Below are 111,015 nucleotides of genomic sequence, written 5' to 3'. Positions count from 1 at the left end.
GGACCTCGTACACCTCGGAAAGCTCGGCCCGTCGCAGCTGGACCGCCCAGTTGACCTTCGGCTCGGCGGCGACCACGAAGACGCCGGCGCCCTGGCGGGACTCGACGAGGCCGGCGCCGGCCAGGATGCGCATGGCCTCGCGCAGGGTGGGGCGGCTGACGCCGAGCAGGGGCGCCAGTTTGTGCTCGCCGGGCAGCTTGGTGCCGACGCCCCACTCACCGGAGCTGATCCGGTCGCGTACCCGCTCGGCGACCTGGGCGACGAGCGGTGACGGGCTGACCGGATCCATCGCACCAGACTAACTTGTCATACAACCTGACAAGTTCTATCGTGGGCGCATGGCGCTTCTTCTCCTTGGTCGCCGCTGCGGGGCCTGACACGGCCGGCACCCCGCAGCGGGTGGCCCGCGCGCCGGTCGATCGGACCCGACCGACCCTGGAGATCACGATGAACCCGCAACGCCCCAGCGGCATGCCCTTCCACCGCTACCGTCCCGTCCACGACCGCGTCGCCCTGCCGCTGACCGAGCGCGACTGGCCCACCAACCGGATCACCGAGGCCCCGCTCTGGGTGCCGGTGGACCTGCGCGACGGCAACCAGGCCCTGGCCGAACCCATGGACACCGGCCGCAAGCGCCGCTTCTTCGACCAGCTCGTGGCCATGGGCTACAAGGAGATCGAGATCGGTTACCCGTCGGCCAGCAAGACCGATTTCGATTTCGTACGCCATCTGGCCGCGGCCGAACTGCCCGAGGAGGTCACGGTGGTCGTCTTCACGCCGGCCCGCGCCGAGCTGATCGACCGCACTGTCGAGTCGGTCGACGGCCTGGACCGGGTGATGATCCATCTGTACACGGCCACCGCCCCGGTGTGGCGGGACGTCGTGCTCGGGCGTACCCGCAAAGAAGTCAAGTCCTTGATCCTCGACGCCGCCGCCCACCTGGCCCGGCGCGCGCCCGGACGCCGCTTCCAGTTCTCGCCCGAGGTCTTCAACCTCACCGAGCCCGACTTCATCCTCGAGATCGGCGCCGCCCTCACCGACCTGTGGGACGCGAGCCCCGACCACCCGGTGGTGCTCAATCTGCCGGCGACGGTCGAGGTCGCCACCCCCAACGTGTACGCCGACCAGATCGAATACATGCACAAGAACCTCGCCCGGCGCGACGCGGTGATCCTCTCGGTGCACCCGCACAACGACCGCGGCACCGGCGTGGCCTGCGCCGAGCTGGCGGTGCTGGCCGGCGCGCAACGCGTCGAGGGCTGCGTGTTCGGCAACGGCGAGCGCACCGGGAACGTCGACCTGGCCACCCTGGCCCTCAACCTGTACGCGCAGGGCGTCGACCCGATGATCGACTTCTCGGAGATCGACGCCGTCGTGGAGGTCGTCGAACACTGCACCCGGCTGCCGCTGCACCCGCGCCACCCGTACGCGGGAAGCCTCACCCACACCGCCTTCTCCGGCACCCACCAGGACGCGATCGCCAAGGGCCTGGCCCGGCACGCCAAACAGGCGGCCGAGCTGGGGGTGCCGGAGAGTCAGGCGCCGTGGGCGGTTCCCTACCTGCCGATCGACCCGGGCGACCTCGGCCGCGATTACGAAGAGGTCATCCGGATCAATTCACAGTCCGGAAAGGGCGGCATAGCGCACATCCTGCGGATCCACCACGGCCTGGACCTGCCGCCCGGGATGCGCCCGGACTTCGCCCGCACGGTCCAGGGTGTCACCGACAACACGGGCCGCGAACTGCGCCCGGCCGAGCTGTGGCAGCTCTTCCACGACACGTACGTCTCCCCCGGCGCCACATCCCCGGTCCGGCCGGGCGAGGCGACGGCCATTCACCGGGACGGAGCTTGGGTGTACGCGGAATGCGCCGTCGACGGGCACCGAGCGTGGGGCGCCGGGCCCGGCGAGGAACACGCGCTCCGGGCGGCGGCCAACCGCACGTCCCCGAACGCGGACCGGCGCCCGTGACGGCGATCCGGGCCTTCGCTACCTCAGGAACCGGCTGACCTCGTCCGCGAAGTCCTCCGGGTGCTGGAACAGGAAGGCGTGCCCGGCGTCGCTGTAGAGCACGACCTTCGCGTCCGGCAGCCGCTGTGACATCGCGTAGGTGGCGTACGAATTGATCATCACGTCGTGCGCGCCGTTGGCCACCAGGACCGGCAGGGTGAGCTCGCCCTGCCGGTCCCAGAAGCCCTTGAAGGTGCCGATGGCCTTGAGCTGGGCCCTAAAGGTCTCGGGCTGCACGGCCGCCTTCGACTCGCTGAGCCGGTGGTCGAGCCGGCGCAGCGAGGCCAGACCCTTCGCGCGGGCCCGCTCGGTCTCCGGGAAGAACAGGTAGAGGAAGTCCTCGTCGTGGTTCTCCGGGTGGGCCAGGGTCTCGTTGACCTTCGCGGGCGGCGGCGGCAGATCGGGCACACCCCCGGCCGAGCTCCCGGCCACGATCAGCCGGCGGACCAGCCCCGGCGCCCGAAGCGCGATCCCCTGAGCGACGATGCCGCCCATCGACCACCCGAGCACGTCGACCTGGTCGAGCCCGAGCGCCCGGATGAACGCGATGGCCCCGTCGGCCAGCCCTTCGATGCTGTCCGGCGCCGTACCCTCGGAGAAGTTGGTTCCCCGGTTGTCGAAGACGATGACCTCCCGCTCCGCGGCCAGCCGGTCCAGCAGCTCCGGATCCCAGTGGTCCATCGTCCCGCGCAGCCGCATGCACAACACGAGCGGAATGCCGCCCGCCTCCCCGAACCGCCGATACGCGAAGCCATCCACAAACCGGGTCTCAGCCCGATCAGCCAGGTAAGTAGTCACCCCTTCACACTCACCTGGGCGCCGCACACCGCCATAAGTCACTTGACCGACCTAGCCGAAAAGAAGTCCTCTTGCTGGGACCGGACGCACCGATCCGGGCCTCGCGGGACCATGCCTACGACTCCGCGAGCGATGTGCCCGGCCGGACAGCCGCGATCGCCGACCCGGCCGGAAGCCGCGCCGCGGTGTCCGCGCTCAGCGTGCGGATCTATCACCAAGGCGGGACGATCTACTCGGCCGCGCCGAGGGCGTTGCCCTGTCTGGTCGCCTTGGTTCTCGACGAACGGATCGCCGTCCGTGCGCCGACTCTGGAGCTGATCGGCGGCCTGGGAAGTTCGCCGGCATGTCGCTTTCCCACTGGCTCAGGTCACGGACCGGCCCGAGGCGATACGGGAGGCGGTCCGGCGCCGGTGGGATCACGAGGACGACGAGGCGGCACGGATGGGAGTCGTCGCGCTGGTCGGGCAGCTTCTGCGCAACGGCCCGTGGGGCGGGAACCCGGAGCCGCGGCGCTGGCCGGCCATCCGGGACTCCCGGAGAACCGCTCCTGCGCCAGGTGGTCGAAGGCGACCGTCGGCACGTAGTGCCGGGCGGATGGCGTCGCCGAGATCGCGCGGCGACGGCTGACAGCTGAGCCCGGCGGCGGCCTTGCCTAGGGTTTGCGGGCGACGCCGCCGTAGAGGGCCACCTGGGCGTCGGTGAGGTCGGTGGCGGTGGTGGGGCGCCAGCGCAGGATCGGGACCACGCCGGGGTCGATCAGGTCGAGGCCGGCGAAGAAGCGGGACACCTCGGGCTGGGAGCGCAGCCGGGTCGGGATGCCCTGTTCGCGCATGATGGCGGTGAAGCGGGCCCAGGACTCCGGGTCGTGGTCGCCGGTGATGTGGGAGAGCACCAGGTAGCTGCCGCTCGGCAGGCGGGACATCAAAGACTCGACGATGTCGTACGGGTTCTCGTCGTCCTCGATGAAGTGCAGGATGGCGAAGAGCAGCAGCGCCACCGGCTCGTCCAGGTCGAGGGTGTCGCGGACCTCGGGGGCGTCGAGGATGGTCGCCGCCTCCTGGAGGCGGGCGCCGACATACGCCGTACGGCCGGACGGGTTGCTGGTCAGGAGCGCGCGGGCGTGGCTGAGGACGATCGGGTCGTTGTCGACGTAGACGATGCGGGCGGACGGGTCGGCCTCCTGGGCCACCTCGTGCACGTTCGGCGCGGTGGGCAGGCCGGTGCCGATGTCGAGGAACTGGCGTACGCCGGCCTCGGCGGCCAGGAAACGCACCGTGCGCTGGAGGAACGCCCTGTTCTGCCGGGGGGCTGTGGCCGCGTTGGGGTTGGCTTTCAGACCCTCCTCGGCGGCGGCGCGGTCGGCGGCGAAGTTGTCCTTGCCGCCCAGGAGGAAGTCGTACACCCGCGCGGGGTGGGGCCGGCCGGTGTCGAAGGCGTCCGTCACCGGGCCAGGATATCGTCAGAAGTCGCTGTGCTGGTGGGCCAGCCGGGCCAGTTCCACCCGGGAGCTGAGTCCCAGTTTGGTGAAGGCGTGCCGCAGGTGGGTGCTGACCGTGTGCGGCGACAGGAACATCGCCGTGGCCACCTGGCGGTTCGTGGCGCCCTCGGCGACCCGGCGGGCCACCTCCCGCTCGGTGGGCGTCAGCCCGGCCCAGCCGTCGCCGCCGGGCGCGGCGGCCGTCCGGGGGCGGCGGCGTACGCCCCGCTTGCGCAGGGCGCCGCGGACGCGTGAGCTGTCGCGGGTGGCGCCGACCTCGTCGTAGATGAGGCAGGCCTCATCCAGCGCCTCGACCGTGCCCACGTCCTCCAGGGCGACCGCCAGGGGCAGCGGCCGCGGGAACTCGCGGTAGATCGCCACGGCCTCGGTCAGGCGGCCCTCGACGTGGGCGACGGTGGCCGCCAGGAAACGGAACGACGGGTTCGCGGCGGCGCGCCGCCTGATCGTCTCGGTCGCGCGGGCGGCCCACTCCGGTTCGCCGAGGTCGCGGGCGATGCGCACGAACAGCACGTCGTCGGCCGGGTCGAGGGGTGTGCCCAGCGCCGGGATCCGGTCGCCGAAGCTGGCCGCCGCCTCGGACAGCAGCTCCCGGACCCGCGCCGGGTCGCCCCCGTCGGCCAGGGCGACCAGCGCGCCCAGCCACAGGCCGGCGTGCCGGACGATCGGCGCCTCGTCGGCGCGCATCCGGGCCGCCTCGGCGTCGTAGCGGCGGGCCGCGGCCAGGTCGCCGGCGTGCAGGGCGACCCGGCCCACGGTCACCAGCGCCGTGCAGTCGGCGTAGTTGCCGGCGCCCAGCTCGTCGCTCATCGCCCGCACGCCCTCGGCCTCGGCCCGGGCGTCCTCGAGCCGGCCCGCGTCGTACATCAGCTTGCACCGGTCCATGCTCCACTGCCGCAGCAGCCAGGCCTGGCCGTCACGCTGGGCCGCCCGCATGCCCTGGTCGGCGTGCTCCAGGGCGAGGTCGGGCCGGCCGGCGATGTCGTCGAGCCAGCCGCGCCACTGCGTCGATCCCCACAGCGCGGCGGCCGCGCCGACCCGGGCCGAGATGGCCACGGCCTCGTCGGCCAGGTCGCGGGCGGCGGTCCAGTTCTGGTCGTTGAGGGCCAGGACCGACTGGGAGGCGAGGCAGATCGCCCGGGCGGCGTCGTCGCCGGCCCGGGCCGCCGCGTCGAGCCCTTCGGCCAGGACCGCGTCGGCCCGCGGCGGGTCGCCCACCATCGTCAGGTTGACCCCCTCGAGGGCCAGCAGCGACGCCCGCGTGGTGTCGGGCAGGCCGGGCAACGCGGCCGCGCGCTCGCACTGGCGTACGGCCTCTACAAAGGAGTACTGGCTGGACACGGCCGCGATGGCGAGCCGGACCACGGCCTCGGCGGCCGGTCCGGCGCCGGTGGAGAGCAGGCTGTGGGCGAGCCGGGTGGCCTCGTGGGCGCGCCCGGCCAGCCACAGCAGCCGTACGCTGTCGGCGATGATCTCGCCTCGCAGAGGCGAACCGGCCGGGGTGAGCTCGAGGGCCCGCCGGCTCACGTCGGCCGCGCTCGACGGCGCCACCGACGCCAGCTCGCCGGCCGCCCGGCGCAACGCCGCGATCGCCTCCTCGTCACCGGGCTCGGCACTGTCGGCCAGCAGTGCGGCGACTTCAACGGCCGGAGCGTTTTCCCGTACGGCGATCCGCGCGGCCTCGCGGCGCAGCGTGCGGGCCACGGCGCCGGGCACCGTCGCGCGCACCGCCTCGCGGATCAGGTCGTGCTGAAACACCAGGTGGCCGTCGTCGTCCTCGCTCAGGAAGTCGTGGGCCTCGCGCACCGGGCCCAGCAGCGCGGCCGGTGACCGGTGCGTCAGCTCGGCGATCAGCGGCAGCGACAGCCGCCGGGACAGCACCGAGGCGACCTCGAGCATGGTGCGGGCGTCCGCGCCGAGCCGGGACAGTTGCCGCCGGATCAGCTGCCGCAGGCGTACCGGCGAACCGTCCTCGCAGGCGCCCCGGACCAGCGCGCTGATCAGCATCGGCCGGTTGCCGGTCCCGTGCACAGCGGCCAGCAGATCGGCCGACGGGGCCGCGCCGAGCAGGTCGGCCGCCATCGCGGCCGCCGCGTCGTCGTCGAGCCGGTCCAGCTCGATCGTGCCGGCCCCGCCGTCGGTGAGACGGCCCAGCGTGCTGAGGTAGCCGGGCGGCCCGTCGGCCCCCCGGCCCGCGAGCAGCCACATGACGGCGTCGGCCGCCAGCCGCTCGGGCAGGGCCCGGACGGCCAGCAGGGTCAGGTCGTCGCACCACTGCAGATCGTCGACGGTGATCAGCAGGGGCCGGCGCAGGGCGGCGCGCTCGATGGCGTCCCGCACCTCGGCCAGCACCCAGTAGCGGCGCTCCGGTTCGGCGACCAGCTCGCGCATCCGCTCGGAGGCGAGGATCGGCTCGGGGCCGCCGAGCAGGCCGCGCAGCAGGCTGTCGCCGGGGATCAGGGCACTGTCGGGGTCGGCCGCGATGGCGACCCGGCGGACGCCTCTCAGTCCTGCAGCGAGTGCCGCCTCGCGGAGAAGGCGTGACTTGCCGCTACCCGCCGGGCCCGTGACGAGCGTGACCGAGCCCTGCCCGGCGACGACGCGGTCGAGGGTGTGGTGGAGCGCTGCCAGCTCGCGGTCGCGCCCGCGTACCGGGGTGTCCTTCTCCACTCAGCGAGATTACTTGAAGATCGCATGCCTTCGAATCTGGCCGACCGGGCCGTCCGGCACATCACACATCCATGCGATCTCTCACCTGCGGTGCGTCCCCCGGCGGGGTTTGCGCAGCCAGAGAGCCCCAGCCACGGCGAGGACGGCGACCGGGATCACGCCGAGCCAGAGGTAATTGGTCTCCTCGGCCGGTGGAAGTGCTTGCTGGGCGACGCTGCTAGCCGGTGTTTTTATCCGGTTTGTCGGCTGAGTGGCCGGCTGGAGGTCGGCCTTGATGACGCCGAGAATCCACGGGGCGACCGCGTCCACCCGCGTCGCCGTGTCGGCGCCGGTGTGCGGGCAGGTCGGGCCGCGGCTCACCACGGCGACCACGGTGGCCACGCCGGTGGGACCGCCGGAGAAGTACGGCCCGCCGGAGTCGTGCGGGCAGGCGCTGGTGCTCTTGCTCGGCGCGACGCCGGCCACACCCATCTCGACCTTGTCGACGTTGGTGACCCGGAACTGGCCGGTCTGCAACGTGGGGCTGGTCTGCACGGCGTCACCGTCGGTCAGGCCGAAACCGACCAGCCGCAGCCGCTGCCCGTTGGCCGGCTTGACCCGGTTGAGCTTGAGCGGGGCGATGCCGGTGATCGGCCGGTCGAGCCGGGCCAGGGCCACGTCGGCGCTGCCGTGCTGGCGCACCTCGACGACGTTGGCGCTCAGGCCCACCTTGGTCTTCAGGTCGGCCCGGCCGACGGTCGCGATCGTGCGCTCGGCGACCGGCCGGGAGACCCGCCGGCCGGTGGCGTCCTTGAAGCAGTGGCCGGCCGTGAGCACCCAGTGCGGCGAGATCAGGCCGCCGGAGCACGAGCTGTCCCGGCGGCCGCCGTCGGCGGTCGGGATGCCGAGGTCGGTCAGCTTCACCGCGAACCGGTACTGGCCGTTGACGACGGTCTGGCCGTCGGCGATCGCGTGCGCGGGCGTGCCGGCGGCGCCGGCACCGAGCACGGCCGCGGCGAGCGCGACGACGACCCTCGATAGCGTCTTCATCGGCGTCGAGCCTACGGCCGGCCCGCCAATCACGGACCGGCGTCAGTTGATCACTACTTCACCCGCTTTATTTGATACGCCGGCCCTGCCGGGCCAGGATCGCGTCGTAGTCGTGGTGCGTCTCCAGCCAGCCGCTGATGAAGGGGCAGATCGGCACGACCGTACGGCCTTGGGCGCGGGCGTCGTCCATCACCGCGCGCGCCAGCTGGGAGCCGAGGCCGTGCCCCTCGTACCGCGGCTCCACCTCGGTGTGGGTGTAGGCGATGATGTTTCCGCTGGTCTGGTAGGTGACGAGGCCCGCGAGCTCGCCCTGCTCGTCGCGCGCCTCGAACCGCTGTTTGTCGGGCACGTCGGTGATCACGAACGTCATGCCTCATCCAATCACAGGACGCCCGAGCTGGTACCGCGGCGTGAACCGGGTCCGGTACTCCGAGGCGCTCAGGCCGTGATGGGCCCGAAAGCGCCGCGCGAAGTAGTTGGCGTCGGGCCATCCGACCCGCCCGTGAACTTCTGTTGGATGGCGGTCATGCCGCGAGCACACAGTCGCCGCAGGTGCCGCCACCCGGAATGCGGTAGTACAGGCAGCAGTTGCGGCGGGCCAGGCGACTGCCGTCCCAGGTGGCCATCCCCCGCAGCTGAACCAGATCGAGCGCCGCCGCCACCAGGGGCGCGGCCTCGGGCCGGCCGATCATCGCGGCGGCGCCGCCCAGCGCCGAGGCGACGTTGCCCCACAGCACCTTCGGCGAGAGCACGAAGCGGCGCCGGAACACCTCGAGGACGGGCTCGACCAGTTCCAGGCCCGGAACCCGCCCGCCCTCGACGGCGGTCAGGCCACGCTGCGCGAACGGGATCGGGCCGCCGGCGACGGGCCGCCACCACAGCTTCGCCGGATCGGGCACCGGCAGCGCCCCACCGGCCACGGCCGCGCCGAGCACCGGCGACAGCAGCCGGGACGCCAGCCCCAGGAAGGTGATCGAGGCCACGACCCGTTCCTCGATGTCGTCACGGCGCAGGCCCGACATCCGTCCGAGAATCCCCCGCGCGACCTCGACGCGCTCCGCGACCACCTCGGGTTTCACGAGGTCGGTGTACGGCCGCCAGTCGCTCCCGCCGTCGTACGGCTCCCACACGAAGTAGGGCCCGAAGCGGGCGGCCGCGTCCAGCGCGGGTGTGGCGTCGACCTCTGACACGCCACCACCCTACGGACCCGCCCCACCCCCGTGGCTAGCCTCCGTTGCTGTGTCACAGCCCGGCCGCCCGCCCTCCGCCAGCGAACTGACCCTGTCCCAGATCATGGACCAGCACCACACCAACCTGATGGGCACGGTCCACGGCGGCCGCATCCTCAACCTCATCGACTCGGTGGCCGGCGTGGTCGCGGCCCGCCACTCCGACGGCCCGGCGGTGACCGCCGCCATGGACGAGACCCTGTTCCTGCGGGCGGTCCGGGTGGGCGACGTGGTCCATGTGGCCGCCCGCATCACCTGGGCCGGGCGCAGCTCGATGGAGGTGGCGGTGAAGGTGACCGCCGACCGCTGGGACAAGGCGGTGCCCCCGACCACGGTGGCCACGTCCCACCTGGTGATGGTGGCGGTCGACGACGACGGCAAGCCCCGCGCCGTCCCACCGCTCCTGCCCCAGACGGACGACGACCACCGCGCCTTCCACGAGGCCGAGATCCGCCGCAAGCACCGCCTGACGCTGCGCTCAGCCCTCGCCACCGACAGCTGACGGCCCCGGAGTCAGCTGACGCGGGCGGTGACGAGGTACTGGGTCCGCAAGTGGTGGCCGGGGGCCACGCCGTACCGCTGATCCAGCTCGTAGATCGTGGTCAGTGGGGTGACGGTCACCTCGGTCAGGCCGGCCTCGCGCAGCACGGCGGCGGTCTGGTCGATCGACGTGGCGGCGGCCAAGGGAAGCTCGGCCTGGACCTCGGCGTCGTAGAAGCCGGTGAAGTTCTCCCCGGCGCTGTCCAGGCCCTCCGGGAACCACGTGCTGTCGACCACCGCCACCACGCCGCCGGGGCGGAGCAGGCGCATCCAATTCTGTACGGCGGTGACCGGCGACCGCAGCGTCCACATCACGTAGCGGCCGACCACGGCGTCGAAGCTTGCCGGCGGGAAGGGCGGCTGCACCGCGTCGCCGGGCTGGAACGCCGGCGGAAAGTCAACCGCCGCGGCGTGCCGGCGGGCCTCGGCGAGCATGCCCTCGGACAGGTCGATGCCGGTGACCCGGTGGCCGAGGCCGGCCACAGTCAGGGCTACATGTCCGCTTCCGGTACCGACGTCGAGCACGTCGCCGCGGGCGAAGGGCAGGGCGCCGGACCAGATCGCGGACCAGGCCGCGTTGTCGGCTTCGACCCGCGACGGGCGCTGCTGGTACGCGTCGTACGAAGGGGCGCGCCCCGTCCAGTACTCGTTGATGCGGTCCTGCGTGTTCATGGGCGAGCCTCCAGGTCGAAGAGCAGGTGCAGGTTGCCGTCGAGGTCGAGGCGCCTGATGCCGATGCCGTAGACGGGTTCGAGAATCGCCGGGTCCAGCACGTCGGCGGCCGGGCCGGCCGCTACGACGTCGCCCCGGCCGAGCAGGATCAGGTCGTCGCAGTAGCGGGCGGCCAGGTTCAGGTCGTGCAGGACGACGATCGAACAGGTGCCGAGGGCGCGGACCAGGTGCAGGATCTCGTGCTGGTAGCGGATGTCGAGGTGGTTGGTCGGCTCGTCCAGCAGCAGGTGGGTGGCCTGCTGAGCCAGCGCGCGGGCGATCAGCACCCGTTGCCGCTCGCCGCCGGACAGGCCGCCGAACGCGCGGCCCGCCAGGTGGGTCGCGCCGACGCGGGCCAGGCAGTCGGCCGCGATGTCGTGGTCGGTGGCGCCGGCGCGCTGGAAGGTGGTCAGGTGCGGGCCGCGGCCGAGCAGCACCATCTCGGCCACGGTCAGGGCGGTCTCGCCGCCGGATTCCTGGACCACGACGGCGATGCGGCGGGCGGTCTCGCGCGGTGAGAGGTCCGTCAGCGCCGTGCCGTCGACGGTCACCGTTCCGGTGGGGGTGCGCAAGGCCCCGTACAGCAAGCGAAGAAGTGTGGTTTTGCCGCTGCCGTTGGGGCCGATCAGGCCGAGCACGCGCCCGGGCCGCGCGGTCACGCCGACGCCGTCGATGACGGGATTCGCGCCGTAGCGCCAGGACAGGGACGACGCGGTGATCACTTGAAGCGCCGCACGATCTTCTCGAGGCCGTCGACCGAGAGCGGGGACGGTGGCTCGGTGAAGTTGAACAGCTGGGTCATGACGTTGCCGCTCCGGACGGCCTTCAGCTTCTCCGAGCCGGGCAGGCCGGTCAGCGCCTTCTCGACGGCCTCGGGATCGCCGTCGCTGTGCAGCAGGATCAGTACGTCGGGGTTGCGCCCGAGGATTTCCTCCAGCGTCACCTCGAAGACGCGCTCCTCGCTGTCGCCGAAGACGTTCGTGAAGCCCGCGGCTTCCAGCTGGGGGTGGGCCATGCTGGTGCTGCCGTACGCGTACGTCACGCCGCCGCCGACCGTCGGGTACAGGACCGCGGCCGTACGGCCGTTCCCCGTCTTCTCGATCTTGGCGACGCGGTCCTTGAGCGCCGCGGCCGCCGTGGCCGCCTGCCCGGGACGGTTGAAGACCTTGCCGTACGTCTCCAGCTGTGTGTAGACGTCGTCGAAGGTCGGCCCGACGGTGCTGTTCGGGCACATCGCCGGCTCCTCGAGCAGCGGAATGTCCACTGCGGAGAGCGTGTCGCGTGACAGGTTGTCGACCTGGCCGAGGACCAGGTCGGGCTGCTGGCTGATCACCACCTCCGGGGAGATCTGAAGGTGGCCGCTGGTGTCGGTCTTGTCGGTCAGCAGCGGGATCCGGTCGAGCTCGGCCAGCGTCGCCGCGTCGTAGTACTCCTTGGGGTACGCGCCGGCGCGGGCGGTGACCCGGTCGAGCACGCCGAGGTCGTGGAGGTAGGGCACGGCGGCGCTCTTGAGCAGAACGACCCGTTCGGGGGCCTGGTCGAAGGTGACGTCGACCCCGCAGTTGGTGACGACGACGGCCTCGGCGTCACCGGCCGCGTCGGCGGCGCCGCAGCCGGCGAGGGTGAGGGCGAGGAGGGTGGCGGCCAGTTTCTTCATCTCAGACTCCGGTGGCGTGCAGGCGGCGGATGAGGATCAGCAGGAACGGGGCGCCGAGCAGCGCGGTGATGATGCCGATGGGGATCTCCTGCGGGGCCAGCACGACGCGGGCCACCACGTCGGCCCAGACCAGCAGGATCGCGCCGAGCAGCGCGGCCACCGGCACCACGCGGGTGTGGGTGGCGCCGACGATCCGGCGGGCCAGGTGGGGTACGACGAGCCCGGCGAAGCCGATGCTGCCGGAGGCGGAGACGAGCACGCCGACGCCGAGCGAGACGACGATCAGCAACCGCATCCGGAACCGGTCGGGGGAGACACCGAGCGTGTGCGCGGTCTCGTCACCGACGGCGAGGGCGTCGAGCCGGCGGCCGCTGACGGTCAGGTAGGCGATGGTGCCGCCGATGACGAGCGCGGCCACCGCCAGCAGCGCGTCCCAGCGGGCCAGGCCGAGCGAGCCGAGCAGCCAGAACATCACCGAACGGGAGCCTTCGGCCGAGCCCGACGCGAAGATCAGGAAGCTGGTGAGGGCGTAGAGCGCGTAGCCGACGGCGACGCCGGAGAGCAGCAGGCGCATCGAGGTGACCCGGCCACCGCCGCGCGCGATCAGGAAGACGAGCAGCGACGCGGCGAGCGCGCCGAGGAAGGCGCTGGCCGACAGGGCGTACTGACCGAAGCCGGCACCGACCCCGAAGAGGATGGCCGCCGCGGCGCCGCTGGAGGCGCCCGAATTGATGCCCAGCAGATACGGGTCGGCGAGCACGTTGCGCACCATCGCCTGCAGCGCCACGCCGCAGGTGGCAAGACCGGAGCCGACGAGCATTCCCAGCAGCACGCGGGGAAGCCGCACCTGCCAGACGATGGCCTCCTGCGGCGGCGTCCAGGTGACGTCCGACGGGAAGCCGATCAGCCGGTGCCCCAGGATCTTGGCCACGGTCACCGGGCCGATCCCGATCGCGCCGGTGCCGACCGCGATCACCCCCGTGGCGATCAGCCCGGCGACCAGGCCCAGCACCCAGAGGGTCGTGCGGCGCCGTCGGGCGGTCAGCCCCAGCACATCGGCGGACACCACAAACCCCCACAGTTGGTTGTTGCCAAAGATGTGCAACAACCTAACAGCATGATCAGTGGCCGATGAAGGCAGTGGCCCCCAAGGTGGTTCATCGAATCGGCCGTTCGGCTGTTGTTTTCCGGCCGGCAACCGGGCCACCATCTGGAGCCACGTGACTCCGGAGTGTGGAGGTGGACGGATGGAGCGCCGCGTACCTCTGAACAGTCGCAGAATCGCCGGAGCGACCCTGACCGTCAGCACGATGGGCGGCTACAGCGTCACCCTCGACGGCACCGACATCGGCTACATCCACGCGGGCGTCAGCGACGACTGGCACGCCTACCGCCGCCGCCCCGGCCAGCCCGACGAATACCTGGGCCACTTCGCCATGGAGGAGGCGGTGGGCCGCATCACGATGCCGGGCCGCGACGAACGCCCGGGTCAGTAACCCGCTGCCGGCAAGCTCGCGGCGCTTCCCGCGCACGCCGACACGGGGTTCCGGATCGGCGACGGCCATCCCGGCACCCGGCCCTGGAGGCACGGCGCCGCCGGAGCGGCCCTCAGCAGCGGCCGACCGTCATGATCGTCACGTTGAGTGAGGGATGCTCGACGACGAGCATTGGCTGGTGATCTCTGAGTTGGTGGGTGACCTCATCGCCGGGGCCGTGGGCGGCGAGCTGGGGGAAGCGCTCGGACGGCTGCGGATCGGGCGGGCTCGGGCGGGCGTCGTGCGGGTTGAGGCGGCGCTCAAGAGACCGGGGCGCCGGTGGCGGCACGGCTATCTCGATCTCGGGGCGGACGGCCTCCGCACCTGGGTGCCACGGCTGGGGCGGCGGGTTCCGCTGGGTGAGCTTCGGGTCGGGCGGGAGCTGGGAATGACGCGGGCCGAGCGGCTGTGGTGGCTTGACCCGGAGTTGCGGGTGTTCGCGTACGGACGGATGAAGCTCGCCGTTTGGCCGGCGGATGTCAGGAAAGTCCGGGGCTGAGAACCACCAGCGGGGCGGGGTTCACAGGCCGAGCACGATCCGAGGTGAGCAGGGCGGTCAGTAGCGTGGCCAGGTGGCGGGGCGAGAACAGGTCGGGCCCGCGGAATCCGGCAATCTCGCCCTGAGGTTCGAAATGGGTGGTGCGGACCGGACCACCTGGGCTCCTCGGGGACGGCCGGGTGAGGCGTGACGAACCGGCACAGCAGGACGTGGCCGTTCTCGTCGAGGATGAGGGCGGCGGGCTGCGGTACGGCGGTTCGGCGGCACGGGCGCAGGGTAGCCGGCGGGCGACCGGTGATCACGGGAGGCGACACGCCGATCACAGCATCTGGTGTTGTCACTTTGCGGGTCCGCCCATATATGGTGTCTCACGCAGCTGGTTCGGCCGCGCCGTCACGGTGCGGCCGAGGCAAGAGGGAACCCGGTGTGAGTCCGGGACTGCCCCGCAGCGGTGAGTGGGAACGAAAGCCGTCACACAGCACTGGGCGCGAGCCTGGGAAGCGACGGCCGGTAGGAAGAAGCTGAGCGCCCACGAGTCCGAAGACCTGCCAGCGCGCCGCACGCCGTCCGGTGTGCGGCGGTCGAAGGCCGCGTGGGACGGCCGACGCCACCAGTCGGCCGTGCCGTGGCCGTCGGCGTCTCCCGCGTGCCTTCACCCAGGCGAGGGAGACATGGTGCGGGTACGCAAACGCGACGGCGATCGGGAAACGGTCGACGTCAGCAAGATCGTCAAGGCGGTCGAGCGCTGGTCCGGCGATCTCGACGAGGTCGACCCGTTACGGGTCGCCACGAAGACCATCAGCGGGTTGTACGACGGTGCCACCACCGCCGAACTCGACAAGCTCTCCATTCAGACGGCGGCCGAGCTGATCGGCGAGGAGCCGCAGTATTCGAAGCTGGCCGCGCGGCTGCTGGCCGCGTACGTGGACAAGGAAGTCCGCCTGCAGGGGGTCGCGAGCTTCTCCCAGTCCATCCGCTACGCCCATCAGCTGGGGCTGATCGGGGATGAGACGGCCGCTTTCGTACGGCGTAACGCCCGCAAGCTCGACGACGCGATCGACGGGGACGCGGACCGCCGATTCGAATACTTCGGGCTGCGTACCGTGGCCGATCGTTATCTGCTGCGGCATCCGCATTCCCGGGATGTCGTCGAGACGCCGCAGTATTGGCTGCTCCGGGTGGCCTGCGGTCTCTCCGGGAACGCCAACGAGGCGATCGGTTTCTACCGGCTCATGTCGTCGCTGGCCTACCTGCCGAGTTCGCCGACGCTGTTCAACTCCGGCACCCGGCACACGCAGATGTCGTCGTGTTTCCTGGTCGACTCCCCCAAGGACGAGCTCGACTCCATTTACGAGCGCTACCACCAGGTCGCGAAGCTGTCGAAGTTCTCCGGCGGCATCGGTGTCTCGTGGAGCCGGATCCGGGGCCGGGGCGCTCTGATCCGCGGCACCAACGGCAGATCCAACGGCATCGTCCCGTTCCTCAAGACGCTCGACGCCGGGGTCGCCGCGGTCAACCAGGGCGGCCGCCGTAAGGGCGCCGCGTGCGTCTATCTGGAGCCGTGGCATCCCGACGTCGAGGAATTCCTGGAACTGCGCGACAACACGGGTGAGGAGTCACGCCGTACCCACAACTTGAATCTGGCCAACTGGATCCCGGACGAGTTCATGCGCCGGGTCGAGGCCGACGGCGACTGGTCGCTGATCGACCCGTCCGACGCGCCGGAACTGCCCGACCTGTTCGGTGAGGCGTTCGACGAGGCGTACCGAAGGGCCGAGAAGAAGGCGGTGAAAACCGTCAAGGCCCGCGACCTGTACGGGCGGATGATGCGCACGCTCGCACAGACCGGCAACGGCTGGATGACGTTCAAGGACCCGTCGAACCGGCTGTCGAACCAGACCGGCGCGCCCGGCAACACCATTCACCTGTCGAATCTGTGCACCGAAATCCTCGAGGTCAACTCGGACGACGAGACCGCGGTCTGCAACCTCGGCTCGGTCAATCTCGGCGCGCACCTCGCCGGCGGTGGCGTCGATTGGGAGAAACTGCGCGAGACCGTGCGTACGGCAGTGGTCTTCCTGGACCGGGTCATCGACATCAACTATTACCCGTCGCCGCAGGCCGCCAGGTCGAATCCGCGGTGGCGGCCGGTCGGGCTCGGCTTGATGGGCCTGCAGGACGCTTTCTTCCAGCTGCGGCTGCCGTTCGACTCGGCCGAGGCCAGGGAGCTGTCCACCCGCGTACAGGAGGAGATCTTCCTGACCGCGCTGGAGTCGTCGGTGGCGCTGGCCGAGCGGTTCGGCCCGCATCCGGCGTATCCGGAAACGCGGGCGGCGAAGGGGGATCTGCATCACGAACTGTGGGGCGCCACTCCCGCCCAAGCCGATCGGTGGGCCGCCCTGAAGGCCCGGATCGGCGAGCACGGCCTGCGGAACTCGCTGATGATCGCGATCGCTCCGACCGCGACGATCGCGTCGATCGCCGGCTGTTACGAATGCGTCGAGCCGCAGGTGTCCAACCTGTTCAAGCGCGAGACGATGTCCGGCGAATTCCTTCAGATCAACTCCTATCTCGTGCGGGAACTGAAGGCCCGCGGCCTGTGGACCGCCCCGATCCGCGAGCGGATCAAACGGGCCGAGGGATCGGTGCGGGGAATCACCGAGCTGCCGGCCGAGGTGCGCGAGCTTTTCCGTACGGCGTGGGAACTTCCGCAGCGGGCCCTGATCGACCTGGCCGCCGCCCGCGCCCCGTACATCGACCAGTCGCAGTCGCTGAATCTCTTCATGAGCGCGCCGACCATCGGCAAGGTCTCGTCGATGTACCTCTACGCCTGGAAGACCGGCCTGAAGACCACGTACTACCTGCGCTCGCGACCGGCGACGCGCATTCAGCAGGCGACCGTGCCGGTGCTTTCCCCGGCCGAGGCCTGCTCCCTGGAGAACCCCGAGTCATGTGAGGCCTGCCAGTAATGCTGCTCGACCCCGGAATGGACCTGACCCTGCGGCCGATGAAGTACCCGCACTTCTTCGACCGGTTCAAGGACGCCATCAAGAACACCTGGACCGTCGAGGAGGTCGACCTGCACGGCGACCTCGCCGACCTGGCCAAGCTCTCGCCCGCCGAACGGCACCTCGTCTCGCGGCTGGTGGCCTTCTTCGCCACCGGCGACACCATCGTCGCCAACAACCTCGTGCTCAACCTCTACCAGCACGTCAATTCGCCGGAGGGGCGGCTCTACCTTTCCCGGCAGTTGTTCGAAGAGGCCGTGCACGTCCAGTTCTACCTGAACCTGCTCGACACCTATGTGCCCGACGAACGGGAGCGGTTCGAGGCGTTCGCGGCGGTCGAGAACATCCCGTCGATCGCGCGGAAGGCCGAGTTCTGCTTCAGGTGGATCGACTCCGTCCACGAGCTTCGTGAGCTGAAGTCGAGAGAGGACCGCCGCGCGTTCCTGCTCAACGTGATCTGCTTCGCGGCGTGCATCGAGGGGTTGTTCTTCTACGGCGCTTTCGCGTACGTGTATTTCCTGCGCTCCCGCGGCGTTCTGCCGGGCCTGGCCTCGGGGACGAACTGGGTCTTCCGCGACGAGTCGATGCACATGGCGTTCGCGTTCGACGTGGTCGACCAGGTACGGCGGGAGGAGCCGGACCTGTTCGACGCCGACATGGAGAAACAGGTCAGCGCGATGCTCGCCGAAGCCGTCGAATGCGAGGTGCAGTTCGCCGAGGACCTGCTCGACCAGGGCGTCTCCGGAATGTCGCCGGCCGACATGCGCGAATACCTGCAGCACGTGGCCGACCGGCGGCTGGCCGCGCTGGGCATCGCGCCCCGCTACGGCAGCGCGAATCCGTTCGCCTTCATGGAGTTGCAGGACGTCCAGGAGCTGTCGAACTTCTTCGAGCGCCGCGTCTCGGCGTACCAGGTCGGGGTGACCGGAAGCGTCAGCTTCGACGACGACTTCTGAGCTCCGGCACGACCAGTGGGGTTCCCGCCGCCGGGTCGGTGATGACGCGGGCGGGTACGCCGAACACCTTGTGGACCAGTGCGGCGTCGACCACCTCGGCCGGCGCCCCCTGGGCGATCACGGCGCCGTCGCGCATGGCGACGATGTCGTGGGCGTAGCGGCAGGCCATGTTGAGGTCGTGCAGCACGGCGACGACGGTGCGGCCGGCCGCGTTGAGGTCGGCGAGCAGGTCGAGCACTTCGAGCTGGTGGGCGAGGTCGAGGAAGGTGGTCGGCTCGTCGAGCAGCAGCAGATCGGTCTCCTGGGCCAGCACGAGGGCGATCCAGACCCGCTGGCGCTGGCCGCCGGAGAGCTCGTCGACCGGCCGGTGTTCGAGGTCGGCGACCCCGGTGGCGGCCAGCGCGGCGGCCACGGCGTCCTCGTCGCGCGCGGACCACTGGCGCAGCCACCGCTGGTGGGGATGGCGGCCGCGCGCGACCAGATCGCCGACGCTGATGCCGTCGGGGGCGACCGGCTGCTGCGGCAGCACGCCGACGCGGGCCGCGACCTCCCGCGTCGGCAGCTGGTGGATGTCGGCCCCGTCCAGAAGCACGGCCCCGGCCGACGGCCGCAACAGCCGGGCCAGACCGCGCAGCAGCGTCGACTTGCCGCAGGCGTTCGGCCCGACGATCGCGGTGATCCGCCCCGGCGCCACCGTGAGATCGAGTCCGGTGGCGACCGGGCGGCCCTCGTAGCCGAGGCCGAGCCCGGCCGCGCGCAGTTCAGTCATCCGGTTCTCCCGATGCGGTTCGCTCCGGCCAGCAGCCAGATGAGGAAGGGGGCGCCGAGTACCGTCGTCAGCACGCCCACGGGCAGCTCGGCCGGGGCGAGGACCCGGCGGGCGGCCAGGTCGGCCAGGGAGAGCAGGGCGGCGCCCACCGCGGCCGACGGGAGCAGGGCCAGCCCGCGCTCGCGGACCAGGCGGCGGGCGATCTGTGGTGCGGCCAGCGCGACGAAGGCGATCGGGCCGGCCGCCGCGGTCGCCACCGCGGCCAGGGCCACGGCCGTGAGCAGCAGCGCGGCGCGGGCCCGTTCGGCTCGCACGCCCAGGGCCAGCGCCAGGTCGTCGCCCAGTTCCAGGGCGCGCAGGGGCGCGGCCAGCCCCAGGGCCACCGGAAGCAGCAGCACCACCGCGGCCACGACCGGCGCGACCTGTCCCCAGGACCGGCCGGCCAGGCTGCCGGTCAGCCAGATGGACGCCTGCTCGGCGGTGTAGATGTTCGCGGTGTTGAGCAGGTAGGCGGTCACCGAGGTGAGCATGGCGGTGACGCCGATGCCGACCAGCACGAGCCGGTAGCCGGTGACCCCGCGGCGCCTCGACAGCAGGTAGATGGCGGCCGCGGTGGCCGCCGCCCCGGCCAGCGCGCCTACCGCCACGGTTTGCGGGCCGGCGGCCAGGACGACGATGAGGAACACCGCGACCGCGGCCGCCCCGGCGTTGATGCCGATGATGTCCGGGCTGGCCAGCGGGTTGCGGACGACCCGCTGCACGATCGCCCCGGACAGCCCGAACGCCGCCCCGACGGCGATCGCGCCGAGCGCGCGGGGCAGGCGCAACTCGAGGACGACGTACGCGCTGCGCCGGGTCGCGCCGTCGCCGCCGGCCAGCACGGTGAGCACGTCGGACAGCGGCATCGGATAGTCGCCTCTGGTCAGCGAGACGAGCAGCGCGCCCAGCCCCACCAGCAACGCGACCACGGTGACCACGACCGCCCTCCGGTCGGCGTGGCGCTTCACAGCTCGGCCAGCTTGCGACGGCGTACCAGAGCCACGAAGAACGGCGCCCCGGCGATGGCGGTGACGATGCCGGCCTGGAGCTCCTGCGGCCGTGCCACCACGCGGCCGAGCACGTCGGCCGTCAGCAGGACGATCGGGGCGAGGACGGCCGCGTACGGCAGCAGCCACCGATGCCCGGGTCCGGCCAGGGCCCGCGCCATGTGCGGCACGGTCAGGCCGACGAACGCGATCGGCCCGGCCAGGGCCACCGCCGTGCCGGTGAGCAACACGGCGGCCAGTGCGGCCGTGGCCCGGCCCACCATCAGGCCCTGCCCGAGCGAGCGGGCCATGTCGTCGCCGAGGGCCAGCGCGTCCAGCGCCCGCGCCGACAGCACGGCCAGCGCCGCGCCCACCGCCAGGAACGGCAGCGCGGTCCGGATCACCGCCGCGTCGGCCGAGGTGAGGGCGCCCACCGACCAGTACCGGTAGGCGTTGAAGGTGTTGATGTCGAGCAGCGTGAGCGCGGTGGTCAGGCCGCCCAGGAACGCGGTCGCGGCCGCCCCGGCGAGGGCCAGCTTGACCGGCGTGGCCCCGTCCCGTCCGTACGAGGCCAGGGTATGGACCCCCAGGCCGGCCAGCGCGGCGCCGGCGAAGGAGAACCAGACCCAGCCGCCGAAGCTGTGCACGCCGAAGAGGGTGATGCCCAGGACCACGGTCAGCGCCGCGCCGGCGTTCACCCCCAGCACCTCGGGACCGGCCAGCGCGTTGCGGGTCAGCCCCTGCAGCAGCACGCCGGAGACGCCGAGCGCGGCCCCGGCGAGCAGGCCGACCAGGGTGCGCGGCACCCGCAGGTACTCCACGATCCGCTGCACGTCCGAGCCGTCCGGGTGCAGCCAGGTGCCGAGCGCCGCCCGTACGCCGATGGTCTGGTTGCCGAGCAGCACCGAACCGGTCGTGGCCGCCGCCAGCACGGCGACGGCCACGACCAGGCCCACGGCGCGCCGGCTCAGAACTTCTCCGGGTGCAGGAGCTTGGCCAGATTCGCGACGGCGTCGGCGTTGCGGACGCCCGGGGTGACCTCGGCGAACGTGACCGCGTAGATCCGGCCGGCGCGGACCGCCGGCACGTTGGCCAGCGCGGGATCTTTCTTGAGCCCGTCGATGACGTCCTGTGCCCCGGACGGTCCGACATCGGCGCCGCAGCAGGCGGGGACGACGATCACGTCGGGCTCGCGCCGGATCAGCTCCTCGGTGCCGACCCGGGTGAGCCGGCCCGGCACGTCGTCGAAGGCCTGGGTGCCGCCGGCCTTCTCGATGATGGTGGTGGCGACGTCCCCGGTGCCGAAGACCCGCAGTTCGCCGCCGCCGGGCCGGTTGAGCATGGCGACCCGCGGCCGGGTCACGCCGGTGAGCTTGCTCTCGGTGTCGGCGACGGTCTTCTTCATCTTCGCGACCAGCTCCTGGGCCTCGGCTGTCTTGCCGAGCACCTGGCCGAGGCCGGTGAGGTCGCCGTAGACGCTGTCGAGGGAGACGTCGTTGGCGGCCAGGTCCTTCTGGTCCTTGCCGTCGGCCGACGGGCAGTACTGCGAGAACAGGTACGACCCCATGCCGATTTTGTTCAGTTCGGCCCGGGTGCCGAGGCCCTCGGGGGTGAAGGCGCCGGTGAAGCCGGAGACGACGAAGTCCGGGTCGAGCCGCAGCACCTCTTCGCGGCTCGGGTACTCCTCGGGGTAGTAGGCCGGCGTGAACCGCGCGGCGTACTCGGGGAGCAGCGGATTGTCGAGGTAGGCGGCGCCGACCACCTTGTCGCCGGCGCCGAGCGCGTACACCGCCTCGATGGCGTTGTGGAAGGCGGCGAAGATCCGCGCCGGCGGTGTGCCGGTGGGCACGGCGATCCCGCAGTTCGTGATCGACGCCTCGGTGGGCGGCTTGTCCGAGGCCTCGGACGCGCCGCCACAGCCGGCGAGAAGACCCACTGCCAGAACGGCAGCGAGCCAGGACACAGGGGACCGTACGGCGCGTACGCGCATCGGGACCGCCTTCCAGCACCTCGTGGACGGGTCGTTGCGGTGCCGTGGCCGGTCTCCTGGCTGACGGGATGATGCGCCGGCGGCCGGCCTTCCCAGGCGGTTACGCCCAGTGACCTCACGGTGGCTCCGGCATCCCGTTCACAGTGGCGAGGGCCGCGCCGGTCTCACACCGGCTTCCCGAGCACCACGGCCCGACCACCATAGCCGCCGCACCCCGTCATGATCATCCGGGGCGGCGGCCCGGGGCCGGGATCACCGAGAGGTCCAGCACCGGCGGAATCTCGGCCACACCCGGCCCGCCGGCCTCGACCCAGGCGACCAGGTCGGCCTCGACCGCGTCGCTGAGGACCAGGCCGAACCACACCGGCGCGGCGCCACTCCGCCGGGCGGCGGGCGTGGGGTGCACCACCATCACGTTCGCCTCGTCGCACACGTCGAGGCACCGGCTGGTCCGTACGCGATGGGCCGGCGCCAGCGCCGACCGCAACCGGTCCAGCTGGGCGTCGTGGTCGACCGACGGGTGCTTGAGCGCGTTGCCGCAGCAGCAGTCCCGGCAGACGGTCAGGGTGCATCCTCGCATCCGGACACGGTAGCCGCGGTCAGGCACGGGCCGCCGACCGGTGCTTACCGGCGACGAAGAACCAGGTAGCGGTGCCGGCGAGGGCCACGCCCAAGGCGGCGAGACCGATCAGGACGCCGGCGGGAACGCCGCCTCCGGAGCCGGCCGGCGGGGTGGCGGTGGTGGCCGCCGCCGGGGGCAGCGCGGGGTCGTCGACGGTGAAGACGTACGAGCCCTGGACCGTGTGACCGTCGACCGACACCACCCGGTAGGCGACCGTGTAGGTGCCGTTGCCCAACGGCTCGCGCGGGACGATCGTGCCCTTCGCCGTGTCGACGGCGGGGATGGAGGCGGCGATCTGGCGGCGGGCCGCGTCGCTGAGGGCGATAGTGGTGAACGACGGGTTGAGGCGCTGGCTGAACTCCAGGGTGATCGCCTCGGGGGCCTTCGCCAGCACGGCCTCCCTGGCCGGGCTCGTGGCGACCAGCTGGGTGTGCGCCCACGCTGGCGTGCCGGGCAGCAGTACCGCCACCAGCGCCGCGAGCCCGAGCAGAACCTTTCCGAGGTACGTCATGTGAGCACTTCCTCGCCGATCCAGCCGTCCTCGGCGCAGCCGGGTGGCACGGCGAAGACCGCCGAGCCGATCGGGGTGATCCATTCGTTGAGCAGGTCCTTCTCGGCCAGGCGCTGCTGGATGGGCACGTACTGCCGCTCGATGTCGCCCTGGTACGAGGCGAAGATCAGCCCGCTGTCGGGGTGCCCGGCCGCGTTCGGGGCGGCGTCGTAGTTGTACGGCCGGCGCAGGATCTTCAGCGCCGGGTCGGTGACGTGGGCCCGGGTCACGTGGGCGAAGTCCGGCATGACGGGCAGGCCGGTGGTGTCGAGCGCGGCGAAGTCGGGCTCGTCGTGTTCCCTCGTCCCGGTGAACGGCGCCCCGCTGACCATCCGGCGGCCGACCGCGTTCTCCTTGTCGCCGACGCTGAGCAGATCCCACTTCTCGATCTCGGCCCGGATCCGGCGCACGACCAGCGTGGTGCTGCCGTCCGGCCGCCACACCGCCGTGTCCCTCGCGGCCCCGGCCGGGTTGGCCGTGCCGTCCAGCTGGCCGAGCACGTTGCGCTGGGTGAAGCCCGGTTGCTGCACGCCGTACGCGCGCCGGAAGCCGATCTGCGCCCACCGGACCGCCCCGAACGGCCGGGCGTCCTTGACGAGCATGCGCTGGGCGTGCGCGACGGTGAGCGGGTCGTCGGCGCAGATCTGCAGCAGCAGGTCCCCGCCCGACCACCGCGCCTCCAGCCGGTCGATCGGGAACGCCGGCAGATCCTTGACCGGCGACGGCAGCCCGGCCGCCCGGTACAGGCCCGGCCCGAAGCCGAACGTGACGGTCAGCCGGGCCGGCAGCACGGCCAGCTGGGCGTCGGTGTCGCCCAGGGCCGGCTCCCCCGCGGTGAGCCGGCGGGCGTCGTCCGAGAGCAGCCGCATCATCCGGCCCAGCGCCCGCCGGTCGGTGCCGGCGGGCAGGGTGAGGGCGACGAACGAGGCGTGCGCCGGCGGCTCGGTGGTCACGCCGGCCTGGCGTACGCCGTGGAAGGCAACGACGTCCGAAGCCGCGACCGCTGACGCTTCCTCCCGGGTCGCGAGGAAGCCCGCGGCGGCGCCGGCCCCGGCCAGCGCGCCGCCGGCGAGCAGGTAGCGGCGGCGGAGCCTCACATGCCCGCCATCGACGGCGCGGCGCTGGGGGCGTAGCTCTCCCCCGCGCCGGTGAACGGCTTGGCCACCGCGCTGAACTGGACCGTGCCGCCGTCGCCGAGGGTGAGGGTGAACCGGAGCTCGTCGCCGGGCTTGATCGGCGCCGACGGGTCCATGATCATCAGGTGGTCGCCGCCGGGCGAGAGCTCGTGGGTGCCGCCGGCCTTGATGACGAAGCCGCCCTCCTTGGGCCGCATCACCATCTTCCCGTCCTGCATGGCCATCTCGTGCAGCTCCATCGGCGAGACGGAGGTGGCCGCCTTGACCACCGTCACGTCCTTGCCGGTGCCGTTCACCAGGGTGCCGAAGGCGGCGGTCATGCCCTTGTCCACGGCCTTCACCCAGGGGTCCCGGACCGTGAGGGAGCCCTCCTCAGTGGACTTGGCGGCGGACTGGGAACCGCAACCGGCCAGAGCGGCGACGACGAGAGCGAGAGCGAACGACCGACGAGCGATGGTATACATCGTTATCTTCCTGTTTGAGGGGCTTTGCGGACTTAGTCGGACGCCGAGCCGCGAAAGTTCCCGCCGTCCTTGGCCGACGCGGCGGCCAGGAAAGCGTTGTAGCGGGCCAGGTCGTCCTGTTCGCCCGAGGCGTCGGCCCGGTCGGCCGCCCGGTCCAGGCGAACCTGCTCCCGCTCGTCGCTACGGATCCACTGCCGGACCAGCAGCAGCATGATGACGGCGGCCGGCAGCTCACCGAACGCCCAGGCCAGCCCGGCGCCGAGCCGCTGGTCGGCCAGCAACGACGAGGCCCAGGACGGGTGGACGGCGCTGTACCAGTCCAGGCCGATGACGGTCGTCGCCTGCAGCAGCACGAAACCGAAGAACGCGTGCGACACCATCGCCAGGAAATGCACCAGCGTGAGCAGCGCCGGGTGCACGCGCCGGCGTCCCGGGTCGACACCGATCAGCACCCAGAACAGCAGATAGCCGGCCAGCACGAAGTGGGCCAGCATGGCCAGGTGACCCAGGTGGTAGCGCATCAGGGTGCCCAGCAGCCCGCTGAAGTACAGCCCGTACAGGCTCGCGACGTAGATCGCCAGCGCCACGACCGGGTGAGTGAGAAGGCGCGTGTACCGGCTGTGCAGCGCGATCAGCAGCCACTCCCGCGCGCCGCGGACCTGCGGATCGGACGGCTTGCGCAGCGCGCGCAGGGCCAGCGTGACCGGCGCGCCGCCGACCAGCAGGATCGGCACCACCATCGAGAGCACCATGTGCTGGACCATGTGCACGCTGAACAGGACGTACGAGTACCGGACGACCCCGAGGCCGGTGATCGCCGCCAGCACCACCATGCCGCCGGTCCAGCTCGCCGTGCGGCTGACCGGCCACGCGTGCCCGGCTCGGCGCAGCCGCAGCACCCCGGCCAGGTAGAAGAAGACCCCGGCGACCGCGATCGTCAGGAAGAACATGTCCGGCAGCGGGTTGCCGAGCATCCGCAGCGCGGTCGCCGGCGCCGGCATCCCGAAGCCCAGCAGCTCGACCAGCGGATCCGGCTCCACCACGGCCTCGGGCGCCGGTGACCGCGACAGCGCCACGGCCAGGCCCACCGCCGCACCGAGCACGGCCAGCTCCCCCACCGCCAGCCGCGGGAACGCGCCCGGCTTCCCGTCGGCCAGCGCCGGCAGCGTCCGGACACGGTGCCGCGCGCCGATCAGGCCCACCACGACCAGGGCCAGGACCTTCAGCAGCACGAGGACGCCGTACCGGGTGGTCCACAGCGGCGACAGGCCGCCGAGGCGCACGGCCGCGTTCGCCACGCCGCTGACGCCCGTCGCCACGAAGCAGGCGAGAGCGAGCCGGCTGTACCTCGACGCGGTCTCGGCGAAGCGGCGGACCCGGCGGACCACCAGCAGCCCCACGAGACCGCCGATCCACAGCGAGGCCGCCAGCACGTGCAAGGCCAGGCTGGTCACCGCGATCTGGTGGTTGCCGGCCGAGGCGGCGTGCCCGGTGAACGCCGGCGGCAGCAGCGCGATCGAGGCCACCACCGCTGTCGTGAAGGCGAGCCCGCGGGACACCCCGGCCCGGCTCAGCACCACGACGGCCAGCGCCAGCGCCGCCTGCAGCAGCAGCGCCTGGCCCTGGCCGATCGAGAAGGCGAAGCTGGCGACGGCGTGCGCGCTGAGCCGGCCCACCGGAACCGCCAGCACGTCCGACACGGTCAGCACGACCAGGGCGAGCGAGGCGGCCGCCCAGCCGAGGGCGAGCCCGGCGGCCCGCCGCAGCAGCAGCCAGCCGTGCGCGGCCACGCTGGGGCCGTCGCCGGGCAGCAGGAACGCCGCGGTGACAGTGATTCCGGCCACCAGGACGCCGAGGACGTCCGCCGTGAAGGTGACCACCGGCAGGGCCCACTCGGTGAACGGACCCGGGCGGGGAATGCCCACCAGTACCGAATCGTCCACCGCCCCACCGAACAGCAGGGCGCCTACCAGCACAAACAGGGCCGGCCCGAGAATCAGCGGAACCACCCGAACATCCGTACGCACACAAGATTGTCGTGGTCGGCGGTCTTTCGGTTCCCGGGAACTTCGGCGGCGGTCTGGACGACCTCGTCTACAGTTCGGGGTCGTCGAAGGAGAGCGGTGAGGCATGGCTGACGAGGCTTCGAAGACCGGCACCGGCCGGGCCTGCCTGCGCCGTGCGAGCGGCGGCCGGTCGCCGGTGGTGCTGCGGCATCGCGGACACGGGCTGACCGTCGACGCCCGGCGCCGGGGCGGTGACCGAGCCCGGTCGCTGCGCGGCGTGATCATCGGCATGACGCTCGCGGTGATCGCCTGGATCGCCGCCGCCGTGGTGCTCTTCGCCGGCGTCCCCATGGCGCACGCCGCCGACGCGAGCCCCTGCCCGGCCCGCAAGTCGCTGGTCGCCTCGGACGGCGAGAAGACCCTGCGCGTGCGGCCCGAGACGGCCACGCTGTTCCACCTCTGCGTCGACGAGGGGACCGAGGCCGTACGCCGGTGGTCGGTCACCGCGACCGACGCCGCCGGCCGCCGCGTGCCCGTCGCCGTGCAGCCGCTGGGCGACCGCCTGGCCATCGCCACCGCGCCGCTGACCGGCGACAGCGCCACCCTCACCGTTCGGGCCGACCTCGAGACCGGCGCCGCTAGCTTCGAGGTGCCGCTGCGCCTGCGGTGAGCCACTCCCCGGCCGGCGTGCGCACGGCCAGGCCGACCACCTCGTCGCCGGCTCGTTCGACCCGCACGACGGGGCATCCGTCGGTCGCCCGATGCCAGCCGCCGGACTCGCTGTCGTGCACGGCCGAGTGCCGGCAGTGCTCCTCGTCCACGTACCCCCAGGCCATCAGCAGATCCCGGCCGCCGAACGTGTAGCGGCCGACGGTCGCCACCCGCTCACCGTCGGCGCGCCGGTAGAACTCGGCGGACAGGCCCGGCACCGGCACACCCTCGAAGGGCGCGTCGGCGACGGTGCGGTGCAATCGGTACTCGGAAAGGTCGGGCAGCAAGTCGATCTCCTCATCGGCGTGGACCGGCCATTGGTCGCCCCGCGGGCGCCGGCGGTTCCCGGAGTCATCCGTGCGGGCGACCCGGGAACTTTTCCCGCACCCGGAGCGACTTCATCGGTGTGACCCCCTCCGAGGAGCACGCGAACGCGCTGACCCGGCTCGCCCGCGACGCCGCGCGTGGCGACCGGTCGGCGCTGACCGACCTGATCCGCGCGACCCAGGGCGACGTGATGCGTTTCCTCCATCCGCTGGCCTCCCCGGGCGAGGTGGAGGACCTGACCCAGGAGACCTACTTGCGGGCCGTACGGGCGTTGCCCGGCTTCGCCGGTCGTTCGTCGGTACGCACGTGGCTGTTCGCGATCGCCCGGCGGGTTGCGGCCGACCAGGTCCGGTACGCGACCCGGCGGCCCCGGGCGGCGGCCCTGCCGGACTGGCAGAGCCACGCCGAGATCGCCGACCCGCACGGCCGGTCCCGGTTCGAGGAGCATCACGCGCTGACCGACCTCCTGCGCGGGCTCGACGGCGACCGCCGCGACGCGTTCCTGATGACGCAGATCGCCGGGCTGTCGTACGCGGAAGCGGCGGAGGTCTGCGGCTGCCCGGTCGGCACGATCCGCTCCCGGGTGGCCCGGGCCCGCGAGGATCTGGTCACCGCGATGCGGGACCTCGGCCCCGGCCGGAGCGTGGCCGCGGGCTGAGAAGGATCGGCGGGAACCAATCGGCGGTGGGCGGCGACCAACGCTGCGAGTGCCACCCCGACGACTGTGACGGAGAACAGATGTCCACCGCCGCGCCGCCTTCACGCCCCGCCTCATCGTTCGGTCCGCTGCTGCTGCGCCTGCACTTCTACGCCGGCATCCTCGTCGCGCCCTTCCTCCTGGTCGCCGCGCTGACCGGTCTCGCGTACGTCTTCTCACCCCAGATCGACCGCGTCGTCTACGCGGACGAGCTGGTCGCCGACGACCCGGGCGGCGCCACCAAGCCGATGGCCGAGCAGATCGCGGCGGCCCGGGCGGCGGTGCCGGACGGCACGCTCATCTCGCTGCGCCCGGGCGAGGGCACGGCCACCACGCAGGTCGACTTCGCGCTGCCCACACTGGACGAGGAGCACGCGCGGACCGCGTACGTGAACCCGTACACCGGCGAGGTCACCGGGCAGCTGACGACGTGGTTCTCCTACACGCCGACCCGGACGTGGCTCGACGACATGCACCGCAACCTGCACCTCGGGGTGGCCGGCCGGCACTACTCGGAGCTGGCGGCGAGCTGGCTGGCCGTCATCGTGCTCGGCGGCCTGCTGCTGTGGTGGCGGCGGCAGCGCGGTCACCGTACGGCCCGCAAGCTCCTGGCCCCTGACCTGTCGGCGAGCAAGGGCGTGCGCCGGACCCGAGGCTGGCACGCGGCCACCGGGGTGTGGCTCTCGATCGGCCTGCTGCTCCTCTCGGTCACGGGCCTGACCTGGTCGCGCTACGCCGGCGGCAACTTCGGCGAGGCCCTGGACGCGATGAACGGCAGCCGTCCCTCGGTGAGCACCGACCTCACCGGCGCCGCGCCCGCGGCCTCCGGCGGCCACCACAGCAGCGGCGGCGCCTCCGGCCCGTCGACGGCCGACCCGGACGCGATCGACCGGGTGCTGACGACCGCCCGCGACAACGGCCTGGACGGACCGGTCGAGGTGATCGTGCCGGCCGACGGCGCCGCGGCCTGGCAGGTGAGCCAGGACGACAGCCGGTGGCCGGTCCGCGCGGACAGCGTCGCCGTGGACGCCGCCACGGGCGAGGTGACCGACCGGGTGGACTTCGCCGACTGGCCGCTGTTGGCCAAGCTGACCTCATGGGGCGTGAACGCCCACATGGGACTGCTGTTCGGGCTGCCCAACCAGATCCTGCTGGCCGCCCTCGCGATCGGCCTGCTCTGCGTGATCGTCTGGGGCTACCGCATGTGGTGGCAGCGCCGCCCCACCCGGGCCGACCGCCGCGCGCCCGTGGGCGCGCCGCCGGCCGCCCGCGGAGCGTGGCAGCGGATCCCCTCGTGGGGCATCGTCGTGGGCGTGCCGGTGGTCATCGCCCTGGGCTGGGTGGTGCCGCTGTTCGGCATCCCCCTGGCCGCGTTCCTGCTCGTCGACGTCGCCGTCGGCGCCCTGCGGAGCCGCCGCGGCAAGACGCCACCGGTACCGGTCTCCCCGGCCCCCGCGGGCGCCGAGACCCCGGCGACGTCGTCGGCGGGCGGTGGCTGACTCTCACCCGTACTGTTGATGGTGTGCTGTTCATCTTCGGAATTCGTAGCAAGGACACCATCCTCGGGTCGCGGCTCGGCCGGTGTGAGGTCTGCGGCGCCACGGCGGCGCAGACCCTGATCCGGCGTACGTCGAAGTTCAGCCTCTTCTTCGTCCCGCTGTTCCCGGTCCGCCCGGCCCGCCACTTCGTGGCCTGCACCAACTGCGGCCGGTTCCGCGGCGCCGCCCGCGAGGAGCTGGTCGCGGCTTGAACCCCTGATGCACGATCGTCGCCATGCTGATGTCGATCGTGGTGGCGCAGGTGCCGGCCGTCTGGGACGTCGAGGCCAACCTGGCCACTGTGCGGGACGTCCTGGGCGAGACACAGCCCGGCGACGTGGTCGTCTTCCCCGAGGGGCTGCTGTCCGGCTACGGCGAGGATCTGACGCCGCTGGACACGCTGGACCCGGCGGCCGTGACCGGCGCCGTGACCCACGTGGCGCGGCTGGCCGCGGAGAAGCGGGTGTCCGTCTTCTGCGGCGCGCTGCTGCCGGCCGGCGGCGACTGGTACAACGCCGGGCTGTTCTTCTCGGGGGACGGCGGCGCTCCCGCGGTCTACCGGAAGATCAACCTGGCCATGAACGAACGTGGCCCGCTGCGGGCCGGCGACGACCTGCCGACGTACGGGATTCCGCAGCCGCACGGCACGGTCACCGCCGGAGTACAGCTGTGCCGGGAAATCCGGTTCCCCGAGCAGTGGCAACACCTCGCCGCCGCCGGCGCCCAGCTGTTCGTCTACCTCACCAACGCCGCGAACCCCCGGGAACCCGACGGGGTCTGGCGCAGCCACCTGGTGAGCCGGGCCGCCGAGAACCAGCGCCACCTCGTCTCGGCCAACATCCCCGGCCCGGCCCAGCACTGCCCGAGCATGGTGGTGTCCCCTCGCGGCGAAGTGCTCGCCGAACTCCCCGCCGGCCGGCCCGGCCTGCTCCGGCAGACGATCGACCTGTCCCGCACCGCCGACTGGTACCTCGGTCAGCGCCGCCAGGACGTGGTGTCGCTGACCTACCACCGCGGCCTCTACGCTCCGGGCTGAACCGGTATCCCCGGACCGCCGGCGCTGGGTACGGTGACGGCATGACGGACAGGTCGCGTCCCCTGCTGCGCACCCTGGTCGGCCGGGTGTTGCGCCGCCACCGGCTGGACCAGGAGCGGACGCTGGCCGAGGTGGCCCGCGACGCCGCCGTCTCGGTGCAGTACCTGTCCGAGGTGGAGCGCGGCCGCAAGGAGCCCAGCTCCGAGATCCTGGCCGCCGTCTGCGACGCGCTCCGGATCGAGCTGTCCGACCTGCTGGCCGAGGTGGGACGCGAGCTCGCCGAGCACCGCGCCCCGGTCCTCCGCCTGCGCCCGGTCGCACCGGTCGCCCCCGTCCTGCGCCCGGTGCGCCGGCCCACAGCGCCACCACACCGCTCCGGCGACGTCATGCTCCTCGCGGCCTGATCAGCTGGCTGCCTCCAGCGCGTCGTGGCCGGCGCGCGTGGACGCGCCCGCTTCGGCCCGGCGGGCGGCGGTCAGCTGGCCGCTGACAACCGGTACGCGCGCTCGGGGCGGCTGGTGATCACTCGGTCGGCCAGGCCGTAGGCGACCGCGCCGGCGGCGGACAGCGTCATGCTGCGGTCGGTGTCGGCTCGGATCTTCTCGACGGAATGGCCGGTGTGCCGCCCCAGGATCGCGTCCATCTCGGCTCGCACCCGGGCCACCTCCTTGGCCTCCACCGCCAGGTCGGGCAGGGTGCCCCGGGCCTGGCTCGACGGCTGGTGCAGGGTCACCTTGGCGTGCGGCAGGACCGAGCGCCGCCCGGGCGTGCCCGCCGCCAGCAGCGCCGCCGCGGCCGAGGCGGCCTGGCCGACGCAGATGGTGGCGATGTCACACCGTACGAAATGCATGGTGTCGTAAATCGCGGTCAGGGCGCTGAACGAGCCACCCGGCGAGTTGATGTAGAGGCCGATCTCCTGCTCGCCGGCCGACTCCAGGTGGATCAGCTGGGCGATCACCACGTTGGCCACGCCGTCGTCGATCTCGGTGCCCAGGAAGATGATCCGGTCCGACAGCAGGCGCGAGTAGATGTCGTACGCCCGCTCGCCGTTCGGGGTCTTCTCGACGACCGTGGGAATCGTGTACTGGCTCATGCGCTCAACCCCATCGGCTGACGGGACAGGGCCGGCCGTACGTCGTCGACGCTGTCCAGAATGTGGTCGATGAGCCCGTACTCGAGCGCCTCCTGGGCGGTGAACCAGCGGTCGCGACGGCTGTCCCGCTCGACCGTCTCGATCGGCTGCCCGGTGTGCTCGGCCGTGAGCCGCAGCAGCGTCGTGCCGACCCGCTCCAGCTGCTCGGCGTAGATCTCGACGTCGGCCGCCGTGCCACCGAACCCGGCCGACCCCTGATGCATCAGCACCTGCGCGTGCGGCAGGGCGAACCGCTTGCCCGGCGTACCCGCGGTCAGCAGGAACTGCCCCATGCTGCCGGCCAGCCCCAGCGCCAGGGTGCTGACGTCGTTCGGGATGAGCCGCATGGTGTCGAAGATGGCCAGCCCCGCGCTGACCGACCCACCCGGCGAGTTGATGTACAGACTGATGACGCTTCGCGGATCCTCGGCGGACAACAGCAGCAGCTGCCCGCACAGGCGGTTGGCGATCTGGTCGTCGACCTCGGACCCCAGCACGATGATGCGCTGATGCAGCAGCCTCGCGGCCACCTGATCGTCGATGGACCCCGCGGTCCACGGCGCCACCCCGGCGTCGGCTCTCATGTTCTTCTCCCAGCTCTCGTCGTCGCTGGTTCCACCATGGGAGCCGCCGGCCCGGCGCACCAAGCCGATCTGCCGTTAGCAGACGAATCAGCCGTGGCGCCGCAGCGACCGCCAGACCTCCTGCGCCCAGCCGAGATCGGCCGCGTCGTCGTACATGCAGGTGACGGCGGCGACGCTGGAGGCGGTGGCCGCGTAGCCGTACAACTCGAACTGCTCCCGCCCCCGCACCGCCGCCGTCAGCCAGAAGGCGTACCGGGCCACGTCGCCGTCCCGCTCCGAGACCTCACCCGCGGGCTCCGGCGCACCCTTCGTGAACCGCGCGATGGCCGCCTCCGGGGTCGTGCCGTCGCGCAGGTCGAACACCTCCACGTGCACGGTCCGGCCGGGCCCGGCGAACATCAGGACGCCGTCCGCGACCCGCGGCTTGAGCCCGGCGCTGCGCTCGATCGACCATTCGCCGGTGACGGCCTGCCGGACCGGCGCCGGCAGCGCGTGCCCGATCCGGCTGAGCACGTCGTCGCGGTCCCACTGTTCGGTGAGGACCCGCGACAGCAGAGTGCCGCCGGCCCCGGCCAGGTACGGCAACGTGCCCTCGTCGCGGACCTCGGCCCGCGCCGCCTCCCCCAGCATCTCCGGCCACGGCCGGACGGCGTTGGCCACCGTGCCGTTCAGGACCAGATCGGCGTACGCCGGTGCGCTCCACACGGCGTTCGCGTGGCGCAGCTGGTCGTCGTCGACCTTCAGCCACACCGAGTAGGTCACGCTGCCGCCGCCGGTCAGGCGGACGGGCATGAGACAGCGCACGAAGCCGCCCACCCCCTCGAGCCGCTGAAGGTCGCTGTTGCCCCAGACCTTCGCCTGCTGCTCCGCCGACAGGTCGAGCAGTGCGTCCGGCACCCCCGACCGCACATCGAGATCAAGCGCGTCGAGCGGCGCCCCACAACACGAACACCCAGCAAGATGATCAAGCACGGACGTCAGGATACGTACCCGCGGAAGACCTCCCGGCCCGGCGGCCGCCACGCCGCCGGGACCGGCGCGTTGTCCATGTCGGGCTCGGCGAGGGGAGAACGACACCGCTGGCCGACTTCGGTGTGGCTCGGCGTCTCGGGAAAGCCGCGGGACGAAGTGTCCTGGACGACCTGACCGCCGCCGAGCGCAACGTCCTGATCACCAAGTCCGGCAAGTGCGACGTGGAAGCGGCGCCGCTGGACACCCTCGCACTCCCGGCCGGGCAGGGGCGCCTCGTGGAGAGCTTCTACTGGGCGCTGGCGGACGTTCGCGCCGAGCACGCGCTCCGGCTGAGCGCGGCCTACGCCAAGTGCATGGCCGCCGCCGGTACGCCGGCCGAGAGCCTGGGCGACGCCCGGCAGCGGGTCGAGCGAAGGTTCGCGACGGCCGGCCCGGCCGGTGGGGCGGCGTGGAAGAGGCTTCCGCGTACGAGGTGAGCAGCGCCGCCGCCGACGGAAAGCGCTATCCCCGATGCGGTGACCTCATCGACTGTGGTTGACTTCTGCGGCTTGTCGTCAGCGTGGAGAAAGCACGGGGCTATGCGGTACTTGGTTGTTGGTCTGGCGGTGGTGCTCGGGCTGTCCGCCTGCGCGGCGCCGAAGGATGAGGTGCCCCGGCCCGAGGTGGCGCCCAGCGTCTCGCTGCCGGCCGATCCGAAGGCGGCTCTTGCCGTGGGCAGCGGGAAGGCCGGGACGCAGTCGGTGCGGGTCGGGTATCGGTTCACCGGGAGTCCCACGTACGAGGTGAAGTACACCGCTGTGGTCGACGCGGCCGGGACCACGTGGGAGGCGACCGGGGACAGCTGGGTGCTGCGGCGCGTCCGCGATGACGTCTGGGTCAAGGTGACCAAGCCGGACGAGCTCGGCGCGGTTCCCGAGAGTCAGATCAACACGTGGGTCAAGGCGCCACTGAACTATCTGGACCAGACCTCGTTCAAGGGTGGCTTCCCGTGGAACGCGCCGCGCACCGCGGCCGAGACCGGCACCGGGATCACCGCGGCCGGTGACCGGACGTACACGGGCCGGCTGCGGGACGAGTCGTTCACCCTGAGCCTCGACGAGGCCGGGCGGTTCACGCGGGCCACGGCCGGGGATTTCCTGGAGATGACCTTCTCCGATTTCGGTACGCCGGTGGCCGTCGAACCGCCGCCGGCGGGCGAGGTCTCCCCCGGCCCGCCGGTGTTCCTTCCGGCTCACGTCGGCATCATGTGAGAAACGGTCAGGCGGCGGGCGTGCCCACCACCGTGAAGTTGCGGGTACGGCCGATGTTGTCGAAGGAGCCGAAGCCGACGCGGCCCGAGCCGAACGTGGTGTCGCGGGCGGTCATCAGCGGGTCGCAGTCGCCGTCCACGTAGACGGCGATCTCGCCGGTGGACGGTACGTGCTTGAGGCGGACGTTGTGCCAGGCCGTGTCGACGATGGCCGGGTTGGCGCCCCGCGAGCGGCCGTTCCACTGGTAGTCGATGCGTTCACGGTCGGCGTTGTCGACCTTGAAGATGCCGTTGTGCGGGTAGATCGTGTTGTCGGTCGACAGGTGGGCGTAGTAGAACTCGGTGTCGGACTTGTAGCCGAACACGATGATGACGTCGCGGTTCGTTATCTCGACCGGTTCGTCCAGGCGCACCTGGGCCGTCACCTCGACGCTGGAGAACGCGGGACCCTTGGTGAGCACCGCGTACTCGAACGGGCGGCGCGGGCCGGGCCGGGCCTCGCCGGCCTCGGCCAGGATGACCTGGCCGTTCTCGAACTTCCACTTCGACGGCGTCACCGGCGCCCAGTTGCCCGCGGCCGCGGTGTTCGTGACCCGGGTGTGGCCGGCCTTCTCGTCGGCGAAGTACGCGGCGTCGGTCACCTTCCAGATCTTGCCGTTGGCCTTGGCCAGGATGTAGAGCTCACCCCGGGCGTCGGTGCCGAAGCGCAGGTCGACGCGGTTGGGGTCGCCGGGCGCGCCCGGCGAGGAGAGGTCCCGCATCCGTACGGACTGGCCCTGGGGCGTGAACAGGTGCAGCCGGTGAATGGTGGCCGGGGCCTGCCCGCGCCGCATCTCGCTCACCTCGGTGTAGAAGACCGTGCCCGCGACGAGGTCGCCGAAGACGTACTTGCCGCGCAGCTTCGGGATGTCGGTGCCGCGGTAGACGAAGCCGCCCGCGACGGCCACGCCGACGTCGTCGGTGCAGTTCCAGCCGGGCGCCGGGTTGTGGTCGTACGAGGCGACCGGATAGGTGTAGCCGTACTTCGCGTCGTCGGCCGGCAGCGGGTAGAGGCGGTCGCAGACGTTCGTGGCGTCGCGGTCGAAGACCAGCCGGCCCTCGCGCTCGCTCCAGCCCATGTTGTCGCCCGCGCGCACCTCGTAGATCGCCTCGGTCGACTTCTCGCCGATGTGCCCGAGGTACATCCGGCCGGTGGCCCGGTCCCAGCTGAACCGGTGCGGGTCACGGAAGCCGATCGCGTAGATCTCCCCGAGCGCCCCCGCGCGCCCCACGAAGGGGTTGTCGGCCGGAATGCCGTACTTGCCGTTGGGGGCGTTGGTGCCGCTCGGGTCGATCCGCAGCAGCTTGCCGTGCGGCAGGGCGAGGTTCTGCGGGTCGGTGTTGCGGAAGCCCTGGCCGCCGTCGCCGACCGCGAGGTAGAGCTTGCCGTACTCGGCCGTGCCCCGGCGCGCGGTCGGATTGAAGTTGATCTCCTGGATGCCGTGGATCTGGCCGGCGAACCCGATGCGCAGGATCTCCCGGTGGGTGCCGGCGAAGGTGCCGGCGGCCGGGTCGGTCGCCGTCCACTCGTTGATGACGCCGTGGAAGAGCGTGTTGGGCTGCTGGTAGTCGGGCACCGCGGTGGTCTGCGCGGCCTGCTCGGTGTGGATCGTGTAGAACAGCCCGTTGCGGCGGAAGTCCGGGTGGAACGTCACGTACCCGAAGCCCTGCCCGAGCCCGCGCCCGGAGAAGAACGACGGGAACTGGGCGCGCACGTCGAGGTAGACGTGCGGCACGCCGTTCTCGACCAGGTAGAGGTTGCCGTTGAGGTCGGGGACGGCGCGGCGGCCGGAGCCGTCCGGCACCTCCAGGATCGTGTTGATCCGGGCGACCCGGTTGAGCCGCTGGTCGGTCAGCGGCGGCACCGTGAACGACTGCGGGAACGACGCGTACTCGGTGAGTTCGAGCCCGAGCGACGAGGTGACCGGCTCGACCGGGATCGGGTCGTCGATCGGCTCGCCGGCCGGAGCGGCCAGCGCCACGGAGGGCGCCGCGAGCAATGTGGACAGTGCGAGCATGCCCGCCAGAAGGAAACGTCTCATGAGTCAGCCCCGTCGGAAGTAGTAGCGGTACTGGGCGGCGACCTCGCGCGCGGACAGCGACCGGTCGAGGAACGCGAGCGCGTCCATCCGGCAGTCGCACGGGTTGCGCTCGACCGTGTTCTGCGGGAAGCTCCCGCCGATCTTGATGCCGCGCGGATCGCTCGCGGTCGTCACGTGCGGGCCCGGCCCGGCGACCAGCCACGGATCGTCGGTGCGGGTGTAGAAGCCCTCGACCGGCTTGCCGTCGCGATACAGCGCCATCGTCCCGGCGTTGAAGTCGAAGGTGGCCGCGAGGTGCACCCACTGGTCCTTGGGCAGCAGCGTCTTCCAGTCCTCGTTCGCGGCGAAGGTCTGCGAGTTGCCGCCGTCGAGGCGCCGGCCGAGCGCGACCAGCCGCAGGGTGCCGTTCACGTCGATCAGTTCCAGCAGGGCCCGGACGCCGTGCCCGTCGGAGTCGCCGGTGAGCAACCCGGCCAGCCCGATCGCGTTGTAGAGATCGGCCGGATCGGCCGTGACCGTGTTCGGCGCCGGGCCGTCCATGGAGCGCTTGAACCAGCCCATGACGGTCGTGCCACCGACCGCGTTGAAGGCTCGCAGCGTCCGCACGCCGGGCTGCGCGTAGATCCCGGCCTTCCAGTCATCATTTCCCGATGAAGCCGGGCTTATCTGGCGGGTCTGCAGCGCCCGGCCGGCGCCGCGGTAGGCCGCGTCACGCACGCGCTGCGCCGCGCCTCCGTTGATCAGCTCGATCTCCGTACCGGAACGGCCTTGATCTTTCTCGAGGGCCGCGTCCCCAGGCACCGGGTGATCGAAATCGTAGAGAGCCACTACTGAGGAGCGTAGGGACGGATGGACGTCATGCGGACCCGGTGCGTCCGCGCTTACAGGTGATCCCGCTGCCACTAGCGCCATTCCCAAAGCGACAGCGATTCCTCCAGTTCGTCTCACAGAGGACGACCTTTCAGATATCCGGCACAGGCTCGGCGGGACGGCCGCCGAGGTAGAGCTCCCCGAGCTGTGGATCGGCCAGAAGCTGCCGGGCAGGCCCGGAGATGTGCACGCGCCCGAGATCGAGCACGCACCCGAGGTCGGCGGTCTCCAGCGCGCGCCGGGCGTTCTGCTCGACCAGCAGCACCGCCGTTCCGGCGTCGCGCATCCGCACGACCTGTTCGAACACCGTGCTGGTCGCCTTGGGGTCCAGTCCCATCGAGGGCTCGTCCAGCAGGACGACCTTCGGATCCACCATCAGCGACCGGGCGAACTCCACCTGTTTCTGCTGCCCGCCGGAGAGCAGCCCGGCGAGCGATCCCCAGCGGTCGGCCACCACCGGGAAGATCTCCTTGACGAAGGCGGCGCGTTCAGCGATCTTGCCCGCGTCCCGCAGGGTGTACGCGCCGAGCAGCACGTTCTCCTCGACGGTCATCTCGCGGAACACGCTGTGTCCCTGCAGGACCAGCGACACTCCGTGCCGGAGCATCTGCTGCGGCCCGGCGCCGGTCACGTCCTTCCCGGCCACGATCACGCGGCCGTCGCGGGGCTTGAGCAGACCGCCGGCCACCTTCAGCACCGTCGACTTGCCGGCGCCGTTCGGCCCGACCAGGCACACGATCGATCCGGCGGGCACCGCGACGCTGAAGCCGCGCAGCACCGGCGCCGCCCGGCCGTAGCCGGCCTGGACATCGACCAGTTCGAATTCGAATTCAGACGCCAAGGTACGCCCCCAGCACGCGTTCATCGGAGCGGATGACCGAGGGCGGTCCCTCCGCGATGGGCCGGCCCCGGTCGAAGACCACAATGTGGTCGCTGATGCTCATGACCAGGTCCATGTTGTGCTCGACGATGACGAAGGTGCGCCCCTCGGCGTTCAGCTGGCGGATCAGGGTGCCGATCCGGTCGAGCAGCGCCGGGTTGACCCCGCCGGCCGGCTCGTCGAGCAGGACCGTCTCGGGCTCGGCCATCAGCACCCCGGCCAGTTCGAGAAGCTTCTGCTGGCCCCAGGACATGTCGCGGGCCTCGCTGCCCGCGAGATGCTCGATGCCGAGCCGGGTCAGCCAGCTCATGGCCTTCTCGATGTCGGCCCGGCTTCCGGCGCTTCGCAGGCCGCCGCGCGGGACGGCCGCGAGCACGTTCTCCAAGGCGGTCATCCGCGGGAACGTGCGGCACAGCTGGAAGGTACGGCCGAGACCGGCCCGGGCGATCCGGTGCGGCGCCTTTCCGGTCAGGTCGCGGCCCCGGTAGGTGACCCGCCCCGAGTCCGGCTTGATCATGCCGGTGACGCAGTTGAAGTAGGTCGTCTTGCCCGAGCCGTTGGGCCCGATCAGGGCGTTGACCTTGCCCTCGTGGAACTCCACGGTGGCGCCGTCGAGCGCGGTGACGCCGCCGAACGCCTTGCGCAGCTCGTGCGTCGCGAGACTCATACCGCCGCCTTTCGCTGCTCGGCCAGTTCGGCTGCTGTCACCTCGCGGATGGAGGAACTCCTCGTACGGCCGAACCGCTTGAAGAGATCACCGATGGCCGGGAGAACGCCGTCGGGCATGAAGAGCACGACCAGCCCCAGCAGCATGCCGGTGGCGACCAGGTGCAGCGGCGTGTCGCCGTACTCGACCTTGAAGTATTCGAGAGCGGTGCCGACCAGGATCGCCCCGGCCACCGGCCCGAACAGGTTGCGTACGCCGCCGAGCAGCGCCATCAGCACGAGATAGGAGCCGGTCAGGATGGAGAACTGAAACACCGGGTCGAGATCGCCGAACCACAGCGCGTACAGGCCACCGGCGAGCGCGGTGAATCCGGCCGAGACGACGAAGACGATCAGTTTGTACGCGAAGGTCGGCGTACCCAGTGCCTCGGCCTTGTCCTCGTCCTCGCGGATCGACTTGAGCCGGAGCCCGAAGCGCGACCGGTCGATCAGCCACCAGGCCAGCACCGCGATCGCCAGCAGCCCGGCGAACAGGTAGTAGAAGACCCGGTGGTGTTCCGGCCGGCTCAGGTCGAACGGCCGTGGCACGACGAGACCGCGCGAGCCGCCGGTGAACGACGCCCAGCTCTGGAAGACCAGCAGCAGGATGAGCACGAGCGCGATCGACACGATGACGAACGAGGCGCCGCGGACCCGCAGGGCGGCCATGCCCAGCGGCACGGCCAGCGCCGCCACGAGCAGGGCGGCCACCGCCAGCGCGGCGAACGAGGGCAGCCCGGCCTTGACGACCAGCAGCGCCGTCGCGTACCCGCCGAGACCGGCCAGGGCGCCGTGCCCGAGCGAGATGTAGCCGGTGAAGCCGCCGACGAAGTTCCACGAGGTGGCCAGAACCGCGTAGTTCAGGACCAGGACACCCGAGGACAGGATGTACGGGTTGGGGGCGACGCTCGGGAACACGAGGATCGCGGCGGCGAGCAGCGCTATCGCCGTACCCATGGCAATTTTCTTAGAAGCGTTGGGCAAGGCGGCCTCCGAAGAATCCCTGCGGCCGGAACGCGAGCGTCGCGAACAGGGCCACGTAGAAGACGGTCTGCGCCCACGTCGTGCCCATCGGGATCTGCAGCAGGCTCTGCGCCATCCCGAGGACCATCGCCGCGGCCGCCGCGCCGGGCACGCTGCCCAGGCCGCCGACCACGATGATGGCCATCAGCGGGCCGATCCAGTGCCAGTGCAGCGACGGGTAGATGGTGGTGTCGAGCGACAGCGCCGTGCCGCCGATCGCCGCGGTGGCCAGGCCGATGCCGAAGCCGTAGCCGGCCACCCGCTCGGTGTCGATGCCCAGCAGCCGGGCCGCGTCACGATGCTGGATGGTCGCCCGCAGCGCCCATCCGAACCGGGTGCGCTTCATCAGGACGTACAGCCCGGAAAGCGCCACGACGGCCAGGACGAACGCGATCAGCTTGACCACCGCGACCCGGGCCCCGAAGATCTCGAGACTGGCCGAGCTGTAGCCGAGCTGGATCCGGCGCTGCGTGCCGGTGAAGGCGTAGCCGAGCAGGCCCTCGACGGTCAGCGCGATGGCGAAGGTCAACAGCACCGACATCATGGTGAGGGTGGCCGGCCGGAGCCGGGTCAGCAGCAGGCGCTGCAGCCCGACACCGGCCGCGAAGAACAGCGGAACCGTGACCACCATCGACAGCAGCGGGTCGATGCCGACCCGGTCGTGCATCCACCAGGCCAGATAGGCGGCCAGGATGAGGAACGCCGAGTGGGCGATCATCACGACCCGCATGATGCCGAAGTAGAGCGTCAGCCCGGAGGCGAGCAGGGCGTACAGGCCGCCGAGCAGCAGGCCGAGCAGGATGCTCTGGAAGAGGAGCATCGTGGTCACCAGGCCGGTTTCGGGTAGACGAAGTCGGCCTCCTTGACGTCCGCGGGCAGGACGATCTTGATGTCGCCGTCCACCCACTGCTGGATCATGTGGGCGCCCTGCGGCTTGCCGGTGGCGTCCCAGCTCAGCGGGCCGACGACGGTGTCCACCTTGTTCGAGTGCAGCCAGTCGACCAGCTTCTTCTGACACTCGCCCTGCTCGGCGCAGCCGGCGGCGGTGACCGCGGCCGCGACGACCTGGCCCGTCGTGTAGCCGTTGGCCTGATCCTCCTCGGGCGCCTTGCCGAACTGCGCCTTGAACTTCTCGACGAACTCCTTGTTGCTTTCGTACGGGGCGTCCTGGCTGTACCCGGTCGGCGACAGGATACCGGTGGTCTTGTTGCCGATCGCCTTGGCGAACTCGGGGTTCGTCGGAGCCGTCGAGAACGCGGCCAGCTTGGGCTGATAGCCCAGCTGCTGCAGCGCGACGATCAGGTTGACGCCGTCCTGGTACTGCGAGCCGCCCACGAGCACGTCGGCCTTGGCCGCCGCCACCTTGGCCGCGATGCCGCTGAAGTCGGTGGTGTTCGGCGGGTAGACCTCGTTCACGACGGTCTTGACGCCGCCGGCTTCGAGCTTTTCCTTGAGGCCGTACGCCGTACCCTGCGCGAACGGGTCGTCCATGGCCGCGTAGGCGGCTGTCTTGGGACGCTGGTCGGGCGGCAGGGCCAGGATGTGCTCGGCCAGGTGGTTGTAGTGGTCGTTGGCGACGGCCGGGGCGGCGTAGAACAGGTTTTTGAAGCCCTGCTCGAAGACCTCCTTGGCGGCGCCGGCGGGCTCGACGAAAAGCATGTCGTACTCCTCGGCGACGCGGGCCGAGGGCACCACCAGGCGGGTGGAGAACGGGCCCACGACCAGGTCGACCTGGTCCTTGCCGATCAGCTGCTCGTAGTCGGCGACGACCCGGTCGGCGTTGGACTGGTCGTCCAGGATCTTCAGCTCGACCTGGCGGCCGAGCAGGCCACCCTTGTCGTTGACCACCTTGGCCCAGGCCTCGTAGCCCTCCTGCACACCCTTGCCGGGCTCGGAGAAGTCGCCGGTCAGCGGGAGGGAGACACCCACGACGATGGGATCGCTGCCGCCCTTGCTTCCTTGATCATCTCCGGAACATCCGGCCGCTCCCACGGCCAGGGCGAACACGGCGGTTGCGGTAGTCATGGCGCGGAAAGAATTTATCGGCATCCTCGGACGCTCCTCTGCACCGAGTACGAAAGCGCTTCCGAAAGCGCTTACGTACGCTAACCTGTGCCATAGATCACTGGCAATAGCTGGGGAGTTGACGATGCCGAAACCAGGCCCCGGGCTTCGCCTCATCGATGTCGCGCAACGAGCGGGCGTCTCCCTCGCGACCGCGTCCCGCGCCCTGTCCGGGCGCGACGGCGTCAGCGAGGAGGTGGCCAACCGGGTCCGGCAGGTGTCACTCGAGATGGGGTACGTCGCCAATCCGTACGCGCGCACCCTGGCCGGCGGCGCCAGCTCGACCGTCGGCCTGGTCGTCCACCAGGTCGACGACCCGTACTTCTCCGAGATCGCCGGCGGCGTCATCCAGCTGGCCGGCGAACAGAGCCTGCTCGTGCAGATCTGCCACTCCGGCCGCGACCCCGCCCACGAGCTGCGCCAGATCCGCAGCCTCATCGCCCAGCGGGTCGGCATCATCATCGTGGCCGGCTCCGGATACAGCGACCCCCAGGTGGAGTCGCAGTCCCGCTCGGTGCTGGAGGGTTACGAGCGTGACGGCGGCCGGCTGGCGGTGATCGGCCGGCACAGCCTGAGCGCCGACGCGGTGCTGCCGGACAACGAGGCGGGCGGGTTCGCGCTGGGCGAGCACCTGATCGGCCTGGGCCACCGCCACATCGCCGTCGTGGCCGGCACGGTCGCCCTGACCACGGTCACCGACCGCATGGCCGGGGTGGCGGCGGCGATGCGAGCACACGGCCTGGACCCGGCGGCGATGCCGGTACTGCACACCGACTTCATCCGCGAGGGCGGCCGGGTGGCGACCGAACAGATCCTCCGCGACCATCCGTCGACCACGGCGATCATCGCCCTGAACGACGCGATGGCCATGGGCGTGCTGTCCTCCCTGCGGGAACACCACATCCCGGTCCCGTCCCGCATGTCGGTGGTCGGCTTCGACGACGTCTCGGTGGCGGCCGACCTGGCCCCGAGCCTGACCACGATCCGCCTCCCCATGACCGACATGGGCCGAATGGCGCTGGACCTGGCCCTCAAGCCACGGGCGGCCCGCCCCCGCCGCCGCCGAACCGGCCACCAGCTGATAGTCCGCGACTCCACCGGCCCGGCCGCCGCCCAATGACCTCGCCAACTCCGGCCTTCCAGGCGGCCCCTCACCCTATGAGCTCCTCCATCCCGGCCTTCCGGACGGCCCCTCACCCGGATGCCGCCCTATGACCTCCTTCGTCCTGGCCGGCTTCGGCTTCCGGGCTGCCACCTACTACCGGCTGGCGCAAGCATTGCCGGGCCTCGAATGCGTAGGCGCGGTCGTGCGGACATCCCGCCCGATGCCGCTGCCCACCTTCACGTCGCTGGCGGAGTGCGTACGCCAGACCCATCCCGACTTCCTGGTCACGGCGGTCCCGCCTTCCGCGAACCCCACCTTCATCCTCGAAGCCATAGCGCTGAATCTCCCGGTCCTGGCCGAAACTCCACCGGCCAACCCCGCACCCCAATTCACCGCGCCAACCTCGATCACCACGCCATCCTCGGCCACTGCGCTGCATTCGCTGGCGGCAGGACTCCCCCCGAAGGACTTTTCCGATATTTCGGCCTTGACGAGTCGGCGAGAGCCGTGGACGACGGTTAGCGAATCCGGCTCGCCGGGCTCGCCAGAGCCGGAAACAGTGGGCGACAAATCCGATCTGTCCGGTCTGTGGGCGCCGGAAACAGGGAGCGGCAAATCGGGCCTGCCGGCTCTGCGAGCACCCGGGACGGCGAGCGGCGAAAATGGCCCGCCGGGTCTGCGGACGTCGGGGACGGCGAGCGGCGAAAATGGGGCGGCGGGCGGTGAATACGGCTTGGCGGGGCTGCGGGCGCTGTGGGCGGCAGTCGGGGACTCCGGGATGGTGCAAGTCGCCGAGCAATATCTTCTTATGCCGTCGCATGCTGCTCGGCTTGCCGCGGTGCGTTCGGGCATCATCGGGGCCGCCACGCAGGTGCACGTCTCCTCCACTCAGCAACACCATGCGATTTCCCTCATCCGCGGGATGCTGGGGGTGGGACGCGCGGTGGCCACCGTGCGGGCCGTGCGTACCACCGCGCCTCTGCTCGCGCCGCTCGATCGGTCCGGGTGGACTGATGATCCGCTGCCTAGGGCGGCCACCACCACGATCGCCACTGTCGACTTTGGCGACGGTCGTTCCGCTGTCTACGACTTCACCAGCGGGCAGACCCGCAATCTGCTGCGCCACCGGCGGCTGCTGGTCCGGGGCACGCACGGCGAGCTCCACGACGACGACATCGTTCACATGCCGGCGCCGCGCACGATCGCCCGCACCCCGCTGATCCGCCGCCAGAGCGGGCACGATCTCGACCTCAACGGCTTCGACACCGAGACGATTCTCTGCGGCGATCGGGTTCTCTACCGCAACCCCTATCCCGGTCACCGTTTCAACGACGACGAGATCGCCACCGCGACCCTGCTGGACGCGATGGCCGCCTGGGTCCGGGGTGAGGGCCCACCCCCGTACCCGCTGGCCGAGGGTCTTCAGGATCAGGCTTTGGCGCTGGCCGTCGAGGAGGCCGCCGGCGCCGGGCGCGAGGTGGTCACCGCGGCCGAGGCTTGGACCTGACGAGAACGGGCCGGGAAAACGACGACGGCCGGGTCCCGTCGGGGCCGGCCGTCGTGCGTACGGAAGTCAGAGCGGGCGGATGTTCTCCGCCTGGGGGCCCTTGGCGCCCTGGGCGACGTCGAACTCGACGCGCTGGTTCTCCTCGAGGCTGCGGAAGCCGGACGTCTGGATCGCCGAGAAGTGGGCGAAGACGTCGGAGCCGCCGCCGTCCTGGGTGATGAAGCCGAAGCCCTTGTCGCCGTTGAACCACTTGACGGTGCCGGTAGCCATGATCTTTTCTCCCTGCGGGCATGGATGATGCGAAGGGTCACCGAATTGATCACGCCGGCGAAAGAATGAAAAGAAAACGCCTACGGGAAATCAAGTCCGCAACGCGGGCCACGCTAGCACAGAAAACAATTTCAGTCCGTCGTACGGCGCTCGGCGGCGGCCGCCAAGTCGGCCAGGTCGATGCGCAGGGTGGCCAGCAGACCGCCGTGACGTGTGGAGTCGACCTCGTCCGGCAACTGCTCCTCGACGAACTCGGCCCGCCTGGCCTGGCCGCGCCGCCGCAGCTCATCGACGATGAGCTGCCTTGCAACGATCATTTCTTCCTCGATTTCCGGAGGGTTCCAGCATGGTGGTTCCCGTCTGCGGCGACCGCTGCATCAGTCGGCCACCGCAGACGGAAGAAATGAGACGCCGACCGTAGCACGAATCGGCAACGCGAAACGATTTCAGGACCACCGGAATCATCAGACGGAAAAAAGCGCTCAGGCCGCCACCGCCCGGGCCGCGGTCGCCGGGGTGGCCGCCACGAAATCGAGCACGCCCTCGGCGAAGCGCTCCGGTTCCTCGATGTGGCCGAGGTGGCCGCTGCGGGCCAGGAGCAGCAGACGGGCGTACGGAATGAGCGAATGCAATTCCCGGGCCCAGCGGGTGCCGCCGATGATGTCGTACATGCCGGCCGTCACCAGCGTCGGCACCCGCAGGCCGGGCAGGTCGGCGCGGTCGTCGACCGGCTCCGGCGCCGACAGGTACGAGCGGCGGATCTTCGGGCGCAGGCCGGCCAGTTCGTCGCGGCGGGCCCAGTAGTGCGCGAACTGGCTGGGCAGCGCGTCGCGGGTGGCCGCGGTCAGCGCGCGGTCGTCGGCCGCGTCCTGGATGGCGTGCAGGGCGTCGAGCACGGCCGGCAGGGCCGGGTTCCACTGGTTGCGCCGGACGAAACGCTCGAGCTGGTGACGGGTCTCGGTGGCCTGTTCCTCTCCGGTGACCGGCGAGCTCATGTGCAGGATCAGCCCGGCCAGGCGTTCGGGCCGGCGCAGCGCGTAGTACTGGGCGACCAGGCCGCCGTGGCAGTGGCCGAGCAGGTGCACCCGGTCGCGGCCGAGACGGTCGAGGATCCGGTCGAGCGCCTCGGCGTACACGGGCCGGGTGTAACCGTCCGGATGCGACGGCAGCCGGCCCGAGGCGCCGGTGCCGAGCGGCTCCACGTAGACGACCCGGACGCGCCGCTCGACCGCCGGCATCCGCAGGTACTCCCAGGACAGTCCCGGGCCGCCCGGGACGGCCACGCAGACCTCCGTGCCGCTGCCGCGGACGTGGTAGCGCTGCGCGACGCCGTTGACGTCGATCTCATGTGTGCCGATCCGCAGAGGGTTCCTGCTGCGGTCCGCGCGAAGGTGAATTACCACGGTCGATCCCCCCAGATGCCGTTGGCGTCGTTGTCCCTAACGTTCGCGCGGCCAGGGTGTTCACCGAACCCGTGCAAGACCCTGGCTCACCACCGGGCGGCCCCACCAGGGGGTCCCGGGTGGTCCCGGGCCGCCTCGGTGATCGCCCACGCGGCGTTGACCAGGCCGATGTGGCTGAAGGCCTGCGGAAAGTTCCCGAGCAGATCACCGGTGCCGGGGTCCACCTCCTCGGCCAGAAGATCCACATCGTTGCGGTGGGCGGCTGCCCGTTCGAACACCTCGCGTGCCCGTTCCTGCTCGCCGGCCAGGGCCAGGGCCTGCGCCAGCCAGAAGGTGCAGAGCAGGAAGGTGCCCTCGCCGCCGTCGAGGCCGTCGGCGCCCCGATAACGGTAGATCAGGCCGCGCGGGTCGGCGAGGTTCTCGGCGACGGCGTCGACGGTGGCGCGTACGCGCGGGTCGGTGGCCGGCAGGAAGCCGACGATCGGCAGCATGAGCAGCGAGGCGTCGAGATCGTCCGATCCGAAGGACTGGGTGAAGGCGCCGGTCGCCGCCGACCAGCCCTCCCGGAGGACGGTCGCGTGGATCTCGTCGCGAGCATCCCGCCAGTGGCCCGGGTCGTCGAAGAGACGAAGGGCGCGATCGAGGGCGACCCAGCACATCACCTTCGAGTAGACGAAGTGGCGCGGCTGACCGCGTACCTCCCAGATCCCTTGATCCGGCTCGCGCCAGCGGGCCGCGGCCGTGTCGGCCAGCGTGATCAGGAAGCGGCGCACGTCCTCGTCGATCTCGGTGATCTGGCCCTTCAGCTTCAGCGCGGCGCCCAGCAGCTCACCGTAGACGTCGATCTGCTGCTGCTCCCAGGCGCCGTTGCCGACCCGCACGGGCCGGCTGTCGCGCCATCCGCGCAGATGGCCGAGGGTGCGTTCGGTCAGGTCGTGTTCGCCGCCGACGCCGAACATGATCTGCAACGGCATCGGGGCGCCGGCCGCGGCCGTGGTCATGAAGGCGAAGAAGTCGCCGGCCTCGTCGGGGCAGGCGGCCACCCACAGCGCCTCCATGGTGAAGCTGGCATCGCGCACCCACGAATAGCGGTAGTCCCAGTTGCGCCCGCCGCCGGGGGCCTCGGGCAGCGACGTGGTCGCGGCGGCCACGATCGCTCCGCTCGGCCGGTAGGTGAGGGCCTGCAGCACCCGGCCGCTGTGCCGCACCAGGTCACGCCACGGCCCGTCGTACGTCTGGTGGATCGCCGACCAGGACCGCCACGCCTCGACGGTGTCGGCCAGCCGCCGGGTCAGTTCCGCCTGCGGCCACACGTGCGCCGGCGTCTCCTCCAGCGTCGACCGGTGCAGGGCGAAGACCAGGGTCTGCCCCGCGCTGAGCGAGACGCTCGCGGTTGCCGTCGATTCGTTCAGTTCCGGCCGTACGGGCGTGGTCAGCACCAGCCATTCGGCGCCGCCGCGCGCGGTGACGCCACCCTCGGCGTACCCCAGCAGGGGTTGCAGGAGCCCGTACTCGGGGCGCGGCCGGTAGGTCATGGCGAGCGTGACCTCGCCCGAGACTCCGGTGACGGACCGGATGAGCAGATGGGGCGATCCTCGGCCCAGCTCGTGTCCGCGGTTGCCGTCACCCATGGCCAGGGCCTCGGTGACCCGGACCACCCCGGTGGCCGTGCGGAACTCGGTCTCCAGGACCAGCGAGTCGTCCAGGTAGCGCCGGCTCGACTCGTACTGCGCGACGGGTGTCAAAGACCAGTGACCTGCGGTTTCATCCAACAGGCGGCCGAAGACCGAGGGGCTGTCGAAGCGCGGGAAACACAGCCAGTCGACCGAGCCGGCGTCGGTGACCAGGGCGGCCGAATGGCAGTCGGACAACAGGGCGTGCGCGGCGATCGGGACACTGCTCATGCCTCGATTGTCGGCGCGCCAGGGTCCGGCCCAGGCACGGGAACAAACGGACCAGGGACTATCACTGGCTCGCCGGGTGCGGTGGTGGAGCCAGTCTGGTGTCACCAATCCGATGGAGGTCCGCCATGAATTTCCGTTTCGAGGTCACCGTGATCCCGGTCAGCGACGTCGACCGGGCCAAGGCCTTCTACCAGGGCCTCGGCTGGCGTCTCGACGCCGACTTCCCGATCAGCGACCACCTGCGCGTCGTGCAGTTCACCCCGCCCGGGTCGCCCGCGTCGATCCAGTTCGGCACCGGCCTGAGCGCGCAGGAGCCCGGCTCGGCCCGCGACAACATGCTCATCGTCGATGACATCGAGGCCGCCCGTAAGGAGCTTCAGTCGCTGGGCGCCGAGGTCGGCGAGGTCTGGCACGGCCTGCGCGGCCTGGACACCAGCGGCCGCGTGGCCGGCCCCGAGCCCGACCGCAAGTCGTACGGCAGCTACGCCGAGTTCAGCGACCCGGACGGCAACGTGTGGCTCCTGCAGGAGATCACGCAGCGCTTCCCGGGCCGCGACTGAGCCTCACCAGCTCACGTCGAGGTCCAGTTCCCGGGAGGAGACGACCGGATCATCCGCGTCGACGACCGCCAGCAGCCTGAGGCCGCCGGCGGTCGTCGCGCGTACAGCCAGCCCTTCGACCTTGGTCTGCTCCGGAAGCGCGACGGTGTCGAGCACACCGTGATCGTCGAGCAGCGCCAGGGCCGCGCCCACCACCGGGCCGTCGTCGACCGGGTTCGGGGTGTCCTCGGCGGCGGCGCTGACCAGCACGCGCCCGTCGTCGAGCGCGACCGCGTCGGTGACGGCGAGGGGAACACCGCCGACGTGCCCGAGGTCGTACCGGCGTACGCCGGCGATCTCGGCCGGGAGGCCGCCCACCAGGTCGACGTCCGCGCAGAACGTCGTGGCCCCGCGATGGAACCAGCGCATCCGGTCACCGGCCGCGCAGGCGCCCTCCAGGTTGAGGTGCTCCAGCGGGACGCCGAACGCGGCGGCCAGCCGGTGGTAGAGCGGGCTGAGGTCGGTCACCGTGAAGCCGCCGGCGGTGACCAGGGAGGCCCGCATGCGGGCCGGAGTCGAGCCCGAGCCGAGAAGCAGCACGCCCTCCCCCACTCCGAAGGCGGCCTCGAAGTCGGGTTTGAGGTGCTTGGTGCCCGCCGCCGAACTGAAGACGTCGAGGCCCTCCACCTGGTCGAGCACCCGGACCGGGACGATCGAGCCGGGACGGCGCCAGGCGGCGTGGGTGGCGTCGTCCTGCGCGATCAACCAGCCGTCGCCGAACGGCGCGACCGCCGAGGCGGCCCGCACCGGCGAACCGTCGTCGAAAATCAGGGCGGTCTCGCCGCGCACACTCAGCCGCATACCCGCATTCTCACCCGGCGGCGACGCTCGCCGCGTGGCGGATCGCCGGGGCCAGGGCGGCCGCGATCACGGCGTAGCCGGCGCTGGAGGGGTGGAAGCGGTCGGCGCTGAACAGGCCCGGGTCGACGGCGAAGCCGGCGGCGGAGGTCATGCCGATGTCGGCCACGTGCGCGCCCTCGGCCAGCACGGCCTCGGTCTGCGCGTCGTGCAGGGCCTGGCTGCCGGCCCGGACCAGGGCGCGCATCTGTGGGGGCACCCACGGCACGACGCTGAGGTCGGGGGCGGGGGCGACGACCACTTCGGCGCCGGCCGTACGCAGGGAGCGGACGGCCGCCGTCAGGTGGGCCACCGCCTGCGCGGGCGGCACGAAACGGGTCAGGTCGTTGGCGCCGATGATGATCAGGACGACGTCGGGCCGCCAGGTCACGGCCCGGCGGGCCTGGGCCGGCAGGTCGCGGCTCTGCGCGCCGGGTACGGCGAAGACGCGGGGCTCATTGGGTACGCCGTGGGCGGTCAGGTCGGCCGAGAGGCGGGCCGCGGCCGTGTCCCGGCCGGTGGCGGCGCCCTGGCCGTACGCGATGGAGTCGCCCAGAATCGCGAAACGGAGAGTCACCCCCGGTTCAACACGCGGGCGCCCGCCGATTAATCCTGGGGTCCCTGGGTAGACGTCGGCATCATGTCGATGTTGCGGACGAAAGCCGTCGAGGACGTTCTGGCGCGCGGCGGCGAGTTACGGCGGCGGCTCGGGCCGTTCAGCCTGATGGGCTTCGGCATCGGGATCGTCATCGGTACCGGGATCTTCACGCTGACCGGGGTCGAGGCGCGCGATCACGCCGGACCGGCCGTCACCGTGTCGTTCGTGCTGGCCGGGGTGGCCAGCCTGCTGGCCGCGCTCTGCTACGCGGAGCTGGCGTCCTCGGTGCCGACGGCCGGCAGTGCCTACACGTACGCGTACGCCACCATGGGTGAGATCTTCGCCTGGATCATCGGATGGGATCTGGTGCTCGAGTTCGCGCTCGGCGCGGCCGTGGTGGCCCGCGGCTGGTCCGGCTATCTGGCGTCGCTGCTCGACCTGCCGCCGAGCCTGTTCGGCGAGGACAGCGTGGTCAACGTGGGCGCCATCGTGATCACGCTGCTGCTGGGCGCGGTGGCCACGGCCGGCATCCAGCAGTCGTCGCGGGTGACCAACGCGCTGGTGCTGGTGAAGGTCGGCATCTGCGTCTTCGTCGTGGTGGCCGGGCTGTTCTTCCTGAAGGCGGCCCACCTGACCCCGTTCGTGCCGCCGGCCCAGCCCGCCGATGAGGGCGCGTCCGGGCTGACCCAGCCGCTGTCGCAGCTGCTGTTCGGGATCGAGCCGTCGGCGTTCGGGATCACCGGGGTGCTGACCGCGGCGGCGGTGGTCTTCTTCGCGTACACCGGCTTCGAGGCCGTGGCCAACCTGGGCGAGGAGACCCGCAAGCCCAGCCGCGACCTGCCTCTGGGGTTGTTCGGAACGCTCGGGGTGTCGGCGGTCCTGTACGTGGCGGTCTCGTTCGTGGTGGTCGGCATGGTCGACTACCGGCAGATCGATCCGGGCGCGCCGATCGCCTCGGCGTTCGAGAGCGTGGGCGCGGGCTGGGCCGCCCACCTGGTGTCGATCGCGGCGGTGGCCGGCCTGACCAGCGTGATCCTGGTCGACATCGTGGCGATCGGGCGGATCGGTTTCGCCATGTCCCGTGATCGGTTGCTGCCGCCGGCGGTCGGCCGGATCCACCCCCATTGGGGTACGCCGTACCGGATCACGGTCGGCGTGACGATCGGTATCGCCCTGCTCGCCGGCTTCGTGCCGCTGTCCTCGCTGGCCAACCTGGTCAGCATCGGGACGCTGTTCGCCTTCGTCACCGTGTCGCTGGCCGTGCCGGTGCTGCGCCGCACCCGCCCGCGGCTCACCCGCCCGTTCCGCGTGCCGCTGTCCCCGGTGATCCCCGTGCTGTCGGCGCTGGCCTGCCTCTACCTGATGACCAACCTGTCGGTCGAGACGTGGCTGCGCTTCCTGGCCTGGCTCGTGGTCGGCCTGATCGTCTACTTCGCGTACGGCCATCGACACGCCTCACTTCCTGACGTATCGTCACGCAGTTAGGGAGTGGGAGCGCTCCCAGACGTCACGGTTTCGGAGGTGTCGCATGCGCGGCGTTCTGGGTCTGACAGCTGTCCTGCTGGCCGCCACGGCCGCCGGCGGATGCGGCATGGCCGCCCAACCGGCGCCGGCCGCCTCGGCGCCGCCGAGCGTGCCGGTCGCCCTCAAGTCGACCTGCGACGCGCTCGGCCAGGCCTACGGGGAACGCATGGCCCCGTTCGCCGAATCGCTCACCACGCTGGTCGGCCAGGGCACCCCGGACGCGCGGAAGCGCGCACAGGAGTCGCTGGCCGCGTTCGCCACCGCCGTCGACGACGCCACCCGCGCGAGCCAGGACGCGGCCCTGCGCGCCGACGGCAAGAAGACGGCCGACCAGCTGCGCGCCAAGTCCACCGACGCGGCCTTCTTCGCCGGCATCAAAACCGAGAAGGACGTGACCACCACCCTCGGCCCGACCTTGAAACAGTGGCTGACCCCGGTCACCCGCCACTGTTCCTGAGGGCGGCCGCCGGCTCCGTCGCCCCGACCCTGGCGTCATCCCGGGCAGGGGGAAGCGCACGACGGGGGAACCCGTTCCGTCCTCCAGGTGATTCGCGGCCCGTCCGGGCGTGCTGATCGTCGCGCCCGACCCGGGCACGGCCCGGCTCCTGCGCGCGGGCCAGGGCCGGGTGGCGGTGGTCGACACGGTCGAGGAAGCCCTGGCGATAGAGCCCCGGCGGCGCGTCACGTCGATCAGCGAGATGCTGCTGCCGGTCTCCGGCGCCGCCCGGCACGCGCGCGACCTGGCCACCGAGGCGTGCCTGCGGTGGGGGCTCGACCACCTGACCGGCCCGGCCGGCCTGATCACGGGCGAGCTGGTGACGAACGCGGTCACGCACGCGAACACGATGATCGACCTGCGGTTGACCCGGGGCCGGCGCTACCTGATCGTGGCCGTGCGCGACGGCAGCAGCGCCCTGCCCGTGCTGCCGCCGAGCGGGTCGCTCGACCCGGCCGCGCCCCGCGGGCTGCTGGTGGTGAACGCGGCGGCGCTGCGCTGGGGCACGCTGCCGATGACGGGCGGCAAGGTGGTCCGGGCGGCGCTGCGCGTTCAAGTCTGACGATTGCGGGTACTCGCCGGACATGACGAATCCTCAGGTACCCGGACTTCCCGTCGCGGCCGGGCTGGCCGCCGAGCGTACGAAAGACGATGTCGAAAGCAGTGGACCCGGCGCGGACGGCGCGCTGGTCGGCGCCTCGGACGCCGAGGCCGACGCGGCCCGCTCGGGGGCGGACGCCGACCTCGCCGGCGCCACCCGTGACTCGGACGGGGTAGCGGTCGGCGAGGCTGACGTGGAGGCCGACAAGCGGCGGTCCGGCGCCTGAGTTCAGCTGTGGCTGACGGTCAGGCTGTAAAACTTGACCTTGGCGCCGTTGCTGGTGCTCTCCGAGGACGACTGGTTGTACGAGCCGGCCTTGAAGTACTGCTTGTACGGGTTGAACGACGACGGGATCGCATAGCTGGTCTTCGACCCGTTCACCGTGAGGTTGATCTTGTTGCCGCTCACGTTGATGACGTACGTCCACTTCACGCCCAAGGCGACGTTGCCGACCTTGTGCAGGGTCTGCCCGCCGGCCGGTGAGTTCTCGGTGCCGATGTAGATGTCGCCGTTGGGCCGGTAGTACAGCTCCAGCAGCGGCTTGGTCGAGCTGCCGCCGGAGCCCAGGTGCACCTGGCCGACGGCGACGTTCTTGGTGACCTGCGGGATGCGCAGCTGGGCGCTGAGCGTGTGGTTGCCGGCCAGCGGCCAGTCGGCGGCCGAACCGTCGGCGTTCATCTCACGCAGCTCCGAACGCGCGTACTTGGAGTTGGGGGTGGTCACTCCCTTCTCCGGGGCCCAGAAGGTCATCGACCCGTCGTTCTTGTCGGTCCAGAAGTACGTGGGGTTGCTGTACCCGTTCGCGCCCTTGAGCCGCGCCGGTGAGATCGTGTCCGGCTTGCCGGGCGAGCCGGTCGGCAACTGGAGCTGCCACACCGACAGGTTGAAGTTGCCGCCGGGCGGCAGTGACGGGTCGAGCGCGGCCGCGCTGGCGTTCGTGATGCCGACGACGCCCAGCGTCCCGGCCACGGCCGCCGAGACCGCGACGGCGAGGAACTTGCGCTTGTTCATGGGGAACCTGCCTTCGGGGGATTGGCAAGACGGTTAACAATAAAGCCGTCCATCGATGTCCCGGCAAGCCCCAGATCCTTAAATATCCTTAAGAGCGCGAAAGACGGTGCCCGTGGTGGTGCCGAAGACCAGGTGAGCGCTCAGATCCTTGGCGAGCGTCTTCCGGTCGTACTCCCAAATCTGCTTGTAAAGACCGGCGGCGGGCAGAATCGCGTAGCCGGTGCCCCAGACCGCGGCGCCGAACGGCGGCCCGTACGCCGGGCGCGGATGACGCAACGATCCGGCGAGCAGGCCGTACACGGCGCCGGCGCCCATCCCGTACCCCCAATGGGTGACGTTGTTGACGATGGCGGCGTAGCGGTCGTCCAGCTTGCGCTGGAAAAGCCCCTCGAACAGCCGCCGCCCCACCTGCGCGGGCGCGGGGGCGTCCTCCCACGACTTGACGCTCGAGGAGAACTCCCAGGTCTTGAAGCCGTCCTTGCCACCACCGCGCCGATACCGCAGATACCAGAGCGAGTCCATGGCGAGCGTGCCGACCGCGCCGGCCACCAGTCCCCGAATCACCGCACCGAGAGGCGTCATCACGTTTCTCCTTCCAAGGCTGAGCCCCATACTTCTCCCGTACGGCCCCGGAAGGATCCCGAAAGTGACGAGCGCTTCCCCACGTGAACCGAGCCACCCGGCCCGCGTTGAGGGCTAAGTTCCGCTCTGCGTCAGGCTCTGGCGGTACTCAAGTGCTTCGGGAACCTCGTCGTACTGCAGTAGGTTGCCGGTCAATTCCATGAGGTGCGCCTTGGCCTCGGCCGGCGTCGCATAGAAGAACTCACGCCGCTGATTGACCAGGTTGACCCGGCGGTCGGCCAGCCTCGCGTGCATCTGCGCCTCGATGCCGGACGCGTTCTCGGAGAAGAACAACGCGTGCACGTCGAAGTTGAACGGCACCGACGCGTTTGCTGACGCTCCTTGTCGAGCCGCGCGCGCTCGCGTTCGATCTCCTGCTGGACCCGCCGCTCCTCGCGCAGCCGGGCCTTCTCCTCAAGTTCGCGCTCCTTCTCCTCGGCGACCCTCTGCAGATAGTCGGCGGTCAGGGTCAGCTCCTGCACTCGGAGCTGGTGGTACACGTCCGCGATGCGGATGTTCATCGTCTTGCCCAGCCGGGCGATGGTCGCGGCCACCTTGTCGAGCCGCTCGACGGCGGAATCCAGCTTGTAGGGCTTCAGGCCGCGTACGAGGTTGTCCGCCTCCGCGTTGTAAGCGCGCAGCATCAACTTCGAGTAGTCACGGATCATGGTGCGTCCCTGCGACGCCGACCCGTTCACCGTCCACCCGGAGGCGGAGAGGACCGCTCCCCCGTCGGCCTTCGCCATGACTTTGACGCGATCTTGCAGGCGATACAGCTCGGCCTGATAGGCGACCGCGTCGGTGAGCGGATGCCGGTACCGGTAGACGCCCGCCTCCTGCAGCAGCGCGGTCTCCTCGGTCATCACGACGGTTCCGGTGTCCAGCCTTGCGGCGGCACCCACCCGGGCGGAGGAGCGGGCCAGTTTGGGCAATCCAGCGGATCATCCGTAGACAAGGTGGTCCCACGGCACCGCTCGCCACGCCTGCTGCAGCAGGGCGGTCAAAGCCGGGTGCTCGGGTAGATCCACATCGTCGATGCTTGCCAGTGGCTGGGCCGGGCAGTGGGAGTTCGCGGCGGCGGCCGCTCGCAGGCCGTTCAGTGACGTGATCCGCCGCTGAGCTGTGGGGACGCCGAGCTTTTCCAGGCCCTGCCGGAGCAGCTGCATGGTGATGCCGGGCAGCATGGGGGCTTCGGGCCAGATCACGCGGTCTCCGTCCCAGAAGACGGCGTTCCAGACCGAGCCCTCGCGTACCGCTCCGTCCGCGCCCAGGAAGAGGGCGTCGTCGAAGCCGGCGCGCTGGGCCTCGCGGTAGTGGTATGTCAGGCCCATCGTCGCCACGTGTTTCAGGGTGGGCAGCTCGCGCTCGTAGACGACCGTGCGGACGCGCAGCGGTGGGCGTGGGGTGTCGGGGACCGGGTCCGAGACCGACACCATCACGTCGGGACCGGGAAGGACCGTGACCCGTACCGACGCGTCCGGCCGGTGGCCGAGGGCGTGACCGATCAGCTTCACGACTGTCTCGTCGGCCGGTGGCGTGGTGCCGGGGAACAGGACCGCCGAGGCCGCGCGCAGGCGCCGCAGGTGGAGGTTCAGGCCGGCCACGGCGCGGTTGCGGACCTGCATCGACGAGAAGTGGCCGTAGTTCCAGGTGGCGGCCCGGTGCACCGCGTCCAGGGACGGCGGTGCACCGTTGATCTCCACGTGGGTCATGGGCCTATCGTGCCAGTCCAGCGTGGAGCGTGCTCGTGGCGGACCGGCGGCGGACCGGGAGGCCGAGCGTGGGGTGGGCGACGCCCCAGAACGCGCCCTTGCAGACCAGTTCCTTGTAGAGCGCCGCCGCCCGGCCGGTCATGACGCCGGGGCGGGCGATGTCGTCGGCGGTGACGAACTGGATGAGGCCGTCGCTTCGGCCCAGGGAGACGCACTGGTTGAAGTACCGCAGCGGGGCGTGCGGCAGTTTGCCCCCGGTCAGGCGGGCGGCTATCGAGTCGGCCGCCTGCCACGCCTGGGGGACGCCGGAGGCGCAGGCCATCCGCATCGGCTTGCCGCCGGCGCCGGTGGCCAGGGCGGCGTCGCCGACCGCGTAGACGTCGGGGTGTGAGACCGAGCGCATCGTGCCGTCGACGACGATCCGGCCCTCCGCGTCGGTTTCCAGGGTGGTGGCCGCGGCGATCGGGTGGACCGCGAAGCCGCCCGTCCACACGGTGACCGCGGCCGGCAGCGAACGGCCGTCAGCCACGGCGACGTGGTCCTCCGCCACGTGGGAGACAGTCGTGTTCTCGTGCACCGCGATGCCGAGGCGGTTCGTCACCTTGCGCAGGTGGGCGCGGCCCTTCTCCGACAGCCAGTCGCCCAGTTCGCCCCGGGTGGCCAGGGACACGTCGAGGTCGGGGCGGGCCTCGGCGATCTCGGTGACCGCCTCGATGCCGGTGAGGCCGCCGCCGACGACGAGCACGGTCTCGTTGCGGGACAGGGCGGCCAGACGCTCACGGAGCCGTTGCGCGCCGGGCCGGCCGGCCAGCTCGTACGCGTGCTCGGGTGTTCCGCTGGAGGTGCTGCCCAGGGCGTACACCAAAGTGTCGTAGGAAAGCTCGCCGTCGCTGAGAGAGACGGTCTTGCGGGCGACGTCGACGGCGGTGACCGAGGCGATCCGCAGACAGACGCCGGTGTTCGCGAACATCGCCGTGAGCGGGCGCGGCTTCAACGAAGCGCCGGCCGCGATCTGGTGGTTGCGGACGCGTTCCACGAAGTCGGGCGAGGCGTTCACCAGGGTGATGGCGACGTCCTCGCGGCGGAGGCGCTTGGCCAGCCGGCCGGCGGTGATGGCGCCGGCGTATCCGGCTCCGAGGACGATGATGCGGTGCTGCATGGCGTCGCTCCTGTTCTGCGCGGGTTCGCCTCTTGAACCGGGCGGCCCGCGGTTTCCTGACAGGTGACGATGTGAAGCGGATCACTTCCTAGGTGAAGGCGACGAACAGGGGCTCGCCGTGGCCGGTGGCGGCCCAGCGCTCGGTGGCCCGGACGAGCTTGTCGGGGTTGCCCTGGGCGCGGAGCGCGGCGACGCCGTCGGCGGTGATCTCGAGGCAGAGCACGCCGACGACCCGCCCGTCGAGCACCGCGACCACCGCCGGGTCGCCGTTCGCGGTCGACGCGTAGATCTCGGGTGTGCCACCGACCAGGGCCCGCTTGGAGCCGCTGGGCCGGAACAGGCCGCGGAAGAACTTGGCGACCGCCTCGGCCCCCACGAACGGCTTGGAGCGGGCCGGAACCTTGCCGCCGCCGTCGCCGACACCCGTCGCGTCGCCGGTGAGCAGCCGCACCAGCAGGTCGGTGCGGCCGCTGGTGGCCGCGGTCAGGAACTCCTCGACGATGCGTCTGGCGGTGGTCTCGTCGACCTCGCGGCGGGCGCGGCCCTCGGTGACGTGCCCGCGGGCCCGGTGGAAGATCTGCTGGCTGGCCGCCTCGCTGATGTCGAGGATCCCGGCGATCTCGGCGTGCGAATAGGCGAAGGCCTCGCGCAGCACGTAGACGGCCCGCTCGTTGGGGCTGAGGCGTTCCAGGAGCACCAGAACGGCGTACGACACCGACTCTCTCTGTTCCGCGCTGTCGGCCGGTCCCAGCATGGGATCGCCGGCCAGCAGCGGCTCGGGAAGCCATTGGCCCACGTACGTCTCCCGCCGCGCCCGGGCCGAGGCCAGCTGGTTGAGGCACAGGTTGGTGAGCACCTTGGTCAGCCACGCCTCGGGCACGTCGACGCGCCGCGGGTCAACCCCCTGCCACTTCAAGAACGTTTCCTGTACGGCGTCCTCGGCCTCACTCGCCGACCCCAGCATCCGGTAGGCGATCGCCTGCAGCCGCGGGCGCGACGACTCGAAGCGTGCGACGTCCTCGGCGGCCAGCGACATGGCCCGATGGTAACTTGCGGCATGATGCGACCGGCCGCGGACTTTCTCGTCGACCCCTACCCCGGCGAACGCCCGGACGGATCGTGGCTGGTCGACGCGGACGGCATGTGCCTGCCGGTCGGGCCGGACGGCGCGATGCCGAGCGGCTGGTCGGTTCAGGGCGCGGAGTGTCTGGACGCTTGGCTGGTACGCCATGACGCGGCACCGCTCGCGGACCGGGTGCCGTTGCTGAGTTACGGGGCCAACGCGTGCCCCGGCAAGGTGATGCTGACCGGCACGCCGCTGCCGGTGGTGAGCCTGGCCTGCGAGATGACCGGGCTGGCCTCGGTCTGGTGCGCGGGCCGGACCCGGGCCGGCCGGACGCCGTCGACGTGACCGCGATGCCCGGTCACCGGGAGACCGCGGTCGTCACGATGGTGGTCCCGGCTCAGCTGGCCGTGCTCGACGCCGTCGAGGGGCGGCACGCGGGCGTCTACGCGCTCCAGGCGCTGCACACCGGCGCCGTCACGCTGGAGAACGGCGTCCGGGTGCCGCAGCCGCTCGCCTACGTCGGCGTGCGCCCGCAACGTTTTCCGTTGCTCGTCGACGGCCGGCCGGTGTTGCGGGCCGAGGTCGACTACGAGACGGCGACGGCGTTGCGGCGGAGCGCGGCCGGTGAGCCCGCTCCGCCGCCACCGATCGGCCGGTCAGAGCAGGTCGTGTAGCCAGCGCACGTTGATGGCCTGCTGGACGCTGCCGCCGCCCTCGTGGCCGTTGTAGGGCCAGACGCGGATCTCTTTGGGGCCGCCGTAACGGTTGTAGGCCGCGTACACCGTCGAGGGCGGGCAGATGGCGTCCATCAGCCCGACGGCGTAGAGGGCGGGCGCCGTGCCGCGGGCCGCGAAGTTCACACCGTCGAAGTAGGACAACGTGTGGAAGACCCGGTCCAGAAAGTCGCGGTTCGAGGCCAGCAGGTCCGGCAGCTCCCGGTACGGGTAGGCGTCGGTGATCTCGGTGGCCCGCCGGAAGTGGGTCAGGAACGGGACGTCGATGATCGCACCGGCCAGGTCGGAGCGCAGCCCGGACACGGCCTGGGCGATGCCGCCGCCCTGGCTGGCCCCGGCCGCCACGATCCTCGACGGGTCGACCTCGGGGCGGGACCGGACCGCGTCGACCGCCCGGACGGCGTCGGTGAACAGGCGCCGGTAGTAGTAGTCGGCCGGGTCGAGCACGCCCCGGGTGAGCAGCCCCTTGTGGGCGGGGCCGACGCCGGGCAGGTCGGGGGTGTCGCCGTCGCCCTGGCCGCGGGAGTCCATCACGAACACCGCGTATCCCGCGGCCGGGTAGAGCAGCCACTCGTGCGGCAGGCCGCGCCCACCGCCGTACCCGATGAATTGCACGACGCAGGGCACCGGCCCGGAGGCGCCGGCCGGCACCAGGAACCAGCCCGCGACCGGCTGGCCGCCGTAGCCGGGGAAGCGGACGTCGTAGATCGTCACGCCCGGCAGCAGGGCGTCGTACGGGGTGAAGGTGGCCTCCCCGACCGGCGAGTCGGTCAGGGTCTGTTTCCAGAACTCGTCGAAGTCGGCCGGCTGCGCGACGTCCGGGTCGTAGACCGCGAGCTGGTCGGGTGAGAGGTCGAAGTGTGCCATCGGGACGGTCTCGCTTTCAGGGGGTCAGGGCAGGCGCCGCAGCCGGACGAGCGTGCTCGCGTGGTCGCCGGACGGCAGGTCGAGGGGAAGCCCGCGCCGGCGCAGGACGGCGCCGGAGTGGGTGACGCCGGTGTCGAGGTCGAGGTAGTCGGCGCCGGGCAGGACGGCGGGCAGCGGGAGCGGGCCGGGCGGGTAGCCGTACGACCTCGTCGGGCACCAGGCGAGGATCACGTGCTCGTCGCCGTGCGTGAACTGGACGCCGGTCAGCGTGCCGGCGCCGGTGAGCCGGTACGCGGTGCCGTGCTGCACGACGGGCCGGATCCGCTTGTACGCGGCCACGTGCTCGGCCGCTTCCTTGAGCTCGTCCGGGCTCCACGTGGTCAGGTCGCCGCCGAGGCCGAGCACGCCGGCCATCGCCACGTGGAAGCGGAAGCGCAGCGGCGTGGTCCGCCCGGTGGTGACGTTCGGGCTGTCGGTGACCCAGGCGCTCATGACCTGGGCCGGGAAGTACTGGCTGAAGCCGTTCTGGATGGCGATCCGGTCGACCGCGTCGGTGTTGTCGGAGGTCCAGATCTGGTCGGTGCGGCCGAGGATGCCGAGGTCGGCCCGGCCGCCGCCGCCGGCGCAGGCCTCGATGCGCAGGCCGGGGTGGTCGGCCCGCAGCCGGTCCATGATCCGGTAGACGGCCCGGGTGTGCTCGAGGAACACCCGGTCGGGGCCGGCCTCGGTGAAGGCGCGGTTGAAGTCCCACTTGAGGAAGTCGAGGTCGAGCTCGGCCACGAGCCGGTCGAGCCAGGCGTGCGCCCACTGCTCGACGTCGGGGCGGGCGAAGTTCAGCACGAGCTGGTTGCGCATCTCGGTGCGGCGCCGGTTGGGCTGGTGCAGCACCCAGTCCGGGTGGGCGCGGTAGAGGTCGCTGTCCGGGTTGACCATCTCGGGCTCGACCCAGATGCCGAACCGCATGCCCAGCCGGCGCACCTCGTCGGCCAGGGGGCGCAGCCCGTTCGGGAAGCGGCGCGGGTTCGGTTCCCAATCGCCGAGACCGGCGTGGTCGTTCAGGCGGGCGCCGAACCAGCCGTCGTCCATCACGAACAGCTCGGCGCCGAGACTCGCGGCCTTCGCGGCCAGCGCCATCTGGCCCGCCTCGTCGACGTCGAAGCCGGTCGCCTCCCAGCTGTTGTAGAGGACCGGGCGGTCCTCTCCGGGATGAGAAAGGACCTTGCTTGAGACGTACGCGTGCCAGGCGCGGCTCGCCGTGCCGAAGCCCGACCCGCTCCACACGCCGGCGAACACGGGCGTGGTCAGGGTCTCCCCCGCCTCGAGCGTCCAGGTCAGGCCCTCGTGGCCGAACCCGCCGGTCCAGCCGGTGCGGCCGCCGGGGTCGCGGTGCAGGCTGACCCGCCAGCTGCCGCTCCAGGCCAGCACGGTGCTCCACACCTCGCCGTGGTCCTCGCCGGCGGTGCCGTCGTCGATCGCCAGCCACGGGTTGGCGTGGTGGCTGGTCGTGCCGCGGCGGCTGGTGAGCACGGTCTCGGCGGTCGGCAGGCCGGTCCGCTGGAGGCGGAACTCGCTGTTCCAGGCGCCGACCAGGTGGCTGAGCCGGTAGCTCTCCCGGTTCGGCACGTGCCAGGCGGCGGAGTCGGCCCGGAGCACGTCCAAGGCCTCGGGCCCCTTGTTGACGACGTCGATCCAGCGCTCGATCACGTCGTCGTGGATGGCGTAGTGGAGCGAGACCTCGAGCGGGTAGTACCGGTCGGCCAGGTCGATGCGCAGGTGGTTGCCGACGGCCTCGTGACCGAGGTAGCGCCACTCGACGCCGCGGGTGCCGTCGGCGAAGCGGACCTGGAGCGACACCGGCCCGAAGTGGTCGCCGCCCTCGACGGCGAGCTCGGCCGCGCCCGGGCCCTGCTCGAAGCTGCTGGCGGCCGGGTCGGCGATCTCCTGGCCGAGCGCCACCGCCTCGGCTAGCGTGATCCTCGGGCCCCAGTGCACATGCCGCAGGCGGTCGCCGTCGTCCAGCCGGAGGGCATAGGCGCTGGTGTCGCCGGTCAGCAGCCAGAGCCGCTGGTCGGTTTCGTACGAGATGTGCATGTGAGTCCTCGGGGTTACACGTCGATGTCACCGTAGTGACGTGGCGCCGAGCGTATGAGCGATCGCGCGCCGAAATCAATACTTGACGAAGTTAATTAATACTCCTAGCTTTCAGGTCGTGGGTACGGTTGACTTGCGAAGCATGTCCCCGGCTGACGACTACACCGCGCTCGCCTCGTCCCCCGCGTCCGCCGCGATCCTGACCGCCCTGGTCACCTCGGGCCCGCAGAGCCGGGTCAGCCTGGCCCGCAAGCTCGGGCTCTCCTCGGCCGCCGTCACCAAGTCGGCCCGGCCCCTGATCGACGCCGGATATCTCAGCGAGCTGGACGCCACCGAGCGCACCGGGCCGGGCGCCGGCCGCCCGGCCAGCCCCCTCACCGTACGGGCCGATCGGGAGTTCTTCGTCGGTGTCAAGCTCACCGGCGACGAGCTCATCGGCGTCGTCTGCGACCTCACCGCCAAGATCCGCGCGGTGGCCCACCGGCCGCTGCCGTCCGCCGCCGTCGACGACGTGCTGGCCGAGATCACGGCGCTGACCGGCGAACTGCTGGACGGCCCGGACGACTACCGCGGGCGCACCCGCCGGCTCGGGCTGGCCGTCTCCGGCGACGTCGACCGGGCGTCCGGCCTGGTGCGCTACTCGCCCTTCCTGCGCTGGCACAACGTGCTGCTGGGCAAGCTCGCGGCCGCCGCCACCGGCCTGGTGGTGACCGTCGAGAACGATGTGAAGGCGCTCACCACGGCCGAGCACTGGTTCGGCGAGGGCGCCGGCGCCGACTCGTTCGCCCTGGTCACGGTCGGCCAGGGCATCGGCTGCGGCCTGGTCGTCAACGGCCGCCCGGTGTCCGGCTCGCACGGGGTGGCCGGCGAGATCGGCCACCTCAGCGTCGACGCGGCCGGGCCCGACTGCCACTGCGGCGGCCGGGGGTGCGTCGAGGCGATCGCCGGCACGTCCGCCATCGTGGCCGCGGCCGGCACCGGCGGCATCGACGACGCCGTGGCCCGGGCCCGCGCCGGCGACCCCACGGTCACCGCGGTCTTCGCCCGCGCCGGCGAGGCGATCGGCCTGGGCATCGCCGCCGTGGCCAACCTGGTCGGCCCGGCCCACATCGTCGTCTCCGGTGAGGGCCTGTCCGCGTACGACCTCTTCGAACCCCACATCCGCGCCGGCTTCGAACGGCAGGCCTTCGGCGCCGCCGCCGACTGCCCGCTCTCCATCCGGCCGCTGCCGTTCGAGGAGTGGGCCCGGGGCGCGGCCGCGGTCAGCATCCAGTCCCGCCTCGTTCCGCTGGGCTGAGTCGCGGCGGTTGCGCGGGTGCTGCATGATCGGCGGCGTGTTCGGGCCACGCCGGTTGTCTCTCCTGCTGATCGTTCCGTTGCTGGCGTCGTGCACGGCGTCGTGGCGGGCCACCAGCGGGCTCACCCCGACGACCGCGCCCGGCGTCACGGCCCCGCCGGCCGTTCCGGCCTCCGCCGGTCCCGCCGCCCCGGAAGGGCTCGAGCCGGCGGTCGCGTGCGCGGTGACCGGAGTGATCATCACGGCGAACCGCGGGGAGTCGGCCATGGGCTACCGCGAGATGACGCTGACGGTACAGAACTGCGGGACCGAGCCGTACGAGGTGAAGGGGCGGCCGGACATCGTCGTGCTCGACGAGGACGGCCGCCCGCTCAAGATCTCGGTCGAGGGCAGCGCGCACTACACCGCGGCGCCCCGGCGTCTCACGCTGAAGCCGGGCACGACGGCCCGATCGGTGCTGTCCTGGCGCAACACCGTCACCAACATCAGCGGCGGGTCGGACACCGGGGAGTCGCTGGCGGTGGCCGTCTCGGCGAAACAGCCACGCCAGCTCGTCACCCTTCAGGCGCCCCTCGACCTCGGCAACACGGGGCGGCTCGAGGCCAGCGCCTGGTTCTGAGACTCCTCTACTGTCCGGCCGCGGCCCGGTCCCGGGCCACGCGGACCAGCTCGAGCAGGCCTCCGGCGTACTCCTGGGACTCGGCGTGGGCCTCGTCGAACGGAGGCTGGAAGCCGACGCCCTCCCACTGCTGGGTGGCCTCGTTCCAGCGGTCGTTGCCGACCTCGAAGTCCCAGGCGTCGATGCCCAGCTCGTAGTAGAGCTGGTCGGCCGAGTTGCCGGCGGCCGAATAGAGGACATCGGCGACCGGGCCCGTGTACGAGGGCCAGGTGACAGTGCCGCGCTCGGTGGCGATGGCGCCGACGATGCGGCGGGCCGAATCGAGGAAGAACTTCGACTCGTCGATCGACGGGCGGGGCAGGGTGACCCGGCCGTCCGCCCTGTAGGCGCCGGGCGGCCACATGAAGTAGCCGCCGTAGCTGTGCACGTTCATCGCCAGGTTGATGTTCGGGTGGGCCTTGGCCAGGGCGATCACGTTGCGGGACTCGGCCTCGGAGAGTTCGGCCGTGCCCGCGTACGTGCCGGACAGGCAGTTGGCGCTGGCGCCCACGTAACCGTCGAAGTAGGAGCCGACGGTGTAGTTGCGGTTGACGTCGACACCCCACGAGTTGCGGTACTTGGGGTCGCGGGTGGCGCCGGTGCAGTGGTTGACCAGGTTCTTGCGCTGGAAGTTGAAGTCGTTGAACGAGTAGTTGGCGCCGTCCGGGTTGACGGTCGGGATGATGAAGATGTCGGTGGCGTCCACCAGGGACCGGGTCTCCGGGTCGGTGGCGTAGTTGGCGAGCAGGCGCTCGGCGAACTCCAGCGTCACGAGCGGGGTGGCCCACTCGCGCGCGTGCTCCTGGCTGTAACTGAGCACACCGGGCTTCGAGCCGTCGCGGGTCTTGCCGATGCGGAGCGCCTGGACGGTCCACGGGCCCTGGGGCACCTCGGTGCCCAGCAGGCCGTCGTCGAGCCGGGCCGGGCCGGCCACGGGCATGGGCAGGCCGGTCGAGCCCTCCTCGACCACGGCCCGGAACCGCTGCGGATAGCGGGCCGAGATGAACGCGGCGACGTCGTCGGTGGTGCTGATCGTCTTGCCCGTGCCGTCGGTCGCGAGACGTACGGTGAGAACCCGGTCCTTGTAGGTCGCGGAGAGTGGCCGGTTGGCGGCTCCCGGATCGACGGTCCGGACCTGGACGCCGTTCATGCCCTGATCACCGAAGGCGACCGACTCGACGATCACGGCGGCGGCGTTGGGGTCGCCCAGGTACGCGACCGCCGTACGCCGGTAGCCCTGGGTCTTGTTGGGCAGATTGATGACGTCGACGAGCTTCGGGTACTGCCGGGCCAGCCGCTTGATGCGGGCCTTGATGTCGACCGGGGTCATGTACGCGTCGACGAAGTCCTTCTGGTAACCGGTCGGCGCCGGGGGTGGCGTCGCGCCCGGCCAGATCGCCGGGGTGATCGCCCGGGAGGTGCCGCCGAGGCTCGAGGACGCGGTCACCTGCACCGGCTTCGCGGGCATGGGCTGCGGCAGGGCGTAGTGGTACTGGTATTCCCCGGAATCCTCGAAGCGGACCAGGGGGAACGATCCGGTGGCGCCGTCGGCCGTACGCCATGTGACCGTGATCTCGACGTCGGGATCGTCGGTGGCGGTGGTGGCGACCTGGGTCTGCAGGAAGGTCTTGCCGTTGCTGGTCCACCAGTAGGCCTGCAGGAAGTGCAGGGTGTCGGCCTGCGCGGCGAGCCGGGTGGCGCGGGCGGCGCCGCTCGACGAGCGCTGGATCACCTGGAGCGGCTCGGCGCCCTGCGCGGTCAGCGCGGCCAGCCGCCGGCCGTCGACGACGATGTCGGCCAGGACGGCGCCGTTCTGCGTACGGGGACGGGCGGCCAGGTCCTCACCACCGGCGACGAGGCGCCGCAGCATCGCCTCGTCCGGGAGGCGGAAGCGGATGAGCGCCGACTCCCCCGCGCTCAACTGGTCTCCCGCCGGAGCCGCCTCGGCGGCCCGCGGGATCGGCGTGACAATCAGGACAAGGGCGGCGGCCAGGGCCGCCCAACGGGGACGAAACGACATCGAACCTCCTGCTTCATCGAAGGATGTCGCTCCTCACCTCACCTTCCGCATAGTCAGTTGTCAATTGAACACGGCGACCAGGAAGTCGGCCTCCGGCGTCCACGGGCGCAGATCCCAGGTGCTCAGCAACAGGTCCTCGCGCAGACCGGCCGCCGCCGCGTCGCTCCGAAACTCGGCGAACTCGTACCCGCGCCCGGCGCCGAAGCCGACCACCGCGCGGCCGCCCTCGGCCAGATGCGCGCGGAACCGCTCGAGGATCGTCCGGCGCGTCGAGGGCGCCACGAAGGTCATCACGTTCCCGGCGCAGACCAGGACGTCGAACGTCGCCTCGAGCCGCAACTCGGCCAGGTCACCGACCATCCAGGTGGCCTCCGGGTGGTCCTTGCGCGCCGCGGCGATCAGTTCCGGGTCGAGATCCACCCCGACCACCTCGTGCCCCTGCTCGGCCAGGTGGCCGCCCACCCGGCCCGTGCCGCAGCCGGCGTCCAGGATCCGCGCCCCGCGCGGCACCATGGCGTCGATCATCCGAGCCTCACCGTTCAGGTCGACGCCGCGCTCCGCCATGTCCTGAAACCGCTTGATGTACCACTGCGAATGCCCCGGATTCGCGGCCACCTGGCGGAGCCAGAGGTTCTCCTGCTCGCTCATAGCACTACCTCCCTCATGATCAACCCATACTTCGGTATTACCCCACCAGAGACCAAAGTCCCTGGTCCCCCCAGGGCGCCGCCCACTAGCGTCCAAAACGTGGAATCCGCGCCGGTCATCACCCGCCGCCGCAGCGTCCGCCAGTTCGTGCCGCCTCAGCACGGTGCGTGGGCGATGCTGCTGCTCCCCTATGTCATCGGCGTGATCGCCGCCGGCTTCCGCCGGCCCGACCTGCCGCTGCTGGGCGCCTGGCTGGCCGGCTACCTGCTCTCCTATTACGCCTTCCAGGCGATCAAGTCACGTCGCCCCCGGCGCTACGTGCGCCAGCTTCAGCTGTACGGGCTGAGCACGCTGCTCCTGGCCACACCGGTCGTGGTGGCGCGCCCCGCGGTGCTGCTCTACGCCCCCGTGTTCGCGGTGCTGGTCGCCGTCAACGCCTGGTATGCCCACCGCCGCCGCGAACGCGCCTTCCTCAACGACCTGGCCGCGGTCACGCAGAGCTGCCTGATGGTCTTCGTGGTGGCCACCGTCGCCGGCGCGCCACCGAGCACCGTCCTGACCCCGTTCACGCTGGTCCTGCTCTACCTGACCGGCACGATCCTCTACGTCAAGACAATGATCCGCGAACGCGACAGCCAGTCCTACCGAACCGCCTCAGCCATCTTCCACGCCACAGCCCTGGCCGCCGTCGTCACCCAGGGCCCACTCCCCACCGCCGTCTTCACCCTGTTGCTCGTGCGCGCCTGGCTGCTCCCCGGCCGCAGCCTGACCCCCAAACAGGTGGGCCTACTCGAAATCGCCGCCAGCACCTTGGTCCTGCTCGCCGCAGTCACCTGACCCACCAGCCCTTCACCCCTCACCCTCCTCTCGCCCTGCCGCCGTCGCCGTCGCCGTCGCCGTCGCCGTCGCCCTCGCCCTCGCCCTCGCCCTCGCCCTCGCCCTCGCCCTCGCCCTCGCCCTCGCCCTCGCCCTCGCCCTCGCCCTCGCCCTCGCCGACAGCGCTACCGTGCCCAGCCTCGGGCCGTCTACCCCCACGTCCCTCGTCAACAGCGCAACGGTCCTCGGCCGCCAGCGATCACTGCTACAACGTCCAGCAACGACGCGGCCAGGCTCAGCCACCGACGGTCGCCGCCACATCGCTCGACAACGGCGCGGACGGCTCAACCGCTCGCGATCACCGCCACACCGCCCAGCAACGACCCGGTCGGCTCGCCCGGCTTGGACGGCTCGGCCGGCTCGGGCCGGCTCGGACGGCTCGGCGGTAGCCGGCGGCCCAGCGGCGGTCAGCCCAACGACAGTCGGCCCAGCCGACGGTCCAACGGGCGGCGGCCCAGCCGGCGGCTCAGCGGCGGTCGGCTCAGCCGTTGGCGTGCCGGGCCAGCCTGGTGGCCAGGTCGACGACCAGGGTACGGAGTTCCTCGGGCTCCTTGATGACGAACGGGCGGTCCAAAGCGGCCAGCGCCCGGGCGATCCAGTCAAGCTGCTCGGCGCGAACCTCCACGTCGTGCCAGGGGTCCTCGGCCTTCTCGGACTCCCAGGCCTGCTCGGACTCACCGGCCCTCCCCGACTGCCCGGTCCGCTCCGACTGCCCGGCCGGCTCCAACTCCCCGGCCCGCCCGGAATCCCCAGCCCGACCAAACTCCCCAGCCTGCCCGGACTGCCGCCCAAACTCCCCGGCCCGCCAGGACTCCCCAGCCCGGCCCAACTTCCCAGCCCACGCAGACTTCCCAGCCAGGCCCAACCCCTCAGCGCGACCGGACTCCCCAGCCCGGCCCAACTCCCCAGCCCGGCCCCACTCCCCAGCCCGGCCCAACTCCGCCGCCCGGCCCAACTCCGCAGTCCGGCCGAACTCCCCAGCTTGTCCGGGCTGCCGGCTCAACTTTCTGGGTGGCCCGGATTGTTCGGTCCGTCCTGACTCGACCGGCTCCGCGGAAGCTCTGGATTGTTCGGGGTGCTCGGATTGTTGGGAATTGCCGGGCTCTGGGGGCGTCGTGATGATGGCGAGTGCGGCGGGGAAGCGTGACCGGATCTGGTTCTCGGTGGCCTGGATCCGCAGGCGGACGCGGTGGCGGTAGTCGGCTCGGGCCAGGCCGGTCAGTACCTCTTCGGCTGGGTTGTAGCCGGGTGGCTGGTCGAAGGTGCCGGGCTGCGGGCGGACGTCTGTCATTCGGTCCAGGCGGAAGGTGCGCTCCTCGCCGATCGCCGGGTCGGGTCCTCGTACGTACCACCGGCCCGAATGGGACACTAAGCCGTAAGGATGCAGGAGGCGTTCGGTTCGGCGGCCGTTGCCCGCCGTGTAGCGGAACGTCACCGGGCGGCGGTGACGGACCGCGTCGGCTACCGCCAAGAGGGTCGTCGTGTCGGGGGTGGCCGGTGAGCGTTCGGTGGCCGTGAAGCTGAGTGTTTCCAGGACGCTCTCGACTCGGTTTCCGAGGCGCTGCGGCAGCACTCGCCGGATTTTCGCGGCCGCGGTTTCGTCGGCGGCGCCGGCCATGGCGATCAGGCCGGTTCGGCGGCCCGCCACCAGGCCGAGCAGCACGGCCAGGGCCTCGTCGTCGCTGAACATGAGCGGGGGCATGCGGTAGCCCCGGGCCAGCCGGAAGCCGCCGTACCGGCCGCGCACCGACTCGACCGGAATGTCCAGTTCGAGGAGGTGGGTGACGTAGCGCCGGACGGTTCGCTCGTCCACGCCGAGCCGGTCGGCCAGTTCCGCTGCCCGGCGGACGCCGCCCGACTGGAGGAGTTCCAGCAGTGTGAGCACCTGAGCTGTCGGCCGCGCCACATGAGTGACTATACCGGGCGGAACCTGTCCGGTATCAGTTCTAGCGTCGCTGCCATGAACCTCACGTCACTGCGCATCATCACCGCCGACATCAACCGGCTGGTCGCCTTCTATGAGCGGGCCACCGGTGCCACCGCCACGTGGTCGACCCCGGACTTCGCCGAGATCGCCACTGCGGGCGCCACCCTGGCCATCGGCAGTGAGCGCACCGTCCCGCTGTTCTCCCCCGGCTCCGCCCACGCCGCCGACAACCGCTCCGTCATCATCGAGTTCCTGGTCGCTGACGTGGACGCCACCCACGAAAAGCTTGCCGACGCCACGATCGTCGCCCCGCCCACCACGATGCCCTGGGGCAATCGTTCGCTGTTGCTCCGCGACCCCGACGGCAACCTGGTCAACTTCTTCACGCCCGTGACGCCCGCCGCCAAGTCCAAGTTCGGCGTCTGAACGAGGCGCCCGCCCAGCGGATCAGCCGAAGGTGCGGCTGCCAGGCCCGCCGATGCCGCTGGTCGGGCGCACCGAGGCCGCCGCCGGCGTGGGACAAGACGGGCCACACCACAGCCCGCGCAGGAAAGCGAGCCAGAAGGAAAGCGAGCCAGGGAGAAGGCGGGAGAAAGCGGGCGGCGGAACGCTGGCTACGGCCGTACCCACTCCTGCCAGGTGCCGACGTCGTGGAAGCCGAGGCGGTGGTAAAGATGTAGGCCCTCCGGGGTCGACTGGAGGGTGGCGTGGGTCTCGCCTCGGGTGCGGGCGTCGTGCAGTGCCCGGGTCATGACGGCGTGTGCCAGGCCTCGGCGCTGGAACTCGGCGCGGGTGGTGACGAACGAGATGTTGGTGACCGTGTCCGTTGTCATTGCTATGGCCCAGGACTCCCAGCCGGCGGTGGCGTAGCCGTACGTGTGCCGCACCTCCGCCAGCATCGCTCCGCCTACGCCGCTGTGTTCGGCCACGTCGCCGGGGGCTGCCCGCACCACCTCGACCGCCGGAGTCCCCTTCCATGTGCTCAGGTCGAGCACCATCGGCACCGTGCGCTCGTCACGCTGGTAGCCGGCCGCCTCCAGCGCCCGGTCGAGGGCCGGGTCCGGCTCCCGCACCCACACCGCGTGGGGGCGCTCGGCGAAGACCTTTTCGATCGTGGCCAGGCCCTCCGGCGTACGCAACAGCGCGTTGCACAACGCCGGATGTGAATGCGTCATCGTGACCGCGTCCGGGCCGGCCACCACTTCGCCCGCCGGGTCCGCCTCGGCCAGCAGGCGCCACGAGGTGATCAGGGAGGTCTCGTGCAGCGGGAACACGCCGCCCACCGTAGCGGGCCGGCGTCGTGGCACGCTGTCCGGATGAATCCGCCGTTGTCGGAACCGGTCGCGTTGAAGCCGGTCGACCGTACGCACCGGGCCGTGCTCAGCAATCTCGGTCAGCTGTTCCGCCACGATCTCTCGCAGTGGTACGGGCTGCTGCCCAACGACGACGGCACCTTCAACGACCGGCAACTCGACCACTTCCTGACCGGCGCCGACCCGGAGCGCCGCGCCTTCCTGATCACCGTCGCCGGCCGCACCGCCGGCTATGTCATGACGGCCCCGGCCGAGGGAGGCGGCACCTCGATCACCGCCTTCTTCGTGGTCCGGGCCCTTCGCCGTACGGGCGTCGGCCGTACCGCCGCGATTTTGACCGTCGGCCGGTTCCCGGGGCGGTGGCGGATCGGCTTTCAGCGCTACAACCCGGGTGTCGAGGCCTTCTGGTCCGGGGTGGCCACCGCGGTCGTGGGCGACAAGTGGGAGATAAACGACGGCGCGCGGCCCGAGTCGCGGCCGCCGGACACGTTCATCACCTTCACGACGGAGGGCTCATCCTCGCCGGATGAGGTAGGCGCGGTGGGCGGGCGCTCAACCTAGGGCGATGACGAGCACCATCGACCATTGGTACGACCAGCGCGCCGACCAGGTGGTCGCCGCCGTCCACAGCGACCAGCAGCGCGGCCTCACCAGCGCCGAGGCGGCCGGCCGCCTGGCCCGTAACGGGCCCAACACGATCGCCGCCGAGAAACCGCCCTCGATCCTGGCGGTGGCGCTGGAACAGCTGCGCGACCCGATGAACCTCATGCTCGTGGCCGTCATCGTGGTCAGCGTCCTGATCGGCGAGGTGTCGACGGCGCTCATCGTCGGCTTCCTGATCCTGCTCAACATCGTGCTCGGCGCCCGGCAGGAGCTGGCCGCCCGGGCCAGCGTCGACGCGCTGTCGCGGATGCAGGTGCCGCAGGCCCGGGTGATCCGCGACGGCGAGGTGACGCTGGTGCCCGCGCCCGGTGTCGTGGCCGGTGACATCGTGCAGCTCGAGGCGGGCGACCTGGTGCCCGCGGACGGGCGGATCCTGCGCTCGGCCACCTGCGAGACGCAGGAGGCGGCGCTGACCGGGGAGAGCGCGCCCGTCGCCAAGAGCGCCGGCGCCCTCGACTCGGACGATGTCGGGCTCGGCGACCAGGCCAACATGCTGTTCCAGAACACCTCGGTCACCCGCGGCACGGCGACCATGGTGGTCACCGCGACCGGCATGAACACCCAGATGGGCCGGATCGCGACGATGCTGACCAGCGTCACGCGCACCCGGTCGCCGCTGCGCAAGGAGCTCGACACCCTCACCCGGGTGCTGGGGATCATCGCGTGGACCGCCGTCGCGTTCATCGTGGTGGTCGGCTGGATCCGCGGCATGGACGTCGACGACCTGCTGTTGCTGGGCACGGCCATGGCGATCTCGGCCATTCCGACCGGCATGCCGGCCTTCGTCTCGGCGCTGCTCTCGCAGGGCGCCCAGCGGCTGGCCGCGGCCAAGGCCGTGGTGAAGAACCTGACCGACGTGGAGACGCTGGGCGCGACGAGCGCCATCAACACCGACAAGACCGGCACGCTGACGATGAACGAGATGATGGTCTCGACCGTCTACTCGGCCGGCGCCTGGTTCGGCGTCACCGGCGAGGGTTACGCGAAGACCGGGCGGCTCACCTCGGTCGCCGGGGCGCCCGTCCCCGACTTCACCCGGCTCGCCCTGGGCCTGGCGCTCGACAGCGACGCCACGGTCAGCGACCGGGGCGACGTGGTGGGCGACCCGACCGAGGCGGCGCTGGTGGTGCTGGCGGCCAAGCTCGGCGTCGACGCCGAGCAGACCCGGCACGCCTATCCCCGGCTGGCCGAGGTGCCGTTCGACTCCGACTACAAGTTCATGGCCACCTTCCACCGCGTGGAGCTCGACGGCGTCTCGCAGATCATCGAGCTGGTCAAGGGCGCGCCCGACGTCGTGCTCGCCCGCTGCAGCCGGGCCGGCAAGGCGGTGGGGCCGCAACAGCCGATTGATGAGGTACGGACGGAGCTCGTGGCCGCCAACGAGAAGCTGGCCTCGGACGGGTTGCGGGTGCTGGCCTTCGCGGCGCGGGTCGTCGACCCGTCGGAGTCGCTGGACGACCCCATGGCGCTCACCACCAACCTGGTCTTCGTGGGCATGGTCGGCATCATCGACCCGCTGCGGGCCGAGGCCCGCGACGCCGTCCAGGTGGCGTTGCGGGCCGGCATCGACGTCCGCATGATCACCGGCGACCACGCGGTGACCGCCCAGGCGATCGGCCGCACGCTGGGGCTCGGACCCGGCGCGGTCAGCGGGGCCGAGCTGGCCACCATGTCCGAGGAGGAGCTGACCCGCCGCCTGCCCGAGCTGCACGTCTTCGGCCGGGTGTCGCCCGAGGACAAGCTGCGCCTGGCCCGGTCGATGCAGGCTCAGGGCCTGATCGTGGCGATGACCGGCGACGCCGTCAACGACGCGGCCGCCCTCAAGCAGGCCGACATCGGCGTCGCCATGGGCAGCGGCAGCGAGGTGACGAAACAGGCCGCCCGCATGATTTTGACCGACGACAACTTCGGCACGCTCGTCCGGGCCATCGAGATCGGCCGCCGGGTCTACGACAAGATCGTGGCGTACGTCCGCTATCAGATGACCCAGCTGCTGTCGCTGGTGCTGCTGTTCGTCGCGGCCACCGCGTTCGACCTCAACGAGGGCGTCGCCCTGACCCCGTCGATGGTCCTGTATCTGCTCTTCACCTGCACCGTCCCCGGCGTGGTCATCATCGCCATGGACCCGGGCGACCCGGCCGTGATGAGCCGTCCACCGCGCGACCCCGGGATGCCGATCAGCAACCGTACGGCGGTGAGCCTCTGGCTTCTGTACGCGGTGGTGCTGTTCCTGGCCGCGCTGGTCCCCCTGATCTTCGGCCCCAACGTGACGATGGCGTTCGCCGTGATGGGCTTCGGCACCGTCTTCAACGCCCTGGCCAACCGCCGTGACCCGGCCAGCGGCCTGCGCCCGCCGCTGCTGAGGGCCGCGGCCGTGGGGCTGATCCCGGTGGCCTTCGTCGTCCTGGCCACCCAGGCCGGCTTCCTGCGCGGCAGCCTCGGCTCCGAGGCCCTGACCGGCCGGCAGTGGCTGGCCTGCCTGGGCCTGGCGCTGGCCCTTCCGGTGGTCATCGAGCTGAGCAAGCTGATCCGGCGTTCCCGCGCTCATCGCGCCGGCAGCGACCCGGCCGTACCCTCCGAAAGGCTCACGGCTGCTTGAGGTGATGGGGGCCCAGACGGGCGGCGGGGGCCGGGCCGGTCTCCGCCGAGGGCCGGCCGCCCGCGCCGTAGCGGGCGGCCAGCGGGCCGGCGGAGAGGCCGTGGGCGACCACGCTGATCAGGACGGTCAGGACGATCACGGCCACCGCGGCGTCGGCCGAGGGGCCCAGCTCCTCGACGGCCAGCAGGGCGAAGACGATCGAGGCCAGGCCGCGCGGCCCGAACCAGCCGACGAACAGGACCGTACGGCGGCCGAACCGCGCCCCGATCAGGCTCAGCGCCACCGGCGCCATCCGGATCACGGTCAGGCTCAGCACGGCGTAGAGCAGCATCGCCCACGTCCAGCGGGACGGCAGCAGCGGCACGGCGATGGCCCCGAAGGCGGTCCACACCAGCAGCGAGGCCAGGCCGGCCGTCTGCTCCACGTAGAACACCTCGCGGGGGCCACCCCGGCCGGCCACGTGCCCGAAGGCGAGGCCCGCGGCGAAGGCGGCCACGAACCCGTTCGCGTGGGCCGCCACCGACCCGGCGTACGCCAGCAGCGCCAGCGCGAGCACGGCCGGACCGGCGAAGCTTTCCCCGGCCGTACGCAGCAATTTGCCACCCGCCGAGCCGGCGGCGACCCCGATGAGCGCCCCACCGGCCAACTGGAGAACGGCCGTCAGCAGGGGCGCGCCGGACGCGGCGCCGGCCAGCGCGATCACGACGACCGGGGTGACGATGCCGTCGTTGACGCCGCTCTCGACGTTGAGGATCCGGCGGATGCGGGCCGGCACCGCGGGATGGGTGATGACCACGGCGCCCAGCGCGGCGTCGGTCGGGGCGAGCGCGGCCCCCACCAGCAGCGCCAGCCACAGGTTGGGCAGGCCGAGCAGCCACCACGCGAGAACCGTTCCGGCCACCACGGTGACCGGCAGGGCCAGGCCGAGCAGCCGACCGTACACCCCGGCGTCGTGGCGGAGCTCGCGCGGGCCCACCCGCGAGGCGTCGGAGAACAGCACCCACACCAGCGTCGCCTCGGTCAGCGCGGCGACGCCCTCGGTGTGCCGGTCGACGTCGAAGGCCAGCCCGAGCGTCACGCCGGCCGCGACGAAGACCATGGGCGCGGTCAGGTTGAGGCGTTCCAGGCGGGTGGCGAGCACGCCCCAGGCGAAGACGGCGAGCGCTACCAGCACCACGGCACCGACGGTCATGGCCGATCCGACCATGACGCCGTACGGCCGGAAACCACCCCGGGCGGATGAGGGGCGAGCCCGCCCGGTGGTCCATCTTTCTGGGATGGGCCACCACGAGGACGCCGGGACTCCGCCGCGGATGAAGCGCAAGGAGTACGACCACGAGCTGCGCCGCCTGCACGGCGAACTGGTCGCGTTGCAGGAGTGGGTGAAGGACACCGGCGCGAAGATCTGCGTGGTGTTCGAGGGCCGGGACACGGCCGGCAAGGGCGGCATGATCAAGGCGATCACCGAGCGGGTGAGCCCGCGGGTCTTCCGGGTCGTCGCGCTGCCCGCGCCGAGCGACCGCGAGCGCTCCCAGATGTACCTGCAGCGCTATGTGCCCCACCTGCCCGGGGCCGGCGACGTGGTGATCTTCGACCGCAGCTGGTACAACCGGGCCGGCGTGGAGCGGGTGATGGGATTCTGCAGCGAGGACCAGGCCCAGAGCTTCCTCCGGGTGGTGCCCGGGGTGGAACAGGCCATGGTCGACTCCGGCATCACCCTGATCAAGTACTGGCTCGAGGTGACACCGGAGGAGCAGACCCGCCGGCTGGAGAGCCGGATCAACGATCCCCGCAAAGTGTGGAAGCTGTCCGATCTGGACCTGCTCTCGTACAGCCGGTGGTACGACTACTCGAGGGCGCGCGACGACATGTTCCGCGCGACCGACACCGCGTGGGCACCGTGGTACGTGGTGGACAACAACGACAAGAAGCGCGGCCGGCTCAATCTGATCACGCATCTGCTCGCCACCGTCGCGTACCAGCCGCTGAAGCCGGCCGACGTGAAGCTTCCGCGCCGGCAGAAAGCGAACGGATACCGGGAGCCGAGTCTGCCCGTCGTACACATTCCGACGCCGTACTCGCAAGCCTGAAGCTTTTTCGCGGCGTTTTAACAGCAAGCGCACAGGTCGTCTTCTGCACCTAGTGGGCCGACTTTGTTGTAAAGTCCGTCTACCCAACCGTTTACGCAGGTCATACCGCGTAAACGAAGATCAACTTGGGATCACACTGTCCTGATACGTCTCCCCCTGCCACCGAAAGACAAGGGCTCAGACGATGTTGAACAGCGCTGTCCTGTACGCCAAACACCACACGCCGAACGCGGCCCGTGTCTTCGCACGCCGCGCCATGCTGGAGGCGCACAACACCAAACTGCGCATGACCGTGCCGGTCGTGGCCCGCTCCGAATACACCAATGTCTACCACTGCGCGATTCGCAAGACCGCCAGCCAATGGGTGAAGGCGATCTTCAGCGATCCGATCGTGTTCCGCCATTCCGGGCTGCTCACCTATGACCCGCGCTACTACAACTGGAGCCATCCGAACCTCTGCCCGCCCGGCCGGGTGGCGCTGTCGCTGTTCATCGCGCGGGACCGCTACGACCAGGTCGACAAGCCGGCCGACCACCGCGCCTTCTACGTGCTGCGCGACCCGCGCGACCTCGTGGTCTCCAGCTACTTCTCCAACCGCGACTCCCACTCGCCGATGGGCGACGTGCTCGAACTGCGCCGCGAACTCCAGGCCAGGCCCAAGAAGGAGGGCCTGATCTTCCTGATCGAGGACCTGGCGGCCAAGGGGCGGTTCGATTCGCTCAAGTCCTGGGTCAACGCCCCCGCGTCCGAGGAGGTGCGTCTTTTCCGGTACGAGGACCTGACCGGCGAGCACCAGGCGCGGGAGGTCGACGCCCTGATGCGCCACTGCGGCATCCACATCCCGCCGGACGACCTGGCCACGCTGCTGGGCCGGTACAGCTTCTCGCGGATGAACGACCGCCAGGGCAACGGCGCGGTCTCGCACTACCGCAAGGGCGAACCGGGCGACTGGCGCAACCACTTCGACGACGACATCCAGGAGGCCTTCGCCCAGGCGACGGGCGACCTGGTGGAAAGGCTGGGCTACCAGCGGTAGGGCGACGGCCGGGTATGAAGACCACCACGATCATGCCCGGCCGTCCCGGCAAGGAAGTAAGGTCGTCACAACACCGGGACGCCCGCTTGGAGAGGTTGTGGCCGCACAGACAGCCTGGTCCGATGCGTACGCCATCGCCACGACCACGCCGAAGCCACTGCCGTCCACACCAGTCGCGGTGGAGGCGGCGGCCGGTCGTGTCCTGGCGGCGCCCATCGAGGCTCTACGGCCGGTCCCGGCTTTCGACACGGCGGCCATGGACGGGTACGCCGTGGCCGGCGACGGCCCGTGGACGGTGACCGGGCAGCTGCTGGCCGGCGCTGTCCACAGCCCCCCACTGCGGCCCGGAACCGCGGTGGAGATCGCCACCGGCGCGGTCGTCCCCGAGGGCACCGCAGCGGTCCTGCCCTATGAGGACAGCCTTCGCAACGGCGACATCGTGACGGCCCACCCCAGCGCGGGCCGTCGTGTTCACATCCGCCGCGCCGGCGACGACGTCCGTCCCGGGGACGTACTCGTCGCGGCCGGGCGGACCGTCAACGCCACGATCGCGGCGGCGGCCGTCCAGGCCGGGGCCGAGCAAGTCGCGGCCCACCGCCGGCCGACGGTGACGCTGCTGGTCACCGGCAACGAGGTCATCGACAGCGGGGTGCCCGGGCCGGGCCAGGTGCGCGACAGCTTCACCGGCCTGGTCTCGGCGGTGGCGGTCCGGGCCGGTGCGGACCCGGTCGTACGCCGCCACGTGCGCGACGTCGTGGCCCTGCTCGAGTCCGGGCTCACCGCCGCCCGCACCGACGTCGTCGTCGTGTCCGGTTCGTCGTCGGCCGGCGCCGCCGACCACCTGCACGGCGTGCTCGGCCGGATGGGCGCGACCTGGCACGTGCGCGGCGTCGCCTGCCGCCCCGGCCACCCGCAGGCCCTGGCCGAACTACCCGACGGCCGGTGGGTGGTCAGCCTGCCCGGCAACCCGTTCGCCGGCCTGGTGGCCGCCCTGACCCTGCTCGAGCCGGTGCTCACGGCGCTCGGCGGCCGCCCACCGCTGCCACTCCCCGAGGTCCCGGTCCACGGATCCGCCAAGCTGATGCCGACCGGCGTCCGCATCGTCCCCGTCCACCGCGACGACCGGTGCCGCCGGCGCGGCGGCTGGCGGATCGTGGCGGAGACGAGTTCGGCCGGGCTGCAGGCGGCGGCGAGGGCCGATGCTCTCGCCGTACTGCCCGAGAGCTGGGCCGATGGCGACCCGGCGCCGGTTCTGGCCGTGCCCTGACGGGTCTCGGCCCCTTTTCTGATCGGCATTCCGACAATAAGATTCGGTGAACCGGCTCGCGATGTGCCCGTGACGATCGCGTCACCGCTCGCGTTCAAGGCGAGCAAAGCGGCTGCGCCGGGCCGTGGGCGGGCTCAGCCAGGCCGACCGGACGATCCTGGCCGAGCTCTCCATCGAGGGCCGCTCCACCCGGGAGACGGCCGACCGGCTCGGCGTGCCGGTCGGCACCGTCAAGTCCCGGGCGCGCTACGCCCTGCTCACCTCAAGAACGCCCTTTTCCGGACCTCGTGAGGACCAGCGGACCGGGATTCACCTGTCGTCGGTACGCCCACTGAAGATGTTCAGGAAGAACAGGAACACGTTCAGGATGTCCAGGAAGATCGACGCGGCCAGCAGGGGCGCCGAGTCGATGTCGGTGTTGCGGCGCAGCCGCTGGAAGTCCACGAGCGTCAGCGCGGCGAAGATGACCAGGCCGAGGATCGAGTAGATGAGCGCGCCGTTCGGGATGTTCACGAAGATCAGGACGATGCTGAAGGCGATCAGCGCCAGCAGCGCCCAGAACGCGAACCGGGCCACCTGGCTCAGGTCACGCCGGGTCGCGTAGCCGGCCGAGCCGAACCCGGCGATGAACAGCGCCGTCGCGCCGCCGGCCTGCCACAGCGCCTGCGGGTCCTGGCTGGCATAGAAGGCCAGCGTGGGCGCCACCGCGAGCCCGATGAACAGCCCGAACAGGGCCAGCAGGCCGACCGTCCACTCGCGGGAGCGGCGGGCGGTGAACTGCATGCCGATCAACGCGCCGAACGACAGGATGTACGAGATGATGGCGGCTCCGCCGCCCAGGTCGCGCCCCAGGTAGGCGCCCAGGGCGAACAGAGCCGCCGTTCCGGCCACGAACGCCATCGTGCGTGCGAACAGGGCGTGGCTCTGGTCCCGGGCAGCGACCCCCGCCGGCCGGTAGGCGATCGAGTCATTCATGACTGCACCTTCTTCCTTCGACCAGAACCACGTACCCGCCCGCCTCCTGTTCAGGATCCGGACGAGAGTGCTGTCACACAGTGGCGCCGCCCACCGCATCGCCGGCTTGATCAGACCCGGGGTGAGACGTGGTAGTGGGCGAGACGCCAGCCCTCGGTGGTGCGGCGGGCCACGACGGTCAGGTTGAGCAGGGCGCGAACCTCGGAACCGACCGTGAAGTCGGCCTCGGCCCAGCCCAGCACGGCCTCGTCGCCGAGGTGACGGACGGCCAGGAGCCGGTAGTCGACCGTCAGGCCGGCCGGCTGACCGGCGTAGTAGCGCTCGACGCCGGGACGGCCGATCGTGTGCGGCTGGAGGCCCTGGAAGACCGCGTCCTCGGTGAACAGCGACGCCACGCCCTCGGCGTCGTGCTCGGCGATCGCGGTCTGCCAGGCGTCCAGCAAGGGGCGGAGAACCGCCTCGTCCAGGAAGTCGGTCATCAGTGGCCCGCGCTCTGGCCGCCGTCGACGTGCAGGATCTCGCCGGTCACGAACGGCGCCTTCTCCAGGAACAGGATGGCGTCCGTGATGTCGCTGATCGCGCCCATGTGGCCCACCGGGTGCAGGGCCGACAGGAACTCGTGCGTCTCGGCCGGGTGCATCGGCGTGGCGATGATGCCCGGGGAGACGGCGTTGAAGCGGATGCCGCTCTTGGCGTACTCGATCGCCAGGCTCTTGGTCGCCGAATTGAGGCCGCCCTTGGTGAGCGAGGCGAAGACCGAGGCGAGCGCGCTGACCGGGTGATCGGTGAGCGTGGTGGTGATGGTGACGACGTGACCGCCCTCGCCGCGGGCCAGCATGGCCTCGACCGCCTTCTGGGTGACCACGACGAAGCCGCGCAGGTTGATCGCGGTGACCGCGTCGAAGTCCTCGGCGGTGTACTCGGTGAACGGCTTGGCGATGAAGACGCCGGCGTTGTTGATGACGGTGTCGACCCGGCCGAACTCCTTCAGGGCGGTCTCGACGATCCGCGCGCCCACGGCCGGGTCGGCGATGTCGCCCGGCACGGTCACGATCCCGGGATCGGTCGAGGGCGCGATGGAGCGCGAGTTCGCGACGACGTTCCAGCCGAGCGCGCGGTACGCGGCGACGGTGGCGGCGCCGATCCCCTGGGAGGCACCGGTGACGACAGCTACCTTGTTGTTTGTCATGACCAGAGAGTGCGTCGGGTTCGGATCGAGCCGCACGACTGCTTTCCTCCCTCGTGAGAGGCTGCCCCTACCATGGAGCTCCGCCAGCTGCGCTACTTCGTCGCGGTCGCCGAGGAACTGAGCTACGCCCGCGCCGCCGAGCGCCTGCGCATCGCCGGCCCGTCGCTGTCCCAGCAGATCAAGGCGCTCGAACGGGACCTCGGCACGCAGCTGTTCGACCGCGACCGCCGCACGGTCCGCCTGACCGCGGCCGGGCAGGCGCTGCTCCCCCGCACCAGGGCGCTGCTCGAACACGCGGACGACCTCCGGCGTACGGCCAAAGGCCTGGCGATGAATCAGCCCGTACGCCTGGGCTACGTCAACTGGCGGCCGCCCGACCTGGAACAGCGGGCCGCCGGCGTGGCCCAGCTGCTGGTCGACGCGTGGGTGCTGCCGTCGCACGCGCAGGCCGCCCGGGTCGTCGACGGGAGCCTCGACCTGGCCATCTGCTGGGTGCCGGCCACCACGGTCACCGAGGACAAGTTGGAGGCGCGGCTGCTCGGCTCGGACCGGCTCTACGCCATCGGGCCCGGCACGGACGGCGACCCGGTCCGCGCCGCCGACACCGTCGTCCTGATCGACGCCGACGAGACCAGCTGGTCGTCGTGGAACCGCTGGGCGCTGGCGATGGCCGCGGAGACCGGCGCCCGGGTCGAGTACGTGAACGAGGGCGGCGTCACCGGGACGGCGTTCTTCGACCACGTACGCCGGCTGCGCCGCCCGGTGGTCAACAACCCGAAGAGCCAGACCGCGCCGGTGCCGCCCGACCTGGTGGCCCGCCCCATCCGGCAGCCGGCGCCGTACTGGACGTGGTCGCTGGTCTCCCGCATCGACGAGCCGCGGCCGGTGGTGAAGGCCGTGGTCGAGGCGCTGACCCGGTCGGTCGACCGGACCTGCCTCGACGACCCCAACGCGTGGCTGTCACCGGAGGACCCGCACCGCCCGTCTTAGCCGGCGGCCAGCCTGATCGTGAAGCCGCCGGCGTCGCGGTACATGGCGACGTGGTCGCAGGACTGGTGGGCGATCCACAACCCCAGCCCGCCCTCCAGGCCGTCGCCGGTGGGCAGCAGGCCGGCGAACGGGTCCTTCGGGCCCGAGCCGCCGTCGGTGACGGTCACGACGATGCGGTCGGCGGAACTCCACAGGCGCAGCCGCACCGGGGCGCGACCGTGCCGGTAGGCGTTCGCCACCGCCTCGCTGACCGCGACGACCAGGTCGTCCACGTCGTCCGGGTCGAGACGGCCGTCGTCGGCGTCACGCACGGCCTGCCGGGCGTCGCCCAGCGTGGGTTCGGCGATGTCGGCCCGCGGCGCCGCACGCTGCAGCGGGTCCGGCACCGGAGGGCGGCGGTCGCTGAGGAAGGTCACCGGGTCGACGTACGTCTCGTTCGGCACGTGCCGGCCGTCGGGCATCGCGGTCCGCGGGTGCGTCCGCAGCACGTCCTCGCGCACCTGGACCGGTGCGGTGCGCATGTCGTACGCGCACATGCTCCAGAGCGGGAACTCGTCGTACGCGTGGTTGATCGCCGACTCGTACCGGGCCCAGGAGTCCCAGGCCGGCCCGAACACCTCGGCGGTCAGCTCGCCGATGATCCGGATCTGCGGCGCGCCGGCGGCCACGTGGCCGGCCAGCAATTTGCGGTACGCCCGGATGGCGCCGGCCGGGCGCGCGTACATCGCCCCGCCGGACATGAAGGTGACCGGCACATCGCCGGGCAGCGCCGCCCGGACGACCCCGGCGGCCCGCTCCCCCAGCGCCACGATCGTGGGCTCGCCGGCGGTGACCCCGCCGAGCAGGAAAGGCACGGCCACGGCGAGCAGATCGTCGTCGGAGTCGTAGCAGACGGCCTCGTGGTAGTAGCCGTGGTAGCCGGCCGCGGCCCCGGTCCTGGTCATCGGGCCGCCTCCACCCGCACGTGGGGGAGGTCGAGCAGGCCGGCGAGGCGGACCACCGCACCGAGCGGGGTGCGCAGCACCGCCGTGGTGCGCTGCGACTCGGCGTACCGCTGCAACGCCAGAAGGGCCCGATGGTCGATGAACCGCAACCCGGTCGCGTCCACCACCACCTCGCCGTCGGCCCGGTCCAGGTCGGTACGGCGCAGCGCCGTCGCGAACAGGTCCTCGGCCGAGAGGTCCAACTCGCCCTCGAGCACCGCCTCGGCGCTGGTCGCGCCCGGGTGCAGTTGGAAGCTCACGCCGGCCGCGTGGCTCGACTCGTGCAGGCAGGCCAGCTCGGCCACGGCGCGTTCGCCCAGCTCTCCACGGTTGTAGGCGCAGACGGCGCTCATCGGGTGGTGCCGCATGTAGCGGCCGATCACATACTCGTACCGGGCGAAAGCATCACGCTGCTCGTCCGTGCGCACCAGCGGCGTCACGTCGGCCACCACCCGGAAACCGGTGAAACCGGCCGCGAGGGCGTCCTCGGTCGCGGCGGCGTAGGCGGCCACCTGCCGGGCCGGGTCGACGACCTCGTGGGTCGCGTACGCCTCGGCGAACCGGATGACGCGGACGGCGTTCCCACCCGGCAGGCCGGTCACATCGGCATGCTGGCTGGGGACGAACCAGACCCGCTCGCCGGCCGCCAGCGCCTGATCGACGCACCGACGGGCGTACGCGTCGAAAAGACCTTGATCCTCATATGACCAGCACTCGTGCCCGGCCTTCGGGGCCGGTCTCATGCGCCGGACACCGTGGCACTGTTCACCCCGCAACAGTAGCCACCCGATCGGCCGCCCGCGACGGCTGGACTTCCGCGGACGGCGCATGCGTACCTCTTGCCCGGACGAACGAATCTTGTAACGTGGCGGCGTGTCGGCTTCCTGGCAGATGAGAGGCGTCGCGCTCTTCGTGCGGCTGGCCTACGCGCGCCGCTTCATCACCCCCGCCGCCGGGCAGCGCACGCTGGCGCGCCGCAAGGGCCCGTCGGCGCCACCGTTCACCACGGTCATGACCACGGTGAACGGCTTCCCGGTGCACCGGATCGGCGAGCCGTCGTCCCGTCCCCCGGTCGTCTACCTGCACGGCGGCGCCTACACGAGCGAGATCGTGCGGCAGCAGTGGGCGCTGGCCGGCGACCTCGCCCGGGAGACCGGCTGCGAGGTGCACGTGCCGATCTACGGCCTCGCGCCGCGGCATCACGGCCTCGAGGCGCTCGACTTCGTGACAGCGGTGATCCGCGATCTGGGCCGCCCCTGCTACCTGGTGGGCGACTCGTCCGGCGGCGGCCTGGCCCTGCTGGCGGCGCAGGCCACCCCGGCGTCGGTGGCCGGCCTGACCATGATCGCGCCGTGGCTGGACCTGACGATGTCGAACCCGCGGGTCGACGCCCTCGAACCGCACGACCCGTGGCTGACCCGCGCCGGCCTGCGCCCGATCGCCGCCGCCTGGGCCGGCGACCTGGCGCTGGACGATCCACGGGTGAGTCCCCTGTACGGCGACCTGTCCCAGCTACCGCCGACCCAGATCCTGGTCGGCACCCGCGACATCACCATGCCGGACTGCCGGCTCCTGCGCGACCGCGTCCCGGCCGGGACAAAGCTGACCTATCACGAGCAGGAGGGCGCGATCCACGCCTACCCCCTGCTGCCCGTGCCGGAAGCCGCGGCCGGCCGCCAGGCGATCTACGACCACATCCGTTCCACTTTTTAGTGCTTGTTACCGGAGTTGCCGATCGAGTTCGGTGACGGTTTTCCCGGTGGCCGCCGCCACTCCCGCGTGCTGCATGCCGCGAAGCTGGTTGTCGTCGACAGCGAAGAAGCCCTGATCCATACCGACGACAGAGTAAACGTCGACGCCCTCGCGCCGGGCTTGCCCTGCAACTCGGCTTCCGGAAGGCTTTTCGCCCGTCTCGGCCGCCGGTGACGTCGTCGTCCCGCACGCGCGGAGAACGGCGGCGAGCAGCACGATGACCGGGGCGATTCGAATGTGCGAGCGCGTGCTGTCCCCTCCCACTAGTAGATGTCGTCGACGGCGGCGACGTCGTCCGCCCAGGGCGGCGTGCCGGGACAGCCGAACTTGGATCCGCCCTGCTCCATGACCGAGGGCCGGCCCGCGCAGCTCATCGAGACGTGGCCGAGACCGTAGGCGTGACCCCATTCGTGGGCGGCGACGATCCACTTCTGGCGCGTGGTCAGGCCGGCCATCGTCCGATCGTTGAAGTCGATCTCGATGGTTGTTTGTGCCACGCGGTGGTCGCGGCCCCGGACGGCAGCGTCGACAACGCTCGGCGAACGGCTGCGGCGTGCGGAGCGCGACAGCGGAAACCCGGCAACAACGCGAGACGCGCCGCACGCGCGGGACCACCCGCTCGGCCGCGCCCGAGCAGGCGGGTGGCGCGCACCTTCGGCGGACGCCGGACCCCGCGTACTCCATCGCTCTTGTGCCGGCCGGCGACATCGCGTTTTACCGGCGGGCGATCGCGGCATAGAGCAGATATGGCTGACAACACGCTGGACGCCGCCGATCGCAACGCGATGCCCGACAGCACGTTCGCGTTTCCCCGCGTCCGTAAGGAACCCCTCAACGACGCCCGGCACGTTCGCAATGCGATCGCCCGCTTCGACCAGGTTCGGGACGTCTCCGACAAGGAACGCGACGAGGCGTTCCGGCGCATCAAGAAGGCCGCCGCCAAGTTCGGCGTGGAGATGACCGAGTCGAGCTGGCGGGAGCTGGGCAAGCCGAGCGCGGGCCGCAAGTCGTCCGACAAGGCCCGGTCGAAGGCGACCCTGTACGCCGAGGCCCGCCGCCGGGGCATCGAGGGCCGCTCCACGATGACCAAGGCCGAGCTCGAGAAGGCCCTCGAGAAAAGCCAGGTCACGACGTGACGGTACCGCCGAGGGGGTTGGGCTGACGATCGGTGGCCAGCAGGGCCCAGACGATTTTGCCGCCGCGGATGCGGGTGGCGCCGGAGTGGGTGCTGACCGCGGCTATCAGGTGCAGGCCCCGGCCGTGTTCGATGCCGGGCTCGACGGCTCGGGGCATGACCGTGCTGGCGTCCTGGACGGCGACGCGCAGGTAGCGGCTGGAGCAGCAGACGACGACCTCGAAATCGGAGGCGGCGTGCAGGATCGCGTTGGCCGCCAGCTCGGTGACGACGATGCGGGCGTCCTCCCGGACGGCGGGCAGGTTCCAGGCCGTGCAGGCCTCGTCGACCAGTCTGCGGGCGGCGCGCGCGTTCGCCGGGACGGGACCCAGGCGACGGCGGAGCCAGCGGGGGACGTACGAGCGTACGGCCGCCAAAGCCTGGTCCCGGTCGGCGTGATGAATGACGAAACTGCGGTACGCGACGAGCTCGCGGGCGATGTCGGCGGCGCCCCCGTAGAACAGGACGGGCACGCCCCAGGCCCCGTGGGCCCGGTAGGAGGCGGTGGCCAGGGTGGTGAGCTGGCCGGACGCGTCCCGGCCCAGAGCGGAGAGGTCGACGAGCACGGCGGCGGGACATTCCGCGGCCGCCTTGCCGACGGCCGCGCGGACCGTACTTGCCGTGGTGCGGGAGAGCAGGCCGGACAGCCGGACCGTGATGAATCCGGTCTCACTGTCACGTACCGTCGTCGTTCTCACCGTGAAAGTCGACACATCCTCATAAATCCGGCACAAGTGGGCGGCCTTCAGCGCCCGGCGACTCTTTCACCCTGCTGCCTGGAGCTCCGAACGGACTACGCCGGAAACGAACAACCCCCGCCCCGCACTGTCGTGTGCGCGAAGCGGGATTGCCCCGGCCGGCCGGCCGGGGCACTGTGGGTCACGATGAGGGGTGACCGGCGATGATCAGCGTGTTCGAGACGAACGATCTCGACATGGCCTACGAGATGCTCAGCCGCACGTACTCGCGGGCGCGGATCACCCTCACCGGCGGGCGACCCGGCATGCGGATCGCCAAGATGGGTCTCGGCCCGGTCTCCCTGCACCACGTCACCTTCACCATGAGCCACCGCGCCGACCTGGCCCCGATGGGGCAGATCGCCATCGGCCGGGCGCTGGCCGGTCACACCCGGTGCCGTACGGGCCGCGACTGGCTCGACACCGTCCCCGGTGACCTGTTCCTCGGCAGCCAGCCGGACATCGCCCTGCACACCGAGAGCGAGAACCACGACGGTGAGTACGCGTTGTTCCCGCCCGGCCTCTTCGCGCGCATCGCCGACGCCGCGCCCGGCCGGGCCGCGCGGCCGATCCGGTTCACCGGGTACCGGCCGGTGTCCGGCCGGGCGGCGTCGTTCTGGAGCCGGACCTACGACCACGTCCGCGACTACGTGGCCGGGCTGTCGGTGGACGACGAGCCGTTGCTGGTCGGCTCCGCCGTACAGATGCTGGCGTCGGTGACCTTGTCGGCCTTTCCGAACACCGCGCTGCGCGATCCCACCATCGAGGACCGCCGCGACGCGCATCCGGCGACAGTGCGGCGGGCGGTGACGTTCATCGAGGACTACGCCCATCTGGACATCACGCCGGCCGACATCGCGGCCACCGCACGGGTGACGATCCGCGCGCTGCAGCTCGCGTTCCGCCGCCACCTCGGCACGACCCCGACCGCCCTGCTCCGGCGTGTCCGCCTGGAACACGCCCACCGCCAGCTGCTCGAGGCCGACCCGGCCACCACCACCGTGTCGGCCGTCGCCATGCGGTGGGGCTTCGCCAGCCACAGCACCTTCACGGCGCACTACCGGGCCGCGTACGGCGTCCTGCCGTCGCAGACACTGCGGCGCCGCTGAACTCCGACCCCGTTCGGGTGAACGCTTGTCCAAGAACAACCGGTTCGGGCAGCATGGGGTGCCGTGGACTACATCCCCGCCACCAGCCCCGCCGAAGTCCTGGCCACCCTCGCCGACGGGCAGGCCCAGGTGCTCGCCGGTGGACAGAGCCTGTTCTTCGCCGATCCACCCCGCCGGGTGGTCGACATCAACCGGGTCGCCGAGTTCGAGGTGCTGACCGAGGTGGACGGCACCCTGCGCGTCGGCCCCCTCGTCCGGCACCGGACATTCGAGACGGACGCCGTGGCCGGACCGCTCGGCGATCTGCTCCGCGTGGTCGTCCGCCACATCGGCCACCCGCCCGTCCGCGCCCGCGGCACCATGGTCGGCAGCCTGGCCTACGCCCACCCGGCCGCCGAGTGGACGGTCGTGGCGATGATCCTCGACGCGTCCCTGGAACTGAGCAGCCCGGGCGGGAGCCGGACCGTGCCGGCCGCGCGCTTCTTCACCGGCGCCGGCACGACCGCGCGCCGGCCGGACGAACTGCTGTCCGGGGTGCTCCTGCCGCAACTGCCGCCCGGAACCGGGGTCGGCTACGCGGAGGACCGCCGAGGACCGGGCATCTGGGCGTACGCGGCCACGATGACCGCCGTCACGATGGTCGACGACGTGGTCACCGCCGCCGCGATCGGCCTGGTGAACGCCGGGCCGTGCCCGGTGCGGGCCCGCGACGCCGAACGGGCCCTGATCGGCACCACGTTCTCCGACACGGCGATCACCGCCGCCGCCAACGCGGCCGCGGCCGAGGTCGCCGACGACGACCGCCGGCGGGCCGTGCACGTCCTCACCCGGAGAGCACTGACACAGGCCCGGGAGGGCAGCTACCAGGGATCTTGGCTTTCCGCACGGTAGCTTTAGGCGCCTATGCCAGTCGTCATCCCCTCGAGGCGCCGCCTCGCCCTGCTGCTCGGCGCCGTCCTCGTCATCCTGGCCGCGGTCAACGTGGCGGACAAGTTCGGCCCACGCCACACCGGCCTGGTGGCCGGCCCCCTGGTCGCGTTCGGACTGCTCCTGCTGGCCCGCCGCGTCGGGCTCACCTGGCACGACCTGGGCCTGTCCCGCCGGACCCTGCTGCCCGGCCTGAAGTACGCGATAGGCGCCATCCTGGCGGTGGCAGTGGTCTACGGCATCGGCGCGGCGCTGCCGCTGACCCGCTCGGCGTTCCTCGACGCCCGCTACCACCTGCATCCGGGCGCCGCCCTGCTCACGGCCTTCATCGTGGTCCCGCTGGGCACGGTCCTGCTCGAGGAGATCGCCTTCCGCGGCGTCCTGCTCGGCCTGATCAACCGCCACCGCGGCGCCGTCCTGGCCAGCGTCACGTCGTCAGTCCTGTTCGGCTTCTGGCACATCCTCCCGAGCCTGCGGCTCAACGAGGCCAACCAGGCCGTACGCGCGGCGGTCGGCGCCAGCCCGACGGGCCAGGTCCTGGCCATCCTGGGCGCGATGACCTTCACCGCGCTGGCCGGCCTGCTGCTCTGCGAACTCCGCCGCCGCAGCGGCAGCCTCCTGGCCGCCGCCGCCCTCCACTGGGCCACCAACGGCCTCGGCGTCCTGGTCGGCACGGCTTTAGCCACCCTGCGCCTGACCTGACACGAGATTCCAGCACTTCGGCGGTTTGACAGGAGAGCTCACTATTGCCCGGGACACCCGCGCGATAGGAGACGGGCCCGTGAGCGATGTCGATGCCGCCGAGGAGTGGCTGGATTCCTGGGTCGCCAACGTCGATGAGAGAGCGGCGATCGCCGTCGAATTGTCCCGGCGCGTAGCCGCGCTGACAGGCGAGGCGAAGAGCGAGGACGGCCTTCTGCGCGTCGCGGTCGGATCGGCCGGGCAACTGATCGAGCTCGACATAGATGACCGGGCACGACAACGTGCCGGCTCGGAAATAAGCCGGGAGATCATGGCGCTCGTCCAGCGAGCTCAGGCCCAGCTGTCGTCCAAGGTCGCCGAGCAGGTACGGGAGACCGTAGGCGTCGACACCGAGACCGGGCGTGCGGTGATCCATTCGTATGCCGAACGCTTCCCGCGAACGGGCGGATCCGACCATGTCCAGTGATCAGGTTCGGTTCCCGGCGCCAGCCGTTCACCAACACGCCGCCAGCGTGGAGGGGATCGCCGACTCCGTGCGAACGGCCCGGTCGGCGGTACACGAGGTCAGCATGGACACGCAAGCGTACGGCCAGCTCTGCCAGTTCCTTCCGGGCCTGCTCAGTCCGATCTTCTCGCTGGCGGTCGATGCCCTCGGCGATGCCGATGGCGCGCTCCGCGAGACCGCGGAGAACCTCCGCGCTGTCGCCGCCGGCTTTGCGGCCACCGACGATTCCGCGGCGCGGGCCATCCAGGCCGCGGCCGGCCCGCTTCTCGAGTTGCCGCTGTGACCGCCAACCCCCTTGTCGCGCCGAGTCACGACTCCACTACCTGGTCCACCGGTCTTGGTCTCGTCGAGGACGCGGTTGCCATCACCAACGGGATCCGCGGCAATAGTTGGGTCGACGGAACGCTGGGCGGTGTGGGCGCCTCGCTCGACATGTTGTCCATGGCGGTCGACCCGCTGGGAACCCTGGTGTCCTGGGGCGTCTCCTGGCTCATGGAGCATGTCAAGCCCTTGAAGGAGGCACTGGATTGGCTCGCCGGCAACGCGGACGAGGTCGCCGCGCACGCCGCGACATGGTCCAACGTATCCGCCTTCACAGAACAGGCTCGTCAGGAGTACGCCGATCGCCTCGGTGCCGAGATCTCGGATTGGTTCGGCTCATCCGGCGAGGCCTACCGCGAGCATGCCCGGCTGCATCTCGAGACGCTGGAAGGCCTGGCCACCGCGGCAAAAGGCATTTCGTACGCTGTCGAGGGCGCCGGCCTTCTTGTCGCGCTCGTGCGAGGCATCGTTCGTGACCTGATCGCGGAGTTCATCGGGACCCTCGCCGCACGCCTCCCGCAATGGCTGGCCAAAGAGGGACTGACCCTGGGTCTCGCCACTCCGGTGGTGATCGGCCAGGTATCCGCCCTGGTGGCCAAGTGGGTCAACAGAATCCAGCACTTCGTCCGCGGCCTGCTGAACAGTCTGCGCCGGCTCCACCCCATGCTCGACGACCTCGCCGAGATCTTCACCAAGTTCAGCGGCCGCAGCCGGTCCCTCGCAGACGCGGATCCCGCAACACCCTCCGGCGGCAGCGAGTTCCGAGCGGACTTTCCTCGCGGCTCCGACTTCGTCACCGGCGACGCGTTCACTGAGCGGGCCGCCGAGGCATACCGGCGTATCCGCAACAGTCCGGATGATGTGCCACGTGCTGCCGCCAACACGGGCATCGACCCGTCGGTCATCGAGGGGATGCGCCAGAACCTCTTCGTTCAGCAGCACGACATCGCTGTCGGACCGAACCAGGTCGAAAGGGGTTACTTCACTCCGGACGACCGCATCGCCGATCTCTGGGACGGCGCGACCAACGGCACACTCGATGCGAACTCGATCAGCCGATTCCGCAACCTGGCAGCACACGAATACGTCGAGAACAAATTGATGGAGGCGGGGATCCCCTTTCGTCCATCGCATCCCGACACTTTCGACGCCGAAGGCGGCCGCGTGCTGAGCCGCGAGCACCCAAGCGCGCACGACTTGGCTCCCAACGAGTGGAAGCCGCATGCGCCGCTGCAGCATTGGAGGCTCTTCGGCATCGACAGTTCCGGGCTGCACTTGGCCGACGACCTCTCGAACCTGGACGAGATCGTTGACGCCGCTCTGAGAGGATTGGGCCGATGACACCCGAAGAATCAGTCCAGGCCATGGCCGACCGCCTGGTGGCAGTCAATTACGAGCGCAACGGCGACAAGTCCTGGTCCAAGGCGGCGCTGCTGCGCGAGTACTTCCGGCGGGCGGCGCTCTGGGCCGAAGCGTACGACTGCGATTCCCGTACGCCGTTCTTCGACATCGCGGAATGTGTGGCTCCCGCGGTTCGCGCTGATCCGGCTGTGGTTGAGGCCGTGGTACGCGGCGTGGACGACGGGACCCGTAACGCGATCACCTGGGTGGCTCCCCTCCTCTTGCACTGGGCCGCGGTGTCCGCGCCGCCGTCTGAGTTGCCGGAGCCGTTCGAGCCGCTGATTCTGCTCTTCGAGCGCGGCGGCGGCTTCCACACCGAGAACGGCGAAGTGGATCTGGAGTACCTGGCCGTGCCGATGCGAGGGTGGCGTGAGCGGGCCTCCGCCGCGCCGATGGCCAGTTTCGCGCCCGAGGTGTTGGACGAGATCGATCGGGCCGGCTCGCTGTCGCAGTTCGGTTACCTGATCGGTCCGGACGGGCGTCCCCTTCAGTAGCGCTTCACCGGCGCGGTAAAAGCGATTAGGGCGTTTTGCGGCCTAATCGCCTGGAAGACTGGCTCGGTGAGTGAGGTGGATCGGCGGGCGGCTCCGGCGCGGGTTGATCGCACGATGGTGGTGGCCGGGATGGCCGGGGTGCTGGCGGTGGTGGTGTGGGCCGTCGTGGCGCCCGACGCGGTGGCCGGGGCCGGTGACGCCGGGCTCGGGTGGACCATTCGTACGTTCGGCTGGTTCTTCGTTCTGGCGGCGGACGCGTTCCTCGTGCTGGCGCTCGTCATCGCGGCCGGGCGGTTCGGGCGGGTCCGGCTCGGGGCCGATGACGAGCGGCCGGAGTTCACCACCCTGGCCTGGGTCGCCATGATGTTCAGCGCCGGCATGGGCATCGGGCTGGTGTTCTACGGGGTCGCCGAGCCGATCCAGCATTACGCGTCGCCGCCGCCGGCGTCGGGGGCGGTGGCCGGGACGCCGCACGCGGCCTCGGTGGCGATGCAGTACACGCTGTTCCACTGGACGCTGCATCCGTGGGCCATCTACGCGGTGGCGGGGCTCGCCCTGGCGTACTCCACCTTTCGCCGGGGACGCGGCAACCTGCTCTCGGCCGCTTTCCGGCCGCTGCTGGGCGACCGCGCCGACGGGGCGGCCGGGCGGATCATCGACCTGGTCGCGGTCTTCGCCACCGTGTTCGGGTCGGCGACCAGCCTGGGTATCGGGGCCCTGCAGGTCGCGGCCGGGCTCGACATCGTGGCCGGGATCCCGGACACCCGTACGGTCGAAGTGGTCATCGTCGCCTCGCTGATCGGGGCCTTCCTGGTGTCGGCGATGTCCGGGCTCGACCGCGGCGTCAAATGGCTGTCCACGATCAACGTGTGGCTGACCGTGCTGCTGCTGGTGTTCGTCTTCGCGCTGGGGCCGACCATCTACGCGCTCGAGGTGCTGCCGGCCTCGATCGGCGACTACCTGAACTCGCTGCTGGTCATGTCGACGCGGACCGGGGCGTTCTCGGATCCGTCGTGGATGGGCGCCTGGACGCTCTTCTACTGGGCGTGGTGGATCTCCTGGGCGCCGTTCGTCGGCACGTTCATCGCCCGGATCTCGCGTGGCCGGACCGTACGGCAGTTCGTCGTGGGTGTGCTGCTGATCCCCAGCGGCGCGAGTGCCGTCTGGTTCGCCGTCCTGGGTGGCAGCGCGCTGCGTACTCAGATCACCGGCACCGCCGACATCGTGGCCGACGTCGCCGAGGGCGCCGAGAACGGCCTGTTCGGCCTCTTGGACGCCCTGCCGGCGGCCACGGTGACGACGGCCCTGGCGGTGCTGCTGGTGGCGCTGTACTTCATCACCAGCGCCGACTCGGCCTCCCTGGTCCTGGCCTCGCTGACCTCGCGCGGCGCCCTGCACCCGGCCCGCCCGCTCGTGGTGGCGTGGGGCGTCCTGATCGGCGCCACCGGGGCCACGCTGCTGCTGGCCGGCGGTCTCCAGGCGCTGCAGCAGGCGACGGTGGTCATCGCGCTGCCATTCTCGGCCATCATGCTGCTGCTCGCCGTCGCTTTGATGAAAGACCTGGTGGCGGAAGAGCGCAGGCTTGATCAGCTCGGGAGGGGGTAGCCAGGCCGGGTCCGTCGGCGAAAGAGGAGAGCGATGAAGGTCTGGCCTGGTAACCCGTATCCGTTGGGGGCTACCTATGACGGGGGCGGGACGAACTTCGCGCTCTTCTCGGAGGTGGCCGAGCGGGTCGAGTTGTGCCTGTTCGGGGAGGACGGGAGTGAGACCCGGGTCGACCTGCCGGAGCGAGAGGCGTTCGTCTGGCACGGGTATCTGCCGCGGGTGGTGCCGGGGCAACGGTACGGCTATCGGGTCCATGGGCCGTACGACCCGGGTAGCGGGCTTCGGTGCAATCCGGCCAAGCTGCTGCTCGACCCGTACGCGAAGGCTGTCGACGGTGATGTGGAGTGGGACGAGGCCCTGTTCTCGTACAAGTTCGGTGACCCGGAGGGCTTCAACGACACCGATTCGGCGCCGTTCGCGCAGCGGTCCGTGGTCATCAACCCGTACTTCGACTGGGGGAACGACCGGCCCCTGAAGGTTCCGTTCCATCAGACGGTGATCTACGAGGCGCATGTGAAGGGTATGACCATGCGCCATCCGGGGATTCCGGAGGATGTGCGGGGGACCTATTCGGGGCTCGCCCACCCGGTGATGATCAAGTATCTGCGGGAGCTGGGGGTCACGGCGGTCGAGTTGATGCCGGTGCACCAGTTCGTGCACGACAGTGGGCTGATCGAGCGCGGGCTGTCGAACTACTGGGGTTACAACACGATCGGCTTCTTCGCGCCGCACAACGGCTACGCCTCGTTCGGTGGGCACGGCGGGCAGGTGCAGGAGTTCAAGTCGATGGTGAAGGCGCTGCACCAGGCCGGCATCGAGGTCATCCTCGACGTGGTCTACAACCACACCGCCGAGGGGAACCATCTCGGGCCGACGCTGTCGTTCCGGGGCATCGACAACCCGGCGTACTACCGGCTGGTGGACGACGACCGGCAGTACTACTACGACACCACGGGCACGGGAAACAGTTTCAACGTCCGGCACCACGAGGCGCTGCGGCTGCTCATGGACTCGCTGCGGTACTGGGTGACCGAGATGCACGTCGACGGGTTCCGGTTCGACCTCGCCGCCGCCCTGGCCCGCGAGTTCCACGCCGTGGACCGGCTGGCCGCGTTCTTCGACCTGGTCAACCAGGACCCGGTGGTGTCGCAGGTCAGACTCATCGCCGAGCCGTGGGACGTCGGGGACGGCGGCTACCAGGTCGGCGGGTTCCCGCCCAACTGGACCGAGTGGAACGGCAAGTACCGCGACTCCGTCCGTGACTTCTGGCGGGGCGAGCCGGCCAGCCTGGGCGAGTTCGCGTCGCGGTTCACCGGCAGCTCCGACCTGTACGAGATCGACGGCCGGCGGCCGATCGCGTCCATCAACTTCGTCACCGCCCACGACGGCTTCACACTGCACGACCTGGTGTCGTACAACGAGAAGCACAACGACGCCAACGGCGAGGCCAACCGCGACGGGGAGAGTCACAACCGGTCGTGGAACTGCGGGGCCGAGGGGCCCACCGACGACGCCGCCGTGACCACCCTGCGGGAGCGGCAGAAGCGCAACTTCCTGGCCACCCTGCTGCTGAGCCAGGGTGTGCCGATGGTCGCGCACGGCGACGAGCTGGGCCGCACGCAGGGTGGCAACAACAACGTGTACGCCCAGGACAACGAGATCAGCTGGGTCGACTGGGCGCAGGCCCGGCACTACGACGTGCTGACCGTCTTCACCCGGCGGCTGACCCGGCTGCGCGCCGACCATCCGATCTTCCGGCGGCGCCGGTTCGTCACCGGTGAACCGGCCGGCGAGTCGAAGCTGCCGGGCATCGCCTGGCTGCGCTGCGACGGCGACCCGATGGGCGAGCCGGACTGGGGCGCCGGGGCGGCCCGCACCATCATCGTCTTCCTCAACGGCGAGGCCATCCCGGAGTCGGACGCGCTGGGCGACCGGATCGTCGACGACTCGTTCCTGCTGCTGTTCAACGCCGCGGCCGAGGACGTCGAGTTCACTCTGCCCGACGCGGCGTACGGGCAGAGCTGGGAGACCGTCGTCGACACCGCCGACCCGCTGCTCGCGGCCTCCACGGGCGTCAAGGCGCAGGGCACGGTGCCGATGACCGCGCACAGTCTGGTGGTTCTGCGGAGGTGTTACTGAAGGTCAGGTACGCGTCGGTGAGTACCGTGTCGTGGCCCGGTTCGAGGTGCCCGTCCGCCGTGCGTAGTCGCCGAGCGCCGTGAGGTTCTGGTGGTAGTGCACGCTGTCCCGGCCCGGCGCGGTCACGCTGAAGCGCAGACGGTCCGGGCCCAGCACGGCCGACGTCGGCGTGGAAGACGCCGATGGCCGACTCGGCCAGCAGCCCGCCGGTCCCCGGAGACGAGCCGGCCCCGGACGTCTGCACGTCCGGGGCCGGTTGGTGCGACAGGGAATCAGAGATTCGCCGGACCGGCGACGGTGGCCTCCTGGACGGCGTCGACGCGCCGCTGTTCGGCCTTGCCGCTGTCGTCCTGGCGCGGGGCGGCCGGGCGGGCCGCCGAGCGGGCCGCGGCCGCCGCGGGCGGGTCGGTGACCACGCCCCGGCGGATCCGGTTGTTGGCGGCGATCTGGGCCACCGGCGTGTTGCCGGTCGCGGTCAGCACGCCGTCGATGATGTTGTCGTCGACCGTGACGCCGCCGGTGGTGCTGGTGACGCTCACGTCCTTGCCCCAGAAGCCGCCCGAGGCGCAGGAGTCGAGCGGGCCGTTCGGGCCGAGCTGCACGCCGCCGAGGTTGCCGGCGAAGGTGGCCTTGCCCCGCACCGAGCTGCCGCAGACGACGCTGCCGGTGGCGCTGTTGAGCACCGAGAGCGTGCCGTCGACGAACGAGTCGTGCAGATCGGTGTAGTACGTGCCGGTGCTGCTGACGTTGCCCGAGACCTCGGTGCCGTCGTCCAGGCGTACCTCTCCGGCTTGGACGTTGACACTGCCCGTGACCGAGGAGCCCTCGACGAACAGGAAACTGTCGACGGTGGTGGTGCCCTTGGCCCGCACGGTCACCGCGCCGCTCGCGGCGTCCTTGAGGTAGACGCCGTAGCCGCCGGCGGCCAGCACGACCGGGCCGGCGACCGTGGTGTCCGAGGCGTCGAAGTAGCCGTTGCCGGCGATGCGGACGTCGCCGGCGAACTGGCCGCCGGTGACGACCAGGTTGCCGCCGGCGGCCACGCTGACGTTGCCGGTGACGATGGTTCCGGTGAGCGCGCAGGACTCGCCGGCCGGCACGTAGAGGTCGTTGGGGACGGTGACCGCGCCGCCGGTGCCGACGCAGTAGGTGGTCAGGGCGGCGTCGGCCGGGGCGGCGGCGACCAGGCTGAGGGTGAGACCGGCGGTGAGGGCGGCCAGATAGCGTTTCACGGAGTTCCCCTTCATGATCCGATGTCCGAACGGGCGGCCGCGCGGACGATCGTGCCCTGCTGCCGTTTGGTGAGGGTGCCGCCGGTGACGAGCGCGGCGGTGACGGTCTCGACGTGCCGCACGAAGGCGGCGTGGTCGGCGTAGTCGCCGTGCTCGGCGACCAGATCGTTGACGGTGCAGCCGTTGCTCAGCAAGGCGTTGGGAACGCCGGTGTCGTCACCGTCGATGATCACGGTGGCGCGGGTGTCCGGTACCGGGCACTCGCCCGTCCCGGAGCCGATCACCGTGAACGTCTGCGACTTCTCGGCCGACGTGTTGCCGGCGGCGTCGGTGGCCTTCGCCCGTACGGTGTGCGCGCCGAGCCCGGTGATCCGCAGCGGCGCCGCGTAGGCCGTCCAGGCCCCGCTGTCGAGCTGATACTGGATCGTTCCCGGCTCGGAAGAGCTGACCGTCACCGTGGCCACGCCCGGCTGGTTGTCGACCGCGATCGTCACCGTGGGCGCCGTGGTGTCGCGGCCCACCACCGTGAAGTGCGACATCTGCTCGGCCGAGGTGTTGCCGGCGTTGTCGGTCGCCCGGAAGTGCAGCATGTGCATGCCGGGCGTGCTGACGACGACCGGACCGGTGTACGCCGTGAAGGCCGCCCCGTCGAGGGAGTACTCGATCCGGGCCACCCCCGAGTCGGCGTCGGTGGCCGTGAGCGTGGCGGTGGCCGTCCCCACGTAGTTGCCGTCACCGTCGCGGTCCCCCGCGAGTTGCGCGGTGACCGTCGGCGGCGTCGTGTCCTCGTCGGGTTCGGGCGCCACGACCGTGAAAGCCAGCGACCCGGCGGCCGACACGTTGCCCGACTTGTCGGTGGCCCGGTAGCGGACCGTGTGCGCGCCGGCGGCGGTCACCGCGACCGGCGCGGTGTAGGGCTGGAACGCGGCGCTGTCGAGGGCGTACTCGACGGTGTCGACGCCCGACCCGCTGTCGGACGCGGTGACCGTGACGGTCGCCGTGCCGATGTAGTTGCCGTCGCCGTCCCGGTTTCCGGCCGCCTGGGCGGCCACGGCCGGCGGCGTCGTGTCCGGCTCGGAGCCGCCGTCGGTCACCACGAGCTCGCCGACCATCGAGCTGTGCCCGGGGATCGAGCAGAAGTAGCGGTAGCGCCCCGGGGTCAGGGTCACGGTCGCCTCGTGGCGGCCGTTGTTGGCGTCGAACGGGTTGGCCAGGATGTTCAGCGTGACGTCGTGGTTGTAACCCTCGGTGGACGTGTCGAAGGTCAGCGTGTGCGGCATCCCGGTGGTGTTGCCGGTGGCCGCGCTGTTCTCGAACACGATGGTGGTCTGACCGGCCGCGGCCTGCGCCGGGGCCGACCGGTAGGCGGTGATGCTGTCGCCGGCCGTCCAGGTCAGCGTCTGCGCCGCGGCCGCCGGAGCGGCCGGGGCCAGAAGCATCAGGGCGGCCAGGATCAGGAGAAGCCGTTTCATAGAGCACGCACCCGGATGTCGCGGAAGTCGACCAGGTCGGTGTCGCTGTGGTTCTGCAGGCCGATCAGGCCCTCGGCGAACTGCCGGAGGTCGGTCGGCGGGTCACCGGCACGCGAGGACTGCTTGCCGGGGGTGTTGTCGAACTCGTTGATGACCTTGCCGTTGCGGATGATCGTGTAGTGCTGGCCGACGACCTTGATCTCGTACCGGTTCCACACGTTCTTCGCCGTGACGCCGGCCGCCGAGAGCGGGTTGACGTCGAAGTTGTAGATGGAGCCGGTCTTCTGCGGCTCGCCGGTCTCGCCGTCGTAGATCTGCACCTCGTGGCCGCAATAGATGGCCACCCAGGCCTGCGACGTGCGGGCCGAGCCGACCGTGCCGCAGCTGTCGGCCGGTCTCTGGTCGAGCGGGATCCGCGGGTCGGGGAACCTCGTGAAGACTCCGCTGTTGCCCCGGGCGTCGCCGGGTGCGACGTCACGGAACTGCAGCGTCAGCGAGAAGTCCTTGAACGGCTTGGTGTAGTACAGCATTCCGAGCCCGCCGCTGGGCCGCAGCGACCCGTCCGGCTGGATCGCGAACTGCCCGGTCGGCGCCTGCGCCCAGTCCCGCAGCGACTCCGGCGTGCCGTTGTACAGCGAGACGTAGCCGGTGTGACCCTCCTTGCCGATCGGCGACGACGCGGCCGCCCTGGTCAGCGCGCCGGCCTCCCGGGAGCTGAGCACCTTGTCGCCGGTCAGGCGCGAGGTGACCTCGGTGACGTGCCGGACGAAGGCGTCGTGCGAAGCCCACGTGCTCTCGTCGTCGATGAGGTCGTCGACGGTGCAGCCGTTGCCGACGACGCGGTTCGGCACACCCGAGTCGACAGCGTCCAGCCGTACGGTCGTGGCCGGGTCCGCCACCGCGCATCCCACCGTGACAGTCGTCTTGACGGTCGCGGTCTGCCCGCCGGCGTAGGTGATGACCAGCGTCGCCTCGTAGGTGCCGACCCGGGCGTACGTGTGCCGGGGGTTGGCCTCGGTCGAGGTGCCACCGTCGCCGAACGTCCACTTGTAGGAAAGACCGCCCGAACGGGAGCCGGAGAAGGCGTACGTCAGCGGCTTGTCCTGCACGGCCACGGCGGTCGCGGTCGGCGCGGGCGTCGGCGCGCCGCCCTGGTAGGTGATCCGGATCAGCTTCTGGTTGGGGTGCAGGCTGAAGAAACCACCCGCGTAGTCGAGCATGTAGAGCGCGCCGTCCGGGCCGAACTTGGCGTCCATCCAGGACTGGAGCTGGTTGGCGCCGCCGCCGGCCGGGATGATGGCCCGCAGCGACTCGCCGAACGCCGGCGGCTTCTGCTGCGGCACACCGGCCGGGTCGACGGTGACCGCGACCCGGTTGGCCGAGTTCGACTGGTCGCCGATGAGCCACTTGTCGTTCCAGTACGACGGCCAGGCGACGGTGCTGTTCGCGGTGACAAGATTGCGGTGGTACGTCGGGCCCGACATCACGGCCTGGCCGCCACCCCGCAGATACGGCTGGGTGTACGTGGCCTCGGCCGCCTTGTAGCTCGGCACGCCACTGGCGTCGCGGGCCGGGAAGACCGGGCCGCCGCCGTCCGGCGAGTACCAGATCATGTTGTTCTTGATGGGCGGCAGATCGGTCAGGCCGGTGTTGCGCGGCGACTCGTTCTTCGGGTGGTCACAGTCGTACCAGCCGGTCAGGACCTTGGCGTCGGTGTTGCTGCGGTCCCGGTACGGCTGCTTGTCGCCCATGCAGTACGGCCAGCCATGGTTGCCGGCCTCGGTGATGATGGTGGCCGTCTCGTACTTGGCCGGGCCCAGCTCCGGGCTCGGCGCCGAGGCGTCCGGGCCGACCCAGCCGGCGGTCAGCCACTGCTTCTCCGGGTCGATCTGCAGGCGGGCGATGTTGCGCACGCCCATCACGTAGATCTCGGGCCGGGTCTTCTCGGTGCCGGGCGGGAAGAGGTTGCCCGACGGGACGGTGTACGTGCCGTCGGCCTCCGGGTGAATCCGGATGATCTTGCCGTTGAGGTCGTTCGTGTTGCCGGCGGTACGCCGCGCGTCCTGGAACGACAGACCCTCGTACGCCTGGGTCCAGTTGTTGCCCGAGTAACCGTCCGAACCGCCCGACGAGTTGCTGTCGCCGGAGCCGACGTACAGGTTGCCCTTGGCGTCGAAGGCCATGCCGCCGCCCGCGTGGCAGCAGCTGTGAATCTGCACCGGCCACTGGAGCAGGTCCTTGCGGGTGCTCTGGTCGATCGTCTGGGCGGCCTTGTCATACGTGAAGCGCGAGATCGTGCGCTGCCCGATCCGCTTCTGCCGGTCGATCGAGGCGTGCGGCATCCAGTACACGTACAGCCAGCCGTTCTCGGCGAACTTCGGGTCGGGCACGATGCCGAGCAGGCCCTCCTCGTTCTTGACCAGCTCGTCGCCGCTGCCCCGGTTGCCCATCACGGGCAGCGTGGTCAGCAGCTTCACCTGCTTGGTGCCCGGGTCCCAGGAGTGGATGGTGCCGCAGCCCAGGCCCACGTTGGGGTCGTCCCAGCTGACCACCGGCCCGCTCGGGCAGGCCGCCTTGCCGACGTAGAACACCGTGCCGTCGGGCGTGATGGTCAGGCCGTGCGGCTCGCCGATCTGGTCGAGCTCGCCGGTCTTGTTGGCCGCGGTCAGCCGCTCCACCTTGTAGTTCGACGCGATGGTGGCCTGGCAGTCGCCGCGGACGATGCCGCTGGTCCAGCCGAGCGCGCCGGTCAGGTGCTTGCGGAACGCGTCCTCGCCGTAGCTGCCCTCGGTGTGGCCCATCCCGGTGTAGAAGGAGCGGCCGCCGTCGTAGTCACGGCACCAGGAGATCGGGTGGAACGGGCCGTTCGCGCCCAGACCCGGGTTGTAGTGCCGCTCCTCGACCTGGGCCACCGTGTGCACGGTGCCGATCGGGTTCGGATCCCAGTTGTTCCACCGGTCGTCGCGCGCCACGGTCAGCGGCAGGTCCTTCGTGGCCGGATGCTGGCGGTCGAGGATGTCGACCACGGCCCGGTTCACGGCCGGCGGGGCCGGCGTCTCGGTGGTGCCGGTGAACAGCCGCAGGTCGGCCAGCTGGATCAGCGGCTCGCCGCTGTTGGCGGTGATGTTCAGCCGGTAGAACGTGAAGTCGGCCGGGTTCGCGATGCCGAAGCGGCGGGTCTGGAAGCGCTCGGGGAAGGTCTGCCCCGTGCGGCGGTCCAGGTCGGTCCAGGCCGAGCCGTCGGCCGAGCCCTGCAGCGTCCAGTCCCTGGGGTCGCGGCCGTCGAAGTCGTTGGCCGAGGTCAGCGCGTACCCGGTGATCTTGGCCGGGCTCGCCAGCTCGTAGACCACCCAGCCGGTCGCGGTGCGGGTCAGCCACTTGGTGTTGGCGTCGCCGTCGGTGAGCTTGGAGCTGATCTCGTTGGGCGGGTTCTCCCCGCTGGCGCTCACCTTGGCCACCGGATGGGCCACCGGGATCGAGCCGGCCGGCCGGGTGCCGATCAGGCCGGTGAACCAGGTCGAGTCGAGCTGGGCGCGGGCCGCGTCGCCGACGCCGAGGAAGCCGCCCCCGGCGTTGACGAAGCTCTTCAGGGCCGCCTCCTGCCCGGCGTTCAGGGCGACGCCGTCGGCCGACAGGAAGACCACCGCACGGTACGCCGCCAGGTCGTCCGCGTTGAAGTCGGCCGCGTCGGTGCTGGCCGTCACCTCGAGCCCCTGAGCGGCGCCGAGTTCCTTGATGGTGGCCGTCGCCTTGACGACCGGGTCCTGCTGCGCGGCGGCCGCGCCCGAGAAGACGAGAACCTTGGGTTTGGCCGGTTCGGCGGCCGCCGCCTCTTTCGGCGGCGCGCCCCCGATGGTTAGTAGCGCGGCCATCGCCGCGGCTACGACTTGTCTCATGACCCACTCCCTCCGTGTACGTGGGCTTGCGCGGTGGCCGCCTTGTGCTGGTGGCCCTGGAACCGGTCGATCGCCTCCTGGGCGCCGGGCGGCATGCTGCCGTCGGCGTTGCGGACCAGGAAGATCCCGGCCATGCCGGCGTCCGAGTGGTTCTGGACGTGGCAGTGGTACATCCACGCGCCCGGCCCCACGGCCTCACCGGCCAGCACCTGGAACCCGAACGAGCTGCCCGGGTTGAGGTCCTTGTTGTCGATCACCTGGCTCGGGTCGGACGGGCCCTCGAGCATGCCGGTGCGGTTGTCGGCCCAGCGGTGCGCGTGCAGGTGGAACGTGTGGAAGAAGTTGCCGTGCCCGATGGCGATCCACTCCACCCGCTGGCCCAGGTTGGCCTCGAACATCGGCGTGTTGGGCGCGACCTTGTTGTTGATCTGCATGTCGTTGAAGACGACGGTGACCTGCTTGTCGGGCAGGATGTCGCCGCGCCGGCGCACGATCAGCGCGCCGTACAGTCCCCGGATGAGCCCGCCGGTGCCGTGGTCGGTGCCCATGGCGTGATCGTGGTAGTGCCAGTAGCCGGCGCTGCCCGGCATGAACCGCCGCCCGCTGGTGGCGGTCATCTCGTGCGAGCGCCACACGTAGGTGCGGGTCTGGCCGGGTTCGTTGTACGAGGCGTTGAACGGCGCCCCGTCCGAGTCGGTGCTGTAGTCGACGCCGTGCGGATGAATGCTCAGCCGCTGGTTGGTGGTGTTGACCAGGGTGATCTCGAGCGTGTCCCCTTCGTACATCTCGAGAATCGGCCCCGGGATCGTCGCCCCACCCGGCGTCAGGCCGTAGCCGAACTGGTTGCCCGGCAACGCCTCCGCGTAGATGGTGATCTTCCGGGTCACCCCGGCCGCGGCCTTCGCCGGTTCGCCCCGGGTCGTGGTCGCCACCGCGACCGCCCCGCCGGTGAGCCCGAGGACCCCCGCCGCGGCCAGAAGCGACCGGCGCCGGAGCTGGGGCTGCTCGTCTAGATTGACAACGTTGTCTTCCATGCGCGTCCTCCGCCGTCCCCGGCCTCGGCCGGGGGTCCACGAGTCGAAAGAGGGGATGCGGTTACGGACTTTTTTCAGAAGTGTCAAAACTTTGGTCCGTTCCGAGCAACCTATGACTCATATCGACGAAAGTAAAGGTCTGCGATTGACCGGCATCGCTACCTTGCCCGCATGGCCACCGCCGCCGCCATCGTGATCGTGATCGGCCTGGGCATGGCCGTCGTGTCCGGCCTGTTCGCCCTGATCAGCCTGGGCGACCTGCGGTTACGGCGCCTGCTCAGGCAAACCCCGCCGACCCCGATCGCCGCCTGGCGCCCCGGCCGGGTCGCCGCCGAAGGCTTCGTCGAGTGCGGCCCCGCCGGCCACCAGACGGCCCCATTGAGCGGCGCCGGGTGCGCGTGGTTCGACGTGAGTGCCACCTGCCACCGAGCGGGCGACAGCGACGGCGAGCTGACCTGGCGTACGGACGTGGACCGCACCCCTGGCCGCCCCACGCTGGCCGACACCGGCGGCCGCGTCCCGATCGACCCGGCCGTTTTCGCGGGTTCCCGCGCCGCCGAGAACACCACGCGGGAGTACGTCCACAAACGCCACTCCGTGCCGCCACCGTGGATCCCGGCGAGCATGGCGGAGTCCCTCAAAAGGGGCGACAGCGTGACCGTACGGGAGATCCGCCTGCCCACGGGCGGGCCGGTGTTCGCTCTGGGCCGCCTCGAGAACGGCACCCTGATCCGCCGGGGCCGCACGATCTTCACCCCGGGCCGTCACGCCGACGCGGTGGAGGCCAACGACGGCGACCTGAGCCTGATGACCGTCACCATCCCGGTGTTCTTCCTGGGCGGCCTGATCGTCGCCGGCGTCGGCGTGGCCATCCTGCTGACCGTCACGAACTGACCGGGCCCCCAGCGCGCCGGAGGCGATCCCACACCGCGACCTCGGCGAGTTCCCGCCGGACGGCCGAACCGCGTGCCGTACACACGAGGAGGTCCCACCGGAGCCCAGCGCGCAGACGCCCCCCGCGCGGCCGGTGAGCAACCCCGAGTCGGCCCTCACCCGCCCCGTTGTCGACCACCGAGCCCTCGGCGCCTCAGCCGCCGCCGGCGCGGAGGACGTCGCCCAGGCGGCGGCGACGCCGGAGGGTGGCCTCCGCCGTGATCACCGCGGTCAGGGCGGCGAGCAGCACGGCGGCCACCACGGCGGCGGCCGGCCACGGGACCACCACCAACGGGTTTGTGACCTGGCCGGTGAGCAGGTTCAGGGCCAGCGGGCCCAGGGTGAGACGGGCGAACAGGAAACCCAGCAGTGGGCCGCAGAGCGCGGCGAAGACCACCAGCGGCAGGAGCTCGCCCGCGGCCACGCGCCGGGTGTCGCGGGCGCGCAGGCCCAGGGTGCGCAGCCGGGCCAGGGTCTCCCAGCGGGCCGGGGCGTCGGCGGCCGCGCCCACGGCGAGACCCAGCACCGCCAGGGCCAGCAGCGCCGCCGCCGACGCGTAGGTCAGCTGCCTCAGGCCGGAGGTCAACGGCGCGGTCGCGCGGTCGTCCAGCAGGTCGGCGCGGACCACCGCGGTTCCCTCGTCGCCGGCGTCGCGGACCGCTTTCGCCGCGCCGGGGCCGGTCACCCAGATCGTGGTCGGCGTGGTGTTCAGGCCGGCGGCGGCCGCGGCGGCGGTGTCGATGACGATCACGTCCGTGGCGTCACCGACGGCCGGCGCCGGGCCGACCGCGGTGACGGTCAGGGCGGAGGTGCCGTCCCGCCTCAGATCGACGGGCGAGCCGGCCGGGACCCCGCTGTAAAGCGCCGGGATGCCCCCTCCGCCGGTGAGCCGCGCCAGGCCGGGCGCATCCGGTAGCGGCGTGCTCGCCAGCAATCGCTGGTAGGCCGCCGCGTCGACGATCACCAGCCGGGGGCTGCCGGCCAGCCCGTCGGCAACGACTTGAGCATCGGTGATCCGGGCCGCGACCGTCTGCTCCACCCCGGGCGCCGCCGCGATCCGCCGGACCGCCTCGGCGGGCCGGGAACCCGCACCCTGGGAGCCCGCGCCTGGGGAGGGTGCGCCTGGGGAGGGTGCGCCTGGGGAGGGTGCGATGTCGAAGCGGGCGTCGGCGCCCACGCTGCGCCACGCGCCGTCGGCCAGCCCGCCGCTGACCGTCGACGAGAGCACGAACGCGAACGACGCCAAGCCCACGACCGTCACCAACGTCAGGCCCGGCAGCAGACGGGACGACGAAGCGGCGGCCCGGGCCGCCCCGAAGACCGGCAGCGCCGACCGCCCGCGCAGCGTGGCCGCGAGCAGCGCCCGGGTCGCCCACGGCAGCAGGCGGAACAGCAACAGCGCGGCCGCCAGCACACCCAGGACCGGCGCCGCCGCCGGCAGCACCTGGTCGCCCCCGGTGCCGAGTCCCCGCTGGCGCAAGGCGATCAGCGCACCCCCGCCCGCGAGCACCACCGCCACGTCGACCGCGGCCCGGCGCAGCTGGGCCGTGCGGCGCACCCACAGGCGCGCCGAACGGTTGGCCGGCACCCGCCGGTCGCGGGTGGCCCGGGCCGCCGCGACGGCGCCCAGGGCCGGCCCGGCCAGAATCCCGGCCAGCGCGACCGGCACCACCCACGGCAGCGCGGCGCCACCCGCCAGCACCAAGGCCAGCACGACACCGGCCGCAGCCGCGGGCCCCGCCACCGCCACCGACTCCACCAGCAGTTCGGTCGCGAGGTCGGGCAGCGCGCCGCCGCGTTCCCGGTAGGCGGTCAGGGCCGCCAACCGCCGCCGGGTCAGCAGCTCGGCCGTCGACAGCAGCACCAGGGCCGCGCCGGCCAGCACGGCCAGCAGCAACACCGTCGCCTGGGCGGTGGCCGCCTTGATCCGGGTCTCCACCTCGGCCACCACGCTGTCGAGCCCGCTGTCCCAGCGCGGGTTCTCGTCGCCCGCCCCGATCCCGGCCGAGGTGGCCTTCAGCGTCGCGACGGCCGCCGCCAGCGATCGGGCCGAGTCGCGGGTCACCTTGCCGGCGGCGGGGGTGAAGGTGACCGTACGGTCGAGCGTGTCCGCCGGAAACGCGAGACGGGCGTCGGGCAGGGAGTCGGGCGAGAGCAGGCCGCCGAAGCTGGAGCCGACCGGCTCGAGCATCCAGGGCAGTTGACGCCAGGCCGGATCGGCCGGGTCGGCCGGTCGGAACACTCCACTCACCCGTACGGCGTAGAACGTGCCCTGCTCGTCCTTGACCCGGAGCCGATCGCCGGGCCGGGCGCCCATGATCCGCGCCTCCGTCTCCGACAGTCCGATCTGGACGTCCCAGGGCGCGCCGGGCTGGATCACCACCTCGCCCTTGGCCGTGGGACCGGGCGGACCACCGGACACCCACGTGGTGGCCGGGCCGTCGCTCTCGTCGGCGCGCACGTAGCCGAGCCGCAGGGTTCGCGGGGCCGAGCCGGTCGTGATGGCCAGCGGCACGCTGGTGACGGTGGTGACCGGCGGATCGAGGACGGCCAGCTGGGTGCCGAGTTGCGCCTTGGCCGCGCGGGGAAGGAAGGCCAGGTACGTGGCGAGGGCCGGCTCACGCTGGTAGCCGTCGCCCATCGCGTAGTTGCTCGCCCAGGGGGCCTGCGCCCGTACGGCGGCCCGGTCCTTGGCCTCTCCGATGGTCTCGCGGAAGGTGTCGTCCTCGGTGGCGCGCAGCAGCGGCGGCACCGCGGCGGCGAGCAGACTGACCGCGGCCACGACGGCCGCCATCAGCAGCAGCGGCCCGAGGTCGGCGCGGGCGCGGCCCCGGATGCTGGGCCAGTGCAACGACAGCGGCTTCACGACGCGACCCGGAGGTGGGCCGCGTCGGCCCGGCGGGCCTGCACGGCGACCGTGACGGTGACGACGATCCCGGCCGCGACGGTCAGGAATCCGAGCAGCAGGGCCTCGCGGCCCCACGGCCAGTGGGCGGCGGCCGCGGGCACCGGCTGCGCGCCCGTGTCGGAACGGATCATCAGGGGCGCCACTCCCCACGTCGCGAGCGCGCCCACGGCCGCCCCGCACAGCAGCAGCGGCAGGATGACGCCGGCGTGCTCGCCGAACAGCGCCGCCCGGATCTCCCGGCGGGACACGCCGAGGCCGCGCAGCCGGGCCACCTCGAGGGCCCGGTCGCGCAGGTCGGAGGCGACGTGCAGCAGCACCCCGCCGAGCAGGAGCACGACAGCGGCGGCCACCAGCAGCCGCATGGCCGCCGGCTGGGCGGCGCGGACCGGGCTTCCGGTGAGGCGGGCGGCCTCGCCGGCCCGGGTGGTGACCGGGCCCAGGCCGAGGGCTTCGAGGGTGCTCGTCCGGGCCGGATCGCCGATCCACCAGGCGGTGACCGGGGATTCCAGGTCGCCGTGGCTGATCAGGGCCCGGGACAGCAGGTCGAGGTCGGCGAGGACGGCGGGGGCGCCCGGCGCGGACGGCACGGTGGGGATCACCTCGGTGACTCGGGCCGGGACGGGCGTGTTGCCGTAGCTGAGGCTCAGCGTGCTGCCGGGCCCGGCGTGCAGGTCGTCGGCCAACCGCTGGGAGACGGCCACCGGCACCTCCCGCGGATCGGGGAAGGACGAGGCGACAAGCTGACGGGCGCCGTCGTACGGATCGGCGAACTGCACGACCGCCCGCAGCCGCACCCGATCGCCGGTGACGGTGACGGCCGGCGAGGCGAGCTGCGCGGCTTGATGCGCCGTCCAGGACGACGGCCCGGTGGCGCCGGGAACGGTGAGGGTGGCCTCGACGGCCCCTTCGGCCTCGTCGGCCACCCCCACCGGCTGCAGGGCGACCGCGACCAGCCGGGCCGCCGCCGCCGGGGCGCAGCCGGCGAGCCGATGGGCCCGGCCGTCGAGCGGGGTCTCCGGCCCGGTGCAGGCGGTCCGCAGACCGGTGCCGTCCTCGAAGACCAGCCGCGGCACGACGGGCAGCGGGCCGCGCCCGGCCAGGGCCGGAACGGCCTTCGCGGGCACGGCCAGGCCGTCCGCCCTCGAACCGGGCGCGAGACCCGCGCTCACTGTCGCCCGCCCGCGCAGCAGTTCCCGCGCGTGGGTCAGGTCAAGGGCGAGGAGCTGCGGTACGGCGGTGGGCCCGCCCGCCGACTGGCCGATGACGACGGGGCCGCGGGTGACCGGGCTGACCGTTCCACCGGCCGCCGCGGCCACCGCCGCGCCCTGGCCGGGGGTGGCCGGCCCGTCGAGCGTGACGACGGCGTCGGTGCCGACCGCCACGTCGGCCTGGTCGTGCTGGGAGGCGCGCCAGGTGGCGTCGTAGGCGAGGCCGAAGGTGGCCGCCCCGCAGCCGAGCGCGATGAGCAGCCCGGCCGCGAAGGCCTGCCGGCGCCGGGCCGCCTGCACCACGGCCAGCGGCAGGACGAGGCCGCGGGACCGGTCGGCGAGGCGTTCGGCGTACCGCAGGACCGGCGGCAGCAGCCGCAGGGCGAGCGCGGCGCCCGCGGTGAGCAGCAGAGCGGGCGCGACGACGCGGACCACGTCGGCGCGCGATCCGGCGTCCGGCGGCTGGGCCCGCAGCTGCCACCAGCCGACCGCCGCGAGGGCGGCCAGCAGGACGTCGGCGCCGGAGCGGGCCAACAGCTCGCGCCGGCCCCGGCGGTCGCCGACAGCGGCCGCCGGGCGGATCGCCAGGCCCACCAACAGGATGGCGAGCAGCAGTACGCCGGCGCCGACGGCCAGCAGCTGCGCCAGGGTCACGGCGGGGCCGGTCGTGAGCCCGGCGGCGGACAGCGGCGGCACCCGGGTGAGCAGGGAGTGCAGGGCCGACGAGGCCGGTATCGACAGGAGGGCGGCCAGCCCGGCCAGGGCGAGCGCTTCGGCGGCGGCGACGACGGCGAACTGGCCACGGCCGGTGCCCATGGCCGACAGGAGCGAGGCTTCCTCCGTACGACTGGAAGCCGCAAGCCGACCGGCCAGCGTGAGCGCGATGGCCGTCAGAAGAACGCCGATCAGAGTGAGCGCCAGCACCGCCGCCGTCGTCAGCCGTTGCTGGGCGCGGGCATCGGCCAGAGTCTGCGGCAGCGGGGACGACACGCGCTCGATCTGCACCCGGTCGGCCAGGGCTCCCGAGAGCCGGCGGTCGGCCTCGCCCAGCGTCGACGCGATGGCGTTCAGGTCGCGGGTGTTCGGGGCGGACAGGTCGGGATGGGCGACGATCTCCAGGCGCTCGATGGCCGACCCGCTGGTGAGCAACGCGTCGAGGCCGACGATGAACGGCCCGTACGCCTGCACCTTGCGAGCCGAGGTGGCGTTCGGCGGATCGGCGTCGAATCCCTTGCCGCGCAACGGGTCGCGGTCCCAGCCGCCACCCGGCAGCGGCCGGACGATCCCGGACACGGTCACCGTGACCGGCGGCGCCCCGCCCACGCCCAGTTCCTCGCCGAGGGTCACGCGGCTGCCCACGCTCAGTCCGAGCAGCCGCGCGGTGCTCTCCAGCACGGCCGCCTGGCCCTTCCTCGGCCAGCCGCCGCTGACGAGCGAGGCCCGCGAGTCAAGATCTTCAATTCCCGACAGGTACGCCTCCCGGTCGCCCCCACCGGGCAGGGCCCGCATCACCGACGACGCGCGGGCAGCCGTCGTCACCTCGAACGGGGCGACCGCCGAGACCAGCACCCGGCGGGTGTCCACGGCGACCGAGGCGGCGTCGCCGGCCGCGATGGTGGCCGTGTAGGCGACCACCTCGGCCGCCTCCGGGTCGTCGCGGACGGCCACTTCGAAGGCCCGGTCCGAGGTACGGGTGACGAGCAGCGCACAGGTGCCGAGGAACGTCGCCCCGACGGTGAGGACCGCGAGCAGCGACAGGAGAAGTGACCATTGGGCGCGGGCGCGGCGGAGGAGCAGGCTCAGCAAGGATCGGCCTCGACCCGGCCGTCGGCGATCCGGATGACCCGGTCGGCCAGCTCCATCATCACCGGATCGTGGGTGGAGACCAGCGCCGTGACGCCCTCGGACTCCACGACGCCGCGCAGCAGCGCCATGACCGACAACCCGGTCTCGGCGTCGAGCTGCCCGGTCGGCTCGTCGGCGATGAGCAGCCGGGGCGAGGCGGCCAGCGCGCGGGCGATGGCGACCCGCTGCTGCTGCCCACCGGAGAGCTCGCCCGGCCGCTGCTTCGCGTGCCCGGCCAGCCCGACCAGGTCGAGCAGCAGGGCGACACGGCGTTCCCGGTCGGCGCGCTCGGCGCCGGCCAGCCGCAGCGGCACGGCCACGTTCTCGGCCGCCGACAGAACCGGGATGAGACCGAAGGTCTGAAAGACGTACGAGACCCGCTCGCGCCGCAACCGCGACAGCCCGTCCTCGTCGAGC

The 111,015-nt window shown here is 71.5% G+C and carries 110 protein-coding genes, 2 pseudogenes and 2 riboswitches (2 of these 114 running past the window's edge); of the genes and pseudogenes, 47 read left to right on the top strand and 65 right to left on the bottom strand.

Going from position 1 to position 111,015, the window contains the following annotated elements:
• Positions 1–289, bottom strand: the start of a protein-coding gene (locus ACGFJ7_RS22685) for a FadR/GntR family transcriptional regulator (protein ID WP_392643592.1). It extends 395 nt beyond the left edge of the window; 289 of the gene's 684 nt are visible here — the first part of the coding sequence; it begins with the start codon at positions 287–289; its stop codon lies beyond the left edge, outside the window.
• A gap of 41 nt (positions 290–330) precedes the next feature.
• Here ACGFJ7_RS22685 and ACGFJ7_RS22680 point away from each other — a divergent pair, with 41 nt between their 5' ends.
• Positions 331–1,971 carry a 2-isopropylmalate synthase gene (locus ACGFJ7_RS22680; RefSeq protein ID WP_392643590.1) on the top strand — a complete coding sequence of 547 codons (1,641 nt, stop codon included), beginning with the start codon at positions 331–333 and terminating at the stop codon, positions 1,969–1,971.
• Between the two features lie 18 nt (positions 1,972–1,989).
• Here ACGFJ7_RS22680 and ACGFJ7_RS22675 read toward each other — a convergent pair whose 3' ends face one another.
• The 6 genes from ACGFJ7_RS22675 to ACGFJ7_RS22650 form a co-directional block, all read right to left on the bottom strand.
• On the bottom strand, positions 1,990–2,769 hold the full coding sequence (locus ACGFJ7_RS22675) for an alpha/beta hydrolase (RefSeq protein ID WP_360258735.1): 780 nt from the start codon (positions 2,767–2,769) through the stop codon (positions 1,990–1,992).
• Positions 2,770–3,460: 691 nt separating this feature from the next.
• Positions 3,461–4,252, bottom strand: coding sequence for an SAM-dependent methyltransferase (locus ACGFJ7_RS22670; RefSeq protein ID WP_360258738.1), 792 nt, complete (start codon positions 4,250–4,252; stop codon positions 3,461–3,463).
• A gap of 15 nt (positions 4,253–4,267) precedes the next feature.
• Entirely contained in the window at positions 4,268–6,973 is a 2,706-nt protein-coding gene (locus tag ACGFJ7_RS22665) for an AAA family ATPase (protein WP_392643587.1), read from the bottom strand.
• An 81-nt stretch (positions 6,974–7,054) separates the two neighbouring features.
• Positions 7,055–8,002, bottom strand: coding sequence for a trypsin-like serine protease (locus ACGFJ7_RS22660; protein ID WP_360258744.1), 948 nt, complete (start codon positions 8,000–8,002; stop codon positions 7,055–7,057).
• 67 nt (positions 8,003–8,069) lie between these two features.
• Positions 8,070–8,372, bottom strand: a complete 303-nt coding sequence (locus ACGFJ7_RS22655; RefSeq protein WP_360258747.1) for a GNAT family N-acetyltransferase — start codon at positions 8,370–8,372, stop codon at positions 8,070–8,072.
• Between the two features lie 154 nt (positions 8,373–8,526).
• Positions 8,527–9,192, bottom strand: a complete 666-nt coding sequence (locus ACGFJ7_RS22650; protein WP_360258750.1) for a (2Fe-2S)-binding protein — start codon at positions 9,190–9,192, stop codon at positions 8,527–8,529.
• A gap of 103 nt (positions 9,193–9,295) precedes the next feature.
• Here ACGFJ7_RS22650 and ACGFJ7_RS22645 point away from each other — a divergent pair, with 103 nt between their 5' ends.
• On the top strand, positions 9,296–9,733 hold the full coding sequence (locus tag ACGFJ7_RS22645) for an acyl-CoA thioesterase (protein WP_360258944.1): 438 nt from the start codon (positions 9,296–9,298) through the stop codon (positions 9,731–9,733).
• Between the two features lie 11 nt (positions 9,734–9,744).
• Here ACGFJ7_RS22645 and ACGFJ7_RS22640 read toward each other — a convergent pair whose 3' ends face one another.
• From ACGFJ7_RS22640 to ACGFJ7_RS22625, 4 genes are read right to left on the bottom strand one after another with little or no spacing between them, the layout of a single operon-like run.
• Complete coding sequence (locus ACGFJ7_RS22640) at positions 9,745–10,443, bottom strand: methyltransferase domain-containing protein (RefSeq protein ID WP_360258753.1); 699 nt, start codon at positions 10,441–10,443, stop codon at positions 9,745–9,747.
• Positions 10,440–11,204: an ABC transporter ATP-binding protein gene (locus tag ACGFJ7_RS22635; RefSeq protein ID WP_360258756.1), complete on the bottom strand. Its 765-nt coding sequence runs from the start codon at positions 11,202–11,204 to the stop codon at positions 10,440–10,442. The genes ACGFJ7_RS22640 and ACGFJ7_RS22635 overlap by 4 nt, the downstream gene beginning before the upstream one ends.
• On the bottom strand, positions 11,201–12,139 hold the full coding sequence (locus ACGFJ7_RS22630) for an ABC transporter substrate-binding protein (protein WP_360258759.1): 939 nt from the start codon (positions 12,137–12,139) through the stop codon (positions 11,201–11,203). The genes ACGFJ7_RS22635 and ACGFJ7_RS22630 overlap by 4 nt, the downstream gene beginning before the upstream one ends.
• Position 12,140: 1 nt before the next feature.
• Positions 12,141–13,247, bottom strand: coding sequence for an iron ABC transporter permease (locus tag ACGFJ7_RS22625; protein WP_360258762.1), 1,107 nt, complete (start codon positions 13,245–13,247; stop codon positions 12,141–12,143).
• A gap of 139 nt (positions 13,248–13,386) precedes the next feature.
• Here ACGFJ7_RS22625 and ACGFJ7_RS22620 point away from each other — a divergent pair, with 139 nt between their 5' ends.
• The 4 genes from ACGFJ7_RS22620 to ACGFJ7_RS22605 all read left to right on the top strand — a co-directional run bounded on the left by ACGFJ7_RS22620 (position 13,387) and on the right by ACGFJ7_RS22605 (position 18,137).
• On the top strand, positions 13,387–13,635 hold the full coding sequence (locus tag ACGFJ7_RS22620) for a hypothetical protein (protein ID WP_360258765.1): 249 nt from the start codon (positions 13,387–13,389) through the stop codon (positions 13,633–13,635).
• A 154-nt stretch (positions 13,636–13,789) separates the two neighbouring features.
• On the top strand, positions 13,790–14,173 hold the full coding sequence (locus ACGFJ7_RS22615; RefSeq protein WP_392643584.1) for a hypothetical protein: 384 nt from the start codon (positions 13,790–13,792) through the stop codon (positions 14,171–14,173).
• Positions 14,174–14,533: 360 nt separating this feature from the next.
• Positions 14,534–14,741: riboswitch (cobalamin riboswitch) on the top strand.
• Between the two features lie 103 nt (positions 14,742–14,844).
• On the top strand, positions 14,845–17,142 hold the full coding sequence (locus ACGFJ7_RS22610; protein ID WP_392643582.1) for a ribonucleoside-diphosphate reductase subunit alpha: 2,298 nt from the start codon (positions 14,845–14,847) through the stop codon (positions 17,140–17,142).
• Positions 17,142–18,137, top strand: coding sequence for a ribonucleotide-diphosphate reductase subunit beta (locus ACGFJ7_RS22605; protein ID WP_360258774.1), 996 nt, complete (start codon positions 17,142–17,144; stop codon positions 18,135–18,137). The genes ACGFJ7_RS22610 and ACGFJ7_RS22605 overlap by 1 nt, the downstream gene beginning before the upstream one ends.
• Here the strand turns inward: ACGFJ7_RS22605 and ACGFJ7_RS22600 are convergent.
• The 9 genes from ACGFJ7_RS22600 to ACGFJ7_RS22560 all read right to left on the bottom strand — a co-directional run bounded on the left by ACGFJ7_RS22600 (position 18,115) and on the right by ACGFJ7_RS22560 (position 26,702).
• Positions 18,115–18,906 carry an ABC transporter ATP-binding protein gene (locus ACGFJ7_RS22600; RefSeq protein WP_360258777.1) on the bottom strand — a complete coding sequence of 264 codons (792 nt, stop codon included), beginning with the start codon at positions 18,904–18,906 and terminating at the stop codon, positions 18,115–18,117. The genes ACGFJ7_RS22605 and ACGFJ7_RS22600 overlap by 23 nt on opposite strands.
• On the bottom strand, positions 18,903–19,913 hold the full coding sequence (locus ACGFJ7_RS22595; RefSeq protein ID WP_392643580.1) for a FecCD family ABC transporter permease: 1,011 nt from the start codon (positions 19,911–19,913) through the stop codon (positions 18,903–18,905). The genes ACGFJ7_RS22600 and ACGFJ7_RS22595 overlap by 4 nt, the downstream gene beginning before the upstream one ends.
• Positions 19,910–20,887, bottom strand: a complete 978-nt coding sequence (locus ACGFJ7_RS22590; protein WP_392643578.1) for a FecCD family ABC transporter permease — start codon at positions 20,885–20,887, stop codon at positions 19,910–19,912. The genes ACGFJ7_RS22595 and ACGFJ7_RS22590 overlap by 4 nt, the downstream gene beginning before the upstream one ends.
• Before the next feature lie 11 nt (positions 20,888–20,898).
• Positions 20,899–21,867 carry an ABC transporter substrate-binding protein gene (locus ACGFJ7_RS22585; RefSeq protein ID WP_392643577.1) on the bottom strand — a complete coding sequence of 323 codons (969 nt, stop codon included), beginning with the start codon at positions 21,865–21,867 and terminating at the stop codon, positions 20,899–20,901.
• Between the two features lie 82 nt (positions 21,868–21,949).
• Positions 21,950–22,125: riboswitch (cobalamin riboswitch) on the bottom strand.
• Between the two features lie 19 nt (positions 22,126–22,144).
• Positions 22,145–22,486 (bottom strand): hypothetical protein, encoded by a 342-nt coding sequence (locus ACGFJ7_RS22580; protein WP_360258947.1) that lies wholly within the window; start codon positions 22,484–22,486, stop codon positions 22,145–22,147.
• Between the two features lie 34 nt (positions 22,487–22,520).
• Positions 22,521–23,054: a copper resistance protein CopC gene (locus ACGFJ7_RS22575; protein ID WP_392643575.1), complete on the bottom strand. Its 534-nt coding sequence runs from the start codon at positions 23,052–23,054 to the stop codon at positions 22,521–22,523.
• Positions 23,051–24,190 (bottom strand): Dyp-type peroxidase, encoded by a 1,140-nt coding sequence (locus tag ACGFJ7_RS22570; protein ID WP_392643573.1) that lies wholly within the window; start codon positions 24,188–24,190, stop codon positions 23,051–23,053. Before ACGFJ7_RS22570 ends, ACGFJ7_RS22575 begins: the two co-directional genes overlap by 4 nt.
• Positions 24,187–24,693 carry a copper chaperone PCu(A)C gene (locus ACGFJ7_RS22565; RefSeq protein WP_360258795.1) on the bottom strand — a complete coding sequence of 169 codons (507 nt, stop codon included), beginning with the start codon at positions 24,691–24,693 and terminating at the stop codon, positions 24,187–24,189. Before ACGFJ7_RS22565 ends, ACGFJ7_RS22570 begins: the two co-directional genes overlap by 4 nt.
• 32 nt (positions 24,694–24,725) lie before the next feature.
• On the bottom strand, positions 24,726–26,702 hold the full coding sequence (locus ACGFJ7_RS22560) for a cytochrome c oxidase assembly protein (RefSeq protein WP_392643571.1): 1,977 nt from the start codon (positions 26,700–26,702) through the stop codon (positions 24,726–24,728).
• 121 nt (positions 26,703–26,823) lie between these two features.
• Between ACGFJ7_RS22560 and ACGFJ7_RS22555 the strand changes: the two genes are divergently transcribed.
• Positions 26,824–27,369: a hypothetical protein gene (locus ACGFJ7_RS22555; RefSeq protein WP_392643570.1), complete on the top strand. Its 546-nt coding sequence runs from the start codon at positions 26,824–26,826 to the stop codon at positions 27,367–27,369.
• Here ACGFJ7_RS22555 and ACGFJ7_RS22550 read toward each other — a convergent pair.
• Positions 27,338–27,697, bottom strand: a complete 360-nt coding sequence (locus tag ACGFJ7_RS22550) for a hypothetical protein (protein WP_360258804.1) — start codon at positions 27,695–27,697, stop codon at positions 27,338–27,340. The two genes, ACGFJ7_RS22555 and ACGFJ7_RS22550, sit on opposite strands and share 32 nt — an antisense overlap.
• A gap of 119 nt (positions 27,698–27,816) precedes the next feature.
• On the opposite strand from ACGFJ7_RS22550, the gene ACGFJ7_RS22545 reads away from it, so the two are divergent.
• From ACGFJ7_RS22545 to ACGFJ7_RS22525, 5 genes are all read left to right on the top strand, one after another.
• Positions 27,817–28,395: a sigma-70 family RNA polymerase sigma factor gene (locus ACGFJ7_RS22545; protein WP_392643568.1), complete on the top strand. Its 579-nt coding sequence runs from the start codon at positions 27,817–27,819 to the stop codon at positions 28,393–28,395.
• 80 nt (positions 28,396–28,475) lie between these two features.
• Entirely contained in the window at positions 28,476–29,933 is a 1,458-nt protein-coding gene (locus ACGFJ7_RS22540) for a PepSY-associated TM helix domain-containing protein (protein WP_392643567.1), read from the top strand.
• Between the two features lie 23 nt (positions 29,934–29,956).
• Positions 29,957–30,184, top strand: coding sequence for a zinc-ribbon domain-containing protein (locus tag ACGFJ7_RS22535; RefSeq protein ID WP_360258813.1), 228 nt, complete (start codon positions 29,957–29,959; stop codon positions 30,182–30,184).
• A gap of 23 nt (positions 30,185–30,207) precedes the next feature.
• Positions 30,208–31,008 carry a carbon-nitrogen hydrolase family protein gene (locus ACGFJ7_RS22530; RefSeq protein ID WP_392643564.1) on the top strand — a complete coding sequence of 267 codons (801 nt, stop codon included), beginning with the start codon at positions 30,208–30,210 and terminating at the stop codon, positions 31,006–31,008.
• Between the two features lie 41 nt (positions 31,009–31,049).
• Entirely contained in the window at positions 31,050–31,412 is a 363-nt protein-coding gene (locus ACGFJ7_RS22525; protein ID WP_392643562.1) for a helix-turn-helix domain-containing protein, read from the top strand.
• Positions 31,413–31,483: 71 nt separating this feature from the next.
• Here the strand turns inward: ACGFJ7_RS22525 and ACGFJ7_RS22520 are convergent, their stop codons facing one another.
• From ACGFJ7_RS22520 to ACGFJ7_RS22510, 3 genes are all read right to left on the bottom strand, one after another.
• A complete protein-coding gene (locus ACGFJ7_RS22520) occupies positions 31,484–32,101 on the bottom strand; it encodes an ATP-dependent Clp protease proteolytic subunit (RefSeq protein ID WP_360258819.1) in 618 nt (205 codons plus the stop codon).
• The gene (locus tag ACGFJ7_RS22515) at positions 32,098–32,724 is read right to left on the bottom strand and encodes an ATP-dependent Clp protease proteolytic subunit (RefSeq protein ID WP_360258822.1); all 627 of its coding nucleotides are present in this window, start codon (positions 32,722–32,724) and stop codon (positions 32,098–32,100) included. Before ACGFJ7_RS22515 ends, ACGFJ7_RS22520 begins: the two co-directional genes overlap by 4 nt.
• 87 nt (positions 32,725–32,811) lie before the next feature.
• Positions 32,812–33,696, bottom strand: a complete 885-nt coding sequence (locus ACGFJ7_RS22510; protein ID WP_392643560.1) for a DUF2199 domain-containing protein — start codon at positions 33,694–33,696, stop codon at positions 32,812–32,814.
• 122 nt (positions 33,697–33,818) lie between these two features.
• Here ACGFJ7_RS22510 and ACGFJ7_RS22505 point away from each other — a divergent pair, with 122 nt between their 5' ends.
• Together ACGFJ7_RS22505 and ACGFJ7_RS22500 are read left to right on the top strand one after the other, a co-directional pair.
• Complete coding sequence (locus ACGFJ7_RS22505) at positions 33,819–34,172, top strand: hypothetical protein (RefSeq protein ID WP_392643558.1); 354 nt, start codon at positions 33,819–33,821, stop codon at positions 34,170–34,172.
• A gap of 102 nt (positions 34,173–34,274) precedes the next feature.
• Positions 34,275–34,946, top strand: a complete 672-nt coding sequence (locus ACGFJ7_RS22500; RefSeq protein ID WP_392643556.1) for a hypothetical protein — start codon at positions 34,275–34,277, stop codon at positions 34,944–34,946.
• A gap of 7 nt (positions 34,947–34,953) precedes the next feature.
• Here the strand turns inward: ACGFJ7_RS22500 and ACGFJ7_RS22495 are convergent, their stop codons facing one another.
• The 7 genes from ACGFJ7_RS22495 to ACGFJ7_RS22465 all read right to left on the bottom strand — a co-directional run bounded on the left by ACGFJ7_RS22495 (position 34,954) and on the right by ACGFJ7_RS22465 (position 42,529).
• Complete coding sequence (locus ACGFJ7_RS22495; RefSeq protein ID WP_360258834.1) at positions 34,954–37,026, bottom strand: PQQ-dependent sugar dehydrogenase; 2,073 nt, start codon at positions 37,024–37,026, stop codon at positions 34,954–34,956.
• Between the two features lie 3 nt (positions 37,027–37,029).
• A complete protein-coding gene (locus ACGFJ7_RS22490) occupies positions 37,030–37,854 on the bottom strand; it encodes a LamG-like jellyroll fold domain-containing protein (protein WP_392643554.1) in 825 nt (274 codons plus the stop codon).
• Positions 37,855–37,987: 133 nt separating this feature from the next.
• Positions 37,988–38,737 (bottom strand): ABC transporter ATP-binding protein, encoded by a 750-nt coding sequence (locus ACGFJ7_RS22485; protein ID WP_360258840.1) that lies wholly within the window; start codon positions 38,735–38,737, stop codon positions 37,988–37,990.
• Positions 38,727–39,443, bottom strand: coding sequence for an ABC transporter ATP-binding protein (locus tag ACGFJ7_RS22480; protein WP_392643552.1), 717 nt, complete (start codon positions 39,441–39,443; stop codon positions 38,727–38,729). The genes ACGFJ7_RS22485 and ACGFJ7_RS22480 overlap by 11 nt, the downstream gene beginning before the upstream one ends.
• Positions 39,440–40,438, bottom strand: coding sequence for a branched-chain amino acid ABC transporter permease (locus tag ACGFJ7_RS22475; protein WP_392643550.1), 999 nt, complete (start codon positions 40,436–40,438; stop codon positions 39,440–39,442). Before ACGFJ7_RS22475 ends, ACGFJ7_RS22480 begins: the two co-directional genes overlap by 4 nt.
• Before the next feature lie 10 nt (positions 40,439–40,448).
• Entirely contained in the window at positions 40,449–41,324 is an 876-nt protein-coding gene (locus tag ACGFJ7_RS22470; protein ID WP_360258950.1) for a branched-chain amino acid ABC transporter permease, read from the bottom strand.
• A 5-nt stretch (positions 41,325–41,329) separates the two neighbouring features.
• A complete protein-coding gene (locus tag ACGFJ7_RS22465; protein WP_360258849.1) occupies positions 41,330–42,529 on the bottom strand; it encodes an amino acid ABC transporter substrate-binding protein in 1,200 nt (399 codons plus the stop codon).
• A 124-nt stretch (positions 42,530–42,653) separates the two neighbouring features.
• Between ACGFJ7_RS22465 and ACGFJ7_RS22460 the strand changes: the two genes are divergently transcribed.
• Complete coding sequence (locus ACGFJ7_RS22460) at positions 42,654–43,688, top strand: LacI family DNA-binding transcriptional regulator (RefSeq protein WP_392643548.1); 1,035 nt, start codon at positions 42,654–42,656, stop codon at positions 43,686–43,688.
• A gap of 91 nt (positions 43,689–43,779) precedes the next feature.
• Positions 43,780–45,180, top strand: a complete 1,401-nt coding sequence (locus tag ACGFJ7_RS22455; RefSeq protein WP_392643546.1) for a gfo/Idh/MocA family oxidoreductase — start codon at positions 43,780–43,782, stop codon at positions 45,178–45,180.
• 66 nt (positions 45,181–45,246) lie between these two features.
• On the opposite strand, the gene ACGFJ7_RS22450 is transcribed toward ACGFJ7_RS22455, so the two are convergent.
• From ACGFJ7_RS22450 to ACGFJ7_RS22435, 4 genes are all read right to left on the bottom strand, one after another.
• Positions 45,247–45,450, bottom strand: a complete 204-nt coding sequence (locus ACGFJ7_RS22450) for a cold-shock protein (protein ID WP_360258861.1) — start codon at positions 45,448–45,450, stop codon at positions 45,247–45,249.
• Positions 45,451–45,581: 131 nt separating this feature from the next.
• Positions 45,582–45,767 (bottom strand): hypothetical protein, encoded by a 186-nt coding sequence (locus tag ACGFJ7_RS22445; protein ID WP_360258864.1) that lies wholly within the window; start codon positions 45,765–45,767, stop codon positions 45,582–45,584.
• A gap of 165 nt (positions 45,768–45,932) precedes the next feature.
• Positions 45,933–46,853 carry an alpha/beta hydrolase gene (locus ACGFJ7_RS22440; RefSeq protein ID WP_360258867.1) on the bottom strand — a complete coding sequence of 307 codons (921 nt, stop codon included), beginning with the start codon at positions 46,851–46,853 and terminating at the stop codon, positions 45,933–45,935.
• An 86-nt stretch (positions 46,854–46,939) separates the two neighbouring features.
• Positions 46,940–48,757: a glycoside hydrolase family 15 protein gene (locus ACGFJ7_RS22435; RefSeq protein ID WP_360258870.1), complete on the bottom strand. Its 1,818-nt coding sequence runs from the start codon at positions 48,755–48,757 to the stop codon at positions 46,940–46,942.
• Positions 48,758–48,882: 125 nt separating this feature from the next.
• Here ACGFJ7_RS22435 and ACGFJ7_RS22430 point away from each other — a divergent pair, with 125 nt between their 5' ends.
• Complete coding sequence (locus ACGFJ7_RS22430; RefSeq protein ID WP_360258873.1) at positions 48,883–49,317, top strand: VOC family protein; 435 nt, start codon at positions 48,883–48,885, stop codon at positions 49,315–49,317.
• A 3-nt stretch (positions 49,318–49,320) separates the two neighbouring features.
• Here the strand turns inward: ACGFJ7_RS22430 and ACGFJ7_RS22425 are convergent, their stop codons facing one another.
• Positions 49,321–50,157, bottom strand: coding sequence for a DUF6910 family protein (locus ACGFJ7_RS22425; RefSeq protein WP_392643542.1), 837 nt, complete (start codon positions 50,155–50,157; stop codon positions 49,321–49,323).
• Between the two features lie 10 nt (positions 50,158–50,167).
• Positions 50,168–50,770 (bottom strand): SGNH/GDSL hydrolase family protein, encoded by a 603-nt coding sequence (locus ACGFJ7_RS22420; RefSeq protein ID WP_360258879.1) that lies wholly within the window; start codon positions 50,768–50,770, stop codon positions 50,168–50,170.
• A gap of 63 nt (positions 50,771–50,833) precedes the next feature.
• Here ACGFJ7_RS22420 and ACGFJ7_RS22415 point away from each other — a divergent pair, with 63 nt between their 5' ends.
• The 4 genes from ACGFJ7_RS22415 to ACGFJ7_RS22400 all read left to right on the top strand — a co-directional run bounded on the left by ACGFJ7_RS22415 (position 50,834) and on the right by ACGFJ7_RS22400 (position 53,638).
• Positions 50,834–52,276 carry an amino acid permease gene (locus tag ACGFJ7_RS22415; RefSeq protein ID WP_360258881.1) on the top strand — a complete coding sequence of 481 codons (1,443 nt, stop codon included), beginning with the start codon at positions 50,834–50,836 and terminating at the stop codon, positions 52,274–52,276.
• Between the two features lie 43 nt (positions 52,277–52,319).
• Positions 52,320–52,772 carry a hypothetical protein gene (locus ACGFJ7_RS22410; RefSeq protein ID WP_360258884.1) on the top strand — a complete coding sequence of 151 codons (453 nt, stop codon included), beginning with the start codon at positions 52,320–52,322 and terminating at the stop codon, positions 52,770–52,772.
• A gap of 109 nt (positions 52,773–52,881) precedes the next feature.
• A complete protein-coding gene (locus ACGFJ7_RS22405; RefSeq protein WP_360258888.1) occupies positions 52,882–53,373 on the top strand; it encodes a hypothetical protein in 492 nt (163 codons plus the stop codon).
• 22 nt (positions 53,374–53,395) lie between these two features.
• Positions 53,396–53,638, top strand: coding sequence for a hypothetical protein (locus tag ACGFJ7_RS22400; RefSeq protein ID WP_360258891.1), 243 nt, complete (start codon positions 53,396–53,398; stop codon positions 53,636–53,638).
• A gap of 2 nt (positions 53,639–53,640) precedes the next feature.
• Here ACGFJ7_RS22400 and ACGFJ7_RS22395 read toward each other — a convergent pair whose 3' ends face one another.
• From ACGFJ7_RS22395 to ACGFJ7_RS22365, 7 genes and pseudogenes are all read right to left on the bottom strand, one after another.
• Positions 53,641–54,423, bottom strand: coding sequence for a polysaccharide lyase family 7 protein (locus ACGFJ7_RS22395; protein ID WP_360258894.1), 783 nt, complete (start codon positions 54,421–54,423; stop codon positions 53,641–53,643).
• A gap of 78 nt (positions 54,424–54,501) precedes the next feature.
• Entirely contained in the window at positions 54,502–55,005 is a 504-nt protein-coding gene (locus ACGFJ7_RS22390) for a hypothetical protein (RefSeq protein WP_360258897.1), read from the bottom strand.
• A gap of 114 nt (positions 55,006–55,119) precedes the next feature.
• Complete coding sequence (locus ACGFJ7_RS22385; RefSeq protein WP_392643538.1) at positions 55,120–55,347, bottom strand: GIY-YIG nuclease family protein; 228 nt, start codon at positions 55,345–55,347, stop codon at positions 55,120–55,122.
• 239 nt (positions 55,348–55,586) lie between these two features.
• Positions 55,587–55,688 (bottom strand): annotated as a pseudogene (locus tag ACGFJ7_RS22380) (DUF4041 domain-containing protein); the annotation flags it as partial.
• 297 nt (positions 55,689–55,985) lie between these two features.
• Positions 55,986–56,756: an aminotransferase class IV gene (locus tag ACGFJ7_RS22375; protein WP_360258904.1), complete on the bottom strand. Its 771-nt coding sequence runs from the start codon at positions 56,754–56,756 to the stop codon at positions 55,986–55,988.
• A gap of 4 nt (positions 56,757–56,760) precedes the next feature.
• A complete protein-coding gene (locus ACGFJ7_RS22370) occupies positions 56,761–57,915 on the bottom strand; it encodes an FAD-dependent oxidoreductase (protein ID WP_360258907.1) in 1,155 nt (384 codons plus the stop codon).
• Between the two features lie 88 nt (positions 57,916–58,003).
• Entirely contained in the window at positions 58,004–58,951 is a 948-nt protein-coding gene (locus tag ACGFJ7_RS22365) for an RNA polymerase sigma-70 factor (RefSeq protein WP_360258910.1), read from the bottom strand.
• Between the two features lie 24 nt (positions 58,952–58,975).
• Between ACGFJ7_RS22365 and ACGFJ7_RS22360 the strand changes: the two genes are divergently transcribed.
• Together ACGFJ7_RS22360 and ACGFJ7_RS22355 are read left to right on the top strand one after the other, a co-directional pair.
• Positions 58,976–59,326 carry a hypothetical protein gene (locus tag ACGFJ7_RS22360; RefSeq protein WP_360258913.1) on the top strand — a complete coding sequence of 117 codons (351 nt, stop codon included), beginning with the start codon at positions 58,976–58,978 and terminating at the stop codon, positions 59,324–59,326.
• The gene (locus ACGFJ7_RS22355; protein WP_360258916.1) at positions 59,284–59,655 is read left to right on the top strand and encodes a hypothetical protein; all 372 of its coding nucleotides are present in this window, start codon (positions 59,284–59,286) and stop codon (positions 59,653–59,655) included. The genes ACGFJ7_RS22360 and ACGFJ7_RS22355 overlap by 43 nt, the downstream gene beginning before the upstream one ends.
• Here ACGFJ7_RS22355 and ACGFJ7_RS22350 read toward each other — a convergent pair.
• Both ACGFJ7_RS22350 and ACGFJ7_RS22345 read right to left on the bottom strand, forming a co-directional pair.
• On the bottom strand, positions 59,638–60,582 hold the full coding sequence (locus tag ACGFJ7_RS22350) for an acetylxylan esterase (protein WP_392643535.1): 945 nt from the start codon (positions 60,580–60,582) through the stop codon (positions 59,638–59,640). The genes ACGFJ7_RS22355 and ACGFJ7_RS22350 overlap by 18 nt on opposite strands.
• A gap of 24 nt (positions 60,583–60,606) precedes the next feature.
• The gene (locus ACGFJ7_RS22345; protein ID WP_360258922.1) at positions 60,607–62,673 is read right to left on the bottom strand and encodes an alpha-galactosidase; all 2,067 of its coding nucleotides are present in this window, start codon (positions 62,671–62,673) and stop codon (positions 60,607–60,609) included.
• Positions 62,674–62,791: 118 nt separating this feature from the next.
• Between ACGFJ7_RS22345 and ACGFJ7_RS22340 the strand changes: the two genes are divergently transcribed.
• Together ACGFJ7_RS22340 and ACGFJ7_RS22335 are read left to right on the top strand one after the other, a co-directional pair.
• Positions 62,792–63,970, top strand: a complete 1,179-nt coding sequence (locus ACGFJ7_RS22340) for an ROK family protein (protein WP_392643532.1) — start codon at positions 62,792–62,794, stop codon at positions 63,968–63,970.
• A 37-nt stretch (positions 63,971–64,007) separates the two neighbouring features.
• A complete protein-coding gene (locus ACGFJ7_RS22335; RefSeq protein WP_392643531.1) occupies positions 64,008–64,589 on the top strand; it encodes a DUF4232 domain-containing protein in 582 nt (193 codons plus the stop codon).
• 7 nt (positions 64,590–64,596) lie between these two features.
• On the opposite strand, the gene ACGFJ7_RS22330 is transcribed toward ACGFJ7_RS22335, so the two are convergent.
• Together ACGFJ7_RS22330 and ACGFJ7_RS22325 are read right to left on the bottom strand one after the other, a co-directional pair.
• Complete coding sequence (locus ACGFJ7_RS22330) at positions 64,597–66,648, bottom strand: M14 family zinc carboxypeptidase (protein WP_392643529.1); 2,052 nt, start codon at positions 66,646–66,648, stop codon at positions 64,597–64,599.
• A 60-nt stretch (positions 66,649–66,708) separates the two neighbouring features.
• Complete coding sequence (locus tag ACGFJ7_RS22325; RefSeq protein WP_392643528.1) at positions 66,709–67,296, bottom strand: class I SAM-dependent methyltransferase; 588 nt, start codon at positions 67,294–67,296, stop codon at positions 66,709–66,711.
• Positions 67,297–67,311: 15 nt separating this feature from the next.
• On the opposite strand from ACGFJ7_RS22325, the gene ACGFJ7_RS22320 reads away from it, so the two are divergent.
• On the top strand, positions 67,312–68,133 hold the full coding sequence (locus tag ACGFJ7_RS22320) for a YwiC-like family protein (RefSeq protein ID WP_392643526.1): 822 nt from the start codon (positions 67,312–67,314) through the stop codon (positions 68,131–68,133).
• A 520-nt stretch (positions 68,134–68,653) separates the two neighbouring features.
• On the opposite strand, the gene ACGFJ7_RS22315 is transcribed toward ACGFJ7_RS22320, so the two are convergent.
• Positions 68,654–70,078, bottom strand: coding sequence for a WYL domain-containing protein (locus tag ACGFJ7_RS22315; RefSeq protein WP_392643524.1), 1,425 nt, complete (start codon positions 70,076–70,078; stop codon positions 68,654–68,656).
• 54 nt (positions 70,079–70,132) lie between these two features.
• Between ACGFJ7_RS22315 and ACGFJ7_RS22310 the strand changes: the two genes are divergently transcribed.
• Positions 70,133–70,525: a VOC family protein gene (locus tag ACGFJ7_RS22310; RefSeq protein WP_392643523.1), complete on the top strand. Its 393-nt coding sequence runs from the start codon at positions 70,133–70,135 to the stop codon at positions 70,523–70,525.
• 188 nt (positions 70,526–70,713) lie between these two features.
• Here the strand turns inward: ACGFJ7_RS22310 and ACGFJ7_RS22305 are convergent, their stop codons facing one another.
• The gene (locus tag ACGFJ7_RS22305; RefSeq protein WP_392643521.1) at positions 70,714–71,373 is read right to left on the bottom strand and encodes a GNAT family N-acetyltransferase; all 660 of its coding nucleotides are present in this window, start codon (positions 71,371–71,373) and stop codon (positions 70,714–70,716) included.
• Positions 71,374–71,415: 42 nt separating this feature from the next.
• On the opposite strand from ACGFJ7_RS22305, the gene ACGFJ7_RS22300 reads away from it, so the two are divergent.
• The gene (locus tag ACGFJ7_RS22300) at positions 71,416–71,973 is read left to right on the top strand and encodes a GNAT family N-acetyltransferase (RefSeq protein ID WP_392643519.1); all 558 of its coding nucleotides are present in this window, start codon (positions 71,416–71,418) and stop codon (positions 71,971–71,973) included.
• 4 nt (positions 71,974–71,977) lie between these two features.
• Positions 71,978–74,674: a cation-translocating P-type ATPase gene (locus ACGFJ7_RS22295; RefSeq protein ID WP_392643517.1), complete on the top strand. Its 2,697-nt coding sequence runs from the start codon at positions 71,978–71,980 to the stop codon at positions 74,672–74,674.
• Here the strand turns inward: ACGFJ7_RS22295 and ACGFJ7_RS22290 are convergent.
• Entirely contained in the window at positions 74,661–75,866 is a 1,206-nt protein-coding gene (locus ACGFJ7_RS22290) for a cation:proton antiporter (protein WP_392643515.1), read from the bottom strand. The genes ACGFJ7_RS22295 and ACGFJ7_RS22290 overlap by 14 nt on opposite strands.
• An 85-nt stretch (positions 75,867–75,951) precedes the next feature.
• Between ACGFJ7_RS22290 and ppk2 the strand changes: the two genes are divergently transcribed.
• The 4 genes and pseudogenes from ppk2 to ACGFJ7_RS22270 form a co-directional block, all read left to right on the top strand.
• Positions 75,952–76,764, top strand: coding sequence for a polyphosphate kinase 2 (ppk2, locus tag ACGFJ7_RS22285; protein ID WP_360256591.1), 813 nt, complete (start codon positions 75,952–75,954; stop codon positions 76,762–76,764).
• A 184-nt stretch (positions 76,765–76,948) separates the two neighbouring features.
• On the top strand, positions 76,949–77,800 hold the full coding sequence (locus tag ACGFJ7_RS22280; protein WP_360256588.1) for a sulfotransferase domain-containing protein: 852 nt from the start codon (positions 76,949–76,951) through the stop codon (positions 77,798–77,800).
• Positions 77,801–77,897: 97 nt separating this feature from the next.
• The gene (locus ACGFJ7_RS22275) at positions 77,898–79,067 is read left to right on the top strand and encodes a molybdopterin molybdotransferase MoeA (protein WP_392643513.1); all 1,170 of its coding nucleotides are present in this window, start codon (positions 77,898–77,900) and stop codon (positions 79,065–79,067) included.
• A gap of 112 nt (positions 79,068–79,179) precedes the next feature.
• Positions 79,180–79,311, top strand: a pseudogene (locus ACGFJ7_RS22270) (sigma factor-like helix-turn-helix DNA-binding protein); the annotation flags it as partial.
• Between the two features lie 65 nt (positions 79,312–79,376).
• On the opposite strand, the gene ACGFJ7_RS22265 reads toward ACGFJ7_RS22270, so the two are convergent.
• From ACGFJ7_RS22265 to ACGFJ7_RS22255, 3 genes are all read right to left on the bottom strand, one after another.
• Positions 79,377–80,042, bottom strand: a complete 666-nt coding sequence (locus tag ACGFJ7_RS22265; protein ID WP_392643511.1) for a Bax inhibitor-1 family protein — start codon at positions 80,040–80,042, stop codon at positions 79,377–79,379.
• A gap of 110 nt (positions 80,043–80,152) precedes the next feature.
• On the bottom strand, positions 80,153–80,521 hold the full coding sequence (locus tag ACGFJ7_RS22260; RefSeq protein ID WP_360256579.1) for an SgcJ/EcaC family oxidoreductase: 369 nt from the start codon (positions 80,519–80,521) through the stop codon (positions 80,153–80,155).
• A complete protein-coding gene (locus tag ACGFJ7_RS22255) occupies positions 80,521–81,231 on the bottom strand; it encodes an SDR family NAD(P)-dependent oxidoreductase (RefSeq protein WP_392643509.1) in 711 nt (236 codons plus the stop codon). Before ACGFJ7_RS22255 ends, ACGFJ7_RS22260 begins: the two co-directional genes overlap by 1 nt.
• A 72-nt stretch (positions 81,232–81,303) precedes the next feature.
• On the opposite strand from ACGFJ7_RS22255, the gene ACGFJ7_RS22250 reads away from it, so the two are divergent.
• Positions 81,304–82,221: a LysR family transcriptional regulator gene (locus ACGFJ7_RS22250; protein WP_360256574.1), complete on the top strand. Its 918-nt coding sequence runs from the start codon at positions 81,304–81,306 to the stop codon at positions 82,219–82,221.
• Here ACGFJ7_RS22250 and ACGFJ7_RS22245 read toward each other — a convergent pair.
• Both ACGFJ7_RS22245 and ACGFJ7_RS22240 read right to left on the bottom strand, forming a co-directional pair.
• Positions 82,218–83,165 (bottom strand): anti-sigma factor RsbA family regulatory protein, encoded by a 948-nt coding sequence (locus ACGFJ7_RS22245; protein ID WP_360256572.1) that lies wholly within the window; start codon positions 83,163–83,165, stop codon positions 82,218–82,220. The genes ACGFJ7_RS22250 and ACGFJ7_RS22245 overlap by 4 nt on opposite strands.
• The gene (locus ACGFJ7_RS22240; protein WP_392643507.1) at positions 83,162–83,947 is read right to left on the bottom strand and encodes an MEDS domain-containing protein; all 786 of its coding nucleotides are present in this window, start codon (positions 83,945–83,947) and stop codon (positions 83,162–83,164) included. The genes ACGFJ7_RS22245 and ACGFJ7_RS22240 overlap by 4 nt, the downstream gene beginning before the upstream one ends.
• A gap of 130 nt (positions 83,948–84,077) precedes the next feature.
• On the opposite strand from ACGFJ7_RS22240, the gene ACGFJ7_RS22235 reads away from it, so the two are divergent.
• Both ACGFJ7_RS22235 and ACGFJ7_RS22230 read left to right on the top strand, forming a co-directional pair.
• A complete protein-coding gene (locus tag ACGFJ7_RS22235) occupies positions 84,078–84,917 on the top strand; it encodes an alpha/beta hydrolase fold domain-containing protein (RefSeq protein ID WP_360256566.1) in 840 nt (279 codons plus the stop codon).
• Between the two features lie 15 nt (positions 84,918–84,932).
• Complete coding sequence (locus ACGFJ7_RS22230; RefSeq protein ID WP_392643505.1) at positions 84,933–85,130, top strand: hypothetical protein; 198 nt, start codon at positions 84,933–84,935, stop codon at positions 85,128–85,130.
• A gap of 89 nt (positions 85,131–85,219) precedes the next feature.
• Here ACGFJ7_RS22230 and ACGFJ7_RS22225 read toward each other — a convergent pair whose 3' ends face one another.
• Positions 85,220–85,453 (bottom strand): hypothetical protein, encoded by a 234-nt coding sequence (locus ACGFJ7_RS22225; protein ID WP_392643503.1) that lies wholly within the window; start codon positions 85,451–85,453, stop codon positions 85,220–85,222.
• A gap of 249 nt (positions 85,454–85,702) precedes the next feature.
• On the opposite strand from ACGFJ7_RS22225, the gene ACGFJ7_RS22220 reads away from it, so the two are divergent.
• On the top strand, positions 85,703–86,092 hold the full coding sequence (locus ACGFJ7_RS22220; protein ID WP_392643501.1) for a DUF6582 domain-containing protein: 390 nt from the start codon (positions 85,703–85,705) through the stop codon (positions 86,090–86,092).
• Here ACGFJ7_RS22220 and ACGFJ7_RS22215 read toward each other — a convergent pair.
• Positions 86,082–86,828, bottom strand: a complete 747-nt coding sequence (locus ACGFJ7_RS22215) for an ATP-binding protein (protein ID WP_392643499.1) — start codon at positions 86,826–86,828, stop codon at positions 86,082–86,084. The genes ACGFJ7_RS22220 and ACGFJ7_RS22215 overlap by 11 nt on opposite strands.
• A gap of 203 nt (positions 86,829–87,031) precedes the next feature.
• Here ACGFJ7_RS22215 and ACGFJ7_RS22210 point away from each other — a divergent pair, with 203 nt between their 5' ends.
• The 9 genes from ACGFJ7_RS22210 (at position 87,032) to glgX (ending at position 96,070) form a co-directional block, all read left to right on the top strand.
• On the top strand, positions 87,032–87,976 hold the full coding sequence (locus tag ACGFJ7_RS22210; protein ID WP_360256556.1) for a helix-turn-helix transcriptional regulator: 945 nt from the start codon (positions 87,032–87,034) through the stop codon (positions 87,974–87,976).
• Between the two features lie 63 nt (positions 87,977–88,039).
• Complete coding sequence (locus tag ACGFJ7_RS22205; RefSeq protein ID WP_392643497.1) at positions 88,040–88,867, top strand: FAD binding domain-containing protein; 828 nt, start codon at positions 88,040–88,042, stop codon at positions 88,865–88,867.
• Between the two features lie 12 nt (positions 88,868–88,879).
• Positions 88,880–89,605, top strand: coding sequence for a CPBP family intramembrane glutamic endopeptidase (locus ACGFJ7_RS22200; protein ID WP_392643495.1), 726 nt, complete (start codon positions 88,880–88,882; stop codon positions 89,603–89,605).
• 79 nt (positions 89,606–89,684) lie between these two features.
• The gene (locus tag ACGFJ7_RS22195; RefSeq protein WP_360256549.1) at positions 89,685–90,071 is read left to right on the top strand and encodes a YbaB/EbfC family nucleoid-associated protein; all 387 of its coding nucleotides are present in this window, start codon (positions 89,685–89,687) and stop codon (positions 90,069–90,071) included.
• Complete coding sequence (locus ACGFJ7_RS22190) at positions 90,061–90,393, top strand: type VII secretion target (protein ID WP_360256547.1); 333 nt, start codon at positions 90,061–90,063, stop codon at positions 90,391–90,393. The genes ACGFJ7_RS22195 and ACGFJ7_RS22190 overlap by 11 nt, the downstream gene beginning before the upstream one ends.
• Positions 90,390–91,772, top strand: a complete 1,383-nt coding sequence (locus tag ACGFJ7_RS22185; RefSeq protein WP_392643493.1) for a hypothetical protein — start codon at positions 90,390–90,392, stop codon at positions 91,770–91,772. Before ACGFJ7_RS22190 ends, ACGFJ7_RS22185 begins: the two co-directional genes overlap by 4 nt.
• A 23-nt stretch (positions 91,773–91,795) precedes the next feature.
• Positions 91,796–92,326: a hypothetical protein gene (locus tag ACGFJ7_RS22180; RefSeq protein WP_360256541.1), complete on the top strand. Its 531-nt coding sequence runs from the start codon at positions 91,796–91,798 to the stop codon at positions 92,324–92,326.
• Between the two features lie 66 nt (positions 92,327–92,392).
• Positions 92,393–93,931 (top strand): BCCT family transporter, encoded by a 1,539-nt coding sequence (locus ACGFJ7_RS22175; protein WP_392643491.1) that lies wholly within the window; start codon positions 92,393–92,395, stop codon positions 93,929–93,931.
• Between the two features lie 33 nt (positions 93,932–93,964).
• Complete coding sequence (glgX, locus tag ACGFJ7_RS22170; protein ID WP_392643489.1) at positions 93,965–96,070, top strand: glycogen debranching protein GlgX; 2,106 nt, start codon at positions 93,965–93,967, stop codon at positions 96,068–96,070.
• A gap of 272 nt (positions 96,071–96,342) precedes the next feature.
• Here the strand turns inward: glgX and ACGFJ7_RS22165 are convergent, their stop codons facing one another.
• Genes ACGFJ7_RS22165 through ACGFJ7_RS22150 form a run of 4 tightly spaced genes read right to left on the bottom strand, consistent with a single transcriptional unit; the run spans position 96,343 to position 103,704 of the window.
• On the bottom strand, positions 96,343–97,302 hold the full coding sequence (locus ACGFJ7_RS22165) for a hypothetical protein (protein WP_392643488.1): 960 nt from the start codon (positions 97,300–97,302) through the stop codon (positions 96,343–96,345).
• An 11-nt stretch (positions 97,303–97,313) separates the two neighbouring features.
• The gene (locus tag ACGFJ7_RS22160; RefSeq protein ID WP_392643486.1) at positions 97,314–98,774 is read right to left on the bottom strand and encodes an OmpL47-type beta-barrel domain-containing protein; all 1,461 of its coding nucleotides are present in this window, start codon (positions 98,772–98,774) and stop codon (positions 97,314–97,316) included.
• Entirely contained in the window at positions 98,771–102,670 is a 3,900-nt protein-coding gene (locus tag ACGFJ7_RS22155; protein ID WP_392643484.1) for a ThuA domain-containing protein, read from the bottom strand. The genes ACGFJ7_RS22160 and ACGFJ7_RS22155 overlap by 4 nt, the downstream gene beginning before the upstream one ends.
• The gene (locus ACGFJ7_RS22150) at positions 102,667–103,704 is read right to left on the bottom strand and encodes a multicopper oxidase domain-containing protein (RefSeq protein ID WP_360256528.1); all 1,038 of its coding nucleotides are present in this window, start codon (positions 103,702–103,704) and stop codon (positions 102,667–102,669) included. Before ACGFJ7_RS22150 ends, ACGFJ7_RS22155 begins: the two co-directional genes overlap by 4 nt.
• A gap of 171 nt (positions 103,705–103,875) precedes the next feature.
• On the opposite strand from ACGFJ7_RS22150, the gene ACGFJ7_RS22145 reads away from it, so the two are divergent.
• On the top strand, positions 103,876–104,598 hold the full coding sequence (locus ACGFJ7_RS22145) for a hypothetical protein (protein ID WP_392643482.1): 723 nt from the start codon (positions 103,876–103,878) through the stop codon (positions 104,596–104,598).
• A gap of 193 nt (positions 104,599–104,791) precedes the next feature.
• Here the strand turns inward: ACGFJ7_RS22145 and ACGFJ7_RS22140 are convergent, their stop codons facing one another.
• The 3 genes in view from ACGFJ7_RS22140 to ACGFJ7_RS22130 are tightly spaced (each overlapping or abutting the next) and all read right to left on the bottom strand, a layout consistent with a single transcriptional unit that may run on beyond the window.
• Positions 104,792–107,503, bottom strand: a complete 2,712-nt coding sequence (locus ACGFJ7_RS22140) for an FtsX-like permease family protein (protein WP_392643480.1) — start codon at positions 107,501–107,503, stop codon at positions 104,792–104,794.
• The gene (locus tag ACGFJ7_RS22135) at positions 107,500–110,559 is read right to left on the bottom strand and encodes a permease (RefSeq protein WP_392643478.1); all 3,060 of its coding nucleotides are present in this window, start codon (positions 110,557–110,559) and stop codon (positions 107,500–107,502) included. The genes ACGFJ7_RS22140 and ACGFJ7_RS22135 overlap by 4 nt, the downstream gene beginning before the upstream one ends.
• Positions 110,553–111,015, bottom strand: partial view of an ABC transporter ATP-binding protein gene (locus tag ACGFJ7_RS22130; protein WP_360256519.1) — the 3' portion only. The gene runs 212 nt beyond the window's last position; the window shows 463 of its 675 coding nt (coding positions 213–675); its start codon lies beyond the right edge, outside the window — the gene reads right to left on this strand; its stop codon occupies positions 110,553–110,555. The genes ACGFJ7_RS22135 and ACGFJ7_RS22130 overlap by 7 nt, the downstream gene beginning before the upstream one ends.

Origin of the sequence: Actinoplanes sp. NPDC048988, assembly GCF_043197815.1 — a bacterium.
Lineage (GTDB): Bacteria > Actinomycetota > Actinomycetes > Mycobacteriales > Micromonosporaceae > Actinoplanes.
This window is presented reverse-complemented; position numbering and strand designations above follow the sequence as displayed.

What these genes read in the sequence shown, in the direction of transcription:
- ACGFJ7_RS22630 (WP_360258759.1), bottom strand. Translation starts at nt 12,139, where the DNA reads ATGAAGAAACTGGCCGCCACCCTCCTCGCCCTCACCCTCGCCGGCTGC.
- ACGFJ7_RS22200 (WP_392643495.1), top strand. Translation starts at nt 88,880, where the DNA reads ATGCCAGTCGTCATCCCCTCGAGGCGCCGCCTCGCCCTGCTGCTCGGC.
- ACGFJ7_RS22375 (WP_360258904.1), bottom strand. Translation starts at nt 56,756, where the DNA reads ATGACCCACGTGGAGATCAACGGTGCACCGCCGTCCCTGGACGCGGTG.
- ACGFJ7_RS22390 (WP_360258897.1), bottom strand. Translation starts at nt 55,005, where the DNA reads ATGACGCCTCTCGGTGCGGTGATTCGGGGACTGGTGGCCGGCGCGGTC.
- ACGFJ7_RS22350 (WP_392643535.1), bottom strand. Translation starts at nt 60,582, where the DNA reads ATGGCACACTTCGACCTCTCACCCGACCAGCTCGCGGTCTACGACCCG.
- ACGFJ7_RS22480 (WP_392643552.1), bottom strand. Translation starts at nt 39,443, where the DNA reads ATGAGTCTCGCGACGCACGAGCTGCGCAAGGCGTTCGGCGGCGTCACC.
- ACGFJ7_RS22250 (WP_360256574.1), top strand. Translation starts at nt 81,304, where the DNA reads ATGGAGCTCCGCCAGCTGCGCTACTTCGTCGCGGTCGCCGAGGAACTG.
- ACGFJ7_RS22360 (WP_360258913.1), top strand. Translation starts at nt 58,976, where the DNA reads ATGCGACCGGCCGCGGACTTTCTCGTCGACCCCTACCCCGGCGAACGC.
- ACGFJ7_RS22300 (WP_392643519.1), top strand. Translation starts at nt 71,416, where the DNA reads ATGAATCCGCCGTTGTCGGAACCGGTCGCGTTGAAGCCGGTCGACCGT.
- ACGFJ7_RS22640 (WP_360258753.1), bottom strand. Translation starts at nt 10,443, where the DNA reads ATGAACACGCAGGACCGCATCAACGAGTACTGGACGGGGCGCGCCCCT.
- glgX (WP_392643489.1), top strand. Translation starts at nt 93,965, where the DNA reads ATGAAGGTCTGGCCTGGTAACCCGTATCCGTTGGGGGCTACCTATGAC.
- ACGFJ7_RS22495 (WP_360258834.1), bottom strand. Translation starts at nt 37,026, where the DNA reads ATGAGACGTTTCCTTCTGGCGGGCATGCTCGCACTGTCCACATTGCTC.
- ACGFJ7_RS22325 (WP_392643528.1), bottom strand. Translation starts at nt 67,296, where the DNA reads ATGAGCGAGCAGGAGAACCTCTGGCTCCGCCAGGTGGCCGCGAATCCG.
- ACGFJ7_RS22460 (WP_392643548.1), top strand. Translation starts at nt 42,654, where the DNA reads ATGCCGAAACCAGGCCCCGGGCTTCGCCTCATCGATGTCGCGCAACGA.
- ACGFJ7_RS22290 (WP_392643515.1), bottom strand. Translation starts at nt 75,866, where the DNA reads ATGACCGTCGGTGCCGTGGTGCTGGTAGCGCTCGCCGTCTTCGCCTGG.
- ACGFJ7_RS22435 (WP_360258870.1), bottom strand. Translation starts at nt 48,757, where the DNA reads ATGAGCAGTGTCCCGATCGCCGCGCACGCCCTGTTGTCCGACTGCCAT.
- ACGFJ7_RS22610 (WP_392643582.1), top strand. Translation starts at nt 14,845, where the DNA reads ATGGTGCGGGTACGCAAACGCGACGGCGATCGGGAAACGGTCGACGTC.
- ACGFJ7_RS22470 (WP_360258950.1), bottom strand. Translation starts at nt 41,324, where the DNA reads ATGCTCCTCTTCCAGAGCATCCTGCTCGGCCTGCTGCTCGGCGGCCTG.
- ACGFJ7_RS22330 (WP_392643529.1), bottom strand. Translation starts at nt 66,648, where the DNA reads ATGTCGTTTCGTCCCCGTTGGGCGGCCCTGGCCGCCGCCCTTGTCCTG.
- ACGFJ7_RS22295 (WP_392643517.1), top strand. Translation starts at nt 71,978, where the DNA reads ATGACGAGCACCATCGACCATTGGTACGACCAGCGCGCCGACCAGGTG.
- ACGFJ7_RS22515 (WP_360258822.1), bottom strand. Translation starts at nt 32,724, where the DNA reads ATGAGAGCCGACGCCGGGGTGGCGCCGTGGACCGCGGGGTCCATCGAC.
- ACGFJ7_RS22180 (WP_360256541.1), top strand. Translation starts at nt 91,796, where the DNA reads ATGGCCGACCGCCTGGTGGCAGTCAATTACGAGCGCAACGGCGACAAG.
- ACGFJ7_RS22430 (WP_360258873.1), top strand. Translation starts at nt 48,883, where the DNA reads ATGAATTTCCGTTTCGAGGTCACCGTGATCCCGGTCAGCGACGTCGAC.
- ACGFJ7_RS22240 (WP_392643507.1), bottom strand. Translation starts at nt 83,947, where the DNA reads ATGAGACCGGCCCCGAAGGCCGGGCACGAGTGCTGGTCATATGAGGAT.
- ACGFJ7_RS22395 (WP_360258894.1), bottom strand. Translation starts at nt 54,423, where the DNA reads ATGAACAAGCGCAAGTTCCTCGCCGTCGCGGTCTCGGCGGCCGTGGCC.
- ACGFJ7_RS22345 (WP_360258922.1), bottom strand. Translation starts at nt 62,673, where the DNA reads ATGCACATCTCGTACGAAACCGACCAGCGGCTCTGGCTGCTGACCGGC.
- ppk2 (WP_360256591.1), top strand. Translation starts at nt 75,952, where the DNA reads ATGGGCCACCACGAGGACGCCGGGACTCCGCCGCGGATGAAGCGCAAG.
- ACGFJ7_RS22400 (WP_360258891.1), top strand. Translation starts at nt 53,396, where the DNA reads ATGACGAATCCTCAGGTACCCGGACTTCCCGTCGCGGCCGGGCTGGCC.
- ACGFJ7_RS22660 (WP_360258744.1), bottom strand. Translation starts at nt 8,002, where the DNA reads ATGAAGACGCTATCGAGGGTCGTCGTCGCGCTCGCCGCGGCCGTGCTC.
- ACGFJ7_RS22605 (WP_360258774.1), top strand. Translation starts at nt 17,142, where the DNA reads ATGCTGCTCGACCCCGGAATGGACCTGACCCTGCGGCCGATGAAGTAC.
- ACGFJ7_RS22500 (WP_392643556.1), top strand. Translation starts at nt 34,275, where the DNA reads ATGCGGTACTTGGTTGTTGGTCTGGCGGTGGTGCTCGGGCTGTCCGCC.
- ACGFJ7_RS22450 (WP_360258861.1), bottom strand. Translation starts at nt 45,450, where the DNA reads ATGGCTACCGGCACCGTCAAGTGGTTCAACGGCGACAAGGGCTTCGGC.
- ACGFJ7_RS22370 (WP_360258907.1), bottom strand. Translation starts at nt 57,915, where the DNA reads ATGCAGCACCGCATCATCGTCCTCGGAGCCGGATACGCCGGCGCCATC.
- ACGFJ7_RS22565 (WP_360258795.1), bottom strand. Translation starts at nt 24,693, where the DNA reads ATGTATACCATCGCTCGTCGGTCGTTCGCTCTCGCTCTCGTCGTCGCC.
- ACGFJ7_RS22145 (WP_392643482.1), top strand. Translation starts at nt 103,876, where the DNA reads ATGGCCACCGCCGCCGCCATCGTGATCGTGATCGGCCTGGGCATGGCC.
- ACGFJ7_RS22265 (WP_392643511.1), bottom strand. Translation starts at nt 80,042, where the DNA reads ATGAATGACTCGATCGCCTACCGGCCGGCGGGGGTCGCTGCCCGGGAC.
- ACGFJ7_RS22615 (WP_392643584.1), top strand. Translation starts at nt 13,790, where the DNA reads ATGCTCGACGACGAGCATTGGCTGGTGATCTCTGAGTTGGTGGGTGAC.
- ACGFJ7_RS22260 (WP_360256579.1), bottom strand. Translation starts at nt 80,521, where the DNA reads ATGACCGACTTCCTGGACGAGGCGGTTCTCCGCCCCTTGCTGGACGCC.
- ACGFJ7_RS22210 (WP_360256556.1), top strand. Translation starts at nt 87,032, where the DNA reads ATGATCAGCGTGTTCGAGACGAACGATCTCGACATGGCCTACGAGATG.
- ACGFJ7_RS22465 (WP_360258849.1), bottom strand. Translation starts at nt 42,529, where the DNA reads ATGACTACCGCAACCGCCGTGTTCGCCCTGGCCGTGGGAGCGGCCGGA.
- ACGFJ7_RS22410 (WP_360258884.1), top strand. Translation starts at nt 52,320, where the DNA reads ATGCGCGGCGTTCTGGGTCTGACAGCTGTCCTGCTGGCCGCCACGGCC.
- ACGFJ7_RS22555 (WP_392643570.1), top strand. Translation starts at nt 26,824, where the DNA reads ATGGCTGACGAGGCTTCGAAGACCGGCACCGGCCGGGCCTGCCTGCGC.
- ACGFJ7_RS22150 (WP_360256528.1), bottom strand. Translation starts at nt 103,704, where the DNA reads ATGGAAGACAACGTTGTCAATCTAGACGAGCAGCCCCAGCTCCGGCGC.
- ACGFJ7_RS22620 (WP_360258765.1), top strand. Translation starts at nt 13,387, where the DNA reads ATGGAGCGCCGCGTACCTCTGAACAGTCGCAGAATCGCCGGAGCGACC.
- ACGFJ7_RS22600 (WP_360258777.1), bottom strand. Translation starts at nt 18,906, where the DNA reads ATGACTGAACTGCGCGCGGCCGGGCTCGGCCTCGGCTACGAGGGCCGC.
- ACGFJ7_RS22525 (WP_392643562.1), top strand. Translation starts at nt 31,050, where the DNA reads ATGACGGACAGGTCGCGTCCCCTGCTGCGCACCCTGGTCGGCCGGGTG.
- ACGFJ7_RS22530 (WP_392643564.1), top strand. Translation starts at nt 30,208, where the DNA reads ATGCTGATGTCGATCGTGGTGGCGCAGGTGCCGGCCGTCTGGGACGTC.
- ACGFJ7_RS22575 (WP_392643575.1), bottom strand. Translation starts at nt 23,054, where the DNA reads ATGACGTACCTCGGAAAGGTTCTGCTCGGGCTCGCGGCGCTGGTGGCG.
- ACGFJ7_RS22655 (WP_360258747.1), bottom strand. Translation starts at nt 8,372, where the DNA reads ATGACGTTCGTGATCACCGACGTGCCCGACAAACAGCGGTTCGAGGCG.
- ACGFJ7_RS22280 (WP_360256588.1), top strand. Translation starts at nt 76,949, where the DNA reads ATGTTGAACAGCGCTGTCCTGTACGCCAAACACCACACGCCGAACGCG.
- ACGFJ7_RS22245 (WP_360256572.1), bottom strand. Translation starts at nt 83,165, where the DNA reads ATGACCAGGACCGGGGCCGCGGCCGGCTACCACGGCTACTACCACGAG.
- ACGFJ7_RS22310 (WP_392643523.1), top strand. Translation starts at nt 70,133, where the DNA reads ATGAACCTCACGTCACTGCGCATCATCACCGCCGACATCAACCGGCTG.
- ACGFJ7_RS22365 (WP_360258910.1), bottom strand. Translation starts at nt 58,951, where the DNA reads ATGTCGCTGGCCGCCGAGGACGTCGCACGCTTCGAGTCGTCGCGCCCG.
- ACGFJ7_RS22255 (WP_392643509.1), bottom strand. Translation starts at nt 81,231, where the DNA reads ATGACAAACAACAAGGTAGCTGTCGTCACCGGTGCCTCCCAGGGGATC.
- ACGFJ7_RS22415 (WP_360258881.1), top strand. Translation starts at nt 50,834, where the DNA reads ATGTCGATGTTGCGGACGAAAGCCGTCGAGGACGTTCTGGCGCGCGGC.
- ACGFJ7_RS22155 (WP_392643484.1), bottom strand. Translation starts at nt 102,670, where the DNA reads ATGAGACAAGTCGTAGCCGCGGCGATGGCCGCGCTACTAACCATCGGG.
- ACGFJ7_RS22520 (WP_360258819.1), bottom strand. Translation starts at nt 32,101, where the DNA reads ATGAGCCAGTACACGATTCCCACGGTCGTCGAGAAGACCCCGAACGGC.
- ACGFJ7_RS22320 (WP_392643526.1), top strand. Translation starts at nt 67,312, where the DNA reads ATGATCAACCCATACTTCGGTATTACCCCACCAGAGACCAAAGTCCCT.
- ACGFJ7_RS22455 (WP_392643546.1), top strand. Translation starts at nt 43,780, where the DNA reads ATGACCTCCTTCGTCCTGGCCGGCTTCGGCTTCCGGGCTGCCACCTAC.
- ACGFJ7_RS22475 (WP_392643550.1), bottom strand. Translation starts at nt 40,438, where the DNA reads ATGGGTACGGCGATAGCGCTGCTCGCCGCCGCGATCCTCGTGTTCCCG.
- ACGFJ7_RS22540 (WP_392643567.1), top strand. Translation starts at nt 28,476, where the DNA reads ATGTCCACCGCCGCGCCGCCTTCACGCCCCGCCTCATCGTTCGGTCCG.
- ACGFJ7_RS22220 (WP_392643501.1), top strand. Translation starts at nt 85,703, where the DNA reads ATGGCTGACAACACGCTGGACGCCGCCGATCGCAACGCGATGCCCGAC.
- ACGFJ7_RS22425 (WP_392643542.1), bottom strand. Translation starts at nt 50,157, where the DNA reads ATGCGGCTGAGTGTGCGCGGCGAGACCGCCCTGATTTTCGACGACGGT.
- ACGFJ7_RS22190 (WP_360256547.1), top strand. Translation starts at nt 90,061, where the DNA reads ATGTCCAGTGATCAGGTTCGGTTCCCGGCGCCAGCCGTTCACCAACAC.
- ACGFJ7_RS22445 (WP_360258864.1), bottom strand. Translation starts at nt 45,767, where the DNA reads ATGATCGTTGCAAGGCAGCTCATCGTCGATGAGCTGCGGCGGCGCGGC.
- ACGFJ7_RS22645 (WP_360258944.1), top strand. Translation starts at nt 9,296, where the DNA reads ATGGACCAGCACCACACCAACCTGATGGGCACGGTCCACGGCGGCCGC.
- ACGFJ7_RS22160 (WP_392643486.1), bottom strand. Translation starts at nt 98,774, where the DNA reads ATGAAACGGCTTCTCCTGATCCTGGCCGCCCTGATGCTTCTGGCCCCG.